Here is a 112,295-nt window from a genome sequence, read left to right as displayed (position 1 = left end):
AGCAGGTCGAGCTCGCCCGAGGTGTGGCCGACATGGGCGAACCGATGTCGCTGGCCGTGCTGCCCGACCGCTCGGTCCTGCACACCGCCCGCAACGGCACGCTGCGCCGCACCGACGCCAACGGCAACACCGCCGTGATCGGCACCCTGCCGGTCTACACGCACGACGAGGAGGGCCTGCAGGGCGTCGGGGTCGACCCGAACTTCGCCAGCAACCGGCAGATCTTCCTCTACTACGCCCCGCCGCTGTCCACCCCCGGCGGCGACGCGCCCGCCACCGGCACCGACTTCTCGGCCTGGCAGGGCGTCAACCGGCTCTCCCGGTTCACCCTCAACGCCGACTTCACGGTCAACCAGGCCAGCAAGGTCGACGTGCTCGACGTGCCGGCCGATCGCGGCCTGTGCTGCCACGTCGGCGGTGACATCGACTTCGACGCCGCCGGCAACCTCTACCTGTCCACCGGCGACGACACCAACCCCTTCGAGTCCGCCGGCTACGCCCCCCTGGACGAGCGGACCAACCGCAACCCCGCGTACGACGCGCAGCGCAGCGCCGGCAACACCAACGACCTGCGCGGCAAGATCCTGCGGATCAAGGTGAACGCCAACGGCACGTACTCCGTCCCGGCGGGCAACCTGTTCGCGCCCGGCACGGCCAGGACCCGGCCGGAGATCTACGCGATGGGGTTCCGCAACCCGTTCCGGATCAGCGTGGACAAGGCCACCGGCGTCGTCTACGTCGGTGACTACGGGCCGGACGCCGGCTCCACCAGCGCCACCCGCGGTCCGTCCGGCCAGGTGGAGTTCAACCGGGTCGCCGCGCCGGGCAACTACGGCTGGCCGTACTGCACCGGCACCAACACCACCACCGAGACGTACAACGAGTGGGACTTCGCCGCCAACACCGGCGGGGCGAAGTACAACTGCACCGGCGGGCCGACCAACAACTCGTTCCGCAACACCGGCCTGCCCACCCTGCCGGCCGCGAAGCCGGCCTGGATCCGGTACGCCGGCGACGCCGGCACCCCGACGGAGTTCGGCGGCGGCTCCGAGTCGCCGATGGGCGGCCCGGTCTACCGGTACAACGCCTCGTCGACCTCGACGACGAAGTTCCCGCAGTCGTTCGACGGCCAGTTCTTCGCCACCGAGTTCGGCCGCGGCTGGATCAAGCCGATCCACGTCAACGCCGACGGCTCCCGGGGCGTCATCGACACCTTCCCCTGGGTCGGCAAGCAGGTGATGGACTCGGCGTTCGGGCCGGACGGCGCCTACTACGTGCTCGACTACGGCACCGGCTACTTCAACGGTGACGCCAACTCGGCGCTCTACCGCTTCGACTACGTCGCCGGCGGCAACCGGGCGCCCAACGCCTCGGCCAGCGCCAACCGGACCTCCGGCGCCGCCCCGCTGGCGGTGACGTTCTCCTCGGCCGGCTCGTCCGACCCCGAGGGCGGCGCGCTGACGTACTCGTGGAACTTCGGTGACGGGACCACCTCCACGGCGGCCAACCCGACGAAGACGTACACCACCAACGGCACCTACACCGCGACGCTGACCGTGCGGGACCCGCAGGGCGCCACCGGCACCGCCAGCGTGGTGATCAACGTCGGCAACACCGCGCCGACGGTGACCATCAACAGCCCCGGCAACGGGCAGCTGTTCAGCTTCGGCGACACGGTGCCCTTCAGCATCACGGTCACCGACCCGGAGGACGGCACGATCGACTGCACGAAGGTCAAGATGACCTACGTGCTCGGCCACGACCAGCACGGCCACCAGATCACCTCGAAGACCGGCTGCTCCGGCTCGATCACCATCCCGGTCGACGGTGAGCACGACGACGCGGCGAACATCTTCGCCATCTTTGACGCCGAGTACACCGACGCCGGTGGGCTGACCACGCACACCCAGCACACGCTGCCGCCGCGGCACCGGCAGGCCGAGTTCTTCGGCACCTCGTCGGGGGTCAACGTGTTCAGCAAGACCCCGGCCGAGGGCGGCAAGACCGTCGGCGACATCAACAACGGCGACTGGATCGCGTTCCAGCCGTACCGGCTGGGCAACGTCACCTCGTTCACCGCCCGCGTCTCCTCGGCGGGTGCCGGTGGCACTCTCCAGGTGCGGGCCGGCTCGGCCACCGGCACGGTGCTCGGCTCGGCCACGGTCCCGGTCACCGGCGGCTGGGAAACCTTCACCACCGTGACGGGGACGATCACCAACCCGCCCACCGGCACCACCACGCTCTACCTGACGTTCGCCGGGTCGGGCACCGGTGCCCTCTACGACCTGGACGCGTTCACCTTCGTCACCGGTGCGCCCCCCACCGGTGGGGCAGGTCCGATCAAGGGCCTGGGTGGGAAATGCCTGGACGTGCGCAACGCCGCCACGGCCGACGGCACGCAGATCCAGATCTACACCTGCAACGGCAGTGCGGCGCAGACCTGGACGGTCACGCCGGGCTCGACCATCAGGGCGTTGGGCAAGTGCCTCGACGTCTCCGGTGGCGGTTCGGCCGACGGCACCAAGATCCAGCTCTGGACCTGCAACGGCACCGGGGCGCAGAACTGGGCCGCGCAGGCCGACGGCACGGTGCGCAACGCGGCGTCGAGCAAGTGCCTCGACGTCTCGGGAAACAACTCGGCGGACAGCACCGTCGTGCACCTCTGGACCTGCACCGCCGCCGCGAACCAGAAGTGGATCCTGCCCTGAGTTGAGCGGAAGGGCCCCTTGTGTGACGCCTAGTGTTGGACAAGGGGCCCCTCCTAACCGTTCTTAGGAGAGCGATATGCGCAGACTCCTGCGTCCCGTCCTCGGCGCGGCCACCGCCGCCCTCGCCGTTCTCGCCTGCACCACCCCGGCCACCCCGGCCAGCGCCGCCGACGCCCCCTACGACGTGCTGGTCTTCTCCAAGACCGCCGGCTTCCGCCACGACGCCATCCCGGTCGGCATCCAGACCATCCGCGACCTGGGCGCGGCGAACAGCTTCACCGTCACCGCCACCGAGGACGCCGCGGCGTTCACCACCGCCAACCTCAACCAGTACGAGGCGGTGGTCTTCCTCAACACCACCGGCGACGTGCTCAACGCCAGCCAGCAGACGGCCTTCGAGTCGTACATCGGCTCGGGTCGCGGGTACGTGGGCGTGCACGCCGCCGCCGACACCGAGTACGACTGGCCGTTCTACGGCAACCTCGTCGGCGCGTGGTTCGCCTCGCACCCGGCCATCCAGCAGGCCAACACGAAGGTGGAGGACCGGGGGCACGCGGCCACCGCGCACCTGCCGCAGACCTGGACCCGCACCGACGAGTGGTACAACTACCGGACCAACGCCCGGTCGACCGCCCACGTGCTGACCACCCTCGACGAGTCGTCGTACTCCGGTGGCGGGATGGGCGCCGACCATCCGCTGAGCTGGTGCAAGGGCTACGGCGGTGGCCGGTCCTTCTACACCGGCGCGGGGCACACCCAGGCGTCGTACGCCGAGCCCGCGTTCCGGGCCCACCTGCTGGGCGGCATCCGCTACGCGGCCGGCCGCAGCAAGGCCGACTGCCGGCCCGAGACCGGCTACTCCCCGATCTACAACGGCTCGACCGCCGGCTGGTCGCAGGCCGGCCCGGGCAGCTTCACCAACTCCGACGCCACCCTCACCTCGACCGGTGGCATGGGGTTGTTCTGGTACAACGCGAAGCAGTTCACCAACTACTCGCTGAAGCTGGACTGGAAGCTGGCCGGTGACGACAACTCCGGCATCTTCATCGGCTTCCCGCCGTCCAGTGACCCGTGGTCGGCGGTGGACAACGGTTACGAGATCCAGATCGACGCCACCGACGCGGTGGACCGCACCACCGGGGCGGTCTACACGTTCAAGTCCGCCGACATCGCCGCGCGCGACGCCGCGCTGAACGCGCCGGGGGAGTGGAACACCTACGAGCTGCTGGTCGAGGGCGAGCGGCTGCAGATCTTCCTCAACGGCGTGAAGATCAACGACTTCACCAACACCAACCCGGTCCGTTCGCTGGCCGGCCACATCGGTATCCAGAACCACGGCACCGGTGACGACGCCTCGTTCCGCAACATCCGGATCAAGGAGCTGGGCACCACGCCGCCGCCGACCGGTAACACCACCATCCAGGCCGAGGCGTTCAGCTCGGCCAACGGGGTCACCCCGTTCACCAAGGCGGGCGCCAACGGCGGCCAGACCATCGGCTACATCGACCCGGGCGACTGGGCCGCGTACAACGGTGTGAACCTCACCGGGGTCACCTCGTTCACGTCCCGGGTCGTCTCCGGCGGCGCGGGCGGCACCATCCAGGTGCGCACCGGTTCGGCCACCGGCCCGGTCCTCGGCTCGGTCGCGGTGCCGAACACCGGCAGCTGGACGACCTTCGCCAACGTCACCACCTCCCTGTCCAACGTCCCGTCCAGCACGCAGAACCTCTACCTCACCTTCACCGGTAGCGGCACGGGGCTCTTCGACGTGGACGACTTCACCCTGGTCAAGGGCGGCGGTGGCGGCACCCCGGGGGTCGGCGCGGTCAAGGGACTGGGCGGCAAGTGCCTGGACGTGCGCAACAGCGGCACCGCCGACGGCACCCAGATCCAGATCTACACCTGCAACGGCAGTACGGCGCAGACCTGGACCGTGACGCCGAACTCGACGATCAAGGCGCTCGGCAAGTGCCTCGACGTGTCCGGCAGCGGCACCGCCGACGGCACCAAGATCCAGCTCTGGACCTGCAACGGCACGGGCGCGCAGAACTGGGCGGCCCAGGCCGACGGCAGCCTGCGCAACGCGTCGTCGAACAAGTGCCTCGACGTCTCCGGCAACAACTCCGCCGACGGCACGATCGTGCACCTCTGGACCTGCAACGGCGCGGCCAACCAGAAGTGGACCCTGCCCTGACCCCTCGCTGATCCGACCCGCTGATCCGGCCCGCCGGGCGTGCCCCGCCCGGCGGGCCGGTCGCCGCCGTGCGGGTGGTCGCCCGGCCTGCGACACCGACCGGCGAGCCCTGACGGGGGTGCCGTCGGACGCCGCGCCACGCCGGGCGTGACCACGAGTCCACGGCCGGGTTCACAGCCGGCTGCCGTACCTTGACCGGCATGGGGAGTTTCGGGCGGTGGCGCCGGATGGCGCGGGTGCAGGGGCACCGGCTGCGCGAGGCGCTGGGCCGGGCCGAGGAACTCGACACGTCCGGCGGGCCGCCGCCCAGCCTGAACCGCCTCGACGCGCTGGTGGACGGTTTCGCCGCGGGCCAGCCGGTGCGCTGGAGCCTGTCGGGACCGCCCCGGCCGCTTCCCGGCGCGGTCGACGTGGCGGCGTACCGGATCATCGAGGAGGCGCTGACCAACGCGCGACGGCACGCCCCGGGCGCGCCGGTCGCGGTCCGGCTGCGCTACGACCCCGAGGGCATCACCATCGAGGTACGCGACGAGGGGCCGGCGGGCGGCGGCACCCCGGGACCTGGCGGCGGCCTGCCCGGCGTACGCCGGCGCGCCGAGCGGATCGGCGGCACCTTCTCCGCCGGCCCGCGCCCCGGGGGTGGCCTCACCGTCCGGGCCGTCCTGCCCGCGCCCGAAGAGGTGACCGACTGACGGTCGGGCCGCGTGCTCCCGCGCCAACCGTCCGAACTACCCGGGGCCGTGGGCTTTCGCGACGGGGGCGGCGGAAATAGGGTGGGGACGGCGACCGTGACGGTGGCCGGTGACCCGGTGGGAGGCGCAACCCGCCGGGCTCAGGTGCGTACCGCATCCACCGGTGCTCCGTTCCGCCGCCGCGTACCGGCCCGACCGGTCACCTCGCCCCGGTCCGCACAAGGAATCCCCATCACAACAGGGGAGAAGGACAATGGCGCGACCCATCACGCTCTTCACCGGCCAGTGGGCCGACCTGCCTTTCGAGGAGGTCTGTCGGCTCGCCTCCGAGTGGGGCTACGACGGTCTGGAGATCGCCTGCTGGGGCGACCACTTCGAGGTCGACAAGGCGCTCGCCGACGACTCGTACGTCGACCGCAAGCGGGAGACCCTCGCCAAGCACAACCTCGAGGTCTTCACGATCTCCAACCACCTCGTCGGTCAGGCGGTCTGCGACCACCCGATCGACGAGCGGCACCAGGACATCCTGCCCGGCCGGATCTGGGGTGACGGGGAGCCCGAGGGCGTCCGGCAGCGGGCCGCCGAGGAGATCAAGGACACCGCGCGGGCGGCGGCGAAGCTCGGGGTGAAGACGGTCGTCGGCTTCACCGGCTCGTCGATCTGGCACACCCTCGCGATGTTCCCGCCGGTGCCGCCGTCCATGATCGAGCGCGGCTACCAGGACTTCGCCGACCGGTGGAACCCGATCCTCGACGTGTTCGACGAGGTGGGGGTGCGGTTCGCGCACGAGGTGCACCCCAGCGAGATCGCGTACGACTACTGGACGACGAAGCGGACGCTGGAGGCGATCGGCAACCGGCCCGCGTTCGGGTTGAACTGGGACCCGTCGCACTTCGTCTGGCAGGAGCTGGACCCGGTGAACTTCATCTTCGACTTCGCCGACCGGATCTACCACGTCGACTGCAAGGACGCCAAGGTGCGCACCGGGGACGGCCGGCGCGGCCGGCTCGCCTCCCACCTGCCCTGGGCTGACCTGCGGCGCGGCTGGGACTTCGTCTCGACGGGGCACGGCGACGTGCCCTGGGAGGACTGCTTCCGGGCGTTGAACGCGATCGGCTACACCGGCCCGATCTCCATCGAGTGGGAGGACGCCGGCATGGACCGGCTGGTCGGTGCGCCGGAGGCGTTGCAGTTCGTCCGCCGGCTCGCCTTCGACGCTCCGAGCGCCGCCTTCGACGCGGCGTTCAGCAGCAAGGACTGACCCGTACCGGGACGGACCACGGGCCGGTCGCCCTGCGGCGACCGGCCCGTTGACGTGCGGGTTGGTCAGAGCGTGCTGGCGTTGGTGCCCGAGCCGGACGACTTGGGGCGGGGGGTGGCCGACGGCGACCCGGAGGTCGTGCCGACCGAGCTGCTGCCCGACGAGCCGGAGCCCGCCTTGGCGCCCATGGTGGCGGGCGTGCCGGCGAACGCGTCGTCGGCGGCGGTCAGCTCCTGCGTGCCGGTGCTGCCGTTGCCCGTGCCCAGCTTCTCGCCCAGCTTCGTCTGGCCGAGCTTGTCCTTGCCCTCGCTGTAGAGGCGGTTGGCCTGGGCCTGCGCGACCCCGGCCGCCTCCTGGACGGTCGGGTGGTCGAGCACCTTACGGCCCCGGACCACCAGCTCTTCGTACTTCTCCCGGCCGGCACGAGCACCCAGGACGAATCCCGCAGCCAGCCCGCCAAGGAACATGATCTTTCCGCGCATGGCGGCTCCTTCCGTACCTGACGCGCCGTCGCCCCGGCGGCTTGCCCCGTCGGCAGCGACCAACTCGCGCCTGCGTCCTCTGTCCGCAGCTAACTACCCATCCTGCTCTCCGCTCATGCCTGCTTGTGCCGGGATGACGATTTACCCGAATTGTCGATTGCTCGCGAGCTGACCTGGACACCTCGATCACGGGGTGGCCGGGGGTGCAACCCACTGGACCACCACCGGGGGATGTCCTGTACTCTTGTCCCGTCGCACGGCGTCGGGGAGATCCCGGAGTCGGGCGGTGCACGGTCCCCTGTAGCTCAATTGGCAGAGCAGCCGGCTGTTAACCGGCAGGTTATTGGTTCGAGTCCAATCGGGGGAGCTTCTCCACCCAGCGCCCGTCGGCACCACGCCGACGGGCGTTTTCGTATGCGTCCTCCCTGCCGCAGCCCAGCGGGTCGCGCCCCTCTCGTCCCGGTTTCGCCCTCCAGCGACGGCGTCGCCCGGCAGGATGGTCGATGTCGACTTAGACTCCCGCTGCGTCGATTGATGCGTCGATTCATGGGGTGGTTCGCGGATGTCCGGACGAGGAGGCTTCGGCCGGGCCACGCTGATCGCGGTGGCGGTCGTGCTGGCCTGGCTGGTGATCGGCGCCGTGGCCGGGCCGTACTCCGGGCGCCTCAGCGAGGTCGCCACCAACGACAACGCCGCCTTCCTGCCCACCGACGCCGAGGCGACGCGCGCCCAGAACCTCGCCGGCGAGTTCGTCGACCGGGAGACCGTTCCGGCGCTGGTCGTCTACGAGCGCACCTCCGGGATCACCGACGCCGACCGGCAACGGGTCGGCGCCGACGCCGCCCGCTTCGCCCAGGTGCCCGGCGTGGTCACCCCGCTGCCCCCGCCGATCCCCAGCGAGGACGGCCAGGCGCTCCAGGTCGTCGTGCCGGTCGACGACGCCGAGGGGGAGGAGATCGGTGCCGTCGTCGAGCAGCTGCGCGACATCGCCGACGGCGACCGGGACGGGCTCACCGTGGACGTCGCCGGGCCGGCCGGCCTGCTCGCCGACCTGATCGAGGTGTTCTCCGCCATCGACGGGCCGCTGCTGCTGGTCACCCTCGTCGTGGTGCTGGTCATCCTGCTGATCGTCTACCGGAGCCCGGTGCTCTGGATCTTCCCGTTGCTGGCCGCCGGCATGTCGTACGCGCTGGCCTCGGTCTTCGTCTACCTGCTCGCCGACGCCGACGTGCTCAAGCTCAACGGGCAGGCCCAGGGCATCCTCACCGTGCTGGTCTTCGGCGCCGGCACCGACTACGCGCTGCTGCTGATCGCCCGCTACCGGGAGGAACTGCACCGGCACGACCGGCCCTGGGACGCCATGCGTACGGCGTGGAAGGGCGCCGCGCCGGCCATCATCGCCTCCGGCGGGACGGTCATCGTCAGCCTGCTCTGCCTGCTGCTGTCCAGCCTCAACTCCAACCGGGCGCTCGGCCCGGTCGCCGCCATCGGCATCGCCGCCACCCTGCTGGTGATGCTCACCTTCCTGCCCGCGCTGCTGGTGCTCGGCGGCCGGTGGGCGTTCTGGCCCCGGCGGCCACGCTCCGACCAGGCCGACCCGAGGGCCGAGCACGGCATCTGGAGCCGCATCGCCGGTTTCGTCGCGCGGCACGCCCGACCTATCTGGCTGACCACCGCCGTCGTACTGGCCGTCCTCACGCTCGGCCTCACCCAGCTCGGGGCCACCACCCTCGGCCAGTCCGACCTGTTCACCCAGCGCACCGACTCGGTGGACGGCCAGGAGGTGATCTCCCGGCACTACCCGGCCGGCACCGGCAGCCCGGCCACCATCTTCGCCACCGAACAGACCGCCCGGCAGGTGGCCCGGGTGGCGCAGGGCGTGCCCGGCGTCGCCGCCGTCCGCCCGGCGGTCAGCGCGGGCCAGCAGGCCGGCCCGCCCGACCCGGCCGCCGCACCGAAGGTCGTCGACGGGCGGGTCCAACTGGAGGCGACGCTGGCCGACCCGCCCGACAGCGACGGCGCCGAGCGGACGATCCGCGAGCTGCGGGTGGCCGTGCACCAGGTGCCCGGCGCGGACGCGGTGGTCGGCGGCTTCACCGCGATCAACGTGGACACCTCCGACGCCGCCCGGCGCGACCAGAACGTCATCATCCCGGTCGTGCTGGTGGTCATCGCGATCATCCTGGCCCTGCTGCTGCGCGCACTGCTGGCCCCACTGCTGCTGATCGCCACCGTGCTGCTCAGCTTCGCGGCCACCCTCGGCCTCTGCGCGCTGCTGTTCCGCCACGCCTTCGGCTTCCCCGGTGTGGACACGTCGTTCCCGCTGTTCGCGTTCGTGTTCCTGGTCGCACTCGGCATCGACTACAACATCTTCCTGATGAGCCGGGTCCGCGAGGAGTCGGTCAGACGCGGCACCCGGGCCGGGGTGCTGGCCGGCCTCGCCGTCACCGGCGGGGTCATCACCTCCGCCGGAATCGTGCTCGCCGCGACCTTCTCCGCCCTCGCTGTCCTGCCGCTGGTGGTGCTGGTCGAGCTGGGCACCGCGGTCGCGGTCGGGGTGCTCATCGACACCATCATCGTCCGGTCGCTGCTGGTGCCCGCGCTCGCGTACGACATCGGGCCGAAGATCTGGTGGCCGGGCCGGTTGGCCCGGGCCAACGGCGGGCGGGAGGCGCGCGATGCTGGCTGAGACCGACGTCGTCATCGTCGGCGGCGGCCTGGCCGGTCTCGCCGCCGCCCGCCGGTTGCACCGCGCCGGCGTGCCATGGCGGCTCCTGGAGGCCGGCGGCCGCCTCGGCGGCCGGGTCGCCACCGACGTCGTGGACGGTTACCTGATCGACCGGGGTTTCCAGGTGCTCAACACCGCCTACCCGCGGCTCGGCACGCTGCTCGACACCGGCCGGCTCCACCTCGGGTACTTCACGTCCGGGGTGCTGGTGCGCAGGGGTGACGACCTGTTGCGGCTGGTCAACCCGCTGCGCGAGCCGACCGGCGGGCCGCGTACCGCCCTCGCCGGGGTCGGCTCGCTGCGCGACCGGGTGCGCTTCGCCGCGCTCGCCGCCGGCTGCGCCACCCTGCCCACCTCCCGGCTGCTCGCCGCGCCGGAGACCAGCGCCGAGGTGGCGCTGCGCCGTGCCGGCCTCTCCGACGCGATCATCGAGGAACTGCTGCGACCGTTCCTGTCCGGTGTGTTCATCGACCGGGAACTCGCCACCTCCAGCCGCGTGCTGGCCATGGTGCTGCGCTCCTTCGCCCGCGGCAGGATCGGCGTGCCCGCCGAGGGGATGGCCGCCCTGCCCCGGGCCATCGCCGACCCGCTGCCGGCCGACCTCGTCGCGCTGGACACCCCGGTCGCCGAGGTCGCCCCCGGCCGCGTCCGGACCCAGGCCGGCGACATCCGCTGCCGGGCCGTCGTCGTCGCGGTCGACCCGCCCGCCGCGTCCGCGCTGCTGCCGACCCTCCCGACGGTACGGATGCACAGCTACACCACCTACTACCACAGCGCTCCCGAGCCACCGCTGACCGAGCCGATCCTGCTCGTCGACGGTGATCGGCGCGAGATCGTCGCCAACACCGTGGTGCTCAGCAACGCCGCCGGAACGTACGCCCCGGCCGGCCGGCACCTGGTGGCCACCTCCGTGGTCGGCCCGACCGCCCCACCCGAGCCGACCGTACGGGCCGAGTTGACCCGGCTGTACGGACGGTCCACGGCCGACTGGACGCATCTCACCACCGTGGCCGTCCCGCACGCGCTGCCCGCCGCGCCTCCACCGCAGGGGCGGCTGCGCAAACCCGTGTCGTTGGGGCAGGGCCTGTTCGTGGCCGGTGACCACCGCGACAGCCCATCGATCCAGGGCGCTCTCGCCAGCGGCTGGCGCGCCGCCGGCGCGGTGCTGGAGGAGTTGCGCGCGACGTAGCCCGCCGGTGGGTGACCAGACGAAGCGGGACATCGCCGCCGTAGTTGATCACCTATGATCGCCGCCATGCCCGCCCCTCTACCGGCCCCCACCTTCGACGCCGGTGCCGCGTACCCCGAGGTCAACGACCTGCGCAAGGCGCTCGACGCCGCCGACTGGCCCGCCGTCCAGGCGGTCTTCGCCGACCGCGACCCGGACGGCCGGACACTTCTGGTCGGGGAGGCTGGCGACCAGGAAGGGGCCGAGCCGTTCCTGCGCCGCGTGTACGACGCCGACCCCACCGATCCCCTCGCCGGCACGCTGCTCGGCACCAGCCTCATCCGCGCCGGCTGGCGGATCCGCAGCGCCGCCCGAGCCCAGTACGTCAGCCGGTCGCAGTTCGACCAGTTCCACGAGCACCTGCGTCGCGCCGAGCAGGTGCTCATCGACGTCACCGCCCGGTACCCGGACGACGCGGCCGCGTGGACCCAACGGATCACCCTCGCCCGGGGTCTGCAACTGGGCCAGAACGAGGCGCGCCGCCGCTACGACCGGCTCGCCCACCACCACCCCCACCACGCGCCGGCGCAGGCGGGCATGCTTCAGCAGCTCTGCCCGAAGTGGAGCGGCGACTGGGACCGGGCCTTCGCGTTCGCCCGCGAGTGCGCCCAGGCCGCGCCCGACGGGGCACCCAACGCCGTGCTGGTCGCCGAGGCGCACCTGGAACGCTGGCTCGAGTTCGACACCGACCGGGAGTGGGCGGCGTACCGGCGCGACAACCCGGTGGCCGACGAGGTCATGCAGGCCGCGCAGCGATCCGTGCTGCACCCGGACTTCGTCAACCGGCCCGGCTGGGTCTGGGTCCGCTCGACGTTCGCCCTGATGTTCAGCCTGACCGAGCAGTGGTCCGCCGCCGCCAGCCAGTTCGCGGCCCTCGGCAACCTGGGCACCGACTACCCCTGGGCCTACGTCGACGGGGTCGAAGGCTTCACGAAATACCGCGCCAAGGCGTACGCGAAGGGTGGCCAGTCGTGATCCAGCACCTGGACGTGGACGGGGTGCCCACGCTGCTCGCCCCCACCGGCGGGCCGATGCACGCCGGCCTGACCTTCCGGGTCGGCACCGCCGACGAGACGCTCGGCCGCGCGGGCATCACCCACCTCATCGAGCACCTCGCGCTGGCGCCGCTCGGTCTGGCCGACTACCACGTCAACGGCATGACCGCCCCCGCGTTCACCATGTTCCACACCCAGGGCTCCGAGGCGGACATCGCGGCGTTCCTCACCGCTGTCTGCGGGCACCTCTCCGACCTGCCGACGGCGCGGCTGGACGTCGAGAAGGAGATCCTGCGCACCGAGTGGAGCAGCCGGGGCGCCGCCGCGGTCGACGAGATCCCGCTGTGGCGATACGGTGCCCGGGACTTCGGGCTGAGCAGCTACCCGGAGTGGGGGCTGGGCGCGCTCACCGCCGACGACCTGCGCGAATGGACTGCCCGGTGGTTCACCCGGGAGAACGCGGTGCTCTGGATCACCGGCGACCGGGTGCCCGCCGGGCTGCGGCTCCCACTGCCCCGCGGAGTCCGGCAGCCGGTGCCGGTGGCGTCGTCGGCGCTGCCGCGGACGCCGGCGTACTTCGTCAGCGGCGCCCGCGCCGTGGTGCTCGACTCGGTGGTGCGACGCAGCACCGCCGCCAACATCTTCGCCGGCGTGCTGGAGCGCGAGCTGTACCGCTCGCTGCGCCAGGACGCCGGCCTGTCCTACACCACCACCACGGGGTACGAGCCGCGCGGCGACGGGTACGCCACGCTGCGGGCACTCGCCGACTCGCTGTCGGAGAAGCAGGACGCCGTGCTCGGCGGCTTCATCGACGTGCTCGCCAAGATGCGGGTCGGGCGGATCGAGCAGGCGGACCTCGACGCCACCGTCGGCAAGCGGGAGGACGTCCTCGGCACCGCGGAGGTGGACGCCGGGCGGCTGCCGTCGTACGCCCTGAACGTGCTGACCGGGCAGCCGAACATCAGCATCGACGAGCACCGGGCCGAGCTGAAGGCCGTCAACCTCGCCGACCTGCACGAGGTGGCCGGGGAGATGACCGCGTCGGCGCTGCTGATGGTGCCCGGTGGGCACACCGCCGACTGGGCGGGCTTCGTCGCCGCGCCCACCCACTCCGCCGACACCGTCGACGGCACCACGTTCCGGGCGAGGCAGGGTGCCGGCGGGATCCGCGTCGGCACCGACGGTGTGACCTCCCTGAGGGCCGAAGGGCCGCTGACCGTCCGCTACGACGACTGCTCCGCCATGCTCGCCTGGCCCGACGGAGCACGACAACTGATCGGCGCGGACGCCATCGTGCTGCACATCGAGCCGACCATGTTCCAGTTGCCGCCGGGAACGATCCAGGCCATCGACGCCCAGGTGCCCGCCGACCGGCACGTCACCATGCCCGCCCGCACACCGGACCAGATCCCGCAGCCGAAGCCCATCGTCCGACAGGACGAGCCCGCCAAACGCTCCTGGTGGGAGATCCCGGTGATGGTGCTGAGCGGGCTCGGCACCCTGCTGATGGGTGGCTTCTGCCTGCTGCTGACCATCGGCATGTTCGCCGCCGACAGCGACCCGGACGACACGTGGTTCTGGGGCATCATCGCGGTGGGCTGGCTGCTCACTGTTATCCTCGCGTTGCCCATCGTGCTGTTGAAGCGACGACGGCGGTGATGAGGTGGGGCCGGGTCACTGCTGGCCCGTGATCCACCGGGCGGGATAAGATCCGGCGCGGTGTCAGGGGCGGTAGCTCAGCCGGTTAGAGCAGGGGACTCATAATCCCTCGGTCGCGGGTTCGAGTCCCGCCCGCCCCACCAAGCAAACCCCTGGTCAGCCATGCTGCCGTCGACCCGGGCGAACCGCGTCGAGGTCCATGCCGACTCCAGCCGGCCAGCCATGCTCCATCTTTGGGAGAACCCGTTCTGATTAGGTTGTCCCCGTGGAAGCAGTCTTCGTGCTCCGTCAGATAGTCGCCGGGCTGGCTCACATAGCGAAGGTTGCGGTTGAGGCTGAGCCGGCCGACCAGGACGAGGTGGTCGTTTCTCCCCACGCGTTTGACTGGTTGCGGGATCTGTACGGACCGCATGCTGTCGTCAACAGACCGGTCAACCAGCAGTTCATCACCGAGGCGATAGAGGGCGCGCGATATGCGCTCGCCCACGTACAGGGCCGCAACCGCTCCAGTCGAGTGACGCTGACGATTATCGGGGACTCCCCGGCCGACACGTGCGACGGCGACGTCAAGCTCGCTGCTGCTCGTGCGGTAGCTGCCGCGCTGGGCGGCCAGATGGAACCGGCCCCGTACCTTGGTGCCCACGGCGCTGTTTTCCCGGCTTAGCCCGCCAAGGCCGTCGCCTGGCCGTACAGTCCGCATCCAGTCCGCAAGAGGTCGATGGATGGTGGGGGAGTGGTGGGAAAAGTCGAGAGGCGTTTCCGCTGCTAGACCGGACGACCCGCGTCATGATCTGGACCGACGCGGCTACCTGTCAGAAGCCACCGTGGCCGAGTCGGCAGGCGGCTCAGGACGTACCAGAGCTAGTGGGCGGGTTCTGCGATCCACAAAAGATCAGTGATGGCAAACCTGGGCAAGTCAACGTCAGCGGCGGAAGTGATTCGGAACGTTCCGCCCACCGCCTCAGGCGTCCAGCCAACGCTCATGGCGTACTGGGCAAGTGCCCGCACGTTCTCAGCCGTGGGGTACGGATACGTTTCCTCCCCAGGTGCCGGCTGGGGGCGGTCAGTAAGGTCGGCCTGCAGGGCGCGGCCATTCTTTCCCGCTCCCCAGACGCGGATTCGGATGCAGCGATGGATGGGACCATCAGGTCCAGACGCATCGCGCATATCGGCCTTCCAGGTGAACTCTCGACCGCCGATATGCAGCTTGCGTAGCCTCGACCTCATCTGACCGTGCCTCCAGTCCCGCAGGTCCTCTGCGTCGTCGGCCTAGCTTGTACTGCCCAATTGGCCGAGCAGGCCATCAGCACCCCTGCGGGCCGTCTGGTCTTGGTCATCGAGCAGTGTCGCAGGCACGTGTCCAGGCCGGGTGATCGGCCGGCCGCGCATTCATGTTCCTTTGCCCGCCGCGCAACAGGAAGGTGGCGGCGTGGCATAGCCTCCTGGAGCCGTCATACGAGGAGGCATCATGATCGGGAAGATTGCCCGGCACCTTGCGGGTGCTGCTGCATCCTGGTTGCTGTTCGTCGTGCAGGGCGTCGTCGTCTACGTGGGACTGCTCGTGTACGCGCTGGTGGCCGATGCGGATACGGGTGGTCCGCTCGCGGGGCCGCTGCTGGTGCTGCTTGCCGGCGTGCTGGGCGTCGCGCTGGTGCCGCTGCTGTTCGTGCCAGCCGGTTTGGTCGGCGAGGTTGTCGCGAAAAATGGACGCCTTCCCCTGAAGTTACTGTTCGCGCTCGCCGTCGCCGCAGCGCTGGCCACGGTCTACGTGGCTGTCGTCGCAGTTGCAACCGACGTACCACTCGTCGGCACATTGTTGGCATGCCTGGGCGGCGTGGTCGCCGTGCTTGGCCCTACTGCGATCTACGTCGGCGTCGCCCACGGCGTGCTGAAGTCCAGTTCGATCTGGCGGCGTTTCCAGCCGCCGGCACCTGCGGTCCGCATTTAGTCCGCAAGAGGTCAGCGGATGGCCCGGGAGTGGTCTGAGATTCGAGAGGGTTTTCGCCGCTAGTCCTCATCCACCAGGTCGTCATGGCGGGCAATGTGGTCTCATAACCCCTCGTTCGCGGGTTCGACGACCCAGCACCCGGTCCAAATGCCGCGCGGTCACGCGGAGGCTTCAGGGCGGTCAGCCAAGCCGTGGCGGATCACGAGCGGGCCCCGACGTCCCAGCGCCCACACGGTGAGCGCGAAGCAGCAGAGCGCCGTCCCCGCCATCGTCACCGCTGTCCAGCCACCCGCGGACCAGAGCGTGGTCGCGGCGGCCGAGCCGACCGCGCCGCCGACGAAGTTGGCGGTGCCCAGCGCCGTGTTGAGCCGGCTGCGAGCCTCGTCCGAGAGGGCGAACAACCGTGCCCGGTTGAGCAGGGCCTGTGCCTGGAGGACGACATCGACCACGACGATCACGATGACGAGGAGCAGGGCGGACCGGCCGGCGAACGCCGCGCCGACGAAGGCGCCGACGGCCAGTACCCATGCCGCGCCGGTGGCCGGGAGCGACCACCCGCGGTCGTGCAGCCGACCGGCGTGCTGGACGGCGACAGCGCCGGCGAGGCCGGCCAACCCGAACAACCCGATCACCGGTACGGGGTACTCGAACGGGGGACCGCTGAGCAGGAACGTCAGCGCCGTCCAGAGCAACGAGAACACGGCGAATCCGGTGGCGGCGAGAAGAAGCGTCCATCGGACCGCCCGGTCGCGCATGACCACCGCGCCGACCGACGCGATGAGAGCGGGGTACGGCATGCGCGTTCGCGGTGCGAGCGGTGGGATCGCGCGGTAGAGCAGGACGGCGAGCAGGACGGCGACGACCGCGGCGAGGGCGAAGATCGCACGCCACTCGGCGGCGTCGGCGACGAAACCGCTGATCGTACGGGAGGCGAGGATGCCGGTGAGGGTCCCGGACCCGACGACGCCGACGACCTGACCACGGTGGGCGTCGCCGGCAAGGTCCCCCGCCAGCGGTGTCAGGACCTGCCCGGAAACCGTCGTCACGCCGAGAACCCCCAGTGCGAGCAGGAGCATGCCTGTCGACGGCGCCAGCGCGCACAGCAGCAGCGCGGCGGCCGAGGTCAGCAGCAGCACCGGGACGAACCGGCGGCGGTCGAGGACGTCGCCGAGCGGTACGAGCAGCAGCACGCCGACGGCGTACCCGATCTGGGTCGCGGTGACGAGCCAACCGACCGTCGCGGTCGCGGCGCCCAGATCGTCCGCGATGAGGCCGAGTATCGGCTGCGCCCAGTACAGGTTGCCGATGGCCGCTCCCGCCGCCACCGCGAACAGGAAGGTCAGCCGGCGGCTCATCACCCCTGGCTGGGCCGTGCGAGGTGCAGCCACGCTGCCACGTTAGGGCGCGGGACGGAGGCCCGCTGTCCGCATCCTGCCTCAGTCGAGTTCGGACAGAAGGGCGCTGACAGCGGCGGCGAACTGCGTCGGGGCGTCGTGGTGCACCACGTGACCGGCGGGCAGTTCGGTAAGACGGGCCTGGCCGGCGCGACGGGCGATCATCTCGCGGGCGTGGTCGGCGGCCAGTTCATCGCCGTGCGCGAGCATCCGCTGCGTGATCGCCGGTATGGCGGCGCCCTCGCCGCGCCTGGCCGTCGGGGCCGACACGATCGACGGCATCCGGGCCGCACGCGAATCCGGGCGGCCCGAGGTCGAGAAGGTCAGTCCAGCGCGGCCGCCTTGCGCAGCAGTACAGAGCGTTCGCGCTGGTTGGCGCACAGCCGAGCCGCCAGTTCCAGCTCGGCGCGCGCCTCCGGTTGCCGGCCGAGGCGGGCCAGCAGTTCCCCGCGTACGGTCGGCACCAGGTGGGAGCCGGGGAGCCGATCCGCGGCGATCAGCTCGTCCACGATGGCCAGGGCTTGCGCCGGACCCGAGGCCATGGCCAAGGCGACCGCCCGGTTGAGTGCGACCACCGGCGAGGGCGCGACCCGGCCGAGCGCCTCGTAGAGCAGCACGACCCGGTCCCAGTCGGTCTCCTCCACCGAGGGTGCCGACGCGTGGGTGGCGGCGATCGCGGCCTGCAGGCCGTACGGGCCGAGGCCGCGAGTCGATGCCGTGGACAGCGCGGCCAGCCCACGGCGGATCGCCGAGAGGTCCCAGAGCCGCCGGTCCTGGTCCTCGAGCAGGATCGGCGAACCGTCCGGGCCGGTCCGGGCCGGGAAGCGCGCGGCCGTCAGCTCGCAGAGCGCGAGCAGGCCGTGCACCTCCGGCTCGTCGGGTTGCAGCGCGGCCAGTGTGCGGGCCAGCCGGATCGCCTCGTACGCGAGGTCGGGGCGCAGCAGCCGGTCGCCCGACGTGGCCGTCGACCCCTCGGTGAAGATCACATAGAGGACGCTGAGCACGCCGCCCAGCCGTTCCCGGCGCTCGCGGGCCGGCGGCAGTTCGAACGGCACCCCGGCCGCCGCGATCGTCTTCTTGCCCCGGGTGATGCGGGCCTGCACGGTCGGCACGGGTACGAGGAACGCGCGGGCGATCTCCTCGCTGGACAGGCCGCCGACCACGCGCAGGGTCAGCGCCACCCGGGCCTCCGGGGAGAGCACCGGGTTGCAGCTGACGAACATCAGCGCCAGGACGTCGTCGTCGACCTTGTCGGGGTCGACGTCCTCGTCGACCGCCGAGTCGACCGTCAGGTCGACCGCCAGCAGGGCGTACCGGTCCCGTAGGGCGGTCCGGCGGCGGATCGCGTCGATCGCCCGCCGCCGGGCCGCGGCCATCAGCCAGCCGGCCGGATTGGCCGGAGAGGCACGTGGCCACGACACCAGCGCCTCGGCCACCGCCTCCTGGGCCGCGTCCTCGGCCAGCCCGAAATCGCCGGTGAACCGGGTCAGCGCGGCGACGATCCGGGCCGACTCGATCCGCCAGACGGTCTCGACGTCGGCCGTACCCATCAGATCGGGCCGTTGCTCTCGCCGCCGTGCGGGACCTCGTCGGCCTCGGCCACCCGCCGGACCTCGATCGTGGAACCGCGGACCGCCGGGACCCGCTTGGCCCACTCGACCGCCTCCTGTTTCGTGGCGACATCGAGCAGGAAGTAGCCACCGAACAGTTCCCTGGTCTCGCCGTACGGCCCGTCCGTGACCACCGGCGCCTCGCCGCTGAAGTCGACCACGACACCCTGGCCCGGATCGTCGAGCCCTTCTGCCGCGACGAGCACGTCGGCCTTCATCATGTCCTCGATGAAACGGCGGGTCCTGGCCATCATCTCGTCGAGGTCAGCCATCATGGCCGCGTTCGTCTCATCGGTGCCCCGCATGATCAGCAGGTACTTCGACATCGCGTTCTCCTCGTCCGGCGGGGCCGCCCCTCGGCCCTCGCTCCCACACGTCGAACGAGCGGCCCGCCGATCGACACGGCCCCACAGATCCGGGTGGAGCGAGGCAACGGGTAGAGCGCCGACTCAGGCGGCGTTGCGGCGTGACAGCCAGCGGAGCGCGCGGCGGGAAGCCGTCCTGCGTCGTGCCCGCTTCTGGCGTACCACCTGCTGGCCGAGCCGGTCCACACCGCGGGCGCGCTCTGCCCGTAGCGCCTCCTCCTGCTCGCTCGTGCGGCCCCGCACCGCCTCCACGGCGGCGGCCATGAAGTCGCGCCAGATCCGATTCCGCACCGAAGACGCACCCCCGGGATGGCTGGTTGTCATTCAACAAGCATCGCCCGTTGCTCCCGATGTCAACATTCCTCAGTGGTACGACGTTGCCAGACCAACCGGGCATCGACGCCCGCCGTGGTGGTGCCGGTGCGAGGACAGAAAGAGGGGCCACCGCCCCGTCCGGCCCCCGTGGTGCCGACGGTGGTCGATGCCGCACGGCGAGAGAAGTTCGATCGCGCCTTGCGTGACGTACGGCACAGTTGGACCATCGATGGATGGCTGACATCGACGCGGGTCACAGCGAGCCACGGGCGACGATACCGGAGCAACGGGGCGACCGGCCGGACGACCCGGCCCGGCTGGACGTCGACAAGGCGCTGCTCGGTGGTGCCACCTATCGCGGCCTCGCCGAGCAGCGGCTCTCCGAGACCGAAGAGCGGTTCGAGAAGCGGCGCCGCACGGTCGGGCTGATCCTCGCGCCCGCCCTGGCGCTGATCTTCCTTGCCCTGCCGCTGGACATGCCACCCAGCCAGCAGACCCTGGCCGGGATCCTGATCGGCGTGATCGCCCTGTGGATCACCGAGGCGGTGCCGATCCCGGTCGGCGGTCTCATCGGGGTCGGCGTGATCGTGCTGATGGGTGTCGCCCCGGCCGGTGACGTCCTGCAGCCGTTCGGCTCGTCGACGGTGTTCACCTTCATCGGGGCGTTCATCCTCGCCCAGGCGATGCTCAAACACGGCCTGGCGCAACGCTTCGCGTTCCGCATCCTGTCGCTGCCCGGCGTCGGCAGGACGACGGGCCGGGTGATCGTCGCCTTCGGCGTGATCACCGCTCTGCTGTCGGCGTTCGTGTCCAACACCGCCACGGTGGCGATGCTGCTGCCCACCGCGCTGGGCATCCTCGCCGTCATCGCCAAGCTGCTCCAGAGCCGCGGCCTGACCAAGCCGGGCTGGGACCCGACCCGGCTGCGGGTCGGCTTCGCGCTGATGCTCATGCTCGCGTACGGCGCCAGCGTCGGCGGTCTGCTCACCCCCGTGGGTACGCCCCCCAACCTGATCGGGCGCGCCCTCATCGAGGAGGCCACCGGCGAGCGGATCTCGTTCGCCGGGTGGATGGCCACGGCGTTCCCGATCTGCCTGGTCATGTTCCTCGCGTTGGCCACGATCCTGCTGCTGCTCAACAAGCCGGAGATCCGCCGGATCGAGGGCGTGGAAGAGTACGTCGCCGCCGAGCGGGCCCGGCTGGGCAAGCTGTCCCGGGCCGAGAAGAACACCCTCGTCGCCTTCGCGGTGACGGTGACACTGTGGATCCTTCCCGGCATCGTCGCCCTTGTCGCCGGCACCGAGTCCAGCGTCTACGAGACGGTCAGCGGCCGACTCAACGAGGGCATCGTCGCCGTGCTCGGCGCGTCCCTGCTCTTCCTGTTGCCCACCGACTGGCGCAACCGGGAGTACACGCTCAACTGGAGCGACGCCGCCCGCATCGACTGGGGCACCATCCTCCTCTTCGGCACCGGCATCATCTTCGGGGCGCTGCTCGACGACACCGGCCTGGCCAAGACCATCGGCAACGCCAGCTCCGACTGGCTCGGCCTGACCAACGTCTTCGCGATCACCGCCTTCGCCGTCGTGCTGGCGATCATCATCTCCGAGACGACCAGCAACACCGCCTCCGCCGCCGTCGTCGTACCGATCATCATTCCGGTCGCCGTGGCCGCCGGCGTGGATCCGTTCGTGCCCGCCCTCGCGGCCACCTTCGCGGCGTCCTTCGGCTTCATGCTGCCCGTGTCGACCCCGCAGAACGCGGTGGTCTACGGCTCCGGCACCGTACCCATCACACGGATGATCCGGTCCGGCGCGTCGTTCGACGTCATCGGTGCGATCGTCATCCTTCTCCTCCTGCCGCTGATGCTCGCCGTCACCGGAGTCGGCCGATGAGCCAGCGCATCGCCGTCATCCCCGGCGACGGCATCGGCACCGAGGTCACCGCCGCCGCGCGCGCCGTGCTCGACGCCGTCTGCCGCCAGCACGGCATCGAGTTCAGCTACGACGAGTACGACTGGTCGTGCGAGCGTTACCTGCGCGAGGGCGCGATGATGCCGGCCGACGGGTTGGACGTGCTGCGGCCGTACGACGCGATCCTGCTCGGTGCGGTCGGCGCGCCCGGCGTGCCCGACCATGTCTCCCTGTGGGGCCTGCTGATTCCGATCCGACGGGCCTTCCGGCAGTACGTCAACCTGCGACCGGTGCGGGTGTTCGACGGTGTCGACAGCCCGGTGCGGGGCGCTCGGGCCGGTGCGGTCGACTTCGTCGTCGTGCGGGAGAACGTCGAGGGCGAGTACAGCGAGATCGGCGGCCGGCTCGGTCGCGGCCAGCCCGAGGAGATGGCCGTGCAGGAGTCGGTGTTCACCCGGGCCGGGGTGAGCCGGATCGCCGACTACGCCTTCGAGTTGGCCCGCACCCGCCGTCGACACGTCACCTCGGCGACCAAGTCGAACGGCATCGTGCACACCATGCCCTTCTGGGACGAGGTGGTGACCGAACGGGCGGCGGGCTTCCCGGACGTCGAGTGGCGCAGCGAGCACATCGACGCGTTGGCCGCGAAGTTCGTGCTGCAACCGGGCAGTTTCGACGTGGTGGTGGCGTCCAACCTGTTCGGCGACATCCTCAGCGACCTCGCGGCGGCGGTGGCCGGCTCGATCGGCATCGCCCCGTCGGGCAATCTCGATCCGACGCGCACCTGCCCGTCCATGTTCGAGCCGGTCCACGGGTCCGCGCCGGACATCGCCGGCAAGGGGGTGGCGAACCCGGTCGGCGCGGTGTGGTCGGCGGCGATGATGCTCGACCACCTCGGCCACCCGGCGGCGGCGCAGGACGTGCTGGCGGCGATGGAGTCGACGCTGCGGGACCCCGGCACCCGTACCCGCGATCTCGGCGGCACCGCCACCACCCGCGAGGTCACCGCTGCCCTGGTCGACCGGGTCGGCGGCTGAGCCGCGCGGGCTGGACACCGCCCGTCACCAGCGTGGCGCGCTCACCGACGCCGAGTTCGCCGCGGAACTGGCGAATATCCACGGCGCCGACCAACACCTGCGGTGACGCTGGATGGCAGCTACCAGGGTGGACGCGGTCTGTGATCTATCGTGAGCGGTGAGTGCTGGTGCGGGGTCCCGGCCTGGTGACGTACGCAGGGCAGCGCGCCGAGACAACCAACTCATCGGGAGTCAGGCATGGGCCTCATCCACATCGAGCTGTTCGCGACCCTCGACCTCGTCGGGCAGTCGCCCGGTGGCCCCGACGAGGACCCGGCGGGGTTCCCGTTCGGCGGCTGGCAGGCGCCCCTGCTGGACGAGGCCACCGGAGCGCAGATCGGTGCCGCGTACGAGGGCACGGACGCCCTCCTGCTCGGCCGGCGGACGTACGACATCTTCGCCGGCTACTGGCCCCACCAGGAGGGCGGCGAGGACAGCGAGATCGCCACGCTCTTCAACAGCGTCCCGAAGTACGTGGCCTCCCGCGGCAGACCCGACCTCTCGTGGGCCGGGTCCAGCCAGCTCGGCCCGGATCTGGCCGGCGCGGTCCGCGAGATCCGTGACCGGCACGAGCACGTGAAGGTCGTCGGGAGCCTGAACCTGGTGCAGACCCTCCTGCGCGAGAAGCTCTTCGACCGTCTCGACCTCTGGGTGTACCCGGTCGTGCTCGGCGTCGGCAAGAAGGTGTTCGACGGTGGCGTCGTGCCCACGAACGTCACGCTCCTCGAACCGCCGGTGGCCAGCCCGAAGGGCACCGTGTACCTGCGCTACGGGCTCGCCGGTGGCACGCCCGGGACGGGGGACATGAGCGCACCCGATCGCGGTGCCGGGCGCGACGACTGAAGCCGCCGCCGGCGGTGCCCCTCGTCGAGCCGCCCGTCTCGTCGACCAGGGGCAGCGCGCACCGATCGGCCAGGTGGTCGAGTGTCGGGGCCGACGGGTCACGGCCACCGACGGTTCGGCGGGTCATGGGAAACCCAGGTCTGTCGTATCGTTCCGGCATGGCGCACCCGGTGTGGGCGGACGGTGACGCGTACGAGACGTATGTGGGTCGGTGGAGCCGCCTGATCGCGGCCGATTTCCTGGACGGGCTGTACGTGCCGCCCGGGCGGCACTGGCTGGACGTGGGCTGCGGCACCGGCGCGTTGACCTCGACGGTCCTCGCCGACACCGATCCTGCCCGGGTGACCGGCATCGATCGTTCCGTGGGCTTCGTCGGCAACGCGCGAGCCCGCGTCACCGACGCTCGGGCGACCTTCCAGGTCGGTGACGCCCGCGCCTTGCCGTTGCCCGACAACGCCGTGGACGCGGTGGTCAGCGGGTTGGCGCTCAACTTCGTCCCCGAGCCGGCGCGGGCGGTGGCCGAGTTCGCCCGGGTGGTCCGGCCGGCGGGGGCGGTGGCCGCGTACGTCTGGGACTACGCCGAGGGCATGGCGATGATGCGGCACTTCTGGGCGGCCGCCGCGCAGCTCGATCCGGTCGCCGCCGAACTGGACGAGGGAAGCCGCTTTCCGGTGTGCCAGCCGGACGCCCTGCGGGCGCTGTGGGTGGACGCCGGGCTGGGGGAGGTGTCGGTCCGGGCCGTCGAGGTGTCGACGGTCTTCACCGACTTCGCCGACTACTGGACGCCGTTCCTCGGCGGCCAGGGCGCCGCCCCGGCGTACGTCACGACCCTGGCCGAGCCGGAACGGACCGCGCTGCGGGAGCTGCTGGCCGCCCGGCTGCCGGTCGAGCCGGACGGCTCGATCCGGCTCACCGCGCGCGCCTGGGCCGTCCGGGGCGCCGCGCCCGCGTGACGCCCGCCCGGTAGCGGCCGGCCGGGGCCGCACCGACCTCGCCACGCTGCTCGCCTCATGAGCCCGGGGCCGAGTAGAGCAGTCGGATCTGCGCGGTGCGGTAACCCGCCCGTGCGAACGCCGCTGCCATCGGCACGTTGGTCGTGTCGGTCGTGGCGGTGATCAGCTCGGCCCCCTGCTCGGCGTGGAACCGGGTGATCTCGGCGAGCACGTCGTCGATGTAGCGACGTCCGCGCAGCTCGGGCACCACGCCCAGGTAGCCGACGTTGCGGTTGTAGGGGGTCGCGGACGGGATCGCCAGACCGGCGAGCGTCCCGTCGGCGGTCCGGACCAGGCGCCACCACGCCCGCTCGCCCGGGCAGCCCAGGTAGAAGTCCATCTCCTCCCGGGCGGTGACCTCGGGGCCCTTGACCGCCAGGTTCCGGCGGGTCTCCAGGTCCAGGCTGCCCACCGCGATCCGGCGGAACACGTCCAGGAACTCCTCGTCGGAGCCCTCGGAGAAGACGAGCCTGCCGCTGCCCGAGGGCACCCCGGCCTCGGGCGTCCACTCCAACCGCAGCCGCTCCACCTCCTCGGTGAGCCCGACCGCCAGCGCCGCGCTCCGCCGCCAGGCCACCGCCGCGGAGACGGCCTCGTCGTCGCGCCAGCCGTTGGGCAGCGTCAGGTTGTACAGCGGTGGCTTCGGCGCGCCCTGCCGCGCGAAGGCCTCCAGCCCGGCGTCGAGCAGGCCGGCCGCGACCGCCGCGCGGTCGGCGACGGACGCCTCGACGTGCAGGCAGTCCAGGGCGACCGGGTGCTCGCTGGACGCCTGCCCCCACCACAGCGCGCGGCCCACCACCCGTCGGTCGACCTCGGCGATCCAGGTCCACTCCGGCCGGTACATCCCCTTGCCCAACTCGTCGAGATAGCGGTCGGCGTCGATCGTGCTGACCGGCTCGTCGACGGAGAAGCCGGTGACCCGGGCGAGATCGGCCCCGGTGGTGGCGCGGAACAACATCGGCCCTCATTCAGTGCGTGGCAGGGAAGCGGTCGCGCCGGTGTCGGCGCCGCTGGAACGCTACTCGGACCAGCCGAGACCGGCATCGGCAGCAGCGACGTAACGTGACCGACGGCAGCCCCACGCGGGCGACCGTCGGCGGGCCCTCCGGTGCTGTCGCAAACCGGACAAGACGGCAAAGCCCCTGGTAGAGCACTGTTGGGGCAGGTGGAGAGGCTGACGGATGTCGGGCCACATCCCATTCCTCCGGCCCGGTGAGGACAGCACCGTCCGTACCGGCGCCGCCCTCACCCAGCCCGGCCCTGAGGTCGCGGCGGACACGGCACAGCCGCCGGCCCGACCACGCGCACGGCCCGCGGCTGCCGTCCACACCGCTCCGGGCGCCCGCAGCGGTGCCACCGCCCACGGGACAAGGACGTCATCACCCGCCGACAGCCGGGCGCGACGCCGCCCCACGGTCGCGCCGCGCCCGTGCCCCGCCGGCCTTTCATCGCACTGTGGACCCCGCCCGGTCCGGCGTCGCTCATCCGCGCCCCGGCCCGGCGGCCGAGTCAGAGAGGGCCCACCATGGCCGCTCCCACCGCGACTGCCGCCCTGAGCGCATCTGTCTACGCACCGGGTGACCAGATGCTGCTGACCGTCACCTACTCCGACGCCGACACCAAACCGCTGACCGTCACCATCGTGGTCAGCGACGCGCAGGGCAACAGCAGTGCCCCGGTCAGGGTCACCGCGATCATCGACCCGCTCGCCGTGACCGTCACCGACAACTCCGGGCGTATCTGGACCCGGGTCTCCGACAACGGCGCGGTGGCTGTGTACCGGGCGGTGGCGTGATGCCCCGGGTCACCGTCCAGGTCCGCGACGCCGCCGGAAACACGGCGACCGCCACCGCCGACTACTCGCTGAGCCAGCCGGTGCTCGGTGGCTACTACCTCTCCGGCGGTGCCGATCCGACCGCCGACATGGCCGGCGGCAACTTCCGCTCGCTCACCCAGTACCGCAGCTTCGCCGACGGCTACACCTTCCCCGGCTACAACCGACCCTGGCTGGTCAACCTGGGCAAGGCCGGCGTGCAGATGAACATGGTCCTCGAGTTGAAGCACTACGGTGCCCCGGACACCGGGCCGCAGACCTTCACCGTGGACGGCACCAGCTACACCGTCCCGGCGCCGTCGATGACCATCCAGCAGCGGCCGGGTACCACCTGGCCGAAGGCGTACGGGTACACCCAGGTGCTCAACGGTCAGTGCGACGGGTTGTTCCACCGCGCCCTGGCGCAGTACCGCACGCTCGGCTTCGCGGCGAACATCCAGCTCGCCTCGGAGTTCGACACCGACCACGAGTTCGGCACCACCGAGGCCGGCAAGGCGTACACGTGGGCCGAGTCGGACGCACGGGCGTTGCAGGCGGTGAACTACATCCTCACCTGGTTCAAGTCGCGGACGATGCCCGCCGGCACCACCTTCTCCATCGGCCTCGGCGGCTTCGACCGGGCCTGCTTCCAGCGCACCCACCCGGAGTGGCTGATGCCCCGGCTGGACTTCCTCCAGTGGAACGTCTACGCCACCAACGCCAACGACACCGCGCTGTCCCGGTTTCGCCGCACGAAGGACTGGGCGGTGGCGGACCTCGGGCCGGTGGCGCTGTCCCGGCCGGTGATCATCGCGGAGTGGGGGGTGCGGTCCGCTGAGATCCCGAATCAGGCTGCCTGGATCGCGACCGTCCCGGCGGCCGTGGCACAGCTCAACGCCGAGCGCGGGCCACGGATCGTCCGGACCAACTACTTCAACTCCGGGTGGGGCACGCTGTCGCCGAAGGCGACCGGGTTGGCCGCGCTCCGGACCGCCTACGCCACCCGGCCGTACGTCTGACCGCGCCGCCGGCGGGCGACCCGCCGGCGCTCAGTACGCCAGCTCGACCGGGCGGCCGAGCAGTTCGGTGCCGTTGTTGCCCAGCCAGCCCTCGGCCGCCGCGGCGTGCTGGCTGAACGTGTGGATGTCCCGGAAACGGCGTTGCAGCGGCGTGCCGTCCCGGGACGCCCCGCCGCCACCGGCCCGGTAGCAGGCGTCCACCGCGGCGGCGGTCCGCTCGGTCACCCAGGGCAGCGCGGCCGAGATCCGCGGGTGCAGCCGGGCCACCGCCGCCGGGTCGGTCGCACAGGCGGCCCAGAGTTCGTCGGCCAGGTCGTGCAGGAGCGCCCGGGCGGCTCGGACGTCGAGGTCGGCCCGGCCGAGCTGGATCCGGAAGGCCGGCGAGTCCGCCAGTGACTGGCGGGCGTAGAGCCGCTGCCGGCCGCCGGCCAGCGACGCGACCATGTCGTCGAGGGCGCCCTGCGCGATGCCCACGGCGACCGCGCCGAGGTGCAGCACGAAGTGCACCAGCGGTGCGACGAAGCCCGGACCGGGTACGCAGGGCACCCCGGTGAACAGGTCGAGGCTGTCCTCGGCGGGGCAGAACGCGTCGGTCAGCTCGACGTCGTGGCTGCCGGTGCCGCGCAGGCCCAACGCGTGCCAGGTGTCGTGCACGGTGACCCGGTCGGCCGGGAAGAGCATCGAGCGCAGCTGCGGCCGCTCGCCGGCCGCCGGCTGCCCGGTGCCGGTCAGCACGCAGTTGCCGAAGATCCAGTCGGCGTGGCGGCTGCCGCTGGCGAACGCCCAGCGCCCGGTGACCCGGTAGCCGCCGTCGGTCGGTTCGGCCCGGCCCTGCGGGGCGAAGCCGCCAGCCACCACGACGTCCGGGCCCTCGGCGTAGAGCTTGTCGAACCGCTCCCGGGACAGCATCGCGAGCAGGTGCGGGGTCTCGGCGCCGATCATCACCGTCCACCCGGTCGCCCCGTCCGCCCGGGCCAGCGTCTCCAGCACCCGCAGCCCGGTGCGCAGGTCGGCCTCGTACCCGCCGTGGCTGCGCGGCACGAACATCCGGAAGCAGCCGGCGGCGCGCAGCGCGTCGAGCAGGTCGGCGGGCAGCTCCCGGGCCTGCTCGATCTCGTCGGCCCGTCGGGACAGCTCCGGGACCAGGTCCGCCACGGCCGCCGTCAGCCGGTCGAGGTGCCGATCATCCATCGTCTTCTCCTCGCGTCCGCCGAGCCGCCGGTCGCGGCACGCTCCGTCCAGCGTGGACGTCGCGGGCGCGCGGGCGGAAGGGGCGTCGGCACCGGATGACCCGGACGCCCGTCGCCGGTTACGGCCCGGTCGGGGGAGGCGGGCGGCGTGTTCGCCGGCCAGGGGATGCGGCGGGTCAGCCCTCGCCGAGCCGATCGGCGTACGCGTCGCGCAGCTCGGGCCAGCCGAACTCCTTGGCCTCGGCGCCCCGGATCGGGCCGACCGGGTCATCGTCGAGCAGGCGGTCGGCGACGTCGAGGCAGAGGTGCCAGCCGGCCGCGACCATCGCCAGCAGGCCCCGGTCGGCGACGGTGTGCCGCAGGGTGAGCCGGGTGCCGCTGCCCAGCGGGCTCAGCTCCCAGCGCAGCAGGTCGTCGCCCCAGGTGTACTCGAGCAGGTGCGGCGGCTCGGCCCGGCGTACCGTCGCGGTGGTCGGCGCGGCCATCTCGCCGTCGATCAGCGTGAGCACGGCGGGGCCGGGGGAGCCGAGGTCACGGTCGGCGAGGAACGGCGCCCACTCGGCGAGCCGGGCCGGCTCGGTCAGCGCCGCCCAGACGGTGGCCGGGGGGTGCCGCAGGTCGCGGACGAAGACCAGGGTGGCGCCGCCGTCGGCGGGTTCGGCGCGGACGTCCGCGGGTGGGCTGGGGCGGAACGCGTCGCGGTCCATTCACTGCTCCTGACTGTCGAGGTGCCGTTCCAGGGCGTCCAGGTGCCGGTCCCAGAGCCGGCGGTACGGGTCCAGCCAGCCGTCGACCGCCCGCAGGGGGCCCGGGTCGAGGCGGTAGATCCGCTGCCGGGCGGCCGTCCGGCTGGAGACGAAGCCGGCCTCGCGAAGCACGCGCAGGTGTTTGGAGACGGCCGGCTGGCTGACGCCGAGGCTGTCCACCAGCTCGCCGACGCTGCGCTCCGCGTCGCGGAGCTGGTCGAGGATCCGGCGCCGCGTGGGTTCGGCGAGGACGGTGAAGGCGTCGGTGGACACCAGCCCAATATGCCCCACACGTTATATGACTGTCAAGGCATGCGAGGAGCGCCCACCGTACCGGGAGCGGCAGCAGGCCCGGCTTCCTATGCTCGGGGAATGGAATTGCGGATCTTCACCGAACCCCAGCAGGGTGCCAGCTACGACCAGTTGCTCGCCGTGGCCCGCTGCGCCGAGGACGCCGGCTACGGTGCGTTCTTCCGGTCCGACCACTACCTCCCGATGGGCTCGGCGACCGGTGAGCCCGGTCCCACCGACGCCTGGACCACGCTGGCGGGCCTGGCCCGGGACACCAGCCGGATCCGGCTCGGCACCCTGATGACGGCCGCCACCTTCCGCCTGCCCGGCCCGCTGGCCATCACCGTGGCCCAGGTCGACGAGATGAGCGGTGGCCGGGTGGAGCTGGGCATCGGCACCGGCTGGTACGCCGACGAGCACACCGCGTACGGCATCCCGTTCCCGTCCCTGGGTGAGCGGTTCGACCGGCTGGAGGAGCAGCTCGCGGTCATCACCGGGCTCTGGGCCACCCCGCCGGGGGAGCGGTTCCAGCACGCCGGCCGGTACTACCCGATCAGTGACTCGCCGGCCCTGCCCAAGCCGGTGCAGCAGCCCCGCCCACCGATCCTGCTCGGCGGAATGGGCCCGAAGCGCACCCCGCGGCTGGCCGCGCGCTACGCCGACGAGTTCAACCTGCCGTTCGCCTCGGCCGCCGACACGGCCACGCAGTTCGACCGGGTCCGTGCGGCGTGCACCGAGATCGGGCGCGACCCGGCCGAGATGGTCTGGTCCAATGCCCTGGTGCTCTGCTGCGGGCGGGACGACGCCGAAGTGAACCGCCGGGCAGCCGCCATCGGCCGCGAACCGGACGAACTACGGGCGAACGGCCTGGCCGGCACGCCCGCCGAGGTCCTCGACGCCATCGGCCGGTACGCGGAGATCGGCAGCCAGCGGATCTACCTCCAGGTGCTGGACCTCACCGACCTGGAGCACATCGAGCTGGTCGCCAGCGAGGTGATGGCGAAGCTCTGAGCCCGACGTGATCCGGCGGCCGGTCAGATCTCCCGGTGCGCTCCACCGCCCGTCCCGACCATGCCCGGGTCGCGCAGCACGGTGTCCAGCCGGCCGTCCCGATCGCTGTCCACATAGGTGAGGTCCGTTGCGCCGTCGCCGTTCAGGTCGACCTGCACGATGTCGGCGACGCCGTCCCCGTCGAGGTCGGTGACCACCTCCACCGAGCCGTCCACGTGCCGGGTCACGATCGACCGCGCCCCGGGGGCACGCGGCGGCGGGCCGGGCGCCGGCACCGGCGTCGGGGCCGGCGCGGGTGCCGGTGTGGGTCGGGGACCGGGCGTGGGTGACGGATGGCTCGGCAACCCCCCGACCGGTGGGGCGCTCGCCGGCTCGACCCCGCTGCCGGTCGGGTCCAGCTCCTCCTCCGAGGGGAACACGTCGCCCCGCAGGGCCGGATCACGGTAAGTGCTCATGGGCGTAGGGTTCCCCGACGATGGCGAGAACAACCGTGCCCGATCGTCCGGTGTCCGTGGCGCCCGGTGTGTCGGAGGATGCTGGGACCGACGCCACGGTCATGAACGGGGGTCCGAGCGTGGAACTACGCCGGAGTCGGGGAACCCTTGTCCTCGCCCTGGTCTGCGTACTCGGTGGGGTGGTGCTGCTGGCCCTGCCCCGCGAGGACGCCCTGCTACGCACGATCATCGCGGTGGGAGCCGTCGCCCTGGGCGTCGTCGCGCTGGGCAGCGCGCTGCGGCCGTTCCGGTTCGGGATCGGCGCGGACGGCCTGACCATCCGGCGGCCGGGCCTGCGCCGGTCGATCCGGTGGGCCGACGTCGACGCGTTGATCCTCGACGAGCCACCCCGCCGCGACGGCCGTCCGGAGCCGCCGCGACTGCTGCTGGTGCCCACGCCCGGCGTGACGCTGGGGCCGCCGGTGACCGCCCGCCACCCGCTCGACGGCCGGCCCGCCGTCGAACTGCTCGTCCTCGACCAGGTCCGGGAGCAGCCGGAACAGGTGTCCGCCGCGCTCACCCGCTACGCCGGCGACCGGTTCGTGGACCTGCCCGCGCTGCGCCGCGCCGCCTTCGCCGACCCGGACCTCCCCGCGGGCCTGCGGGGCTACCGCATGGACACCGTCGACCGGTTGATCCGGCGCGGCCAGGACGCCCTGGTGTCCGGCGACGGCCCGACCCGGCAGGCGGCCCGGGTGGAGATCGAACACGCCTCCGCGGCCGGCCTGCCGGTCGCCCAACGGGGTTACGGCCGGCTCCAGGCCGACGCGGCGCTGGACGCGCTGGTCGCCGCGCTGGCCGACCACCCCTCGACCGATCGGGAGACCGCCACGTGACCGAGCCTGAGCGGGGCGGCCCGTCGGCCGCCGCTGCCGACGTCCCACGCCGCAACTGGGCCGGCAACGTGCGCTACGCCGCCCGCGCGTTCCACCGGCCCACCTCCGTCGACGAGCTGCGCCGACTGGTCGCCGGCAGCGACCGGATCCGGGCGGTGGGCACCGGGCACTCCTTCAACCGGCTCGGCGACACCGAAGGTGACCTGGTCATCCTGGCCGGGCTGCCGCCGGCGATCGACGTGGACCGCGAGCGCGCACAGGTCACCGTCACCGGCGCGCTGCGCTACGGCGACGTCGCCCCACAGCTGTACGCCCAGGGGTACGCGCTGCCCAACCTCGCCTCGCTGCCGCACATCTCGGTGGCCGGTGCCGTCGCCACCGCAACCCACGGTTCCGGTCAGACCCACGGCAACCTCGCGACCTCGGTCGCCGGCCTGGAGCTGGTCACCGCCGACGGCGACCTGCTCCACGTCGACCGGGACACCGACACCTTCGCCGGCATGGTGGTCGGGCTCGGCGCACTCGGCGTGGTCACCCGGGTCACCCTCGACCTGGTGCCGGCCTTCGAGGTACGCCAGTACGTCCGGCTCGACCTGCCCCGGGAAGCGCTGGACGAGGCGCTCGGTTCGGCCTACAGCGTCAGCGTGTTCACCGACTGGCGGGCGCCGCGACTGCGCGAGGTGTGGCGCAAGCAGGTCGCCGACCAGGCCCCGCCCCCGGCGGACTGGCTCGGCACGACGGCCGCCGACCGGCCGCGCCACCCCGTGCTCGGGATGCCGGCGGAGAACTGCACCCCGCAGCTCGGCGTGCCGGGCCCGTGGCAGGACCGGCTGCCGCACTTCAAGCTCGGGTTCACCCCGAGCAACGGCGACGAACTCCAGTCCGAGTACCACGTGCCACGCGCCTCGGCCGCCGACGCGCTCGCCGCCCTGGACGAGGTGGCGCACCTGATCGCCCCGGTGCTGCAGGTGTGCGAGCTGCGTACGGTGGCGGCCGACGAGTTGTGGCTCAGCCCGAACCACCGCCGGGACAGCTTCGTCCTGCACTTCACCTGGATCGCCGATGCCGCCAGGGTGCTGCCGGTGGTGGCCGAGGTGGAGGAGCGGCTGACGCCGTTCGAGTTCCGCCCGCACTGGGGCAAGGTCTTCGTCACCGACCCGGCCGAGCTGTCCACCCGCTACCCCCGCCACACCGACTTCACGGCCCTCCTGACCCACCTGGACCCCAAGGGCAAATTCCGCACCACCGACCTGGACATCCACTTCCCCCGCTAAGCCCTCCCCGCTCTACCCCCGGCTTTCCCCGGCTTTCCCCGGTGATCATGAAGTTAGCGACAGACGTGTCGGCGTGTCGTGCCGCTAACTTCATGATCGCCGCGGGTCAGCGGGGTGGTGGTGGGGTGGTGGTGGGGGTGGCGGTGGGTTGGGGGGTGCGGAGGGTGCCTCTCTGGACGGCGCGGCTGATGTCGCTGGGGGAGATGATGCCGACCAGGCGGCCGTCGTCGGTCACCACCAGGGCGCGGCCGTCGGCGCACTCACGGAGCCGGGGGAGCAGGTCGTTGAGTTCCTCGCCGGGTTGGGCGAGGACCAACTGGTCGGCTCGGCAGGCCACCTCGGCCAGCGTCGTCGACGCCCGCCGGTCGGCCGGTACGCCCCGTACCCGGTCGAGCGTGACCAGGCCGGTCGGCCGGCCCTCCTCGGTCAGCGGCAGCGCCGAGTGCCGGTACGCGAACAGGTAGTGGTCGACGAAGTCGGCGACGGTCATCTCCGCCGAGGCGGTCTGCGGCTGCGGGGTCATCACGTCGCCGACCCGGACCCCGCGCAGCGCGCTGCCGGCGCGGGCCTGCCGCTCCTCCATCCCGGCGGCGCCGATCAGGAACCAGCCGATCAGCGCCAGCCAGAGCCCACCGAAGCCGACCCCGGACAGGAACTGCCAGAGCCCGAGACCGATCAGCAGCGCGCCGAGCACCCACCCGGCGCGGGCGGCGACCACCGACGCCCGGGTCCGGTCTCCGGTCGCCTTCCACACGGCGGCGCGCAGCAGCCGACCGCCGTCCAGCGGCGCGGCCGGCAGCACGTTGAAGACCGCCAGCAGCACGTTGATGCCGGCCAACCAGGCCAGCACCCCGAGCAGCAGCCCACCCTGCCCGGCCAGCGCGAGCAGCGCGGCGATGACGCCGAAGAACGCCCCGATCAGCAGGCTGACCAGCGGCCCGACCCCGGAGATCCGCAGCTCCGCGCCCGGGTCGCGGGGTTCGCCCTTCAACTCGGCGACCCCGCCGAACAGCCAGAGCGTGATGCCGTCGACCGTCAGCCCGTTGCGCTTGGCCACCACCGCGTGCGACACCTCGTGGGCCAGCAGGCCGACGAAGAAGACCACCGCCGCGGCCAGCCCGGCGAGGGTGTACGCCACGGGGGAACGGTCGGGGTACGAGCGGGGGAACTGGTTGGCCGCCAGTCCCCACGCGATCAGGGCGAAGATGACCAGGACACTCCAGTTGACGCCGACCGGCACCCCCGCGATCCGGCCAAGCCGGAAACTCGCCCTCATCCCTCCCCGTTACCCGTGGTCGGCCCGCTCATGCGCCCGGCAGCGGCCCACACCGGGGACGCTCAGCGGCGAGGGCTCTCGCTGGCGATGGTCGCCGCCCGGGGCAGGGCCGCTGCGCGCAGCGCCCAGTCCAGCGCGTAGTCGGCGATCTTCTCCCAGCCGTCCTGGCCGACGGTGAAGTGTGATCGTCCCCGGAACTCCTCGTACGCGGTGAGCGCCCGGGACTTCTGGTAGAGCCCGGCGTTGGAGCGCACCACGGACGGCGGCACCACATGGTCGAGTTCCCCGGCCATCAGCAGCAGCGGGGCGCGATCGTTGCGCCCGTTGTCCACCCTCGCCGGGGAGGTCGGGTCGAGGTTGGCGAACGCGCCCTCGAAGAGCACCCGCCCCGCGCCCGGGACGGCGTAGCGCTGCCAGGCGCGGTCGGAGTCGGCCCGGCTCATCGTGTTGCCGAACGCGTAGTGGAAGTCCTCGGGGGTGAACGGCACGGCCCGGTTGCGGTTCGCGGGGTTGCGCAGGATCGCGAAGCCCGAGCGGAGCGTGCTCAACGGCAGCTTCAGCACACCCTTGACCGGGGCGGGGGCCACACCGACCGCCGCCGCACCGAGGCCCCGGTCGACCAGGAGTTGGGTGATCAGCCCACCGAACGAGTGCCCCATGATGATCGGCGGCCGGACCAGCGTCCGGATGATCCGGTCGTAGTGCGCGACGATCCTGGCGATGCTCTGCTGCGCGATCGGGGCCGGATCGTCGCGCAGCCGCTCGACCTCCCGGTCCATGCCGGGCCAGGCGGGGGCGAGGATCCGCAGGCCACGCGCGGCGTACCGGTCGGCCCAGCCCTCCCAGCTCCGCGGGGTCATCCAGAGGCCGTGGACCAGCACGACCGTGTCGACCTGGCCCTGCGGTGTGGCACCCATCGCGTCCTCCCGGTGTCGCGGCGTCCCGGCCCGGCGGTTACCCGCTGCCGTGCGCGGAATTCCTCGCCACCCGCTCCGTGTCGCCCAGGCGATGACGTCGGGCGCCGGCGACGGCCCCCTGACAAATGTCACGGCCGGAACGTGACGACCGCTCCGGGTACCGGCCCCCGGGCCGCCGGAGCATGAGTGCCATGACCAGTACGCATCCGGCCGTCGAGCTGAACGGCCTCACCAAGACCTTCGGCCCGGTCACCGCGGTCGACGGGCTGAGCCTGCGGGTGCAGCCCGGCGAGGTGGTGGCGTTCCTCGGCCCCAACGGCGCGGGCAAGACCACCACGATCGACATGCTGCTCGGGTTGGCCCGCCCCGACGCGGGGACGGTTCGCATCCTCGGCGGCACCCCGGACGACGCGGTGGCCCGGGGCCGGGTCGCCGCCGTGCTCCAGACCGGCGGCCTGCTCAAGGACCTCACCGTCGGCGAGACGGTCCGGATGACCGCCCACTTCTACCGGCACACCCGCCCGGCCGCCGAGGTGCTGGAGCGGGCCGGCATCACCGACATCGCCGACCGGGTGGTGGGGCGCTGCTCCGGCGGCCAGCAGCAGCGGCTGCGGTTCGCGCTGGCGCTGCTGCCCGACCCGGACCTGATGGTGCTCGACGAGCCGACCACCGGCATGGACGTCGAGGGCCGGCGGGACTTCTGGCAGGCGCTGCGCCGCGACGCACGGGCGGGGCGGACCGTCATCTTCGCCACCCACTACCTCGACGAGGCGGACGCGTACGCCGACCGGATCGTGCTGGTGCGGCAGGGGCGCGTCGTCGCCGACGGCACCACCGCGGAGATCAAGAACCTGGCCGCCGGCCGTACCGTCCGGGCCACCCTGCCCGGCGCCGACCAGGCCGCGCTCGCCGCGCTGCCCGGCGTGGACGCCGTGGAGGTCCGCGGCGACAGCGTGTTGGTGCGCACCGGCGACTCGGACGCGGTCGCCCGACACCTGCTCACCCGGACCGCGGCCCGGGACGTGGAGATCACCTCCCGCAACCTCGAGGACGCGTTCCTCGCCCTGACCACCGAGCACACCGGAGCCTGAGATGACCACCCTGCCGGCCACCCGCGCCGCCACCCGTACCGACCGCCGGCTGCCCGCCCTGGGCGGCTTCGCCCCGGCGGTGCTGCGCATCGAGCTGCGCCGGGTGCTGCGCAACCGCCGTACCCTCGCCTTCACGCTGATCATGCCGGGCGTCTTCTTCCTCATCTTCGGCCTGCCGCAGGGCGGTCAGGCGCTGGACAACGGCCGCCCGGTGACGGCGTACGTCATGATCAGCCTGGCCGTGTACGCGGCCATGGTGGCGACCACCAGCGCCGGCGGTGCGGTGGCCACCGAGCGGGCGCTGGGCTGGAGCCGGCAGTTGCGGCTCACCCCGCTGCGCCCGACCGCGTACGTGGCCACCAAGCTGATCACCGCGATGACCCTCGGCCTGCTCGCGGTCGTCGTCGAGTTCCTGGTGGGGGCCGCCGCCGGCGTCCGCATCCCGGTGTACGTCTGGCTGCTCTCCGGGCTGGCCGCCTGGCTCGGCTCGCTGGTCTTCGCCGCGTTCGGCCTGTTCATCGGCTACCTGGTGCCGGCCGAGAACGTCATGCAGTTCATCGGCCCGATCCTGGCCGTGCTGGCCATGTTCGGCGGGCTCTTCGTCCCGGTCGAGGTGCTGCCGGACGTCCTCCAGCACGTCGCGAGGTTCACCCCCGTCTACGGCGTGGGTGAGCTGTCCCGCGCCCCGCTGACCGGGGACGGGGTGAGCATGGCGGCGCTGGCCAACATCGCCTTCTGGGCCCTGGTCTTCGGCATCGGCGCGGTCCGGCTGTTCCGCCGGGACACCGCCCGGGTCTGACAACCGGCGACCGTTAGCGTGGACGCGATGGACCTCTCGACGGATCAGCCCCGGCCGGTGAGCCGCCACTGGCGGTTCACCGGCTGGCTGCTGGCCGCGGTGTGGCTGTTCTTCCTCAACGTGCCGCTCGCCACCGCGCTGCACCAGCCACAACCCTGGCGACGGGTCCTCGGCGTGGCCGCCCTGATCGCCTTCAGCGTCGGCTACGTGCTGCTGTTCCAGTGGGCCCGTGGGCTGCGCGAGTCGCTGCGGCCGATCCCGGTGTCCCGGGCGCGGGCCGGGCTGCTCCTGCTGCTCGCGGTCGGCCTGGCCAGCATCCCGGGCACCGACGGGGACTGGCTGGCCACCCTGGTGTACGTAGCCGCGGCCGCGGTGTTCCTGCTGCCGTCGCGGGAGGCGTTGGCCAGCGTCGCCGTCTGCGCGGCGACCCCGCTGGTGGCGTCCTGGCTGGTGCCGGCGTGGGAGCCGGAGAACACCATCGTCTTCGCGGTGCTGCTCGCCTCGTTCGCCATGTTCGGGGTGTCCCAGCTGGCCCAGCGCAACAGTGAGCTCCGGGCCGCGCATCAGGAGATCCGCCGGCTCGCGGTCGCCGAGGAGCGGGCCCGCACCGCCCGCGACCTGCACGACATCCTCGGGCACTCGCTGACGGTGGTGGCGATCAAGGCGGAGTTGGCCGGGCGCCTCATCGAGGTGGACCGGGAGCGGGCCGCCATTGAGATCGCCGAGGTGGAGGGGCTGGCCCGGGCGGCGCTGGCGGACGTGCGGCAGACCGTCGGGGCGTACCGCGAGGTGACCCTCGCCGGTGAGCTGGCCGGCGCCCGTTCGGCGCTGGCCGCGGCGGGCATCGCGGCGGAGCTGCCGGCCGAGGTGCCGGCGTTGCCGGGCGAGTGGGACCGGTTGTTCGGCTGGGCGGTACGGGAAGGGGTGACCAACGTGGTCCGGCACAGCGGGGCGCGGAACTGCACGGTCCGGGTGGGCCGGGACCGGGTGGAGGTGAGTGACGACGGTCGGGGCCCGTCCACTGGAGACGACGACGCCGGGCACGGCCTGGTGGGTCTGCGCGAGCGGGCGCGGCGGCTGGACGCGGCGGTGACCGTGGGTCGCCGTCCGGACGGAACGGGCTTCCTGTTGCGGGTGCACGCGCCGGTGGGCGCCCGGTGACCGGCTCCGCCACCGCGCCGATCCGGCTGTTGCTCGCCGACGACCAGGCGCTGGTTCGTGGTGCGCTGGCCGCGCTGCTCTCGCTGGAGCCCGACCTGACCGTGGTGGCCGAGGTCGGCCGGGGTGACGAGGTGGTGCCCGAGGCCCGCCGAACCAGGCCCGACGTGGCCCTGCTGGACGTGGAGATGCCCGGTCTGGACGGGATCGCGGCCGCCGCCGCGCTGCGGGCCGCTCTGCCGGCCTGCCGGGTGCTGGTGGTGACCACCTTCGGTCGGCCCGGTTACCTGCGCCGGGCCATGGAGGCCGGCGCGAACGGGTTCGTCGTCAAGGACACCCCGGCCCGGCAGCTCGCCGACGCGGTCCGCCGGGTGCACGCCGGCCTGCGGGTGGTCGACCCGACGCTGGCCGCGGAGACGCTGGCCACCGGGGCGAGCCCGCTCACCGAGCGGGAGGCCGAGGTGCTGCAGGCGGCCCGGGGCGGCGGCACGGTCGCGGACCTGGCCGGGGCGCTGCACCTGTCCGAGGGGACGGTGCGCAACCACCTGTCGGCGGCGATCGGCAAGACCGGTGCCCGCAACCGGGCCGAGGCGGTGCGGATCGCCGAGCAGAACGGCTGGCTGCTCGGCGAGTGACCGGTGCCGCTCAGGCGGTGGGCGGCGGGGTGGGCAGCTGATCCACCACCACCAGGCTGCTGCCGGGGCGCACCTCGGCGAGCAGCTCCCGCTGGCCGCTGGGGGTCAACCGGATGCAGCCGTTGGTGGTGTTCTTGCCCAGGTCGTCGTCGTTGTACCAGGTGTGCACGCCGATGTGCGCGCCCCGCAGGCCGGTCGGCACGGAGTCCGGGTCGTCGGGCACCGAGCCGAGGGCGTAGATGTCCACTCCGCCGTAGACGTCCTGCGGCGGCGGCGTGCGGCCCAGGATGAAGGTCCGGCCGAGCGGGGTGTCCTGCCCCGGAAGGCCGAGGCTGACCTCCCAGGAGCGCACCGCCTTTCCCGCTCGGTACCAGGTGAGCCGGTGCACCTTGCGTTCCACCACGATCTGGTCGCGCAGCGGCACGACGTCGAACCCGCCGGGCGGCAGCCAGGCCAGCCGCCGGTTGGCCGAGGGCAGCAGGACCGCCGTCCAGCCGGCCCGTCGCTGGGCGATCGGCACCGTCAGCTCGACGCCGGCGAGCGTCGGTTCGAGGAAGGCCAGCGGACGCCCGCCGGGCGCGTTGTACGCGGCGATCCGCCGCGTCGGGTGCACGCCCTCGGTCAGCGGCGTCGTGTCCATGGTGTCCGGATCGGCGGGGAAGCCCCTGGGGGCGGGGTCGTAGTCAACAACCGGTAGCCCGTCCGGGGCCGGCGCGGCCGGTGGCACCGACTCCTCGGGGCTCTGCTCGATGCTGCTCGGCGTCGGGTCGGGCGCCGCCGCGACTGGTCGGTCGGTGGTCGTCGAGCGGGGCGTGAGGGCCTGGCCGACCAGCAGCGCGGCGACCAGCATCGCGGCCACGGCGACGGCGGCGGCCATCCACACGCCACGGCGACGGTACGGGGTCATTCGGTCAAACGACACGAAAGCACTCTATCGGACCCGCGCCGCCAGAAGGGGCTCCTACCCGACAAAGAAGCGGTGACAGGAGCCCCTTCCCGGCAGGTCAGACGCGGGCGCCGACGTGGATGGCCACCGCGTCGTGCGCCGGCACGTTGGCGGCGAACCAGCCGCTACCGTCCACCGTGATCACCGGGCCGCTACAGGTGCCGCCCGCGTACGTGCCGTGGATGACGTCGCAGTAGCGGCCGGCGGGAAGCCCGGTGTGGTACGAGCGACCGTTCACCGCGGAGTCCTCGTCGTTGACCGTGATGAAGCCCTTGCCGCTGCGGCTGAACGCGATGTGGTTGTTGCCGTTGTCGTACCAGTTGGCGACGCCGGCGCCCTCGGTGGCGTTGCGGAAGCCGACCATGTTGGCGATCACCGGCCAGCGGTGTTCGCACTCCCAGCCGGAGTAGCAGGCGGTGTTCAGCGTCTTGTTGGTTCCGTCCGACGGAGGACCGGCGTCCCGGTTGCTGAAGGTGTAGCTGGACATGACCGTCGGTGAGCCGTACGGCCAGGCCAGCATGAAGGCGTTCGCCAGGGCGTAGATGCCCCGGTCCTTGTACGTGAGCACCCCGCCGGCGTCGCGCTGGGTGTCGTGGTTGTCCACGAACACCGAGGACGGGCCGGTGGGCAGGTGTCCCCAGCCCTCGCCGAAGTTGCGCAGGTAGGACAGCCGCTCCGAGCGGAACACGCGGGCCAGGTCCTTGCCGTAGCGGAACTCGTGCACGTCACCGTTGCCGGTGTACTCGGTCGGCTGGACCGGCTCGCCGGCGCCGTGGATGACCTCCTGCACGATGTACGCCGAGCGGGAGAGCTTGCCCTTGATCGCGGCGATGTCGGCGGCCGGCATGTGCTTGCTGGCGTCCATCCGGAAGCCGTCGACGCCCAGGGAGAGCAGGTCGTTCAGGTACGAGGCGATCCTCGTGCGGACGTAGTCCGACTCGGTCTTCAGGTCCGAGAGGTTGACCAGTTCGCAGTTCTGCACCTCGTACCGGTCGTTGTAGTTGGCGATGTCGTCGCCACCGTTGCGCCCGCAGTGGTGGAAGTCCTGGGTCTGGTAGATGCCCGGGTAGTCGTAGTGGGAGTACGAGGAGCCGGCCCAGCCGGTGCCGCCGTTGTCCTGGCCGGACATGTGGTTGATCACCGCGTCGACGATCACCTTGACCCCGGCTGCGTGGCAGGTGTTCACCATCGACTGGAACTGGGCGCGGGTGCCCTTGCGGGACTCGATCCGGTAGCTGACCGGCTGGTACGCCAGCCACCACTGGTTGCCCCGCACGTGTTCCTGCGGGGGTGACACCTGGACGTAGCCGTAGCCCTTGGGGCCGAGCGTGCTCTGGCACTCGCTGGCCACCGAGGGCCAGTTCCACTCGAAGAGCTGGACGATGACCTTCTTGGCCCCGGACGGGGCGGCGACGGCCGGGGGAGCCGTCACGGTGGCGGGGACGAGCAGGCTGGCGACCAGGCCGAGGGCGAGGATCGCCGAGCCGCGTCGACGTCGGTGCATCGGGACTCCTGACGGGGGGTGGGGGTGGCACCGCAGGGGAAGAGAGCCTGGTTGCCGGAATCTTGCAGCACAGGCTGAAATTTTCCGAAAGGTTACAAGCGTGTTGCAGCGGCTGTCAATCCATGGACATCCGTCACTGCCCATGTCGGCCGATGGTGCGTCGGGACGCGCTGCGGCGGTGGGGGCGCTACACGCGTCCCGGCACCGGTTGGTTCGATCCGGCCCAGAAATTTCCGCCGCCGGGTGATCCGCGAGCCCCGCCGGTCCGTACTGGATGGGGGAGCAGGGGTCGGCCGGTGGTGCGCCGCCGCGAGACGATCGAGGAGCAGATGGCCCGGGCAAAGCAGAACCAGAAGGCGGCCACCGTCCGGACCGGTGCCAGCAGTCGGGGGGTACGCACCCGATCGCGGTCCGCGACCGCCATGCTGATCGCGTCGGTGCTCGCCGCGCTCTGGGCGGCGACCATGCTGACCGGCGCCGGGCAGACGGCGTACGCGTACGGCTTCTTCTTCACCGAGTTCTTCGCCGGCGTCATCGCCCTGGTGTCGCTGAGCCTCACCGTGATGCTCGGCCTGCTCGCCACGGACCGGCTGGTGCTGCGCATCTCGCACCGGGTCCTGTTGCAGTCGGCGCACCGGGCCACCGGTGTGCTGGGCGTCGCCGGGCTGGTCTTCCACGTCCTCACCAAGATCGCCACCGGCCGGGCGGCGGCGACCGACGCGCTCGTGCCCTTCATCGGCGGCGGAGGGCTCTACGTCGGGCTCGGCACGGTTGCCGCCCTGCTGATGGTCAGCGTCATCTGGACCGGCATCATCCGGGCCCGCTTCGCCGGCGTCGGTCCGAAGTGGCTGTGGCGCGCACTGCACTCCACGGCGTACGTCGCCTGGCCGTTCGCCCTGTTCCACGGCCTGTACGCCGGCCGCGTCGCCCAGTCCTGGGTGGTGCTCAGCTACCTCGGCTGCGTCCTGCTGGTCGTGCTGGCACTGCTGGTCCGGCTCTCGGTCACCATCGGCCGGCGCAGCCGCGAACAGCACCAGGCCGCGGTGCGCAACACGGCGATGGCCGGTCGGGCCGGCGAGGAGAGCCGGGGCCGCTCCCTGCTGGCCGGGCTGGGCCGACGACGCGAGAGCAGCGACGAGAAGCGCCCCGCCTGGGCGGAGACCACCACCGCCTCGTGGACCGCTCCGGCCGGCCCGCGGCGGCGCGACCCCGAGCGGTTCACCGTCCCGGTGGTGCCCGAGCCGGGCTCGCTCGCCGAGCCGGTGCGGCCCACCCGACGCCGACGCGACGAGGAGCCGGCGGCCCGGCGGGACACCGAACGGGCCACGCGTGGCCGGCGCGACGAGCGGGAGTCGTCGACCCGGCGGTCGAGTCGGCGGAGCGCGGAGGAGACGGTCACCCGTCGGCGCGACGAGGAGGAGTTGGAGCCGGTCGCCCGGCGCTCGAGCCGCCGGTCCCGGTCGGTGGAGGACGACGGCAGCAGGTACTCCGCCCCGCCGCAGCGGATGGTCGACGAGCCCGAGGAGCCGTGGGACAGCCCGCGCCGGTGGCAGGCCACCGAGCCGATCTCGGCCGGCCCGGTCTCCGCCGAGCCGATCTCGGCTGGTCCCATCTCGGCCGGTCCGATCTCGGCGGCGCCGCGCAGTGGCAGCGGCCGGCACAGCGCCGAGGACGACCTGCCGGAGGAGCCGGACTACTGGCGCCCGCCGACCCGGTACGTGCCGGAGGAGGTGCCGCCGCCCGTCGACGACACCCCCACCCTGGTCGACCTGGCGTCGCGGCGGGCACGGCGGGCCGCCGGCGAGAGCCGGTCCGCCAAGCGGCGCAAGGCCAGCGCGGACGCGGTGGACGGCGCGTACTGGGCCGGGCTGCGGGGTGAGGCGAAGTGATGCGTACGACCGTGCCCCCGGTCGCCTGCGTGGGCGAGCCCCGGCTCACCGCCGGTTTCGCGGAGTTCGGCCGGCTGGACCTGGCCGCGCACGAGGAGGTGCACGGGCCGATCGGCCCGATGGAGCCGGCGCAGCTCCTCCGGCTCGCCGAGGGCATGCAGCTCAAGGGCAAGGGCGGGGCGGGCTTCCCGTTCGCCCGCAAGCTGCGCGCGGTGCTGGAGTCCTGTGAACGGCAGGACCTCGCCGCCGTGGTGGTGGTCAACGCCACCGAGGGGGAGCCGGCCAGCTGGAAGGACAAGGTCCTGCTGACCCGCGCCCCGCACCTGATCCTGGACGGTGCGGCGCTGGCCGCGTACGCGCTGGACGCCGAGGAGATCGTCATCGGCGTGGCCGACGACGGGGTGGGCCGGGACTCGCTGATGGAGGCGCTGGCGGAACGGCGGATGCCGGTGCCGGCCACCATCGTCACCGTGCCGCACCGGTTCATCTCCGGTGAGGGCGGCGCCCTGGTCAACGGGATCAACGGGCTGCCGCACATCCCGCCCGGCACCAAGAAGCGCTCCAGCGACTCCGGGGTCGGCGGCCTGCCCACCCTGCTCTCCAACGCCGAGACGTACGCCCAGCTCGCCGTCGGTGCCCGACTCGGCCCGTACGAGTACGCGGCGCTCGGCACCGACGACGAGCCGGGCACCGTGCTGCTCACCGTGACGGGTGCGGCGGGCCGACCGGCCGTGGTGGAGTGCACCGCCGGTATGCCGCTGCGCGACGTCCTCGACCTGTGCGAGGTGCCAGACGTCCAGGGCATCCTGATGGGCGGCTACCACGGCAAGTGGATCACCCCGGAGGCGGCGGACCGCGCGGAGGTCTCCCGCAAGGGCCTGGCCGCGGTCGGCGGCACTCTCGGCGCCGGCATCATCGTCCCGCTCGGCACCGACACCTGCCCGCTCGGTGAGGCCGCCCAGGTGGTGCGCTACCTGGCCGGGGAGTCCGCCGGCCAGTGCGGACCGTGCAAGATGGGCCTGCCGGACCTGGCCCGCGCGGTGGACCTGGCGGTGGCCGGGAGCCAGCCGGCGGACGTGGTGCGGGCCGCCGCCGGCGAGGTGAAGGGCCGGGGCGCGTGCAGCCACCCCGACGGCACCGCCCGGTTCGCACTCTCCGCCATCGAGGTCTTCGCCGACGATCTGCGGCTGCACACCACCGGCGACGGCTGCGGCCGCCGGGTCAAGGGCGTGATGGGGCTGCCGGGCGCACCCGACGCGAACCCGCAGAAGCTCACCCTGGACTGGTCGCGGTGCGACGGGCACGGGCTGTGCGCGCACGTCGTGCCGGACTTCATCCGACTCGACGGCAACGGATACCCCGCGTTCCCGCCCACCCCGGTGCCGACCTGGCTGCGGGAGGGCGCGCTGAAGGCGGTCAAGGTCTGCCCGGAGCTGGCTCTCCGACTCGCCAAGGCCGAATAGCGAAGCCTCAGGCCCAGCAAGGGTCCCTTCCGGACCGGAACGGAGGAGCGGATGCGGATCAGCATGGCGTGGACAGGGGCCGGGGAGCTACGCCGTGCCGCCACGGCCGCAGCGCTCGTGGTGGCCCTGTTCGGCATTGCCGCCTGTACCGGCACCGCGCCGGGTGGGCCCGCCGCCGCCGGATCGGCCCCGGCCTCGACCGGCGCCCCGCCCACCCCGACCGGCGCGGCGACCGGCGGACCACCCGCCGCCCCAGCGCAGATCCCGGACGTGCTGCGCTTCACCGGGACCACCCTCGGCGGCGCCGCGTTCGACGCGGCACAGCTCGCCGGCAAACCGGTGGTGCTGTGGTTCTGGGCGCCGTGGTGCGCCACCTGCGCCAGTCAGGCATGGACGGTGGCCGAGATTGAACCCCGGTACCGGGACACCGTGCCGATCGTCGGCGTCGCCGGGCTGGGCGAGCGGAAGGCCATGAAGGAGTTCGTCACCGAGTTCGACCTCGGCGCGACGCCGCAGATCGAGGACAGCAAGGGTGCGCTCTGGAAGCGGTTCACGGTGACCGAGCAGAGCATCTTCGTGATCATCGACCGGAACGGCGCGGTCGTCCACCACGGCTTCCTGGACGGTGAGGCGCTCACCGCCAAGGTCGCCGCACTGGCCGGGGTGTGACCGCCGCACTGCTGCTCGCGCTGACCGCCGGCATGCTCGGCGCGGTCAACCCGTGCGGCTTCGCGTTGCTGCCCGCGTACCTCTCGCTGTTGGTCGCAGGGACGTCGGACACCCGCGGCGCGGTCGGCCGCGCGCTCACCGCGGCGGCCGGGTTGACCCTGGGGTACGTGCTGGTGTTCGGCGCCTTCGGCCTGGCGCTCGCGCCGCTGGCCGGCTGGTTGCGGCCCCGGCTGCCGTGGCTGACCGTGGCGCTCGGGCTGCTGCTGGTCGTGGCCGGCTGCTGGTTGCTCGCCGGCCGGCGGCTGCCCGCCCCCGGCTGGTCCGCCCGGGCGCCCCGGCTGACCCGGTCCTGGCCGTCGATGGCGCTGTTCGGCGCGGCGTACGCGCTGGCGTCGCTCGGCTGCGCCATCGCGCCGTTCCTGGCCATCGTGGTGACCAGCCTCCAGACCGGCTCGACCGGTCAGGGGTTGGCGCTGTTCGGCGCGTACGCCCTCGGGATGGGTCTGGTGGTCGCGGTCGCCGCGCTCGGGGTGGCGCTGCTGCGCGACGGCCTGGTGGCCCGGCTGCGCGTCGCCGGCGCGCTGGTGCCCCGCCTCAGTGGCCTGGTGCTGCTGGCCGCCGGCGGCTACGTCGCCTGGTACGGCTGGTACGAGCTACGGCTCGCCGCCGGCCGCCGCGACGCCCTCCACGACCCGGTCATCCAGGCGGCGTCCCAGTTACAACGAACCCTGTCCAACGCCCTGGACGCCATCGGCCCGGCACTGCTCGTAGCCGCCCTGGCGGCCCTGCTGATCCTGGCAGCCCTGACGCAGGCCCGCACCCACCGCCTCCGCACCCCACCCAGCCTCGTTGATCATGAAGTTATTGCCACGACACGCCGAGGCGACGGGCAATAGCTTCATGATCGACGGCCGGAAGGGCGGGGGTGTCTTGCGGTACCGGAACCCCCGCCGGCCGAAGCCCTGAGGCAACGACGTTGGTCTTGACATCCGGAAACGATCGTCGGAGTCTGTCTGACAACGTTGTCACACCGAAGGACCACCATGCGTATATCCGAATTCGAGTTGAGCAGGCGGCGGCTCCTCATCCTTGGCAGCGCCGTCGGCGCTGGACTCGCCATCGCCCGACCCACCGCCACCGCCCAAGCCGCGCCAGCCGCCACCACGTCATACGCCGCGGCCACCGGCCCGGTTGCCAACACCTACCACGCGCTGCTGCTCGCCCACACCCGATGGGCCGAGGAGCAATGGGATCCGGCGATCAACGCATACCGCCTCGCGGACTTCAGGTTCGCGGTCGTTCTCGGTAACGCGGTCCTGCTCATCTCGCCCGGGTACGACCCGGCGGCCGCAGGCGTCGACCGGGACACGCTCCACGCCCGTACCGTCGCCACCATCCGCCGATTTGCGGCCACCAACCGGCTCGCCGGCGGCACCGAGTGGGGCCGACAGCTCTTCTGGGACAGCACCTTCGAGCTGTACTTCGTCCTGGCCGCCCGACTGCTGTGGTCCGAACTGGACGAGGTGACCCGCAACAACGTTGACCGCATCGCCCGCGGGCAGGCCGCGTACGCCCATTCCCTCGGCACCGGTAACGACCCGCTGAGTGGCAGTTGGACGCCGAACGGCCTCACCGGTGGCTGGATCGGCGACACCAAGCTCGAGGAGATGGGGGTTTACGCCCAGGCGATCGCGCCCGGCCTGGCCTGGGCGACGGACGACCCCGCAGCCGCGGCGTGGCGCGAGCGGTTCCTGACGTGGACGCTCAACGCGACCGGACTACCCGCAGCCGACCGCGCCAACCCCGCCGTCGTCGACGGGCGGGCGGTCGCGGACTGGAACACCGCCCACAACATCCACGACACGTTCCTCGTCGAGAATCACGGCTCCTTCGGCCCGCACTACCAGGAAGAACTGTGGCGCACTGCGGGTCGTACCGCTGCGCACTTCCTGACCGCCGGCCAACCGCTCCCCGAGGCACTCACCCGGCAGCCCAGCGCCGCCCAGCTGTGGCGGACCATGCGGCTGCTGGCCAGCGATGCTGGCGAACCCTTCATGCCGATGGTCGCGGACCGCTACCACCTGTACGGCCGTGATGTCCTGCCACTCGCCTTCCTCGCGCAGGTCCAGGGCGACCGGCACGCCGCCCGGGCCGAGGCGGACCTCGCCGACCGGCTCATGCCCTACCTGAACTACCCGCCCGAGTATCGGCTCACCAAGTTCAGCGGCGAGCCGAAGTACGAGCCCGAGGCCCGGGCCGAACTCGCCATCAGTTATCTCTTCCATTCCTGGCGGGCAGCCAACGGCGGCGTGGTCGAGCCGGTCGCCAGCACCACGTTCTTCGCGGCGGCGGCGGGCACCCGGGACTTCGGGGAGCAGGCCGGGCTGACCGCCCAGCAAACCCCGACCGCCTTCGCCGCGGCGGTCAGCAAGACCGGGTACGTCTCGTTCCTGTGGGCCCCCGCCCACGACAATTGGTTGTTCGACACCCGGGCCGCCTCGCTGCTGCCGAGGCAGTCGGCGCCGGTCCTCGGCCGCACCTCCGCTGCGTACACCACCGCCCGGGACGGTCTCGACGCCACGGCCACCGTTCTACGCGTCGCCGGCGGCACCGCGGGATACGTCACGCTGCCCACCGGTACGGTCGTGTACGCCACCACCGGCATCGGTGCCGATGAGGGCGCGCTCACCCTGTTCAACCTGGACATGCCCGGTGTACCCGGGCTCACCGGCACCCGCACCTTCACCGGCGAACAGGGGTCCGTCACCCTGGCTGGACAACAGGGCCTCGGCGACGGCGGAACCGACCAGATCAGCTTTGCACCTCGTCCAGCCAGGTACGTGCGGATGCTCGGCCGATCCCCCGTCAACCAGTACGGCTACTCGCTGTTCGCCTTCGCCGTGCTCGGCGCCAGCGGGATCGACCTCGCCACCGGTCGGCCCACCACGGCCTCGTCCGCCGACCCCGCCTACCCCGCACCGAACGCGACCGACGGCAACTCCGGCACCCGCTGGGCGGTCGCCCGGGAGGAACGCGGCCGCGCGGACAGTTGGCTCGCCGTCGACCTCGGCGAGTCCATCGACATCAGCGGCGTACGCCTGGACTGGGAGGCCGCGTACGGCACCCGATACGTCATCCAGACCTCTCTGGACGGCATCAACTGGAGCGACGCGGCGGTCGTGCCGGACAGCCCGACTATCGCCGGCTCCTGGCTGGACGTCGACGGACGAGCGGGTCTGGTAGTCCACAACGGCCGGAATCCGATCACCGTGACCGCCACCACCGTCACCCTGTCCAGCGGACCGGCCACCGGCAGCACTCGGCTGATCATCGAGGGGTACACGGGCGCGAGCAGGTCGGCCCTGGCCGCCGCGGCGTCTCGAACCCTGCCCAATGGCGGTCCGGAGGCGTTGCGGGTGAGTGACGCGGACGGATACCTGAGCCTGTTCAACCTGTCCGACGACGACATCACGACGGCGGCCGTCACCCTGTCGCAGCACGCCACGCTGCGGCTTTACCACGGAAGCCAGGTCACCGGATCCGGGACCACCAGCTACCAGGTCGACCTTGCCGCCGCCACCGCACGCGTCGAGCCGCCGCGGTTCACCGCGACCGCGGTAGGACCGGCGAAGTCGATTCCCGCCGGTACCCGGTTCGACGTCACCGACTCGCACCACCTCCGAATCACCGCACCCGCCGAGCACATCGTGATGGTGCAGCTGGAGTCCATGGCCGGTGGTGCCCGACGGCGGGTGACGGTACCCGCTGGACGCAGCCGGGACGTCGCGTTCGCGGGTGGGACGGTGACGCCAACCAGCGACCTGGCCCGGTCTCGGACGACCTACCCGACGTCACCGCTCCCGGCTGGCATGACCGACCCGTCGGCCGCCGTCGACGGCGACCCGGTTACCGCCTGGCAACCCGGCCCGACCGGCCGATTGGTGATCGACCTCGGATCGCTCCAGGATCTGGCATCGGTCCGCCTGACCTGGACTCCCGGTCGGCGGCGGCCGATCACCGTAGCCACCTCTGCCGACGGGCTCGGCTACGTATCGGTCGCCTCGGTCCCGAAGCCGCGACCCGAGACCACCATCTCGACCAGGTCCTCCGGGCGGTACGTGGCGATCGCGGTCGCCGACTGGCAGCCCGGTGACGCCTGCCTGACCCACGCGGAGGTGTTCGGTGCCTGAACCGGCACCGCACGTCCGCGCGGGAGCCGGAACAGCTCAGCGTCGGGACTGACCACGGTGTCACAATCGTGGCCGAGTGGACGGCGGCGGGACTGGTGCGAAGGCATCAGTCCCGCCGCCGTCGACCAGGTGCGGGGAGCGTTGTTTTCCAGCTAGCGCAGCGGGGTCAGGCGGTCGGTGCCCACACGGTCGCGGAGGACCTCGGGGACCAGCACGGAGCCGTCGGCCTGCTGGTACTGCTCCAGGATGGCCGGGAAGAGCCGGCTGGTGGCCAGCGCCGAGCCGTTGAGGGTGTGCACGAAGCGGGTCTGCTTGCCACCCGGCTCGCGGTAGCGGATGGCCGCCCGCCGGGCCTGGTAGTCGCCGGCCCAGGAGACCGACGAGACCTCCTTGTACTTGCCGGTGCTCGGCATCCACACCTCGATGTCGAGGGTCTTCTTCATCGACGCGCTGGCGTCACCGGCGGAGAGCAGGGTGCGCTGGTAGTGCAGGCCCAGGCCCTCGACGAGGCTCTCGGCGTGGGCGAGCATCTCCTCCAGCGCGGCGTCGGCCTGCTCCGGCAGGGTGAACTGGAAGATCTCCACCTTGTTGAACTGGTGCCCGCGCACCGTGCCACGCTCGTCGGAGTGCGAGCCGGCCGATTCCCGCCGGTAGCACGGGGTGTAGGCGAACGCCTTCAGCGGCAGCTTCGAGGTCTCCAGGATCTCGTCCTGGTACGCGCCGAGGATCGCCGTCTCCGACGTGGGCAGCAGGAACTGCCCGCGCGGGGCGGACTCGGAGTCGAGGTGGTAGACGTCGTCGTAGAACTTGGGGAACTGCCCGGCGGCGTAGCCGGCCGAGTCCAGCAGCAGGTGCGGCGGGAGCAGGAACTCGTACCCGGCGGCGATGTGCCGGTCGATGAACCAGTTGAGCAGCGCCCACTCCAGCCGGGCGCCGACACCCGTGTACATCCAGAAGCCGGAGCCGCCGAGCTTGACGCCCCGCTCGTAGTCGACGAGGCCCAGAGCGCGGGACAACTCGACGTGGTCGCGGACCTTCTCGATGGCCGGCGGCTCACCGAAGGTCTTGACGACCCGGTTGGCCTCCTTGCCGCCGGGCAGGACGTCGTCGCTGGGCAGGTTCGGCAGCTCGCTCATCGCGGTGCGCAGCCGGCCCTGCACCTCGTCCAACTGGGACTCCAGCTCGGCGAGCTGCTTACGCTCGGCCTCCGGCGCGGTGACCTGCGGCGCTGTGCCGGCGCGCTTCGCCTGCGCGTACGCCCGGGCCTCCGCCTTGCGGCGCTGCCGCTCGGCGTCGATCTCCGTGATGAGGGCGCGCCGCTCCTGGTCGAGCCGCTGAATCTCGTCCAGGGCCCGATCGACCTCGGCGGGATCCAGTCGCTTCGCCAGCGCGGTCGCCACCGCCTCGCGATCCTTCCGGATCAACTCCATGTCGAGCATGCTGCTCCGTACGCCTCCGTCCGGGGTCGAGTGGACCACCAGATGCTACCGTCGCGCCCCCGCCCCGCCGGGACGGGGAGCGCGAGCCCACCGTCGCGTGTGCGCCGGAGGGCTCAGAGCCGGACCGGCATCAGCACGGAGAAGGTGTCCGCGTCGTCGGGGCGGCGGACGGCCAGCGGCGCGATCGGCCCGTCCAGCTCCAGCACGAGCTGCGATCCGCCGGCCGCGTCCAGCGCGTCCAGCAGGTAGCCACCGTTCACACCGACCCGCAGCCCGCTCGGGTCGTGGCCGGCCGCCCCGTCCGGCGCGGGACCGGCGGCGGGCAGCTCGTCGGCGGCGGGGAGCAGCCGCAGGTGACCTCGCTCGTCGAGGCCGAGCACGGTGACCGCCAGCGACTCGCCGCCGTACTCGCGGGCGACCGTGGGGGCCGCCGGGTCGGTCAGCGCCGCGCGCAGCGCCGCGGTGTCCACCGGGATCCGGTACGCGGCCGGACGCTCACCGACGGTTTCCCGCAGCAGCCTGCGGTAGTCGGGAAAGTCGTGCGGCAGGGCGGTGCCGGTCAGCGTCCGGGCCGCCACCGCGACCCGCAGGTCCGCGCCGGACACGGTCAGCCGCACCGGCCGGGCGTCAGCGACGTCGAGCAGCGCGCGGAGGCGGTCGACCAGGTCCACCCCGACGAGCACCCGCACCGGCGGCCCGTCGACGCTGGCGCCGGCCCGGGCCAGCGCGAGCCGGTGCCGGTCGGTGGCGACCAGCCGGACGCCGTCCAGCTCGACGTCGAAGAGCACGGCGGAGAGCACCGGCAACTCCGGATCGGCGCCGACGGCGAAGCGCACCGCGTCGAGGGCGGTGGCCAGCTCGGCGGGGGAGAGCAGCAGCGTGGTGGTCGCCGGCGGCGCCGGGTCGACCAGTGCGCGGAGCCGGGTGATCTCCCGGCGGGCGTCGGCGAGCCCGTCCGACAGCCGGCGCAGGTGCGCGTCGAGCAGCCGGTGCACCGCCGCCGGCTCGGCGCGTACCGCCGTGGCGATCTCCGGCACCGGCATGCCGACCCGGCGCAGCCCGGCCACCAGCCGGGCCGGGGCGATCTGCTCGTCGGTGTACCAGCGGTAGCCCGTCACCGGGTCGACCAGGGCCGGCTCCAGCACCCCGGCGGAGTCGTAGAAGCGCAGCGCGCTGACGGTCAGGCCGCTGGCCCGGGCCAGCTCACCGATGCTGTGCAGGTCGCTCTCCACGCCGGGCATCCTGCCCCCTCGACCCGGTCGAGGGTCAAGTCGCCGCCTCGGCCCCCGGCGTCGACGACGCCTCCGGCCCCGGGCTCGTGGCCTCCTGCTTCAGCACGCGGAAGGTGAGCCCGGCCCGGACGAGCCGGTCGAGCAGCGCGTCACCCATCGCGGCGACCGGGGTGAGCTGGCCGGCGGTCGTCGGCAGCTCGTCCAGTGCCAGGCAGAGCGCCGACTCGGCGAGCATCTTCGCCGTCTCGTCGTAGCCCGGATCGCCGCCGGCGACCTCGGTGACCACCCGTCGTCCGCCTCCGGTGCCGACGAACCGGACCCGGAACCAGGACGCGGCCCGCTGCTGCGCGGTGGGCCCCTGCCCGGAGGCGAGCCGGTTGAGCAGCCAGCGCCGGGTGGGCGGCACCCTCACCAACCCGACCAGTACGCCGAGCCCCGCCGCGCCGGCCAGCACGGTCGGCAGCCGCTTCACGGCGGCGAAGTGCCGGTAGCGGAAGTCCGGGCCGTACTCCGGGCGGGCCGCCGCCGAACGGCGGACCACCTGGGGGTCGATGGTGGGCAGCGGCACGGTCCAGATGCGCAGCTCCGCCGAGCAGGACAGCCGGCCGGGCACCGCCCGGACCCGTCGGTCGGTGGGGCGCGGCTCGACCGCCCGGCGGTCCCGGGCAGCCCGGCTGGCCTGCCCCGTGCGGGAGAACGCGGTCAGCGCGGAGTGGTACGTGCCGGCGGAGAACCGGCCGCCGGCGCGTACGTAGCCGTCGACGGTGATCGGGACGTCGGCGGGCAACTGCCTGACGGTGAACCAGACGCCCAGGTCGTGAGGGACGGAGTCGAACCCGCAGGCGTGCACCAGCCGCGCTCCGGTGCGGGTCGCCTCGGCGTGGTGGCGGACGTACATCAGGTCGACGAACTCCGGCTCACCCGTGATGTCCAGGTAGTCGGTGCCGGCTCGTGCGCAGGCGGCGACCAGCGGCTCCCCGTGGTGGATGTACGGCCCGACGGTGCTCGCCACCACCCGGGCGCTCTCGGCCACCGCGCGCAGCGAGTCGGCGTCGGTGACGTCGGCGGTGAGCAGCGGCAACCCGGCCAGGGTCGCGTCGATCGCGGTGAGTCGGTCCCGTACGGCGGCCAGGCGATCCGGGTTGCGCCCGGCCAGCGCCCAGCGCAGCCCGGACGGCGCGTGCCGGGCCAGGTATTCGGCGGTCAGCCCTCCGGTGAACCCGGTGGCTCCGAACAGCACCACGTCATACGTCCGCTCCCCAGCCATCCCCAGAGTCTGCCACCCACCGCCGCCACCTGTAGATCATGAGCGCGGGGAATCCGTCGTCACCACCAGCCGGCGCGGGGAACGTCCAGTGGGGACCGGTCGGGGCGCAGCACCTCGCCGGTCTCGACGCGCTGCTTCACCTGGCGCAGCGTGCGGCGGACCAGCAGCCCCGGGTCGTCGCCGACCAGGTGCGCGGCCAGCCCGACGGTCGGGGTGGCGCCGGCCAGCGGACGGGCCGCCAGCTCGGTGCCCCGGTCGCCCGGCGCCGGCCGCATCCGCACCTCGACCGCGCCGTCCAGGCGGCGCAGCGGCTCGGGCCACCGGCCGCCGGGCAGCACCTGCTCCGGCGGCCGGCCCACCGTCACCACCTCCCACCGGGCCGGCGCGGCGGGGTCACCGCCCGCGCCGGTCCGGCCACGCCACCGGAGCAGGCGCGCCGCCCCGGCCAGCGCCGTGCCGCCGAGGGCGGATCGCGCCCGCGTCAGCCGTCCCATCAGCCCCACCCGTTCTCCCGGTCCACGTCCCTCGACCCTCGGCCCGGACCGGGTGAAGCGGGCTCGCCCGGAAGGGGTGAACACGTCCGGGCCGGGTAACCGCTCGCCGACCGGGGGGTGGAACGCGTCGACGGGGGTGGAGCCGGGTGCCGGAACAGCAGGATCGCGTGCGCGTCGGCACGGCACAGGGGCGACCGGCGGACCCGCCGTTGCTGGCGTCCCGGCTGAGCCCGGCGGCGCCGCCCGAGCCGGTGGTGGCGCGGCCCCGACTGCTGCGCAGGCTCGACGAGGGCAGCGCGGGACCGGTCACCCTGGTCGCCGCCCCCGCCGGCTGGGGCAAGACCACCCTGCTGGCCTCCTGGGTGCGGCTGGCCGCTGACACGCCCGAGGCGGGACCCGGACCCGCGTGGGTGTCGGTGGAGGCCGGTGACGACGGCGACCGGCTCTGGGCGTACCTGGCGGCGGCCCTGCGCTCGGCCACCGGCCCGGCGGACGACGGCCCGGCCGCGCCGGTTCCCGACCGGGCACCCCGCCCCGACCAGCTGGAAATACTCGCCGCCGCGCTCGCCGCCGCCGACCGGTCGGTGCTGCTGGTCCTGGACGACCTGCACCGAGTCGGCGACCCGGCGGCGCTGACCGGGCTGGAGTTCCTGCTCCGGCACGCCGGTCAGCGGTTGCACCTGGTGGTCGGTGCCCGGGCCGGCCTGCCGCTGCCCCTGCACCGGCTGCGCCTCGCCGGAGAGCTGACCGAGATCGGCCCCGACGAGCTGGCCTTCACCGACGACGAGGTGGCCGACCTGCTCATCGCGCACGGCGCGCCGCTGCCGGCTGCCGCCGTACGACGGTTGCGCGAGCGCACCGGAGGTTGGCCGGCCGCGCTGCGCATCGCCGCGCTTGCCCTGCGCGGGCACCCCGACCCGGAGCGCTGGGTGGGGCAGTTCGGCGGTGACCACCCGGAGATCGCCGGTTACCTGCACGAGGAGGTGCTCGCGTCGGTCGACCCCGCCGACCGGGATCTGCTGCGCCGTACCGCTCTCGCCGAGACCGTCTGCGCCGACCTGGCCGAGGCGTTGACCGGCCGCGCCGACGCCGGCCGGTCGTTGGCCGACCTGGCGGGGGCCGGCGGTCTGCTGCACCGGGAGGACACCCGTCCGCCCTGGTACCGCTGTGACCCCCTGCTGGCCGACCTGCTCCGCGCCGAGCTGGCCCGGCTGCCCGTCGAGGAGTTGCGTGAGCTGCACGCGCGGGCGGCCGACTGGTACGCCGGCGACGGTCGCCCGGCCGACGGGTTGCGGCACGCGTTGGCCGCCGGCCGGTGGGACCGGGCCGGTGACCTGTTCGTCGCGCACTGGCCGGAGCTGACCAGGTACGACCCGGAGCCGGTGAGCGGACCGAGGCCCGCGTCGCCGCCTCCGGAGGTGGTCCGCGCCGATCCGGAGGTGGCGTTGGCCTGCGCCGCCGAGCGGGCGTACGCCGGTGACCTGCCGGGCGCCACCGCTCACCTGCGCGCCGCCGCCGGATACGCGGGCGGCCTGCCGGTGCCGCGTCGGGACCGGTTCCTGCGGTTGGCCACCGCGCTGGAGCTGACCGTGGCCCGCCTCGCCGGGGATCCGGCCGAGGTGCGGGCCGCCGCCGCTCGTCTGCTGCGGAGCCGCCCGGCCGGGGCGACGCCGACCGGCGTGCCGAACCCCACGCAGGCCGTCGGGGGGAGCAGGGCCGCCGAGGACGCGGACCTGCGGGCCTTCACGGGCACCGCGCTGGGCCTGGTCGAGCTGGCCGCCGGCGCGCTGCCCGACGCGCGGTTCGTCCGGGCGCGGGCGGCGGCCCGGGAGGCCGGCCGGCCGCGTACGGAGCTGGTCGGTGCCAGCCGCTCCGCGTTGCTGCTCGCCGTCCGGGGAGAGCTTCGCGCGGCCGAGCAGGCGGCCCGCGACGCCCTGGGCGTGGCGGCCTCCCGGGGCTGGTCGTGCCGCCTCGACTGTGCCTACGCCTACCTGGCGTTGGCCGTGGTGGCACTGCATCGTGACCAACCCGAGGAGGCTGCCGCCAACCTCGCCCTGGCCGTGCCGGTGACCGGCTCCGCAGGCTGGTCGGGCCCCGCGAGTTCCGCCGTGGTGGAGGGTGACGACGGGTCGGCGGAGTGGCCCGGCGAGCCGGTGGCGGCGGCGGTGGCCGCGCTGTGTCGGGCCCATCTGCACCGCGACGCCGGTGATCCAGCCGCCGGGCAGCGGCTGCTCGTCCGCGCCCGGGAGTCGTTGACCGACCGGCCGGCCGCCGCCGAGTTGGCCGGCCTGCTACGGGCCGCCGAGGCGGACCTCCGTGCCGAGCGGGGCGACGTGGACACGGCCCGTGAGCTGCTGGCCGGTGCCACCGAGGACACGGCGTCCCCGGCGCTCGCGGTGGCGCTGGCCCGGGTCGAGCTGCGCGCCGGGGACGCCGGCGCGGCCGGAAGGACGCTGCCCGACTGGCAGGGGCCGCCGGCCGCCGCCTGGCCCCTGCCGGTACGCCTGGACGCCGGCCTGCTGGACGCGGTGCTGGCCGAGCGCGGCGGGGACGGTCGTCGGGCCGGGCGGATCCTGGAGCAGGTGCTCGACCTGGCCGGCCCCCAGGGCGCCCGTCGGGTCTTCACCCGCTCCGAACCGCCGGTGCGGGACCTGCTGGCCGCGCACCTGGACGCCGGCACCGCACACTTCTCGCTGGTCAGCGATCTGGTCCGGGGTGCCGAGCAGACGAGCGTCAGGCCGCCGGCCGAGCCGGGGGGCACGCTCGACGAGCCGCTCACCGAGCGCGAGTTGACCATCCTGCGCTACCTGCAGAGCATCCTGTCCAACGTGGAGATCGCCAGCGAACTGTCGCTCTCGGTCAACACGGTGAAGACCCACGTCCGCAACATCTACCGCAAGCTCGACGCGACCCGCCGGCGTGAGGCCGTCCGGCGGGCGCGCGAGCTGCGGCTGATCTGAGTGGCCGGTAGCCGACCGTCCCTCGGTGGTCAGGCGTTGGCGGCGGCGTCCACGGCGGCCAGCAGGTCGGGCAGGTCGTACTCGCCCTCGTGCCGGACCCCGTTGACGAACAGGGTGGGGGTGCCGTTCACCCCGCTCCGGATCCCGCCGACGAAGTCGCGGCGGACCCGGTCGGCGTGCACCCGGTTGTCCACCTCCGCGTTCACCTCGTCCGGCGGCAGCCCGAGTTGCTCGACGCCGAGCGAGAGGTGCACCGGGTCCAGTTGGTCCTGGTGCTCGTAGAGCCAGTCGTGCATCTCCCAGAACCTGCCCCGGGCCGCGGCGGCCTCGGCGGTCTCGGCGGCGCGTTCGGCGTACGGGTGCACGTTGGCGATCGGGAAGTAGCGGTACACCATCCGCACCGTGTCGGCCCGCTGACGCAGCACCTCGTGCAGGTTGGGGTACGCGGCACCGCAGAACTGGCACTGGAAGTCGCCGTACTCGACGATGGTCACCGCCGCGTCGGCCGGCCCCCGGACATGGTCCTGGTCGGTCACCGGGTCCCGGAGTCGGGCGGTGACCTGCAGTGGCGTGGTCATCCGGCCATCACCCGCCGATCGGCGGTGAGCCGGTCCAGCGCTTCGATGATGCCGTCCGCGCCCGGGTTGACCTCGGGGGGCGACAGGTAGCTCCAGGCCACCGTCCCGGCCGGGTCGAGCACCACCAGCGCCCGCGCCGCCTCGCCCTGCGGGGTGTACGCGCCGTACCGGCGGGCCACCTCGCCCTTGGGCTCGAAGTCGGCCAGCAGCGGGAACTTGATTCCCCGGCTCTCGGCGAACGCCCGGTGCGACCAGATGCTGTCCACCGACACCCCGAGCAGCACCGCCTGGTACTGGTCGAACATGGGTGCCGCTGCCTGGTAGAGCGACATCTGGTCGCCGCAGACCGGGCTCCAGTCGGCGGGATAGAAAACGAGCACGACCGGCCGCCCGCGGAACTGCTGGGGCCCGATCTGGCGCCCGTCCGGTGTGCCCGCCAGGGTGAAGCCGGGCGCGGAGCGCCCCGGTTGGATCAGCCCGTTCGGATCACTCATGCCCCCAGCCTGCTACCGGGGTGGGTGAGGTGGGCTCACCCACCCCGGGTGGTTCCGCTCTCACGCTCAGCTCAGCACCGGGGCGACCGCGATGTGGTTCTGCACCTCCCGGATGCCCGGGGCGGACCAGACGACCTGCTCCACCTCGGCCCGCTCGGGCATCGAGTGCACCAGCCCGCCGAGCACCGCCGTGTCCCCGTGCACCCGGACGCTGATCCGCTCGACCTCGGTGGCGCCGGCCCGGGCGAGCGCGTCGACGATCCGTTCGGCCAGGTCGTGGCCGTCCGGCGGGGCGGCCGGGCGGACGCTGATGCCGTTGCTCACGCCGCGTACGCCGGTCAGCCGGCAGACCGCCCGCTCGGCGGCCCGCCGCTGGTACTCCCACTCGACCTCGCCGTGCAGCGTCACCCAGCCGGCTGAGACGGTGACCTGAAGTTTCTCGATGGGCACGAACGCGTCCCATTCCAGCGCGTGCCCGGCTGCGGCGGCCAGGTCGGGATCGGAGCGCTCGGCGCCGCCGGGCAGCCGCACGGCCAGGTCGTTGGCGACCGCCCGCACCCGGGCGACGCGGTGTGCGGCCCGCTCGGCGGCCCACTTCTTCGCGTAGCTGTCCACCCGCCCGGTCAGCGTGACGACGCCCTCGGCGACGGTCACGCCGATCTCGTGCGGCTGCACCCGTGGCTCCCAGGTCAGCTCGTCGAGTACGGCGGACTGGATGTCCTGGTCGGAGCGGCTGATCGTCGCGATGGCCATCTGTCCCTCCTCCGGTGCGTGGGTGGCGGACCAGGTCACGGCCGCGGCCCGGTCTCCGCCGTCGGTCGAGCCTGCCGCCGGGGAGGGTGAGTCGGCCTCGCCCGGAGCGGGTGAGGGGTGCGGGTGCCGGCCGGCCGACGGGCACGCGCGTCGATGGTGGGAGCGCTTCCAAAGTGACGGGGAATCGGTTACGGTATCGGTGTTCCCGATCGCGGGAGCCGTCGTGTCGGAGGCGGGAGCGGGGCAGCTCATGCCCCTCCGGCGTCGTGCCCGTCCCCCGGGCGGCGACGCCACCGCCGATCGGCGCGCCACCGGCCCACCGTCACGTGCACGGGGCGGTCCGGACGCGGTCGGCGACGCCCGGACCGCCTCGAAACGCCGGTCCGCCGGGGCTGCCTGAGGGGTCCGGCACCCCGGCGGGCCGGCCCCGGCTCGGGAACGAGGATGGGCTCCGCTCGACCGGCGGTCGAGCGAAGCCCACGGGGTGCGAGTGGGTCAGCCGTCCAGGCCGACGGGGCTGTTGGGGCGGTCGACGTCGACGAACTCGACGTCGTCCACCGCGCGGTCGTCCCGGCTGCCGGCGGCCCGGGCGGCGGAGCCGACGGCCCAGCCGACCGCGGCGCCCACCAGGGCGGCGCCGATCAGCAGCGTCCACGGCAGAGCCGGCTGGCGGCCGGCGAGCGCGTCGAAGGCCAGCGAGGCACGGCGCCGCGCCTCGTCGGCGGCGGAGCCCACCAGGTCGCCCGCCCCGTCGGCCAGGTCACTGCTGCTGCGACGGGCCGAGCGGGCGGTGCCCAGCACGCTGTCTCCCGCGGAACTGACCGCGGAGACCAGGTGCTCCCACGCCTGATCCGCGATCCGCTCCGGCTTGCTGCGGCGGTCCAGCAGGTTGCTTCCGAACATCGTGGTTACCTCCTCGGGTGCCGAAGCCGCCGGCCACTTCGGACTTCGGCGTCCGGCCTACGCGTCACGGCTCATCCGGCAGTGCCCCGTGCCGGCCGGACGCAAACCCGGCCGGCACGGCTCGGCGGGCACCTCAGTGCAGCACCACCGCCGCGACGCCCCGGGCGAAGTCGTCGTCATCGTCGTCGTCATCGCCTCCGCCACCGAAACCGCAGGCCAGTACGAGGGCGAGCAGGACGCCGACACCGGCCAGCCCAGCCAGTCTCTTGATCATCGATGATCCTCTCCGTCGCGGTGGGTGTCGGGATCGATGCTAGGGGGCGCCGGCAACAGCGGGATGGCATCCGCGGCGGTGGACGGGTGCGACACGCCGGTGCCACGCGGGCGCGACGCGGTCGGCCGACCGGTTGTCGGGTGTGTCCGGTCGGGACCGCTACCCTGGTCCGGCGGCGCGTCGGCTCCGACCGATCGTCGAGTGATCAAATAACGGAAATTGCGGAGGTGGGTGACGTCATGTGCCCGAATCCGCGAATTGCTCATCCCGAGGGGTGGCGACCGAGGCCGTCGGAGGAATACTCTCGGTCGCGGCCCGCGTACTGATGAGGCGCCCGGGGGACGGGCGGGTGGAGGTGCTCGCGTGAGCCTGTCGATCGTGAAGTCGGTTCTGTCCGGTGGTGTCGTGGAGATCGCCCCGCGCGGTGAGATCGACGTCGATACCGCGTACGAGGTGCGCGAAGCGATCGCCGAGGTGCTGGCCAAGGGCCGGCCTCTCCGCATCGAGCTGAACATGAGGCTGGTCACCTTCATCGACTCCGTCGGCATCAGCGCCATGGTCGCCGGCTTCCAGACCGCCGAGGTCAGTGGCGTCAAGCTGGTGGTCACCCAGCCCAGCCGGTTCGTCCACCGGCAGCTCTGGGTCACCGGGCTGCTCGGCCTCTTCGGCGCCCCGGAGCCCTACTTCGCCGGCGCCGCCACCCCCGAGGTGCTCCCCGGCGCCTGAGCGCCGTGGACGATCCCGTCAGGGCTGCTCCTCCAGGCCGGTCAGGTCGACGTCGGTCACCTCGGTAACGGCCCGGATGGCCGTCACCGACGCGTACCCGGCAGCCAGCAGCGCCACGTCCGTGCCGGGCTGCGCGGCCTGTCCCGGCTCCTCCAGCGACGTGCGGACGAAACCGTGCCCGGCCTCGGCCACCGTCATCTGCACCTGACCGAAGCTGGCCAACGTGCCGTGGCGCACCCCGCGCAGCCGCCCGTGCGGCAGATCCGGCGCGTTGACGTTGAGCACGCTCTCCAGGGGTGCGGCGGTCAGCCGGGGGAGCAGGTCCAACGCGACCCGCGCGGCGGTGCTCCAGTGCCGGTCGGCGTCGCGTACCCGGGCGGCGGCGTCCACCGCGGCACCACCGCTGGCGGCCGTCGCCTCGCGGGCGGTGAGCACGTCGAGTGAGACCGCCATCGCCCGGCAGCCGTTCGTGGCGGCGGTGAACGCCGCGCCCACCGTGCCGGAGTGCAGCACCGCACGGCCGGCGTTGGCGCCCCGGTTGATGCCGGAGAGCACCACCGACGGCGGCGCGCCGAACGCGCCGTGCAGCGCGATCAGCGTGATGAAGCCGGGGGAGCCTCCGACCCCGTACGCGGGCACACCCGCCAGATCCGGCAGCGGATGGTCGTGCACCACCACCCGGCCGTCCTGCTCCATGGCGCTCATGGCGGCGCTCGTGCCGCTCGCCTCCTCCAGCGGCGCGGCGACCACCACGTCCAGGCCCCGCTGCGCCGCCGCCCAGGCCAACGCCTGGATGCCCGGTGCGGCGATCCCGTCGTCGTTGGTGACCAGCACCCGCAGCGTCATCGTTCGACCGCCCGGTCGGCCAGCTCGTCGGGCGTGGTCCGCTCCTGCTGACGGCTGTCCGCAGGCGCCAGCCGCACCCGCTCCACAAGGCCGGTGATCGAGTCCAACCGCCCGGTGCCCAGGCCGTGCCGGGTCACGTTCAGCGCCCCGGCGGCGGCGCCGGTCCGGATGGCGGTCCGGATGTCCCCACCGCCGGCCACCACCGCGGCCACCCCGGCGGTCATCGAGTCGCCCGCGCCGCGCGGGTCGGCGGCCTCCAACCGGGGCATCTCCACCTCGAACAGTTCCCCGTCGATGAGCGCCAGCGCCGGCTGGTCCGCCCGGCTCACCACCACCGTCTCGGCGCCGGAGGCGTGCAGGTCGTACATCACCCGGCTCAGCTCCGCGGTGTCGTCGCTGCGGGCGCGGCCGTCGCGGATCAGCTCCTCGTGGCTCACCTTCAGGAAGAACACCCCGCTGTCCAGCACCGCGCCGAGGTGGTCGCCGGAGAGGTCCACCACCACCCGGCCGCCGTTCGCGCCGAGGTCGGCGGCGAAGCGCCGGTACAGGTCGGCCGGGACGAGCCACGGCTCGTTGGGTCCACTGAGAACGCTCACCGACGCCCGCAGGCCCTCGCCGAGAGCCAGGTTGTACAGCTCGTCGAGCTCGTGCCGGCTCAGGGGCTGCCCGGGCACGTCGACGATCTCCTGCCGGGACCCGTCCCGACGGTCGTGCACGTACCCGCCGCTGCCCGAGTCGCGGACCACCACCTTGAGCTCCACGCCCTCGCTGACCAGCAGCGGCTCCAGCACCTGGCCGATCTCGCCGCCGAGCGCGGCGCAGAGCACCACGTCGACCCCGAGCGACAGCACCATGCGGGCCTGCCAGACGCCCTGCCCACCCGGGTGCAGGTGCAGCTCGGGCTGGTCGCTCGGCTGGTCGACGGTCACCGTCAGCTGCGGCGTGGGCGCGAAGACCATCACGTGCCCGCTCACCGGTCGTAGCCTTTCATGCATCCACCCTTCCGTCACAGCCGGTGATTTCCCATTAGCCGACCGTAGTGCGAACGGTGTGCGAAGGGCGGGACAACAGTGCGTGTCCGTCCGGGCGTTGCCAGCCCGACCGGCGTACGGGACGATCGGGCGACCATCGACGGCGGGAGACGGTGTGCTCAGGAGCGATACCTTCAGCTACACCGTTCAGGCCCGCTGCTCGACCGCCGACGCGGCGGCGCTGCTCAGTGACCTGACCCGGCAGGGCGAGCTGCATCCACTGATCATCCGGGTCCGCCGGCTGCCTCCCCGGCCCGGCGCCCAGGCCAGCTACGCGATCAGCGACCGGCTGGCGGCGGGGCCGGTGCGCTTCCGGACCACGTACCAGGCGGACGTGCTGATCAGCGAGGAAGACGAGATCGTCATGGTGGCCCGCCAGTGGCCGGCCACCACCGTGCGCAACCACACCCGGCTGCGCGCCGAGCCGGACGGCCTGGTCCGCATCGATGTCGAGATCACCCTGACCGCGCCCGCCCCGCTGTTCCGGTACGCGTTCCGCCAGGCCCGCGCGGCCCACCTGGCCCTGGCCACCCGACTCGGCGCGGTCCTGGACCGCCCCGACGTCCCCCCACCACCCACCTGACCAACTCCGCGCGTCCGCGCCGCGCCCCTGCCAGGGTCCCTCCACCCTGGATGTAGTGGCCTGCTGCGGCTCCGAGGTCACTACATCCTGGTTGCGGCGCGATCATGGCTGGCCGCGCCGGCGACGGTGGGCCGGCCGGCCGCTCGTCGCCCCCACGGTTTGTACGTCGAGAGCACCGTCGCGATGACCATCAGGCTGGTGGACACCGCCGGTGCGATCACCAGGTCGGCGCGGTCCTGAGCGGGCAGGGCGACGCCCAAGGCACCGGCGTGGCGCAGGTTCGGGGTGAGCAGGAACAGCACCAGTCCGACCATCACCGTGGTGATGACGAGCTTGGTCAGCACCCAGCGGTAGCGCAGCAGGCCCCACGGGGTGAGCAGCGCGCTGGCCACGCCGACCAGCCAGACCAGCACGCTCAGCGGCGCGAACAGCACGGTGCCGATCAGCGCGGCGACCGGGTAGACGACGGCCGGGTCGGCGCCACGCAGCGCCGCGACGCCGAGGGTGAGCAGCACCAGGTCGGCGCCGAGCCAGCCGAGCGAGGTGACCAGGTGCAGGGTGAGCAGCGCCTTGCGGGCGGGTGGCGGGAGTCGACGCATACGAGCGATGCTGCCGCCTGGTCCGGCCGTGGTCGTCCGACCGTCGGCGACATCCGGGGTACGCCCGCTGACGTACCCCGCCCGGTGCCTCCGTGTCAGGGGGCACCGGGCGGGTCGGGTCAGTACACCGACAGGTGCACGTGGTTGGTGTGGTCGCTGGACGGGTCGCCACCCGCTCCGCTGTACGACTTCCACCCGCTGCTGGGCAGCCAGATCTGCCGGTACCAGATCACGTACAGCACGGCGAGCCGGTCGGCGTTGCGGATGAAGTACGCGGCCAGGTTGTTGCCGTACGTCTTGTCGCCGCCGGTGGCGTCCCCGCCGAAGCCGCTCTTCTGTGCCGCGAAGTCGCAGGCACGGCCCTTGGGGTGTTCGCCGGAGCCGCCGGAGCGGTGGCAGGAGACGTACCGGGTGAAGCCGGCGGCCTTGGCCTGGTTGAGCGCGTGCAGGGTGCGCGGGGTGATGCAGCCGGTGGCCGGGGTGGGGTCGTTGACGCTGCACGACTCCGATGGCCAGGAGCCGTCGGAGTTGCGCGGCGCGGCCTGGGCGTTGGCGGCCGAGGTGCCCCGGTTGGAGCCGCCGCTGTCGGCGGTTGTCCGGGGCTTGGTGGTCGCCACCGTCAGGGCCCGTTCGGCCTGCTCCTTGCGCTTGGCCATCACGGTGACCTGCTTGCGCTGTTCGCGGATCTCGCCGTCGAGCGCGATCCGGGTGCGGTTGGCCTGGTCCTTGGTGGCGAGCAGGTCGCGCAGCACCCGGTCCTCGTTGGCGGCGACCGCGTCGAGCGCGGCGGCCCGGTCCATGAAGCCTTCCGGGGTGTTGCTGTTGAGCAGCGCCGACATCGTGCCGAGCCGGCCGGTGCGGTAGGCCACTCCGGCGATCTCGCCGACCTTGCCGCTGCGTTGGGTCAGCTCGGTCTCGGTGGCCTTGAGTTGGGTGGTGAGCTGCTGCTGGCGCTGTACGGAGGTGTCCAGGGCCCGCTTCGCGTCCAGGTAGCCCTTGCTGGCCGCCTCGAGTTGCGCCCGGAGTGCCGGGGTGCCGCCTTCCTCGTCGCCGTCGGGGGCCGCGGCCGCCTGCAGGTTGGTCGGGGGAGCGGCCGAGGCGGCGCCGGCCGGCAGTGCGACGCCGAGAGCGAGCATCGCGACGATCAGGGCCGCCAGTCGGGCGGCGGGTGGTCGTGCTGGTGCCACTACGCATGTCCTTCCGTCAGCCGCCGACCGGGTTAGCTGACGGGTTCGGGACGGAAGATCCCTACCGCTGACGCGGATGCACCCCAGGAACATGGTTCCCCGGTTCGCCCGCTCGGGCGATTAGGCGGCGACCGCCACCGGCGCCGTTAGGGCGCCGCCGGGTGGAGGCCGGGACCGAGCCTACCGGTGCCTCTGGGACCTGTGCAGCCGATGTGACGGACGGTGCGTGCGTCGTCACCAACAATTCGGACGAAGACGAAAAAACCTGGTGAAAGGTATTACCACTTGACCGAACCGCAGGCCCCGGGAGCGGCGCCGGGCTCGGTCTGCAACGTCGCGTGCTCGATCCGGAAGTCCTCGTGCAGGGCGGTACGCGCCGCGGTGAGCACCGCGCCGACGTCCGCGCCGGGGGCCATGGTCAGGTGTGCGGAGGCCACCTCCATGCCGGAGGTGAGCGTCCAGACGTGCAGGTCGTGCACCTCGACCACGCCGGGCACGGCGGCCAGCCGGTCGTGCACGGCGGTCACCTGGAGGTGTTCGGGTGCGGCCTGCACCAGAATGCGGACCGCGGCCCGCCCCAGCCGCCAGGTGCGCGGCAGGATGAACACGCCGATGGCGACCGCGACCAGAGGGTCCGCCCACCACCAGTCGGTGACCTGGATGAGCAGCGCCGCGCCGATCACGCCGAGCGAGCCGAGCAGGTCCCCGAGCACCTCCAGGTAGGCGCCCTGCAGGTTGATGCTCTCCCGGGCGCCCGCGCGGAGCAGGGTGAACGCCGCCAGGTTGGCGAGCAGGCCGAGCGTGGCGACCACGAGCATCGGGCCGGCCAGCACCTCGTGCGGGTCGCCGAACCGGCCGATGGCCTCGATCACGACGTAGACCGCCACGCCGGAGAGCAGGACGGCGTTGGCGAGCGCGGCGAGCACCTCGAGCCGGTAGAGCCCGAACGTGCGCTGCGGGTCGCCGGTGGCCCGCCGGGTGGCGGTGATGGCGGCGAGCGCCATGGCGATGCCGAGCACGTCGGTGAACATGTGCCCGGCGTCGGAGAGCAGGGCCAGCGAGCCGGTGTGGAAGGCGGCCACCGCTTCGACCACCATCAGGGTGGCGAGGAGCCCGAACGCCGTCCAGAGTCGGCCCCGGTGCTGGTGCGCGGCATTGGCGACCGACCCGTGGTGGTGGTCATGACCTGCGCCCACGAAACCACCCTCCGCCGTCCGCCGGGACCTGGTCAAATGTATGCTCACATCGCTATGTATGCAAGTGTAGTGCCGGCGACCGCCCGGCGCGGCTCACCGCCGCAGGTCAGCCGGTCGGGTCGATGGTGGTGAGCCGCTGGGTGGCCCGGGAGAGCGCCACGTAGAGCGTCCGTACACCGGCACCCGGATCCGCCCGGATCTCGCTCGGGGCGACCAGCACCACCCCGTCGTACTCCATGCCCTTCGCCTCCAGGCTGGTCACCACCTGCAGCCGCGGCGCGCCGAGCGCGCCGAGCCAGCCGGCGACCTCGTCGCGGCGGGGGACCGGCGTGATCACCCCGACCGTGCCCTCGACCTCGGCCAGCAGGCCGGTGGCCGCCTCCACCACCGACGTCTCCAGCGCGGTCGGGGGCACCACCAGCTCGACCGGGTCGACCCCGGTCGAGCGGACGGCGCTCGGCAGCGTCAGATCCGGGTAGAGCCGGCGGATCTCCGCCGCGGCCACCGCGAAGATCTCCGCCGAGTTGCGGTAGTTGGTGGTCAGGGTGAAATCGTGCCGCTTGCGCCGGCCCAGCGCCTGGTCCCGAGCCTGGTCCAGCTCCCGCGGGTCGCCGGTCCACGCGGTCTGCGCCGGATCGCCCACCACCGTCCAGGACGCCAACCGGCCGCGCCGGCCGACCATGCGCCACTGCATCGGCGAGACGTCCTGCGCCTCGTCCACCACCACGTGCGCGTAGTCCCGGTAGTCCGCCGGACGCTCCCGGGCCGACTCCCGGGCGGCCCGCTGCCGCTCGGCGAAGGTGCTCAACTCGCGGACCCCGCCCGCCAGCTGGAACGGGTCGCGCCGTGCCCGGGCCGGCTGGACCGGCTTGCCGAGCAGCGCGTCCAGCTCGTCCAGCAGCGCCACGTCGGCGATGGTCAGCCCGTCGGTGTCCAGGCTCTGGTACGCCGCGCTGAGCAGCCGGACCTCCGCGCTGGAGAGGATCCCGCCGGCGTACCGGCGCAGCCGATCCGGCTGGGCCAGCCAGTCGAGCACGTGCCGGGGGTGCAGCCGCGGCCACCACGCCTTCAGGAACTCCCGGAACTCCGGCCGCTCGGCGATCTCCGCCTCGAACGCCGGCTGCTCCGGCAGCCGACCGACGCTCAGCCGCCGGGCCTGGGCCCAGAGCGCGGCGAAGACGCCGTCGAAACCGGCCCGGCGTGCCTCGTTGCGCCGGGCGCCCCGGTGCAGCGCGCGGTCCCGGATCCGGTCCAGCTCGGCCCGGTCCAACCGCAGCAGCACGCCCCGGTAGAGCAGCCGCAACTCGCCCGGACCGCCCGGCACCGCGTCCCGGACCGCCCGCTCCAGCACCCGGCGCATCCGCAGCGAGCCCTTCACCGACGCCACCTCGGGCGGGTCGGTGCGGGTGGCGGTCATCCCCGGGAAGAGGGTGCCCAGCGAGTGCAGGGTCGCGGTGTCCTCACCGAGCGAGGGCAGCACCGAGGCGATGTACTCGACGAAGACCGAGGACGGGCCAACCACCAGGATGCCGCCGCCGGCGTACCGGCTGCGGTCGGAGTAGAGCAGGTACGCGGCCCGGTGCAGGGCCACGGCGGTCTTGCCGGTGCCCGGGCCGCCGGCCACGATCGTCACACCGGAGCCGGGCGAACGGATCGCCTCGTCCTGCTCCCGCTGGATGGTCGCCACGATGTCGCGCATGCCCCGGCCGGTGGCCCGCGACAGGGTCGCCAGCAGCGCGCCGTCGCCCACCACCGTCATGCCCTCCGGGGCGGCGGTCGGGTCCAGCAGGTCGTCCTCGATGCGGGTGACGCGCTCGTTGCGGGACTGGATGGTGCGACGGCGCACCACGCCCAGCGGCTGGGCGGGCGTGGCCTGGTAGAAGGCGGCGGCCGCCGGCGCCCGCCAGTCGACGACCAGGGTGGTGGCGTCCTCGTCGCGGATGCCGAGCCGCCCGACGTGCAGCACCTGCCGGTCCCGCAGGTCCAGCCGGCCGAAGACCAGCCCCTCGTGCTCGGCGTCGAGGGTGTGCCGCCGCTGTGCGGCGTGGAAGACCATCGCGTCGCGTTCGACCAGCGCGCCGAACGTGCCCACCCGGGCCATCCGGTAGCCGTCCCGCTCGGCGCGAACCGCCGAGCGCCGCAGTTCGGCCAGTCGGGCGTACACCCGGTCGAGGTGCCGTTGCTCGACGGCGATCTCCTGCTCCAGGGCGGTCTGGTCGGTCAACGCACGCTCCTTCGATGTCGCCGGCAAGCGGCGCGAACCGCGCGGGCCAACCGCAGAAGGGTACGGCCCCCGACCGGGCGCCCCGCGCCCGAGGTGCGGGAACGTGGTCAGGCACCCGCTCCGACGGCGCTCGCACCCGCCGCGTCCGGCGACGGCTCGGCGAGCACCCGGCCCAGGACACCGGTCAGCGCGGCGTTCACCTCGTCCGGGCGTTCCATCATCAGCATGTGCCCGGCGCCCGGGCAGACGGTCAACTCGGTGGCCGGCAGGGCCGCGGCGATCGACTCGGCGCACGGCGGGGGCGTCAGCCGGTCCCGGTCGCCGACCAGGGCGGCGGCCGGCAGGTGCGCCAGCGCGGCGAGGGTGTCCAGCCGGTGCTGGGTGCCGATCGACGCGCGGAACCCGCCGATCGAGCGCAGCGAGGCGCGGGCCACCGCCGAGGTCACCAGCCGGATGTCGGCCGGTTCGCAGCGGTCGCCGAAGAGCATCCACCGGATGCTCGGTTGCAGCGCGCGCAGCAGCGCCCGGGGCGGTCGCCACGAGCCGCAGCGGGCCAGGACACCGGCGCCGGTGGTCTCGGCCAGCCTGATCAGCCGGGCGATCCGCGGCGACAGCCCGTAGACCGTGTGCGTGTGCCCCTCGGCGGTGGTCGAGACGAAGACCAGCCCGGCGGTGCGGGCCGCGAAGTGGGCGGCGTGGCGGTGCGCGTACTCCATGATCGTCATGCCGCCCATGGAGTGCCCTACCAGGACGACCCGCCCGGTCGGTGCCACCGCGTCGATCACCGCGGCCAGGTCGTCGCCGAGCTGGGCCAGCGTGGCCGTGGGCAGCGCCATGCAGCTGGACCGTCCGTGCCCGCGCGCGTCGTAGGTGACCACCCGCACCCCGTCGCCGGTCGGCCCGGTGAGTGCGTCCACCTGGCGGTGCCAGCTGCGCCCGTCCAGCGTCCAGCCGTGCAGCAGGACGGCGGTGACCTGGGCATCCGCGGGCCCTGCCACCTCGACGTGCAGCCGGACGCCGTCGGCCAGCCCGACCTCGAACCGCTCCGGCATCGCCACCTCCCGAGGGCCGCCCCGTACCACCAGCACCGGGATACCCGGCGGTAACACGGGCTACCCGCCATGACACCACGCCAATCACGTCCGCGCGAACATTCCCGACCCCGCCCGTGGCCGGCGACGGCGGGCCAAGCTGGACGGCATGGGGTCGTCGGGGGCAGCGCCCGGCCCGCAGGCGGGCGGACCTTCGGCGCAGGGGCGGCAGGCCGGTGGTACGCCCCGCGCCGCGCTGGCCGACCTGCTCGCCGGCAATCGACGCTTCGTCAGCGGCCAGCCCGTGCACGGGCACGACGTGACGGCCGCGGCCGCCGCGTCCGGCGACCAGCAGCCGTACGCCGTGGTGCTCGGCTGCATCGACTCGCGCGTGCCGCTGGAGGCGATCTTCGACCAGACGTTCGGCGCGATCTGCGTGATCCGCACCGGCGGGCACGTGCTCGACCGCGCGGTGTGCGGCTCCATCGAGTACGTGGTCGGCCAGCTCGGCGTACCGCTGGTGATGGTGCTGGGCCACGAACGGTGTGGCGCGGTGGGGGCCGCCGTGGATGCGCTGCGCGGCGGGGAGCGTCCCGGCGGCTCGCTGGCGTACCTGGTCGACGAGATCGCTCCGGCCGTGATCGAGGCGGGGCTGGACGACCCGGCGGTGCATCCGTTGGCGATCCGCCGCCACGTCCGGCGCACGGTGCGCACCCTGCGGGACGACGATCTGCTGGCCGGGCCGGTCGCCGCCGGCCTGGTCGCCGTGGTCGGCGGCCTCTACGACCTGGCCACGGGAGAGGTCACCCTGCTGGAACCGGCCTGAACCCGGGCGCTCCGGCCGCCGCCGCAACGCGAAACCGCCCGCCGGGAAGACCCGACGGGCGGTTTCAGATGCTGCGGTGGGGGAGGGCTCAGCCCTCGAAGACGCCGGCGGCGACCAGGCGCTTCTCGGTCGCCTCCCAGCCGTCACCCGGGTGGGTCGCGGCCAGGTTGTTGATCTCCGCCCGGATCTTGGCGGCGTGGCCGGCGGCGGCCAGCACACGGATCTCCTCGAGGAAGGCCTCGGAGTCGGTGCGCAGGTGCACGGTCTTGCCGTTGGTCAGGTTCCGCACGTAGGCGTGCTTGCCGTTGTTGAGCGGGATGAGGTACTTGAACTCGCCCAGCACGCTGAGGGCGCCACCCTGGCCAGCCTGGCCGGCCCGGACGGACGCGCGCGCGGTCTTAGAGGTGTTGCTCGCCACGGAGGTACTCCTTGCAAGACGTACGGGAGGACTGGACGTCCGGGGGCTGTGTGCGGGCGACACTGGGTCGGCCCACGAAGATGTAACGCGGCAGAAGCCGCCGATGGAACTGTACATGACCACGACATCAGGCTGGTCGTCGCGGTGTCCTGAGAGGCAACGGAGACCACCCGTCCGGCTATTCCGGCCGGCGTTTTTTCCGATTCCCTGGCGCACCATCCGTCACACAAGTCATCATGTGTTGCAGGAACCACCTGGTTGACGAGGTCGTAGGGGAAGACGCACCTCGCTCTCCGGGAGGTCACCGTGCCAACGCGTGGCGTCGTATACGTCCACTCGACCCCGCTCGCCGTGTGCTCGCACGTCGAGTGGGCGATCGCGCGCGTCCTAGCCGCGCCGGTCAACCTGCAGTGGACGGCTCAGCCCGTCGACCCCGGCGCACGCCGGGCCGAGTGCGGGTGGACCGGTCGTCCGGGGACGGGCGCCGAGCTGGCTGCTGCCCTCCGGCAGTGGCCCATGATCCGTTTCGAGGTGACCGAGGAACCGAGTCCGGGCGCCGACGGCGAGCGTTTCATGTACGTGCCGGCACGCGGCCTGTTCCGGGCCACCGTCGGTGCGGCCGGTGACATCCAGCTCGGCGAGGACCGGCTGCGGGCGCTGATGGCCGGCAGCCGGGCGCCGGAGGCGCTGGCGCACGCCCTCGACAAGGCCCTCGGGACCGCGTGGGACGCTGACCTGGAGCCCTACCGGTACGCCGGCGACGGCGCTCCGGTGACCTTGCTCACCAGGGTCGGGTGACCCGGCCAGCTCCGACCCGCCCACCTGCCCGCACGTCGTCGGCGCGCTGGCGCGGGCCGGCCGGCCGGTAAGGTCAAGTTGCCCCGATAAGGGTGAACTGGTGGGATGGGCGGCGTGTCGATTCGCCCGCGCCGCGCCAGCGTCGCCGTCGCCGCCCTGACCGCCCTGCTCGTCTCCGGCTGCTCGGGCGGCCCGGAACGCCCTGCCCCGACGCCCGGCCCGTCCGGCACGTCCGCCGGCCCGGGTGCACCCGCCACGACACCGGCCGCCGACCCGGCCGACCCCGCCGCACGCGCCGCCGCGCTGGTCGCCACGCTGTCCGACGAGGATCTGGTCGGCCAGGTGCTGATGCCGTACGCCTACGGCGACTCGGCGACGAAGGTCTCACCCGGCTCCGCCGCCGGCAACCAGGCGCTGGCCGGCGTCGACACCCCGGCCCAGATGATCGCCAGGTACCGGCTGGGCGGGCTGATCCTGGTCGGGTTCAGCGCCGACGACCCGACCAAGGGCAACCAGGAGACCACCAACGTCGACAACCCGAAGCAGGTCCACGAGCTGACCGGCGGGCTGCGCGGCGCCGCCGGGAAGCTCGCCGCCGGCCCGGCGCCCTTCCTGATCGGCACCGACCAGGAGTACGGGGTGGTGACCCGGGTCACCGACGGGGTCACCCTGCTGCCCAGCGCCCTCGCGGCCGGGGCGGCCGGCAAACCGGAGCTGACCGAGGCCGCCTGGCGGGCCGCCGGCACCGAGCTGGCCGCGATGGGCATCAACGTGGACTTCGCCCCGGTGGCCGACGTGCTGGCCACCCGCAGCACGGTGATCGGCTCCCGGTCGTACGGCGCGGACCCGAAGCAGGCCGCCGCCCAGGTCGGCGGCGCCGTCCGTGGCCTGCAGGCCGCGGGCGTCGCGGCCACCCTGAAGCACTTCCCCGGGCACGGCCACAGCGCCGACGACTCGCACCAGGACCTGCCGGTGCTCAGCCAGTCGGCGGCGGCGCTGCAGAGTGGGGCGTGGCCACCCTTCACCGCCGGGATCGACGCCGGAGCGATGGCCGTGATGTCCGGCCACCTGGACGCACGGGCCATCGACCCCGGCACCCCGGCGACCTTCTCGCACAAGCTGCTCACCGACGTGCTGCGCGGTCAGCTCGGCTTCAAGGGTGTGGTGATCACCGACGGCATGAACATGCCGCCGGCGAAGCGCTGGGCACCCGGTGAGGCCGCCGTCCGGGCGCTGAACGCCGGCAACGACCTGATCCTCATGACCCCGAACGTCGGCCAGGCGTACGACGGGCTGCTCGCCGCGCTGCGCGGCGGGTCGCTGCCCCGCGCCCGACTCGTCGAGGCGGTCACCCGGGTGCTGACCATGAAGTTCCGGCTGGCGGCGCTTCCGCCCGCGCAGATGTCCACGCTCAACGCCGCGGCGCACCGCGCGGCGGCGGAGGCGCTGGCCGCCGGTGCCGTCACCGTGCTGCGCGGCACCTGCGGTGGCGCCGTGCGGGGGCCGGTCACCGTCACCTCCTCCGGTGGCCGGGACAGCACCCGGGCGGCACTCACCGCGGCGCTGACCGCGGCCGGCGTGCCGGTCAAGCCCAGCGGCGGCACCGTCGTGCACCTGGTCGGCTACGGCGACGGCACCAACGACCTGCGTGCCGGCGCGGCGGTCACCGTCGCCCTGGACACCCCGTACGTCCTGGCCAAGGCGACGTCGCCGACGTTGCTGGCGACGTACTCCTCCAGCCGGGCGTCGATGACCGCGCTGGCCGCTGTGCTGGCCGGCAAGGCCCGTCCGGGCGGACGGTCCCCGGTGGCCGTGCCGGGCCTGCCCGCCACCACCTGCGCCACCTGACCGAGCACCGCCCGCCCGGGGTTCACCGACCGTCCCCGGTCGCCGGCTGGTCGGCGGCGTCGCCGCTGGCGGCCGGGCCTGGCGGCGCGGCGTCCGTGCCCGGCTGGCGCGCCGCCGGTGGGATGAGCAACCGCAACGGCGTCCCACCGACCGTGCCGGCCGACATCGGCGGCGGGTCGCTGCTCGGCGCCGTCCGTGCCAGCAGCGCCGCCAGCCCGGCCCGGGTGGCGACGACCAGCAGCCGATCGGTGCGCACCAGCGGCCGCCGCTGCGGCAGGGACCAGATCGTCTGCCCCACCCGGCCGGTGCGCATCGCGATCACCCGGGCCTCACGCGGACGGCTGATCTGCGGACAGGTGCTGCCCTCCACCTCCGAGCCGGCACCGACCGGCAGCTCGGCGACCAGCAGGACCCGCCGCCCCACCGAGATCGTGTCGATCACCTCGCGGCCCATCATGGCCGCCGCGAACGCCGGCGCTGCCAGGTACGAGACGCTGCGTGAGTGGTTGATCCCGAAGGCGCGCTGCACCCGCTGCGCGAACCCCTCGTCGAACAGCCGCAACACCACCCTCAGCGGCGCCGCCGTGCCAGCCGACGCCGCTCGGTGCAGCGAGCGCCCGAGCAGCGCGGTCTCCAGGTTGGTGACGTCGTCGGCGCAGAGCACCACCAGCGCCCGGCAGGTCGACACGGACGCCGCCCGCAACGTCTCCGGGCTGGTCGCATCGCCGATCAGGACCGGCAGGCCCAGCTCCCGGGCCACCGCCACGCCACGGGCCGTGGCCGCCCGGTCCACCGCCACCACTGTCAGGCCGAACGAGTGCAACTCCTGCACCACCCGGGTGCCGATGTTGCCCAGCCCGACCACGATCACGTGGTCGTCGAGCGGGTCGGTGAGCCGACCGGCCGCGACCGCCAGTCGGGCCCGCACCACCGAGTCGACCACCAGCGCGGTCACCGTGGGGACCAGCGCCACGCCGGTGACCACCAGCAGCAGCGCCGTGACCTTCTCCACCGGTGAGCCGGTCGGGTCCGCGTCCGCGCTGCCCAGGGCGGTGAGAAGCGTCAGGTAGCCGGCCTCCACCGGATCCAGGTTCCGGGCCTGGCCGAGCAGCACGCTGCAGACCGCGAACAGCCCGGCGGTCGCGCCCAGCGCCCAGCGCAGTCGTCGGCCGAGCACCAACCGGGCGGTCCGCAGCAGCCGGCGGCGCGGTGGGGTGGGCGCCGACCGTCGGCGGCCGTACGCCCGCACCAGCACCAGGTCGGCGGCGTCCTCGTCCGCCGGGAGGGTGACCGGCTCGGGGCCGCTCGTGTCGGCCAGCGCGCAGACGACGTCCGTGGTGGCCGGGTCGAGGGTGGCGCGACTGGCGATCCTCAGCAGCTCGTCGTCGGGCAACCGCAGGTAGGTCGGCGTGTCGTCGCCCAGCGTCGCGGCCACGAACGCCGGCGCGGCGATCTCCGACCCGGACAGCACCGCGCAGTCGCCGAGCATGGTGGCCACGCCCTCGCCGAGCACCGGGTTGAACAGCCGGACGACGATCCGCACGTCCGGGTCGAACTCCCGGACGATCAACGCGGCGTCCACGTTGGCCACGTCGTCCGCGCTCACCAGCGCGACCGCCGCCGCCCCGCGTACCCCCACCCGGTGCAGCACGTCGCTGGTCAGCCGGCGGGCCACCACCACCTCGGGGCGCGGACCCGCCGCGACCGCCTCGGCGGCGAACTCGGCGATGTCCGGAGCGTGGTTGTCGGTCAACGACGGCAGCACCACGGTCACCGTCACGCCGTACCGGTCGACCAGTTCGTTGACCAGCCGGCGGGCCAGGGCGTTGTCCCCGCAGACCACGAACCGCCGACCGGAATCCAGATCGACGCCGTCCGCGCTCTCGTCGGGCACGACCGCATGGTAGCCGTCGGCGACCATCGCGCCGGGTCTCGGCGGGAGCCGGGAGCCGCACGATGTCGGTCGCTGTCGGACCGGGCACCACGAGATCCGTGGCACCCGGCCTGACGCGCGGCTGTGGGCCTCAGGCCCGGGTGAAGACGAGCGCCACGTTGTGGCCGCCGAAGCCGAACGCGTTGTTCAACGCGGCCGGGATCTCCATGTGGCGAGCCTTGTGGGCGGCAACCTCCAGGGTGAGGCCGTCCTCCGGGTCGTCGAGGTTGATCGTCGGAGGAACGACGCCGTCGCGGATGGCGAGGATCGTGGCGATCGACTCCAGCGCGCCGGCCGCACCGAGCAGGTGACCGGTCATCGACTTGGTGGCGGCGAGCACCGGGTGATCGCCGAGCGCCTTGTGCAGCGCGCCGATCTCCAGCATGTCGCCGACCGGGGTCGAGGTGGCGTGCGCGTTGACGTGCACGATGTCGCGCTTGGCGACGTCCGCGTCCGCGATCGCCTTGGCGATGGCCCGGATGGCGCCCTCGCCCTCGGCGTGCGGCTGCACGATGTCGTACGCGTCGGAGGTGATTCCCGCACCGGCGAGGCGGGCGTACACCCGGGCGCCCCGGGCGGCGGCGTGCTCGGCCCGCTCCAGCACCACGATGCCGGCGCCCTCGCCGAGGACGAAGCCGTCGCGGCCCCTGTCCCACGGGCGGGAGGCCCGCTCGGGGTCGTCGTTGCGGGTCGACATGGCCCGCATCGAGCTGAAACCGGCGATGGGCAGCGGGTGGATGACCGCCTCGGTGCCCCCGGCCACCACCACGTCGGCCCGGCCGGCGCGGATGATGTCCAGGCCGAGCGCGATGGCCTCGGCGCCGGTGGCGCAGGCGCTGGCCACCGTGTGCACGCCGGCCTTGGCGCCCAGCTCCAACCCGACCCACGCGGCCGGACCGTTCGGCATCAGCATCGGGATCGTGTGCGGGGAGACCCGCCGCGGCCCGGACGCCTCCAGGATGTCGTCCTGGGCGAGCAGGGTGGTGGCGCCGCCGATGCCGGAGCCGACGCTGACGGCCAGCCGCTCCGCGTCGAGACCGGAGTCGGCCAGGCCGGCGTCCGCCCAGGCCTGCTGGGCGGCGATGATCGCGATCGCCTCGGAGCGGTCCAGCCGGCGCAGCCGGACCCGGTCCAGCACCTCCGACGGGTCCACGGCCAGTTGGGCGGCGATCCGGACGGGCAGTTGCGCGGCCCACTCCTGGGTGAGGGCACTCACCCCGGAGCGGCCGGCGAGCATTGCGTCCCAGGTCGACGCGACGTCCCCGCCGAGCGGGGTCGTCGCGCCGAGCCCGGTGACGACGACGTCGGGACGACTCATGATCAGGACTGCGCCGCGATGTAGGTGACAGCGTCGCCGACGGTCTTGAGGTTCTGCACCTCGTTGTCCGGGATCTTGACGCCGAACTTCTCCTCGGCGGCCACCACGACCTCCACCATGGAGAGCGAGTCGACATCGAGGTCGTCGGTGAAGGACTTCCCCTCGGCCACGTCGTCCGGGTTCACCCCGGCAACCTCTTCGAGGATCTCGGCGAGGCCGGTGGTGATCTCGTCACGGGTCATTGCGGTTGGTTCCTTTCATCGGGGGTTCTCCGGCGACCGGCGTCGCCGGCCGCCACTCCTCGGCGCGTACGCGCTGGAGGGGGTTTCAGGGGCAGCGGACGACCTGACCGGCGTAGGTCAGGCCACCGCCGAAGCCGAACAGCAGCACCGGCGCGCCCGAGGGCACCTCCCGGCGCTCGACCAGCTTGGACAGGGCCAGCGGCACGCTGGCCGCGGAGGTGTTGCCGGACTCGACGATGTCCTTCGCGATGATCGCGTCGGGGATGTTGAGTCGCTTGGCGATGCCGTCGATGATGCGGCCGTTGGCCTGGTGCGGCACGAACGCGGCCAGCTCCGACGGGTCGACCCCGGCGCGCTCGCACGCCTGCAGGGCCAGCGGCGCCAGCGCGGTGGTGGCCCAGCGGAACACCGCCTGGCCCTCCTGCTGGATGTACGGGCGCCAGCCCTCGATGCGGACGGCGTCGCTCTTCTCCGGCACGGAACCCCAGATCACCGGGCCGATCCCGGCGGGCTCGTCGTCGGCGGTCGCGGTGACCACCGCCGCGCCGGCGCCGTCGCCGAAGATGATGCAGGTGGAGCGGTCGGTCCAGTCGGTGAAGTCGGAGAGCTTCTCGGCGCCGATGACGATCGCGTTGCGCGACGCCCCGGCCCGGATGGCGTGGTCGACGGTGCCCAGCGCGTAGCCGAAGCCCGAGCAGGCGGTGTTGACGTCGTACGCGCCCGGCGCGGTGATGCCCAGCTTGGCGGCGACCCGGCAGGCCACGTTGGGGCTGCGGTCGACCGACGTGCAGGTGGCGACCACGACCAGGTCGATGTCGGCGGCGGTCAGGCCGGAGTTGGCCAGTGCCTTGCCGGCGGCGGCGGCGGCCATGTCGGCCACCGTCTCGCTGTCGGCGATCCGCCGGCTGACGATGCCCACCCGGTCCCGGATCCACTCGTCGTTGGTGTCGACGAGTTGGGCGATGTCGTCGTTGGTCACCACCCGCGAGGGCTGGTAGTGCCCCATCGAGACGATGCGACTGCCAGTCATGAAAGTCCTCCGATGCGGGCGAGCGGTTGGCCCGGCGCGACCGGGTCGTCGTGGTGGGCGAGCCATTCGGTGAGAACCCCGCCCTGGTGCGCGGCCACCTCGACCGGCCCCTGGCGGGTGCCGACGTGCCCGATGACCTGGCCGAGGCGGATCGTCCCGCCCTCGGTCAGCCCGTCGGCGGGGGCGAAGGTGCCGGCGGACGGCGCCACCACCACGCCGAACCGCATGGTCGGCTTGTGACTGGGCGTCATGCCGTGCCGGGCGATCAGGTCCCGCGCGGCCGGCAGGTCGTCCGGGGTGTTCAGGGTGACGATCTCCGGGGCGTTGTCGCCCTTGAGCTCGCGCTTGACGAGCCCGGCGAGCGTGCCGGCCGGGGGCAGCTCGATCACGCCGGTCACGCCGAGGTCGGCGAGCGTGCGCATGCACAGGTCCCAGCGGACCGGCGCGGTGACCTGGCGGACCAGGCGTTGCACCATCTCCCGGCCGTGGTCGACCGCGGTGCCGTCGAGGTTCGACAGCAGGATCCGGGTCGGGTCGGCCGGAACGATGCCGGCGGCGACGGCGGCCAGCGCGGTCTCGGCCGGCGCCATGTACGGGGTGTGGAACGCGCCGGCCACCTGGAGCCGGATGATCCGGGTCTTCGCGGGCGGCTCGGCGGCGAGCTTGTCCAGCCCGTCCAGCGCGCCGGCGGCGACGATCTGCCCGGCGCCGTTGCGGTTGGCCGGGTGCAGCCCGTGCGCGGCGATCGCGGCGAGCACCTCGTCCGGGTCGCCGCCGAGCACGGCCGCCATCCCGGTCGGTTCGAGGGCGCACGCGGCGGCCATCTCCCGGCCCCGCACGCCGGCGAGGGTGATCGCGGCCTCGGCCGGCAGGACCCCGGCCAGCGCGGCGGCACCCAGCTCGCCGACGCTGTGCCCGGCGGTGAGCGTCACGTCGTGCAGCGGAAGGTGCTCGGCGGCGAGCAGCGCCGCGGCGACCAGTAGCGGCTGGGTGCGTGCCGTGTCCTTGATCTCGTCGGCGTCGGCGGCGGTGCCGAGGTGCAGCAGGTCGACCCCGGCCAGCGCCGACCACCAGCGCAGTCGCGCCTCGGTGCCGGTCAGGTCGAGCCAGGGGGTCAGGAAGCCGGGTTTCTGCGAACCCTGGCCGGGACTAAGTACGGCGAGCACGCCTATGACTCTCCCGGATACGCGTGGGTAGCGCTGTGCCGGCCCCGACCAAACCACACTAGGACCTTTGGAGGGTTCCTACAAAGATCGGCGGGGATCATCACCGGTTTGCGCCGTTTTCCGGGCGGGCGGGGTCATTGTCTGGCTCGGGACGGGCGGGGTCACCGGGACCACCGGATCCAGCCGGCCGACGGTCAACGCCACCTGGAGGGCGAACGCGTCCCGCGGAGACAGCGGCGAGAAGCTGGTCACCTCGGCGATCCGGCGTAACCGGTACCGCACCGTGTTCGGGTGCACGAACAACGCCCGGGCGGCGCTCTCCAACGTACCGCCCGCGGCCAGGAACGCGTCCAGGGTCTCCAGCAGCTCGCCACCGGCGCGCACCAGCGTCGCGTACACGTCGTGCCGCAACCGGCGGCGGGCCTCCGCGTCGCCGGCGAGCGCACGCTCCGGCAACAGCTCCCCGGCCGGCACCGGCCGGGGGGCGGTCGGCCACGCCGGCGCCGCCCGGAAGCCGGACAGCGCGGCCCGCGCCGACTCCGTGGCCTCGTCCAGACTGGGTACGGCGGGACCGACCACGACCGGGCCGTCGCCGAACGCGCTCAGCAACTTGGCGGTGGCGGCCAGCGGGTCCGCGGCGCCGCCCAGCACGATCACCAGCCGGTCGCCGTGCACCCCGCCGATCACCTCCACGCCGATCCGGCGGGCCTGCCGGTAGACCACGTGCAGCACGGCGGAGACCTCACCGCCGGGGGAGCGACCCACCGCCACCGCGACCGGCGGCGCGTCCGCCCAGCCCAGCGCGGCGGCCCGACTGGCCAGCACGTCCGGCGAGTCACCGCGCAGCAGCGCGTCGACCAGCAGCGCCTGCAACCGGGCGTCCCACGCGCCGCGTGACTCGGCCGCGCGCGCGTAGACCCGGGCGGCGGCGAACGCGATCTCCCGCGAGAAGCGCAGCACCGCCTCGCGCAGTTGCTGCTCCTCGCCCTCGGCGGCCAGGTGCGACACCTGCTCCTCGACCACGTCGATGGTCACCTTGATCAGCGCGACGGTCTGCTGCAGGGTGATCGACCGGGCCAGCGCCTGGGGGGCGGCGGCGAAGACCTCGTCGGAGACCTCCTGCGTGCTGTCCGCGGTGCCTCCACCGTCGCGCAGCCACTGCACCAGCGACTGGGCGCCGGCCTGGGCCACCAGCATCACCCAGGAGCGCTGGTCGGCCGGCATGGCGCGGAACCAGGGCAGTGTCTCGTCCATCCGGGCGACGCTGGCAGTGGCCAGCGCCCCCGCCGCCCGCTCGATCCGGCGCAGCGTGGCCGTCAGCTCCCCACCGCCCGGCGTACTCCCCACACCACCAGCCTGGCACGTCCTGACCTGGATCTTCACGTCGGGCCGCCGGCCCCGGCTCAGGATGGCGGGGCGGGGGCGGGCAGGCCCAGCTCCTGGGCGAGGATGGCGGCCTGCACCCGGCTGCGCAGGTCCAACTTCGCCAGGATCCGGCTCACGTGCGTCTTGGTGGTGCTCTCCGCCATCGCCAGCCGGTCGGCGATCTGCTGGTTGGACAGGCCCAGGCCGAGGCAGGCCAGCACGTCGCGTTCGCGCGGGGTCAGCGTGCCCACCGCGGCCCGGATGGCCGCCGACGCTCCCGGCGCGGTGGCCGCGAAGGCCGCGATCAACCGACGGGTCACCGCCGGGGCGATGAACCCGTCCCCGCGCGCCACCGTCCGCACGGCGGCGACCAGACCGGCGGCGTCGGTGTCCTTGAGCAGGAAACCGGCCGCGCCGGCGCGCAGCGCGCCGAAGACGTACTCGTCCAGGTCGAAGGTGGTGAGCACCAGCACGTCGGCGAGCCCCTCGGCGACGATCGCCCGGGTCGCGGAGATCCCGTCCCGGCGCGGCATCCGGATGTCGAGCACCGCCACGTCGGGGCGCAGCTCCCGGCACAGTCGCAGCGCCTCGTCGCCGTCGCCCGCCTCGCCCACCACCTCGATCTCCGCCGCGGCGGCCAGGATCAGTGTCAGCCCGGCCCGTACCGCCGGCTGGTCGTCGGCCAGCACCACCCGTACCGGCTGCTCCCCGGCCCCGCCCGGGTCCCGCGACGGCGCGCTCATCCGTCCACCCGCGTGGGCAGCGTGGCCCGGACCTGCCAGCGGCCGTCGTGCGGTCCGGCGCTGAACCGGCCCGCCAGCAGCGTGGCGCGCTCCCGCATCCCGATCAACCCCGCCCCGGCGCCGGGCAACCCGGCCCCGCCCCGGCGTACCGGGTTCTCCACCGTCACCACCACCTCCGCGGGCCGGTACGCGATCGTCAGCTCCGCCTCGCCCGTGCCGTGCTTGAGCGCGTTGGTCAGCGACTCCTGCACGATCCGGTACGCCGCGAGATCCACGCCCACCGGCAGCGGGCCCGGCGTGCCATCGGTGCGCACCCGCACCGCGAGGCCGGCCGCCCTGATCCGTTCGACCAGCCGGTCCGCCTCGGACAGCCGCGCGCTGACCGCCTCGGGCAGCGCGCCGCCGTCGACCGCCCGACCACCGCGGCTGCCCGGCTCGCGCAGCAGCTCGATCATCTGCCGCATCTCCGCCAGGCCCTGCACGCTGCTCTCCCGGATGACCCGCAGCGCCGACTCGACCTGTCCGCGCTCCAGGCCCGGCACCGACAGCGCGGCGGTGGCGTGGATGGCCACCGCGCTGAGGTGGTTGGCGACCAGGTCGTGCAGCTCCCGCGCCATCCGGGCACGCTCGGCGCTGACCGCCTGCCACCGGTCCAGCTCGACCAGCCGGGCGGTCTGCTCGGCCCGGGCCCGCTCGGCGGCGGCCTGGTCGCGGTACTGCCGCACGCTGATCCCGGTCAGCACCGGCAAAAGGCCGGCGAGCACCACCAGCACCCCGACGGCGACCCCGCTCCACTGGTCGGAGAGGAGCACGCCGACGACCGCGCCGACCAGGCTCAGCCCGATGGTCACCCGCAGCAGCCACCGCCACAGCCGTGGCGGGCCGTACACGCAGGCGTCGTAGAGCACCTGGGTGAAGATCAGGATCGTCCCCAGCGAGCCGCCGAGCGCGATGTCCACGACCACCGCCCCGGTGCCGACGGCCAGGCTGGTGCGTGGGGCGACCCGTCGCAGGCCCACGGCCACGCACATCGCCAGCAGCGATGGCAGGAACAGCGCGGGCGGCACGTCGGGGTGCGGACGGATCTGCGGTTGCCAACCGAGGGTCCACAGCACCAGACCGCCGGCCAGCGACGCGCCGGCCAGTGCGAGATCCCGGCGCAGGGTGCCGGAGCCCAGCCACGGTCGCATGCCTCGATCCCACCACAGCCGCCGACCGTCGGACTCCGACCGGGGGAGGACCCCGCCGCACCCGGCATGCGCCGAAAGGGGTACGCCGACCGCACGCCGATCCGGCCAGAATGATCATCATGACCTCCGCAGAGACCACGGCCACGCTCGCCCGCGACATCGACGCCACCTGCCGGCTGACCGGACAGTTCGTGCTCCGCTCGGGCCGGACCGCCGACGAGTACTTCGACAAGTACCGGTTCGAGGCCGATCCCCACCTGCTGGACCGGGTGGCCGCCCACCTGGCGCCCCTGGTCCCGGCCGGCACCGAGGTGCTGGCCGGACTGGAGATGGGTGGGATCCCGGTGGTGACCGCACTCGGCCGGCACACCGGGCTGCCCTGCGCCTTCGTCCGCAAGACCGCCAAGCAGTACGGCACCGCCCGGCTGGCCGAGGGGGCGGAGGTGGCCGGCCGTCGGGTGCTGGTGGTCGAGGACGTGGTCACCTCCGGCGGGCAGGTCGTCATCTCCACCGGGCAGTTGCGCGAGCTGGGCGCCCGGGTGGATCACGCGCTCTGCGTGATCGACCGCGCCGAGGGCGGCGCCGCGGCGCTGGCCGAGCACGGCGTGGCGCTGCGCGCGTTGTTCACCCGCTCCGACCTGGAGGCCCACCGCACCCGCTGACCCCTACGGGCCGAGCCGGCGTCACCCATGGTCTCGCCGCCGCCTACCTGGGCATCTCGGTGGCCTTCGGGCACTCGATGGTGCGCTGACCCCGGGGTACGCCTGCGAGACCCGTCGGTCCCGGCCAGTACGGTGACAGGGCACGTCGGGGGGAGCACCGGCGGCTGAGTGCGAGCGTGAGGAGACCGGGGATGGCGCACGGCGAGGCCGAGCACGGCTGCGCCCAGGGCGAGCCCTGTCGGCCGGGGCACGACCCGCAGGCGGCTGCCAAGCACCGTCGGCCGGTCGGCGGTGTGCCGTCGCACCCGGCGGAGCCGGTCACGGGCCGTCCGGCCGAGCGGGCCGACGACGAGGCGGTGGTGCCTCGCCAGCGGGCCGCCGAGCCGACGGTGCCGCGTGAGCCGGAGCCCGACGGCGCCGCGGGCTGCCGCAGTGATCTGCCGGGGTGGGCCGGTGCCCACCAGCACGGCCCGGTGCGTCCTCGTCAGCGGGCCACCCGCCGCGAGCGCCCACCGCGCCGCTGGTGCTGAGCGCGGGGTCGCCCGGCGACGGGTGACTCGGTCAGCGGGTCCGGCGGCGGATCAGCAGGGCGATTCCGGCGAGGCCGACGGTGATGGTCAGCATCACCGCGACGTTGAGCAGCAGCAGGTGCTGCAACTCGCCGAGCGCCTCGTCGAGATCCTTGGCCGGGTCGAGAGTGTCCTCCGGGAGCACCCGCTCGCCGCCGCCGACGCCGCCGCTGACCGTGTCGAACTGCCGCTCCAGCGGCACCCCGGCGGTACGCAGCGTCTCGGACATGCTGAGCCGGCCGAGGAACCAGCCGGCACTGGTCTTACGCCCGTCCGGCTGTTTCGCCGGCCGGTAGATGCGCGGGCCGCCGACCGCCTTGGGGTAGAGGTCGTACGTCTGCTTCGGCGTCTCGCCGACGAGCACCACGACCGTGTACTTCGGACCGAGGTTGGCCGCCTTCGGACCGTTCGGCTGGCCGGTGCGGCCGAGGAAGTTGACCTGGTCGATGACCGCGACCACGTGCGTGGGCTGCGTGTCCGAGCGCAACCGCAGCGGCTCGGACAGCCCCACGCCGGTGATGTCCACCGCGGCTGGCGCGGGCTTCGGTGCCGCCTTGGCCGCACCGGCGGTGCCGAGCGACAGAAGCGCCGCCGCCAGCGTGCCGGCCAGCACGGCGACCCACCGCCTCACCTGTCGGACCATCCCGCCTCCTCGCCCCGTTCGATGGATGGCTTCGCCGTGACGTCCGGATCGGTCGGTGCGGAACCGACCGCAGGGTCGGGGCCACTCTCACAGAGTCGCAGAACGTCGATGAATTACAGCTTGTGGAACAGTATTTGGAACTATCTGCGATCTCTGCTCGACTAATGAGGAGCTGTTTGATCAGCGGGCGGATCGTACCCTTACGGAGGGGTTCATGGGGGGCAGGGTTACACGTTTGACGCGGGTCGTGCCAGTGGTGCTCGGCGTGGCGTTCGGTGTGTCGTTGTTGATCCCGGCGACACCGGCCGCTGCGCACAATTCGCTGACCGGCAGCGATCCGCGCGACGGCGCCCGGGTGGCCAGCGCGCCCACCCGGATCGAGCTTCGTTTCCTGGCCAGACCGGCCCCGGCTACGACGAAGATCACAGTAACCGGACCGGACAATGTGGTCGCCGGCGGGCCGCCGGTCTTCGACGGCAGCCGGGTGCGGGTGCCGTTCCGGCCCGGTGCCGCTGGTCTCTACATCGTCGGTTACGAGCTAGCCTCCGCCGACGGGCACCCGGTGAGGGGCGAGGTGCGGTTCACCCTCACCACCGGCACGGCCGCCGACCCGTCCGCCCCGCCGTCGCCCAGTGTCGGGGCGCCGGCGAACTCGCCCTCGGCCGCCGTCCCCTCGGCCGGGGCCACGACGGCGACGGCCACGGAAGCGAGCCCGACCCCGGCCGTGCCGCTCGGCCAGGAGCGGGCCGACTCCGGCGGCCGGTGGTGGCTCTGGGCGCTCGGCGGCGTCGTGCTGGTCGCCGCCCTGACGGCGAGCCTCCTGCTGCGGCGTCGCACGACGCGACGCTGAGCGCCGCACGCGTCACAGCGGCCGACCACCGACCGAAGGGCCGACGGCCGACCGCGAGGCCGCGTCGCGCGCGTCGGTCAGACCAGGCGGACCCGGGCTGCGCGCATCCGGCTCAGGGTGCGCTCGCGGCCGAGCACCTCCAGCGACTCGAACAGGGGCAGGCCCACGGTGCGGCCGGTGACGGCGACCCGCACCGGCGCCTGCGTCTTGCCGAGCTTGAGGCCGCGCTCGGCGCCGACCGCCTCCAGCGTCGACTTCAGCGACTCGGCGTCCCAGGACTCCAACGCGTCGAACGCCGCGATGGCGGAGTCCAGCAGGTCGGCGGAGCCGTCCTTCATGGTCTTGGCCCAGGCGGCCTCGTCGATCAGCGGCGAGGCCAGGAAGAGGAAGTCGACGTTCGGCACGATCTCGCTGAGGACCGTGATCCGGGTCTGGGCCAACGGCGCCACGGCGGCGAACGCCTCGGCGTCGAACTCCTCGGGCTGCCATGGCGGCGGCGCGATCGTCCCGGTGCCGGTCAACCACGGCTGGCAGGCGTCGACGAACTCGGCCACCGGCAGCGCACGGATGTACTCGCCGTTGAACGCGCGCAGCTTCTTCTCGTCGAAGAACGCCGGGGAGGGGTTGACCTCCTCCAGCCGGAACTCCTCCTCGATCACCGACCACGGGACGATCTCCCGGTCGCCCGACGGCGCCCAACCGAGCAGCATCAGGTAGTTGCGCATCGCACCGGCGAGGTAGCCCTCCTCCCGGTACGCCTCCAGCGCGACCTTGTCGCGGCGCTTGGAGAGCTTCTGCCGCTTCTCGTTGACCACCACCGGCACGTGCGCCCAGACCGGCGGCTTGACCCCGAGGGCGTCCCAGAGCAGCTGCTGCTTGGGGGTGTTGGGCAGGTGCTCCTCGGCCCGGATCACGTGGGTGATCCCCATGGTCATGTCGTCGACGACGTTGGCCAGCAGGAAGACCGGCGAACCGTCGCCGCGGGCGATGACGAAGTCCTCGATCAGCCGGTTCTCGAAGGTGGGCTCGCCGCGGATCAGGTCGACCACCACGGTCGCGCCCTCGTCGGGCGTACGGAAGCGCAGCGCCCGACCCTCACCGGGGCCGAGGCCGAGGTCACGGTGGTAGCCGTCGTAGCCCTGGTACTGCGAGCCGGTGCGGGCCTGCACGTCCTCACGGGTGCAGTCGCAGTAGTACGCGCGGCCGGACTCGTAGAGCCGGGCGGCGGCGGCGCGGTGCTCGCCGGCGTTCTGCGACTGGAAGTACGGGCCCTCGTAGCTGCCCCGGGAGATGCCGATCCAGTCCAGCGCGGAGAGGATGCCCTCGGTCCATTCGGGCTTGTTCCGGGCCGCGTCGGTGTCCTCGATACGCAGCACGAACACCCCGCCCTGCTGCTTGGCGTAGATCCAGTTCTGCAGCGCCGAGCGGGCGCCGCCGACGTGGAACATACCGGTCGGGGAGGGGGCGAAGCGCACACGTACCGTCACGTCCCCCAGCCTACGGCGACCGTCGACCGCTTTCCCTCAGGACCCCCTGCGGCCCCGGCCCCGACTCAGGGGACTGAGCGGATCTTGAGGACCAGGGCGCTGCCGACCAGGGTGACCACGGCGGTGACCGCGTAGAGCGTCGGGTAGCCGCCCAGGTGGACCACGAGCGGGGCGGAGAGCGCCGGGCCGAGTACCTGCGGCGCCGAGTTGGCGATGTTGATCACGCCGAGGTCCTTGGCCCGGTCGGTGGCCCGGGGCAGCACCTGGGTGATCAGCGCGGCGTCGACCGAGAGGTAGACGCCGTAGCCGGCGCCGAGCAGCAGCGCGGCGACGATCGCCATCGGCCAGACCGGGGCGACCGCGAGCAGCAGCGCCGCCACGGTCATGATCAGCCCGGACACGATCACGTAGACCTTGCGACGCCCGGAGCGGTCCGACAGCCGGCCGGCGACCACCGCGGTCAGCATCATGCCGAGCGTGTAGAGCAGGATCAGCACGAGCAGGCCACCCTCGGGGTCGGGATGGCGCACCCCGTCGGTGAGGAAGTACAGCAGGTAGAGGGTGCCCAGCGCGTTGCCGAGCTGGACCAGGAAGCGGGTGATCCAGGCCCAGGCGAAGTCCGGGTGCCGGCGGGGGCTGATCCACATCGAGGCCAGCAGCGCCCGCGCCCGCAGCGCCGGGCGGTGCGCGCGCGGCAGCGGATCGTCGGGGGTGAGCAACGCGAACGGCAGCGACAGCAGCAGGATGGCCACCGCGATGGCCAGGTAGCCGGCCGCGTTGCCGGTGACCAGGGCGGTGACCAGCACCGCGCCGAGCACCAGCCCGAGCGCCTGCGGGATGCCCACCCAACCGGAGACCCCGCCGCGCTGCACCACCGGCACCCGGTCCGGGATGGCCGCGGTGAGGCTGGCCAGCATCGCGTTGAAGCAGACCTGGGCGGCGACCCAACCGAGAGCGACCCCGAGGATGGTCCGCTGCTGGGCCAGCAGCACCAGCGCCGCCGCGCCGAGCAGCGCCCCACCGGCGGTCCAGACGTGCCGGCGGCCGAACTCCCGGCCGGCGACCCGCAGGCAGGTCCGGTCGGACAGCGCGCCCGCGAGCGGGTTGGCCAGCACCGCGGCCAGCGCGCCCAGGCCGGTGACCACGGCCAGCATGGTCTCCTTGTCGCCCGGCGCGATCTGCTCGATCTGCTGCGGTAGCAGCACCTGGATCGGCGTGAAGAACGCCATCCAGACCCCGAGGTTGGCCGCGAAGATCAACCCGATCCAGCCGCGCCGCACCGGCACGGTCGGCTCGGCGAGCGCGGCCGGCAGCGACGCCGGGGTCGGGTCGAGGGTGGTCACCGTACCGACCCCGGCCGGCTGGCCGCGATCACGTCCCGCAGCCAGGTGTACGAGGACTTCGGCGTACGGGTCTGGGTGGCGTAGTCGACGTGCACGAGACCGAACCGTTTGGTGAACCCCTCGGCCCACTCCCAGTTGTCCAGCAGCGACCAGACGAAGTACCCGCGCACGTCCACCCCGTCGTCGATGGCGGCCCGCACCGCCCGCAGGTGCCCGTCGAGGTACGCGATCCGGTCCGGGTCCGGCACCTGCCCGTCCGGGTCGGGCCTGTCGTCGTACGCGCAGCCGCTCTCGGTGATCTCGATGGGTGGCAGTGCGTCGCCGTACGTGTCGCGCAGCCAGCCGAGCAGGTCGTGCAGCCCGTCGGGGGCCACCGGCCAGTCGAAGGCGGTACGCGGGTAGCCCTCCAACGGCACCAGTTCGAACGGCAGCGGTGAGCCCTCCTCGGCGGCGCGTACGCCGGTCGGGTTGTAGTAGTTGACCCCGAGCACGTCGATCGGTGCGGCGATCGTGTCGAGGTCGCCGGGGTGGACCACGCTGGCGTCGAACCCGGGCAGGTCGGGGTAGCCGCGGCCGAGCAGCGGGTCGGTGAAGAGCCGGTTGTGCAGTGCCTGGTACGCCTCCCCGGCGGCCCGGTCCGCGTCGCGGTCACCGAGCACCCGCACGGGGGAGTAGTTGTTGGCGATCGCCACCGGGCTGGCGGTGCGGGCCCGCAGCGCGGCGACCGCGAGCCCGTGACCGAGCAACTGGTGGTGGGCGACCGGGAAGGCGTCGAAGAGCAGCATCCGGCCGGGAGCGTGCACACCCATGCCGTAGCCGAGGCTCATGTGGATGAACGGCTCGTTCAGGGTGATCCAGAGCCGGACCCGGTCACCGAGCCGGGCGGCGGTCAGGTCCGCGTACGCGGCGAACCGGGCGGCGGTGTCGCGGTGCAGCCAGCCACCGGCGTCTTCGAGGGGTTGGGGCAGGTCCCAGTGGTAGAGCGTGGCCACCGGGTCGATGCCGGCGGCCAGCAGGTCGTCCACCAGCCGGTCGTAGAAGTCCAGGCCGGCGGCGTTGACCGGACCGGCGCCGGTGGGCTGCACCCGGGGCCAGGCGATGGAGAACCGGTATCCCGAGACGCCCAGCCCGGCCAGCAGGGCGACGTCCTCGCGGTGCCGGTGGTAGTGGTCGCAGGCGACCGCGCCGGTGCTGCCGTCGCTGATCCGGCCGGGGGAGCCCGCGAAGGTGTCCCAGATGGACGGCCCGCGTCCGTCCGCTGTGGTGGCCCCCTCGACCTGGTGGGCCGACGTGGAGACGCCCCAGCGGAAGCCGGTGGGGAACTCGGGCATCGGTGCGGTCGACATGCGCCCTCCCGGTCAACGTGAAACGTGCTCGGGACTCTAGGTCGCTCCGGATGAATGCGCCATAGGCCGGGATGGCGGGATGCGCAATGGTTGATCGGCGTGTCTTTTTCCGAACCCGTCCAGGTACGTCCGATTTTGCGCATAGAGTGCCGATATCGTGGGATGTCCTCACTGGAGGAAAGACGGAAATGATCCTCGTGGAACGCAGTGCGCACGTGGCGGCGCCGGTGGAAGTGGTCTGGGACGTCGTTCAGCGGGCCGAGCAGTTGCCGGCCTGGCTGGCGGGGGTCCGCGCGGCCGAAGTGCTCTCGGGAGAGGGCTTCGGGCGGCGGCAGTTGGTCCAGGCGGGGCGCGGTTCGGCGCATGAGGCCGAGGTGATCGCCTATCAGGAGCCGACCTTGATCGGCTGGCGGGAACGGGCCAAGGGCGCCGGTGCTCGCGCGGAGGCGCGCACCGAGATCTACGTCCAGCTCACTCCCGACGAGGAGGAGGAGGGCGGGACCATCGTGCGGCTCATCGTCGTCCGCTGGCCGGCCGGCCCGGTCAAGGCGGCCCTGCTGCGCCTCGGGCTGCGTCGGGTCGGCGCCGACCTCGAGGACTCGCTCGCCCGGCTGACCGACCTGGCCGCCGTCGGCTGACCGCCGATCCTCGGCGTCACCCGCCCCGGCGGTGGCCCCGGGTCCCCGCCAGGGACCCCGGACCGCCGCCGCCCCGTCTCACCCGCCGTCCGCCCGGTCGCTGGGGAGTGCGGGGCGAGGGTGCGGGTGCACCAAAAAGGGCCCGGCGCGGGTGCGCCGGGCCCTTCCTGGATCGTGCTGGATCAGCTGTCGCCGCCGGTCTCGCCGACCGGGGCCGCGTTCACGTCGTCGATCGCGTACTTCTTGGCGGCCTCGGCCGGCACGGTGGCGGCCACCGCGCCGCTGCGGGCCAGCTGCCGCAGCGTGGCGACCACGATCGACTCGGCGTCGACGTGGAAGTGCCGGCGCAGCGCGTGCCGGGTGTCCGACATGCCGAAGCCGTCGGTGCCGAGCGACGTGTAGTCGCCGGGCACCCAGCGGGAGACCAGGTCCGGTACCGCCCGCATCCAGTCGCTGACCGCGACCTTCGGCCCGTCGGCGTCGGCGAGCTTCTGCGTGATGTACGGAACCTTCGCCTCGGCGCCCGGGTTGAGCAGGTTGTGCTCCTCGGCCTGCACCGCGTCGCGGCGCAGCTCGGTCCAGGAGGTCACCGACCAGACGTCCGCGGCCACCCCCCAGTCCTGGGCGAGCAGCTGCTGGGCCTTGAGCGCCCACTGCATGCCCGTGCCCGAGGCGAGCACGTTGGCCTTCGGGCCGTCGACCTGCGGAGCCGGGGAATAGCGGTAGATGCCCTTGAGCAGGCCCTCCACGTCCACCCCGGCCGGCTCGGCCGGCTGGAGGATCGGCTCGTTGTAGACCGTCAGGTAGTAGAAGACGTTCTCCTGCGCGTCCCCGTACATCCGGTGCAGGCCGTTCTCCATGATGTGCGCGATCTCGAAGGAGAACGCCGGGTCGTACGCGACCACCGCCGGGTTGGTGGCGGCGATCAGCAGCGAGTGGCCGTCCTCGTGCTGCAGGCCCTCACCGTTGAGCGTGGTCCGCCCAGCGGTGGCGCCGAGCAGGAAGCCCCGGGCCATCTGGTCGGCTGCCGCCCAGAGCCCGTCGGCGGTCCGCTGGAACCCGAACATCGAGTAGAAGATGTACATCGGGATCATCGGCTCGTCGTGCGTGGCGTACGCCGAGCCCGCGGCCGTGAACGAGGCGACCGAGCCGGCCTCGTTGATCCCCTCGTGCAGGATCTGCCCGGTGGTCGACTCCTTGTACGACAGGAACAGCTCCCGGTCGACCGAGGTGTAGCGCTGGCCGTGCGGGGAGTAGATCTTCGCGGTCGGGAAGATCGAGTCGAGGCCGAAGGTGCGCGCCTCGTCCGGGATGATCGGCACCCAGCGCTTGCCGAACTCCTTGTCCTTCATGATGTCCTTGAGCAGGCGGACGAAGGCCATGGTGGTGGCCACCTTCTGCTTGCCCGAGCCGCGCTTGACGTCGGCGAACCGCTCCGGGCCGGGGATGGCCAGCCGCTTGGTGCTGGTCCGCCGGGACGGCAGGTAGCCGCCGAGCTGCTCGCGCCGCTCCTTCAGGTACTGGATCTCCTCGGACTTCTCACCCGGGTTGTAGTACGGCGGCAGGTAGGGGTTGTCCTCCAGCGCCTTGTCCGGGATGTCCAGGTAGAGCCGGTCGCGGAAGGTCTTCAGGTCCTCCAGCGTCAGCTTCTTCATCTGGTGGGTCGCGTTGCGGCCCTCGAAGTGCGAGCCGAGCGTCCAGCCCTTGATCGTCTTCGCCAGGATGACGGTCGGCTGACCGGTGTGCTCGGTGGCCGCCTTGTAGGCCGCGTAGAGCTTGCGGTAGTCGTGCCCACCCCGCTTGAGGTTCCAGATCTCGTCGTCGCTGAGCGGCTCGACCATCTTGCGGGTCCGCGGGTCGCGGCCGAAGAAGTGCTCCCGCACGTACGCGCCCGACTCGGCCTTGTACGTCTGGTAGTCACCGTCGGTCGTGGTGTTCATGAGGTTGACCAGCGCGCCGTCGGTGTCCGCGGCGAGCAGCGGGTCCCACTCGCGGCCCCAGACCACCTTGATCACGTTCCAGCCGGCACCCCGGAAGAACGACTCCAGCTCCTGCATCACCTTGCCGTTGCCACGGACGGGGCCGTCCAGCCGCTGGAGGTTGCAGTTGATCACGAAGGTGAGGTTGTCGAGCTCCTCGCGGGCGGCCACGCCGATCGCGCCCAGCGTCTCCGGCTCGTCCATCTCACCGTCACCGAGGAACGCCCAGACGTGCTGCTGGGAGGTGTCCTTGATGCCCCGGTGCTGCAGGTACCGGTTGAACCGGGCCTGGTAGATCGCGTTGAGCCCGCCCAGGCCCATCGAGACCGTGGGGAACTCCCAGAAGTCCGGCATCAGCCGCGGGTGCGGGTACGAGGGCAGCCCACCACCGGGGTGCGACAGCTCCTGGCGGAACCCGTCGAGCTGGTGCTCGCTGAGACGCCCCTCCAGGAACGCCCGCGCGTACATACCGGGGGAGGCGTGACCCTGGTAGAAGATGTGGTCGCCGCCGCCCGGGTGGTTCTTGCCCCGGAAGAAGTGGTTGAAGCCCACCTCGTAGAGCGACGCCGAGCTGGCGAAGGTCGAGATGTGCCCGCCGACGCCGATCTCCGGGCGCTGCGCCCGGTGCACCAGCATGGCGGCGTTCCACCGGACGTACGCCCGGATCCGCCGCTCGACGTGCTCGTCGCCCGGGAACCACGGCTCCCGCTCCGGCGTGATGGTGTTGATGTAGTCGGTGGTGGTCAGGGGCGGAACCCCGACCTGGCGCTCGCGGGCCCGCTCCAGCAGGCGCAGCATGACGTAGCGAGCGCGTTTGGCGCCGCGATCGTCGATGACACCGTCGAGCGACTCGACCCATTCGCTGGTTTCTTCAGGGTCGATGTCCGGAAGCTGGCTCGGTAGGCCGTCGCTGATCACCGGGCGCTTGCGTTCCGTAGCCACAGGCGTTCCCTCGGTTGTGTGTGGGATAGGTCTCTAGCGCCATCCTGCCCCCTGGTGGCACCCGTCGTCACGTCTAGGTCCCCCCGACGCGACGCTGAACACAGGTACCCGCCGGTAACTTAGCGCTACGGCCGTCCGAACCCCTCTCGTCCGGCTCGTCGGAGGCGCTGCGGCAGAATGCGACGTATGCGCAGTGAAGTCATCACCGTCCGGACCGGGTCGCGGCCGACCGTCCACGACATCACCGCCGAGGCCGAGCGGTTCGTCTCCGGTCAGGGCGACGGTCTGCTGCACGTGTTCGTGCCGCACGCCACCGCCGGCCTGGCGATCATCGAGACCGGTTCCGGCTCCGACGACGACCTGCTCACCGCGATCGACGCGCTGCTGCCGACCGACGACCGTTGGCGGCACCGGCACGGCTCGCCCGGCCACGGCCGGGACCACGTGCTGCCGGCGTTCGTCCCGCCGTACGCCACGCTGCCGGTGCTCGACGGGCGCCTGGCCCTCGGCACCTGGCAGTCCGTCTGCCTGGTCGACACCAACGGCGACAACCCCACCCGCCAGGTCCGCTTCTCCTTCCTCCCGGGCTGACCGCCCCGCCTGGCGTCCGGGCCGCGCCCGCCCACCTCCCGCGGGATCCGCGCAACCTCCGGGAACCTGCTGCCGCACCGCGTGCCGAGGCGACACCGTCCCTGAGGTTGCGCGGATCATGGCGTGGGGTCAGGGGCGCACGGTCTCCCGCTCCACCGTGCGTCGGCCCTCGTCCGCGCCCGCGTCGGTGGCCGTGCGTGCCGCCGACGGGACCGGGTTGTCCGCCGTCTGGTGCAGGCCGGGCACGCGGTCCTCGATCACGAACGAGGCCCGGGTGTACGCGGGCGCGCCCGGCCGACTGACGTACGGCAGCACGTCGAAGTCGGCGGCGAGCTGGCCCGGGGTGATCGTGGTGCGCACGTACCCCCGCAGGTTGTTCTGGAAGCGCAGGTGCGGGTTGAAGCCGAACCACGGGTGGGAGCCGGACGCCGAGTCCGCGCCGTCGCCGGTCGAGGTGATCGAGGAGCAGACCAGCTCGGTGCCGACGGTGCGCGAGGTCGGGTCCGCGTAGTCCAGCTTCAGGTCGCTGGCCCAGTGCGCGTGCACGTCACCGGTCAGCACCACGGGGTTGCGCACCCCGGCGGCCAGCCAGCCCCGGGTGATCCGGTCGCGGGAGGCGACGTAGCCGTCCCAGGCGTCCATGCTGGTGACGGTCAGCGGGCCGGCGTTGTTGTCCCGCTGGGCGAAGAAGACCTGCTGGCCCAGGATGTCCCAGCGGGCGTCCGAGCGCCGGAAGCCGTCCAGCAGCCACGCCTCCTGCTCGGCCCCGGTGATCGAACGGGCCGGGTCGGCCGCCGCCGCGCAGTCCCGGTAGCCGTCGCCGCAGGCCTGGTCGTCGCGGTACTGGCGGGTGTCGAGCATGTGGAAGGTGGCCAGCCGCCCCCAGCGCACCCGCCGGTAGAGCTGCATGTCGATGCCACGCGGAATCGAGGTCCGCCGCAGCGGCATGTTCTCGTAGTACGCCTGGAACGCCGCCGCCCGGCGGGCGGGGAACTCCGGGTCCGGCGCCTCGGGCACCTCGTCGGCCCAGTTGTTCTCCACCTCGTGGTCGTCGAAGACCACCGCCCAGGGCGCCACCGCGTGCGCCGCCTGAAGGTCGGCGTCGGTCTTGTACTGGGCGTGCCGCTGCCGGTAGTTGGCCAGCGTCCGGGTCTCCGGCCCCTCGTGGTCGCGCGGGTTGCCGCCGGGGACGTTGTACGTGTCCGGGGCGTACTCGTACTGGTAGTCGCCCAGGTGCAGGATCAGCTCCGGCTCGGTCTCGGCCAGCCGTCGGTAGGCGGTGAAGTAGCCGTGCTCGTACTGGGAGCAGGAGGCGAAGCCCATCGCCAGGGCGGCCGGCATGGTCCACGGCGCCGGGGCGGTGCGGGTGCGCCCGACGGGCGAGAGGTGTCGCTCGGCGCGGAACCGGTAGAAGTACTCCCGCCCGGGCAGCAGGCCCGCCAGCTCCACGTGCACGCTGTGCGCCGAACGGGTGCGGGCGACGGAGACCCCGCGCCGCACGACGTGCCGGAAGCGCTCGTCGGCGGCCAACTCCCAGTGCACCGGGACGTCGCGGTCGGGCATGCCGCCGAGGCCGTCCTCGGCCAGGGGCTGCGGGGCCAGGCGGGTCCACAGCACGAACCCCTCGTGGTCGGGGTCGCCGGAGGCCACACCGAGGGTGAACGGGTAGGCCAGCGGGCGGCGGGCCGTCGCAGCGGCGGCCGCCACCGGCAGCCCGGTGACCGCACCGGCGGCGCCGAGGGCGGCGCCGGACAGCAGGATGGTACGTCGGGACAGTGACACGAAATCCTCCCCAGAGTCCGATCTCTCGTGACGTGGGGAGCCTCGCCAGCCCGGGTGGCCGGCAGGTGACAGCCAGGGCCCCTCCCTGCCGCCGGCAGTCGAACACCGATGACCGCGGTCGATCCGCCCCGCGCCGCCGTTGCACACCCGTGGTCGTTCAGGGGGCCGGCGTGACCGGACCCGATCGATGAGCTGACCGGCCGGTGCCGTGCGTACGATGTGGCCGTGGCGCAGGAGGCGGGTTCCCGAGCGGGTGTGCCGGTGGACCGTGCCGGCCTGGCCACCGACGTGGTGCGCCGGATGGCGCACGTGACCGCCGCGCTACGGCACCGGCAGGACTCCGCGTTCGCCGAGCTGGGGCTCACCCCGGCGTCGGCCCGGGCGCTGAACGAGCTCGACCCCGACCATCCCCTGCCGGCCCGCGACCTCGCCGAGCGGCTCGGCTGCGACCGGTCGAACGTGACGGCGCTCGTCGACAAGCTGGAGCAGGCCGGCCTGGTCGAGCGTCGCACCGACCCGGCCGACCGGCGGCAGAAGACGTTGGTGGTGACCGGGAAGGGCCGCGGTGTGCGGGGCCGGGTGACCGAGGTGATGTCCGACTCCCGACTCCTGGCCGGTCTGACCGACGAGGAGCTCGACACCCTGCGCGACCTGGTCTGGAAGGTGTCCGACGGCGGTTGTCCGGAGCCGTGCGGGCCGGAGTAGGTCGACCCGCGCCCACCGTGTCCCACTGGGCGACCAGGGCTTGCGTCGGTAATGCTGTGCGACGTGACCACCCCGCAAGATCTCGACGACCGCTTCCGGGAGACGCTGGCGGCGCTGCCCGCCGCCGAGCGACGGCGTGACCCCGCCGACCCGGTCATCGACGACGCCCCACTGACCGGCGCGCAACTGCTGGATCTGTTCGACGCGCAGGTGACCAGCCGGCAGCTCGACCTGGCGGGCCGTTGGCTGCGCAGTTTCGGGGAGGGCTTCTACACGATCGGCTCGGCCGGGCACGAGGGCAACGCGGCGGTCGCCGCCGCGCTGCGGCCCACCGATCCGGCGCTGCTGCACTACCGCTCCGGAGCCTTCTACTGTGTGCGCGCCGCCCAGACCGCCGCCACGTCCTCCGTGGTGACCGCCGACGACGAACCGCCCGCCGAACCCGCCGAGTCCGAGCCGGCCGAGTCCGCTCCCGCCGAGTCCGCGCCCGCCGAGTCCGGGCCGGCCGGCTCCGCGCCGCCCACGGGCGGGTTCGCGGCGTACGCGCAGGCGGCCCGGGACGTGCTGCGCGGGATGGTCGCCTCCAGTCAGGAGCCGATCGCCGGTGGCCGGCACAAGGTCTTCGGTCGTGCCGACCTGGCCATCGTGCCGACCACCTCCACGATCGCCTCCCACCTGCCCCGGGCGGTCGGGATGGGACTGGCCGTGGAGCGGTTGCGCCGGATGGACAGCGCCGGGCGGCGCACCGCCTCCGGAGTGCGCGTCGGCAGCGGCGCCGGCGCCACCCACGCCCCGTGGCCGCCGGACGCCATCGTGGTGTGCTCGTTCGGCGACGCCTCGGTCAACCACGCCAGCGCCACCGCCGCCTTCAACACCGCCGGCTGGTACGACCACGCCGGGCTGCGCATCCCGGTGCTCTTCGTCTGCGAGGACAACGGGCTGGGCATCAGCGTCCGCTCCCCGGAGGGCTGGGTGGAGGCGACGCTACGGTCCAGGCCGGGCATCCACTACTTCACCGCCGACGGGGGCGACCCGGTGCAGGCGTACGCGGTGGCGGCGGAGGCCGCGGCCTGGGTGCGCCGGCACCGCCGTCCGGCCGTGCTGCACCTGCGCACCGTCCGGCTGATGGGGCACGCCGGGGCCGACGCGGAGTTGGCGTACCGCACCCCGGGGGAACTCGCCGCGGACCTGGACCGGGACCCGGTTGTCGCCACCGCGCGGCTGCTCGTCGACGCCGGCCTGGCCACCGGCGAGGAACTGCTGGCCCGGTACGACGAGACCGGCTGGCAGGTCCGCCGCCTCGCCGAGGAGGTGCTGGGCGAACCGAAGCTGGGCTCCGCTGCCGAGGTGGTGTCGGCGCTGGCGCCCCGCCGGCCGGTGCGGGTGGCGCGGGCGGTGGCCGACGCGGCGGCCCGGGCCAGCGGCCCGGGAGCGGGCGCCCGGGCAGAGGCGTTCGGGGGCAAGCCGCCGGAGCTGGCCGGCCCGTTGACCCTGGCGCAGAGCATCAACGCGGCGCTCGCCGACGGGTTGCTCGACCACCCGCAGATGGCCGTCTTCGGCGAGGACGTGGCCGCCAAGGGCGGCGTGTACGGGGTGACGAAGGGGCTGCGCGACCGCTTCGGGGCGGCCCGCGTCTTCGACACCCTGCTCGACGAGACCTCGGTGCTCGGGTTGGGGCTGGGCGCCGGGCTGGCCGGGATGCTGCCGGTGCCGGAGATCCAGTACCTGGCGTACCTGCACAACGCCGAGGACCAGTTGCGTGGCGAGGCGGCCACCATGCAGTTCTTCTCCCAGGGGGCGTTCCGCAACCCGATGGTGCTGCGGGTGGCCGGGCTGGCGTACCAGGAGGGGTTCGGCGGGCACTTCCACAACGACAACTCGGTGGCCGTACTCCGCGATGTGCCCGGCCTGGTGGTCGCGGTGCCGGCGCGGCCGGACGACGCCGCGCCCATGCTGCGGACCTGCCTGGCCAGCGCGGCCGTGGACGGCAGCGTCTGCGTGTTCCTGGAGCCGATCGCGCTCTACCACACCCGCGACCTGTACGCCGACGGCGACGGGGAGTGGCTGGCCGGCTATCCGGAGCCGGGGGCCTGGGTGGCCGGGCACGTGCCGATCGGTCGGGCCCGGGTCTACCGGGTCGGGTCGGCCGACGACCTGACCATCATCACCTTCGGTAACGGGGTGCGGATGTCGCTGCGGGCCGCGGCCGTCCTCGCCGAGGAGGGGGTGGGCACCCGGGTGGTGGATCTGCGCTGGCTGGCCCCGTTGCCGGTCGCCGACATCATCCGGGAATCCTCGGCGACGGGCCGTGTGCTGGTGGTGGACGAGACCCGCCGGTCGGGCGGTGTCGGCGAGGGAGTGATCGCCGCGCTGGTCGACGCCGGATATGTCGGCGCCGTGCGACGTGTGGCGGGAGTTGACTCGTTTGTACCATTAGGTCCGGCAGCACGTCATGTTCTGGTCTCCGCGGAAGCCATTACCGACGGTGCCCGTACGCTGCTGGCACGGTAAATTCCGTTCCACCCGGTGCGCCACTTGCGCGCAGAGGCACAACTGTGTGGACTTTGCCTGACGGCGTCGCACCGACGCCGCGAGCAGGGACGAGATGAGGAGGCACGCGACAGTGAGCGCGACCGCTGGTCAGGCCGCCGACGGGGTACGCAGCCTGGCGGACCGGTTCGGAATCGAACCGGGGATGGTCGTCATGGAGATGGGGTACGACGACGACGTCGACCAGGATCTCCGCGACGCCCTGACCGACCGCTCTGGAGAGCTGGTCGACGAGGACACCGACGAGGTCGTCGACGCGGTTCTCGTCTGGTACCGCGACGGCGACGGTGACCTCTTCGAGCTTCTCGTCGACGCCCTCGGCCCGTTGGCCGACAACGGGGTCGTGTGGCTGCTCACCCCGAAGGCGGGGCGTGAGGGGCACGTCGAGCCGAGTGAGGTCGCGGAGTCCGCGCCCACCGCCGGCCTCCAGCAGACCTCGACCATCAACGCCGGCCGGGACTGGAGCGGCGCCCGCCTGGTGCTGCGCCGAGGGGTCAAGGGCAAGAAGTAGCCCGCAATCGTTGCCCTTCGCGCCCGGCGGTCCGCACCGCCGGGTGGCAGGCTCGCGCCGTCCCCGACTCGACCCGAGGAGTTCGCATGCCCATCGAGGTTGGCGCCGAGGCGCCGGACTTCGTGCTCAAGGACCAGAACAACCAGGAGGTCCGGCTCTCGGCCTTCCGGGGCAGGCGGACGGTGCTGCTGGTCTTCTACCCGCTCGCCTTCACCGGCACGTGCCAGGGCGAGCTGCGCGAGGTGCAAGACAACCTCGACGAGTACGTGAACGACGACGTCCAGGTGTTGACGGTCAGCGTCGACTCGGTCTACAGCCACAAGGTCTGGGCCGACCGCGAGGGTTACCAGTTCCCGATGCTGGCCGACTTCTGGCCGCACGGCGGCGTCGCCCAGGCGTACGGGGTCTTCAACGACGTGGCCGGCATCGCCAACCGGGGCACCTTCGTCATCGACAAGGCCGGCGTGGTCCGCTTCGCCGAGATGAACGGCCCGGGCGAGGCCCGCGACCAGCAGGGCTGGCGCAAGGCCATCGCCGAGGCAGCCGCTTGACCATCACCTCGACCGGGTACGCCGTGCGCCCGGGTCGGCAGCGAGCAGGGTAAGCTTGCCAGCCTCCGGCCCGCCGTACGGGCGTTCCGGGCGCGTAGCTCAGTGGGAGAGCACCCGCCTTACAAGCGGGGGGTCGCAGGTTCGAAACCTGCCGCGCCCACCACCACCTGACCAGGTAAAACCCGCCCGAGCCCAAGCGCCTTGCCTGGTCGGGCGGGTGCTGACATCCGCGGCTGACATCAGCCCGTCGAGCCGAACGCCTCGCCCAACTTCCGCAACGCCTCTGTCTGCTCTGTCAGCCCCCTGTGCGCGTAGATCATCATCGTGACATCCAGATGTGAGTGACCCGCGATGGCTTGAGCGATGTGCGGCGGCGTTCCCAGGCTCAGCAACAGGGTCAAGCACGGCTGCCGCAGATCGTGGAATCGAATCCTAGGAAGCCCGGACCGATCACGGACGCTGTAGAAGTGCCAGTGCCGAACGGGCGGTCGGCGGCGTAACGACCGGCCGCTTGAAGGCCGGCGATGCCGTCACGTGGGAGGCCAGGCACTTCGGCCTTCCCTGGCAGATGACCGTTCGGATCACTGACTACCGGCGGCCGCACGGCTTCACGGACGAGCAGATCAGCGGCCCATTCGGCCGATGGCACCACGAGCACAGCTTCACGCCGAACCCGGCTGACTCCTCGGCAACCCTCATGCGCGACGTCATCGACTTCACTGCGCCCGTGGGACCCGTTGGTGGCCTCGTGGCCAGCCTCGTCCTGCGGCCGTACCTGCAACGCCTCATCGCACGCCGCAACACCTATCTTGCTGCCACCCTGGCAGAGCTTCCTCGCTCAGCAATGAGGAAGGGAGCACAAGATCCGGAACATGCGCGGAATGATCAAGGCCGCCGCTGATGGAGCATCGGGCGTATGTCCTGGTAGGGGGGCCGGCGTTCCGGGCGAACGCAACTGCCTTGCTAAACCGTGTGCCACAGAGCCAAGTCAGCCGAGACCCAGTCGGTGCAACGCAACGGCCACGAATCCGCGCACCGACCGGTCCCAGCCGGGTACGTCGGCATCGAAGTCCGCGGTGCGGGCGTCGGTGAGGACGTCGAGAGCGAGGTCGGGTAGCTGGTCACCGAGTCGGTATGCCAGTCCCACCGCAGCCGTAACCCGGACGACCGCAGCGTTCGCGGACAGCAGCTCGCGTAGGCAGACGTCGATCCGCTCGGAGGCGGCCGGACAGTGGGCGAGGGTCAGGTTGGCGCTGGCCCGGGTAGCAGCGCGTGCCTCGTCATCGGGGACTGCGATGAGTCCGGCCAACGCGGCCTCGTCGGGTGGGAACCAGGCGAGTAGTTCGGCGGCGCACCCGGCCAACTGCGGGTCCGGATCGGTGAGCCAGCGGACGTGCCGGTCGGTGTACCGGGCTCCAGCGTGGAAGGCGTCGGCCTCCCAGCGGACCGCTACGTTGTCAGCCAGTTCCGCGGCTTCCTCATGCTCGAACAGGTCTTCGGCTTCCAGATGGTGCGCCACCAGCGCCGCCTGTTCCTCGGTGATCCCATCGGCGGCGGCGAAGGTCTGCTGCGGATCGAACGGCAGCTCGTCGTCGCGCCGGTCGCCGAGCACGACCGACCGGAGCAGGTTGGCCACCGCTGCACGGTCCGGGGTGTCCGGGTCGTCGACGAGCGCCACCAGGAACGGCACCACGTGACAGCTCGCCCCCCACCGGGTGCCTTGGTGATAGACGTTGCCGAACAGCTCGGACAAGGCACGGCGCCGGACAGGCACCTCCGCCGAGCGCAACGCGCGTAACTGGTGCGGTACGTCGACGGCCGGGCCGTAGGCGTGGTGCAGCGCTTCCCACGGGACCTCGTCGACCCCGGCCAGCGGGTCGGTGAGTTGACTCATGTGGCGGTTCTACCAGCAGCGGGCAAGGAGCAACGGTAGCGGCTGAGATCAGTCGTTGACATCAACGATGGCGGCCGAAGCCGGATGAGTGCGGACGGATGTCGCCTCCGACCCGAACCCAGCGGACGTCAGCGGACGCTGCGACTTTTGCCGGAAGCGCCTTACAAGCGGGGGGTCGCAGGTTCGAAACCTGCCGCGCCCACCACTCATCATCAGCACGACCGTCTGGACGAGTCTGGGCGCGGCAGCTCGATCACTTGGTGACGAGGTTGCGCAGTGCCGCGATCGCCGCCCGATCGCTCACCTCGGCGTAGATCTTCTTGTCGGCACCCACCATGACGACGAACGGGCACTTCTGGTCATCGCCGTTCATGGCCTTGTCCAGCAGCTTGCGGCCGGTCGCCGCCTCGTACACCCGAAGACGCCAGCCGGTCCGCACCAGCGGCAGCGTCTGCGGCTTGGGGTCGTCGAACTTGCAGTTGCGGATCTTCGCGCCGGTGCTGACCCGGTCGAGGCAGGCGACCATCTGCACCTTCCTGGGGTCCTCCGACGCCCACGTCTGCTCGACCTTGGCCGACAGTCCCAGGTCGTAGTAGTAGCCGTCGTCCTTGTAGCGGAGGCCCGGGGTGTCCGAGAGGAGCAGCACAACTGGGTGCGGAGCCTTGCCGGCGCGTTTCGGCAGCTCCGGGTAGTAGATGTCCTCGTCGCACACCCGGTTGAGGTCCTCGATCTTCTCCGCCGGGTAGGCGCTGGCCTGCGGCCCCTGTGCCACGGGCTCCTCGCTCTGGTCGGGCTGACCGCTCGCGGTGGGACTGGCGCCGGTCGTGGGGAACAGGGGAGCCCGGGACGTCGGGCTGCTGGCCGCCGGGGTCGATCCGGAGCGAAGCACGACGATGCCGCCGACCAGCCCGACGCAGGCCACCAATACCAGCACAACGGCACCCGCGACCGCGGCGACGATGACGCCGGTGTGGCTGGGCTGGGTGGGCGGGGCTGGCGGGGGAGTCCACGTGGTGGTGGCCGGCGTCGGGTCGGCAGGCGTACCCGGAGCCGTCTCGGTGTCCTGCGTGTCCTGGGGTGTCGCTGCGGCAGCCGGATCCGGGACCGGAATCGGGTTCGCGTCAGGTTCAGGCCCACTGTCGGCCATGGGGATGTCCTTTATTCGATCAAGGGGAAGCGCGACTGTACCAAGCCCGCCCCCTCGACCGTGGCCCCGTGACCTGGGGATCGGAGGACTCACCGCACCTGCGAGCCGCTGCCGATCACCGTCTCTCGCAGGACGTGCAGGGCACCTTCGAACTCGGCGGTGGCCTGCTTGTCCCACGGAACGACGGAAACGTCGCATGGTCCTTCGGCACAGGCGTCCGAGTCGGGTCGGCACCTCCGGTGAGGGTCGGTGCACCTGATGACGGAATGATGGGCGGGTGCAGGACACCGTCGCCGTCGCGCTGATCACCTCCCTGTCCACGTTGGCCGCCGCCGCCCTGACCGGGCTGGTCGGCGCACTCAGCACCCGCCGGCAACTGGCCCACCAGCTCACCGTCGCCCGTCAGGAGAACGCCGAGCGGCGGGCCACGCGCCGGGACGAGCTGCGGCGGGAGGCGTATGTCGGGTTCCTGAGTGCCTGCGACCAGGCGTACCGGCGGTTGGACCGGCGGTGGGTCGAGGCCGGCGGGGACGAGTCGCCGCCCGGCTACGACGAGGCGTACGCGGCGATGCGCGCCGTGGACGAGGCGTACAACCTGGTGTTGTTGGAAGGTCCGGCGGAGGTCGCGTCGGCGGCCCGGTCGGTGCTGGCCAGCCTGACCGCCGAGTACGCCGACCAGCGCCGGCTCGGCGGCGAGCCGGGCGCTGCGACGGTGCCGCTGCGTGAGCGACACCGGGAGCGCTGGCTCGCCGCCATCGAGGTACGGACGAACCGCCGGATCGCGTTCGTCGACGCGGTACGCCCGGTGCTGGACCGCGAGGGGTGACCCAGTCTCAGCTGGTGAAGCCGCCGTCCACGTTGACCACCGCGCCGGTCACGTAGCTGGCTTCCGGGCTGGCGAGGTGGGCGACGGTGGCGGCGATGTCGGCGGGGCGGGCGTAGCGGCCGACGGCGGTGAAGCCGCTGATGGCCGCCGCGTTCGGCCCGTCCGCCGGGTTGGCGTCGGTGTCGGTGGGCCCGGGGTTGACCAGGTTGGCGGTGATGCCACGGGGTCCCAGCTCGCGGGCCAGGCCCCGGGTCAGCCCGACCAGGGCGGTCTTGCTCATCGAGTAGAGCGCCAGCCCGGGGAAGACGGCCCGCTCACCGACGTTGCTGCCGATGCTGATGATCCGCCCGCCGTCGCCCAGGTGCCGCAACGCCGCCTGCACGGCGACGTACGGCGCCCGGACGTTCACCGCGATCGTCTGCTCCAGCTCCGCCGTGCCGAGGTCGTCCACGGCACCGACCAGGAAAACCGCCGCGTTGTTCACGAGGATGTCCAGCCGGCCCAGCTCGGCGGCGGCCCGGTCGACCGCGTCGCGTACGGCGGCCGGGTCGGCGCCGTCGGCCTGGAGGACCAACGCCCTCCGGCCCAGCGCCTCGATCTGTTTCGCCACGGTCGCGGCCTGCTCCGCGTTCTGGCGGTAGGTGAGTGCCACGTCGGCACCGTCCTGTGCCAGGCGCAGCGCGATACCGGCGCCGATGCCCCGGGAACCCCCGGTGACCAGGGCGACCTTGCCGTCAAGTGTCGTCGTCGTCATCATGCAAACGATCATGTCGCCGGTTCGATCCCGCGTCTGGCGGCCATCGGACCCCTCGCTCCCACCGCCGGGTCCGTTTCCCGCCATCGGTCACCCAGGAGCGGGCACCTGCCCGGCGGCCGGGTCTATCCTCGGGACGGAGCGTATTCGGGGGGCGTGATCGTGGAGCTGGCAGAGATCGACGCGGTGCTGTTCGACATGGATGGCACCCTGGTGGATTCCGACGCCGCCGTCGAGCGGGCCTGGCGACGGTGGGCTGCCGAGTACGCCGTGGCGCCGGCGGCCGCGCTGGCGATCGCGCACGGCAGACCCGCCGATCAGACCGTTCGCCGACTGCTGCCCACGCTCGACGACGCCACGGTCGCCGTGGCGGCGGCGCGGCAGTTGGCGTTGCAGTACGACGACCTGTCCGACGTGACGGCCACCCCCGGTGCCCACCAGGTGCTGGCCGCACTGGCGCGGTCGGGGTTGCCCTGGGCGGTGGTGACCAGCGCCGACGCCCGGCTGGCCGAGGCCCGGCTCGGCGCCGCCGGCATCGCCGCGCCGGTGCTGGTCACGGTGGACGACGTCCGCGCGGGCAAGCCGGATCCGCAGGGCTACCTGCGGGCCGCCGCGCTGCTCGGCGTGTCCCCGGCGCGGTGCCTGGTCGTCGAGGACGCCGAGGTGGGGCTGGAGGCGGGGCGCGCGGCCGGCGCGATGACCGCGGCGCTGAAAGGGCTCGACGGCGATCTGCGCCTCGACGACCTGACGCAGCTGGCGCAGCGGCTGGAGTCCACGCCAGCGGCACCGTAGACCACTCGGCACGCCAACCCGGACGCGATGGTCAGGCGAGGCGCTGGGCCAGCCACGGGAGCAGGGCGTCGGCCTGGGCCTGCTGGAAGGCGCGGACGGTGGGGATGCCGAGCGGCGGTGGACGCCGGGCGCCGTCGGCGAAGAAGCCGGCCATTCCGGCGTACATCCCGGTGAGCGCGACCGGGTCGACGTCGGCGGTGAGCGGCAGCCGGCGCAGCAGTGCCTCGGTGTCGTGCCCGCCGTGCAGCCGGACGTTGACCAGCAGCAGCGCGGTGTCCAGCCAGGCCGGGCCACGGCAGGCCCACGGCCAGTCGACGACGGTGACCGTGCCGGTGGCGTCGAGCAGCAGGTTGTCGGCCCGTACGTCGACGTGGCAGAGCGTGTCACCGGTCAACGCGGCGATGCCCTGGTCGGCGGCGGCGCACAGGTGGTCCAGGTGCGCACGCGCCCAGGGGTCCAGCCGGTCCGGCGGGTCGGCGGCGATCCGGTGCCAGCCGGCGAAGTCCCACGCCAGGCGTTCTGCCGCGGTCGGCACGTGCGCCACCGGGCTCGGGGTGAGCGCGTCGGCCATCGTCTCCAGGGCCCTCAGCACGCGGGACAGCTCGTCGGCGCGCCACGGCGTGGCCGGGTGCCGACCGTCCACATCGGTGAAGACCAGCGCGACCCACTCGCCGTCGTCGTGACAGCCGAGCAGGCGCGGCGTCGGTGCCGAGGCCGGCAGCGCCGCGGCGGTCCGTGCCTCCGCGCGGTGCATGACCGGGCTGTCCGGGTTCTGTGCGGGGCTGACCGCCTTGACGAACGCCCGCCGTCCGGTCGCGGTGCGCACCCGATCCGCGGTGCCCGGCGAATATCCGCCCGGCTGGGACACCGCCTGCACCACCGGGTCGCCGATGATGCCCTCCACCGAGGCCCGGACCCGCTCCGGCAGGTCCGTCCAGCCGATCCGGGTCGTCGTCCGCTCCGCCATCCGCCCACGGTGCGCCCGCTCGCGGCGGCGGACAACTCAATTGTCGGCGCGGGAGGATCCGGGTGGCGCGTCCCCGTCGGCTCTGCTGCACTGGCCGCTGGAACCGACGCTGAAGGGGGAGACCCGGTGGAGTTGACGTTGACGCCGATGAGCGAGCAGGAGCTGACCCCGTTGCGGGAGTCGCTGGAGGAGGTGTACGCCGAGGACCTGGCCGCGCACCGGGGGCTGACCCCGCAGGCGGCCCGGGAGCGCTCGGCGAGCCAACTGCGGGAGCTGCTGCCGGCGGGTGTCGCCACCGAGGGAGCGCTGCTGCGGGTGGCCCGGGTCGACGACACCGAGGTCGGCTGGATCTGGGTGACCCTGCCCGGGACGCCCGGCGCCGCCGACAAGGGCTCTCGGGCCTGGATCCACAACATCGAGGTGCATCCGGCGCACCGGGGACGGGGGCACGCACGTCGGATGATCCAGCTCATGGAGGCGGAACTGGCCCAGCTGGGGGTGCCCGAGCTGGGGCTGAACGTCTTCGGCACGAACACCGTGGCGATCGGGCTCTACCGGAGCCTGGGCTTCGAGGTCGCCGCCCAGCAGATGGTCAAGCGGCTCGACCCGGCGGACTGAGCCGGCGGCAGGCCGGTCAGGCGTCCTCCCGGCAGGACTGTTCACCCACCCAGCGGGAACCCGGCCCGGACCGCACCTGGGGAGGAGCGACGGATGACGCACGGCGCCGGACTGACCATCGGTGTGCTCGGCTCGTACGGGGGCCGAAACCTCGGCGACGAGGCGATCCTCACCGGCCTGCTCGCCGATCTGCGCAACCAGGAACCGAATGCCCGGATCATCGTCTTCTCCCGCAACCCGGAGCACACCCGGGCCGCCCACCCGCACGTGGAGGCGGTGCCCTGGGAGGGCGTCAGCCGTACCGACTCCGCCCTGGTCCTCGCCCAGCTCGACCTGCTCATCCTGGGCGGCGGCGGGATCCTCTACGACCGGGAGGCACGCCGCTACCTGCGCGTGGTCCGGGTCGCCCAGGAGCGCGGCCTGCCCCTGATCACGTACGCGGTGGGGGTCGGGCCGCTCAGCGATGCCGTGGACACCGGCATGGTCCGGGAGACGCTCGCCAGCGCGGCCCAGGTGACCGTTCGTGACCAGGAGTCCCGGATGATGCTGGAGGAGGCCGGGCTGCTCAACCCGATCACGGTCACCGCCGACCCGGCGTTCCTGTTGCAGCCGGCGGACTTTCCACCCCACCTGCTGGCCGAGGAGGGCGTGCCGGCCGGCAATCGGCTGGTCGGGATCAGCGTGCGGGAGCCCGGGCGGGCCGCCGAACGCCTCGACGTGGACGGCTACCACCGGCTGCTGGCCCAGATCGGCGACTTCCTGGTGCACCGGATCGATGCGTACGTGCTGTTCGTGCCGATGGAACGCGACGACATCCGGCACGCCCACGGGGTGCTGTCGCACATGGTCGCCGCCGAACGGGGGCGCATCCTGCACGGCACCTACTCGCCGGAGCAGGTGCTCGGGTTGATGCGCCACTTCGACCTTGCCGTCGGCATGCGCCTGCACTTCCTGATCTTCGCGGCGATGGTCGGCACACCGTTCCTGCCGCTGCCGTACGCCGGCAAGGTCTTCGACCTGGCGCAGCGGCTCGGCGTGCCGGCGCTGCGCGGCGTCGAGCGGGAGGTCGAAGGCCCGCTACTGGCCGAGGTCGACCGGCTCTGGGACGAGCGGGAGCAGCGCGCCGAGGCCACCGCCCAACGGGTGGCCGACATCTGCGAGCTGGCCAGGGGCACCTCCGAGGTCACCCGCGGCGTGCTGGAGAGCCTGCGCAGCCACACCCTCACCCGGGTCTGAGCCGGCGGTCACACCGCCGGGCCGGTCCACCGGTAACGCCACTCGCGGTCCTCCTCGCGGGCGGACTCCAACTCGTAGATCTGCGCCTCGGCGAGCCCACCGGACCCGAGGTGGTGATGGGTCAGCGGTGGACGGCCGTTGCTGTCCAGCTCGACGGTGACGCTCTGCCCGTCCGCGGCGCCGCCGACGAGCAGGATCTGCACGGATGAAGCCATGCGCCCATCCTGCCCGTCACGCACGCCCCCCGCAGCGGATAGCGGGGCAGTGGGACGCCCGACACGCGGCTAGGGTCGGCGGATGAAGCAGACCATCGATCCGACACTCGGCCCGGTGCTCGCCCGCACCGGCGACGAGCGTGCCGTGCTGGACTCGTTCCTCGACTTCCACCGTGCCGTGGTGCTGCGAAAGCTGCGCGGCCTGTCCGACGCCGAGGCCGCCCGCCGGCTGGTGCCCTCGACGACCACGCTCGCCGGGCTGGTCAAGCACCTGACCCTGGTCGAGCGGAACTGGTTCCCGACCCTGCTGGCTCCGGAGCCCGGCGACGTGTACCTGACCTCGGAGCAGGACGCGGTGGCGAGCTTCACGGTCGACGAACATGACACCGTCGAGGGGCTCGTCGAGGCGTACGAGCGGGCGTGCGCCCGGTCCCGGTCGGTCGCCGCGCGCTTCGACCTCGACCACGTGGTCCCACACCCGCAGCTCGGCGAGGTGTCGTTGCGCTGGATCCTGGTCCACCTGATCGAGGAGACCGCCCGCCACGCCGGGCATGCCGACATCCTTCGCGAGTTGACCGACGGCGCCACCGGCGCGGTCTGAGCCGGAGCGGCGAGGCGTCAGTCGGTGGGCAGCAGGCCCAACGGATACTCCATGCCGTCGTGGGTGCACGCCGCGGCGGCCACCCGGGCCGCGTACCGGGCCGCGTCCGCCAGCGGTTCGCCGCGCAGCCGCCCGGCGATCAGCCCGGCCGCGAAGGCGTCGCCGGCTCCGTTGCTGTCCACCACCGGCCCCGGCGGGGTCGCGGGCGGCACCGGAACGGCCCTGCCGTCGCCCGGGTGCAGCTCGGCCCCGTCCGCGCCCCGGGTGACCACCAGGGTGCGGGGTGCCAGCGCGCCGGCGAGCACCGCCGCCTGCTCGGCCAGCCGCACGCCGCTGACCAGGACCAGGTCGGCGACCTCGGCGAACGGCCGGTGGTAGGGGTTCGCGCCGTCCCAGTCGTGCAGGTCGGTGGAGAGCATCGCCCCCGCCGGTAGGGCGGCCCGCACCGCCGGCAGCAGCGGCACCGTCCAGTCCATGATCGAAAGGTGCACGTGTCGGGCCTCCCGGACCAGCTCGGCCAGCTCCGCCGGCGGGAACGGCGGGTCGCCGCCCCGCCAGGGACGCGGGTCGTACAGCGAGGTGCGTCGCCCGCCCGGGTCCACCAGGTTCACCGACCGCCGCGTCCCGGCGAGGTCCTCCGCCAGCACCGCCGGCACGCCTGCCCGCGCCAGCGCCGCCCGGACGAGGTCGCCGGCCGGGTCCGCGCCGAGGGTGTCGATCACCCGTACCTCCAGGCCGAGCGCCCGCCCGGCCAGCGCCACCCCGGCGCCGGTGTTGCCGATCCGCAACTCGATCGGCTCGACGGTGTGCGAATCGGCGGCCGGTAGCGGCAGTGCGGGCACCCGGACCCGCACGTCCACCCCGAGCCCGCCGATGACGAGCAGGTCGACCATGGCGCCGACAGTAGCCCTCCCGGGCCGCCTATCCTGGGCGCGGGCGGCGACGAGGGGGAGTACGTGCTGGTCATCCACGGGCTGTGGTTGCCCGGCGACGGCTCGACCTCCGGCCTCGCCGTCTGGGCCGAGGACAGCGCCGCGCCGGCAGCCGCGCCGCGCCGCTCCGGCCGTCCGCCCCGCGAGCGCCCACATCCGTTCGCCGCCGCGCACGGCACGCTGGTCACCGCCCTCGCCGATGCCGCCGAGCCGGCCCGTGAGGACACCGCGCTGCTCTCTCTGCCCACCCGGGCCGGCGCGCCCACCGACTCACCCGAGCTGATCCGGACCGCCGTCGCACCCCCGGCCCGCGGCCGGCTCACCCTGGCCGCGTGGCGGGTCCCCGTGCTGGTGTACGCCCCGGACGACGCGCTCGCGCTGCTGCGCGCCCTGGACGACCTCCCGGTGGTGCCCGGGGCCACCCTGCGGCACCTCGCCGAGCTGGCCGACTTCGCCGCCGACCTGGTCACCCGGGGCCGCGTCCTGCCCGGCGTGGGCCCGACGGTGGACACCGTGATGTCGGGTGTCGGCGAGGCCGCGCCACCCGGCGGCGAGCGCTCGGCCGACGCCGGTGCGCGGGTGACGGCGCTCGCCGTCTGGCGTCCACTGCTGACCGGCACCGACGCCGGCTGGGCGCGGTCGCTGGCGCTGGCCCTGCCCCCCGCCGCCCGAGCTGCCGCTGCGCCGGCTGCCACCCCGTCGGCCGTCGCCACCCTGGACGGGGCCGCGTCGGACGGCGCCGAGCTGACGGCCGGTGCGCTGGTCGCGGACGCGCTCGACGCGCTGACCGACGCCGCCGCGCGGGCCGCCCTCGCGACCACCACGCTGGCCCGAGGGTTGCGGCCGGGCGGCCCGGCGCCGGCCTGGTTGGCGGCGCTCGCCGGCCCGCGCCGCGACTTCACCGTCGACCCGGCGGCACTGGCCACCCTCCGCGCCGAACTGGACGCCTGGCAGCGCGACGCCGCCGGCGGCCCGGTCCGGGCCAGCTTCCGCCTGGTGGAGCCGGCCCCCGACGAGGTCACCGAACCGATCCTGGCCACCCGCGTCGACCCGGCCCACACCGCGCCGCCGCCGATCGACGCCGCCGACTCGGCCGGCCGCCAGCCCGCCGGAGTCGCGCAGGTCCCCGGTGGTCCGGCCGCCGTGGACCCGGTCGGCGGCGGGCGGTGGCGGCTGGAGTTCGGACTGCAGGCGGCCGACGAGCCCGGCCTGCACGTCGACGCGGGGCAGGTCTGGCGGGCGCCGCAGACGCTCGGCGGCCTGGCCGGCCGTACGGCCAGCCCGCAGGAGACGCTGCTCGCCGAGCTGGGCAGGGCCAGCAGGCTCTGGCCGGATCTGGACGCCGCGCTGCGTACCGCCGCGCCAGAGGCCATGGAGCTGGACGTCGAGGGAGCACACCGGTTCCTCAGCGAGGGTGCCCCGGTGCTGCACGCGGCCGGCTTCGGCGTGCTGCTGCCCTCCTGGTGGCAGCGCCGGTCGGCGCGGATCGGCGCCCGGCTGCGCGCCCGCAGCAGAACCGCGCCCGGCACGGTGGCCGGCGCCGACGCGGGAGTCGGGCTGGACGCCCTGGTCGACTACCGCTGGGAGGTGGCGCTCGGCGACCAGCCGCTGTCGGCCGAGGAACTGGCCGCGCTGGCCGAGATGAAGACGCCGCTGGTACGGCTGCGCGGCCGGTGGGTGGAGCTGGACCCGGGGCGGCTCGCCGCCGGGCTGCGCCTGCTCCGCTCGGCCGGCGAGCTGACCGTCGCCGACCTGCTCCGCCTGGGGCTGGCCGACGGTGCGGACACCGGCGCGCTGCCGGTGCTGGAGGTCACCGCCGACGGGGCGCTGGGCGATCTGCTCGCCGGTGCGGTCGAGCGGCGGCTCACCCCGATGGACCCGCCGCCGGGCTTCCAGGGCACGCTGCGGCCGTACCAGCGGCGCGGGTTGGCCTGGCTGGCCTTCCTGCGGTCGCTCGGCCTGGGCGGTGTGCTCGCCGACGACATGGGGCTGGGCAAGACCGTGCAGCTGCTCGCCCTGCTCGCCGGGGACCCGCCGGACGCCGGGCCGACCCTGCTGGTCTGTCCGATGTCGCTGGTGGGCAACTGGCAGCGGGAGGCGGCGCGGTTCACCCCGGGGCTGCGTGTGCACGTACACCACGGGGCGGAGCGGGCCCGGGGGGCGGAGTTCACGGCGGCCGCGCACGACGCGGACCTGGTCCTCACCACCTACTCGGTGGCCGCCCGCGACGCCGTCGACCTGGCCGGCATCGACTGGCACCGGGTGGTGGTGGACGAGGCGCAGGCAATCAAGAACGCCTCCACCCGGCAGGCCGAGGCGGTCCGCGCGCTGCCCGCCCGGCAGCGGGTGGCGGTCACCGGTACACCGGTGGAGAACCGGCTCGCCGACCTGTGGTCGATCATGCAGTTCGCCAACCCGGGCCTGCTCGGCCCGGCCGCGACGTTCCGCAAGCGGTTCGCCGAGCCGATCGAGCGGCACGGCGACGCCGAGGCCGCCGAGCGGCTGCGTCGGATCACCGGTCCGTTCGTGCTGCGCCGGCTCAAGACCGACTCGTCGATCATCTCCGACCTGCCGGAGAAGCTGGAGATGGAGGTGGTCTGCAACCTCACCGCCGAGCAGGCCGCCCTGTACCGGGTGGTGGTCGACGACATGCTCGCGCGGATCGAGTCCAGCGACGGCATCGAACGCCGGGGCCTGGTGCTGGCCACCATGACCCGGCTCAAGCAGGTCTGCAACCACCCGGCCCAGCTGCTGCGCGACGGCTCGCCGCTGGACGGCCGCTCCGGCAAGCTCGCCCGGCTCACCGAGATCCTGGAGGAGGTGCTGGCGGCGGGGGAGCGGGCGCTGCTGTTCACG

General features: G+C 73.0%; 101 protein-coding genes, 3 tRNA genes, 3 pseudogenes and 1 riboswitch (2 of these 108 only partly in view). Of the genes and pseudogenes, 54 read left to right on the top strand and 53 right to left on the bottom strand.

What is annotated here, in order from left to right; genetic code table 11:
* The 4 genes from ACTWLT_RS17025 to ACTWLT_RS17010 form a co-directional block, all read left to right on the top strand.
* Nucleotides 1–2,708, top strand: the 3' portion of a protein-coding gene (locus tag ACTWLT_RS17025; RefSeq protein ID WP_445319223.1) for a PQQ-dependent sugar dehydrogenase. 166 nt of this gene lie to the left of the window's left edge; the window shows 2,708 of its 2,874 coding nt (coding positions 167–2,874); its start codon lies beyond the left edge, outside the window; the stop codon is at nt 2,706–2,708.
* 76 nt (nt 2,709–2,784) lie between these two features.
* Nucleotides 2,785–4,902 carry a ThuA domain-containing protein gene (locus tag ACTWLT_RS17020; protein ID WP_445319222.1) on the top strand — a complete coding sequence of 706 codons (2,118 nt, stop codon included), beginning with the start codon at nt 2,785–2,787 and terminating at the stop codon, nt 4,900–4,902.
* Between the two features lie 200 nt (nt 4,903–5,102).
* Nucleotides 5,103–5,594 carry a sensor histidine kinase gene (locus ACTWLT_RS17015; protein ID WP_445319221.1) on the top strand — a complete coding sequence of 164 codons (492 nt, stop codon included), beginning with the start codon at nt 5,103–5,105 and terminating at the stop codon, nt 5,592–5,594.
* 253 nt (nt 5,595–5,847) lie between these two features.
* On the top strand, nt 5,848–6,855 hold the full coding sequence (locus ACTWLT_RS17010; protein WP_252417870.1) for a sugar phosphate isomerase/epimerase family protein: 1,008 nt from the start codon (nt 5,848–5,850) through the stop codon (nt 6,853–6,855).
* 65 nt (nt 6,856–6,920) lie between these two features.
* Here the strand turns inward: ACTWLT_RS17010 and ACTWLT_RS17005 are convergent, their stop codons facing one another.
* Nucleotides 6,921–7,337: a hypothetical protein gene (locus ACTWLT_RS17005; RefSeq protein ID WP_445319220.1), complete on the bottom strand. Its 417-nt coding sequence runs from the start codon at nt 7,335–7,337 to the stop codon at nt 6,921–6,923.
* A 294-nt stretch (nt 7,338–7,631) separates the two neighbouring features.
* On the opposite strand from ACTWLT_RS17005, the gene ACTWLT_RS17000 reads away from it, so the two are divergent.
* The 8 genes from ACTWLT_RS17000 (at nt 7,632) to ACTWLT_RS16965 (ending at nt 15,895) form a co-directional block, all read left to right on the top strand.
* Nucleotides 7,632–7,704, top strand: a tRNA-Asn gene (locus tag ACTWLT_RS17000).
* 195 nt (nt 7,705–7,899) lie between these two features.
* Nucleotides 7,900–10,026 (top strand): MMPL family transporter, encoded by a 2,127-nt coding sequence (locus ACTWLT_RS16995; protein ID WP_445319219.1) that lies wholly within the window; start codon nt 7,900–7,902, stop codon nt 10,024–10,026.
* Nucleotides 10,016–11,254: an NAD(P)/FAD-dependent oxidoreductase gene (locus ACTWLT_RS16990; RefSeq protein WP_445319218.1), complete on the top strand. Its 1,239-nt coding sequence runs from the start codon at nt 10,016–10,018 to the stop codon at nt 11,252–11,254. The genes ACTWLT_RS16995 and ACTWLT_RS16990 overlap by 11 nt, the downstream gene beginning before the upstream one ends.
* 66 nt (nt 11,255–11,320) lie before the next feature.
* Nucleotides 11,321–12,268 carry a hypothetical protein gene (locus ACTWLT_RS16985; RefSeq protein ID WP_445319217.1) on the top strand — a complete coding sequence of 316 codons (948 nt, stop codon included), beginning with the start codon at nt 11,321–11,323 and terminating at the stop codon, nt 12,266–12,268.
* Nucleotides 12,265–13,947, top strand: a complete 1,683-nt coding sequence (locus ACTWLT_RS16980; RefSeq protein ID WP_445319216.1) for a M16 family metallopeptidase — start codon at nt 12,265–12,267, stop codon at nt 13,945–13,947. The genes ACTWLT_RS16985 and ACTWLT_RS16980 overlap by 4 nt, the downstream gene beginning before the upstream one ends.
* A 66-nt stretch (nt 13,948–14,013) precedes the next feature.
* Nucleotides 14,014–14,090: transfer RNA gene (locus ACTWLT_RS16975), tRNA-Ile, on the top strand.
* A 122-nt stretch (nt 14,091–14,212) separates the two neighbouring features.
* Nucleotides 14,213–14,611: a hypothetical protein gene (locus tag ACTWLT_RS16970; protein WP_445319215.1), complete on the top strand. Its 399-nt coding sequence runs from the start codon at nt 14,213–14,215 to the stop codon at nt 14,609–14,611.
* A gap of 804 nt (nt 14,612–15,415) precedes the next feature.
* Nucleotides 15,416–15,895 (top strand): hypothetical protein, encoded by a 480-nt coding sequence (locus ACTWLT_RS16965; protein ID WP_445319214.1) that lies wholly within the window; start codon nt 15,416–15,418, stop codon nt 15,893–15,895.
* Nucleotides 15,896–16,053: 158 nt separating this feature from the next.
* Here ACTWLT_RS16965 and ACTWLT_RS16960 read toward each other — a convergent pair whose 3' ends face one another.
* The 5 genes from ACTWLT_RS16960 to ACTWLT_RS16940 all read right to left on the bottom strand — a co-directional run bounded on the left by ACTWLT_RS16960 (nt 16,054) and on the right by ACTWLT_RS16940 (nt 19,555).
* Nucleotides 16,054–17,283 carry an MFS transporter gene (locus tag ACTWLT_RS16960; RefSeq protein ID WP_445319213.1) on the bottom strand — a complete coding sequence of 410 codons (1,230 nt, stop codon included), beginning with the start codon at nt 17,281–17,283 and terminating at the stop codon, nt 16,054–16,056.
* Between the two features lie 48 nt (nt 17,284–17,331).
* The gene (locus ACTWLT_RS16955) at nt 17,332–17,571 is read right to left on the bottom strand and encodes an alpha/beta fold hydrolase (RefSeq protein WP_445319212.1); all 240 of its coding nucleotides are present in this window, start codon (nt 17,569–17,571) and stop codon (nt 17,332–17,334) included.
* Nucleotides 17,572–17,612: 41 nt separating this feature from the next.
* Nucleotides 17,613–18,839 (bottom strand): RNA polymerase sigma factor, encoded by a 1,227-nt coding sequence (locus ACTWLT_RS16950; protein ID WP_445319211.1) that lies wholly within the window; start codon nt 18,837–18,839, stop codon nt 17,613–17,615.
* Complete coding sequence (locus tag ACTWLT_RS16945; protein ID WP_445319210.1) at nt 18,839–19,225, bottom strand: YciI family protein; 387 nt, start codon at nt 19,223–19,225, stop codon at nt 18,839–18,841. The genes ACTWLT_RS16950 and ACTWLT_RS16945 overlap by 1 nt, the downstream gene beginning before the upstream one ends.
* A gap of 123 nt (nt 19,226–19,348) precedes the next feature.
* Nucleotides 19,349–19,555 carry a hypothetical protein gene (locus ACTWLT_RS16940; protein ID WP_445319209.1) on the bottom strand — a complete coding sequence of 69 codons (207 nt, stop codon included), beginning with the start codon at nt 19,553–19,555 and terminating at the stop codon, nt 19,349–19,351.
* 257 nt (nt 19,556–19,812) lie between these two features.
* On the opposite strand from ACTWLT_RS16940, the gene ACTWLT_RS16935 reads away from it, so the two are divergent.
* The 4 genes from ACTWLT_RS16935 (at nt 19,813) to ACTWLT_RS16920 (ending at nt 24,364) form a co-directional block, all read left to right on the top strand.
* On the top strand, nt 19,813–21,474 hold the full coding sequence (locus tag ACTWLT_RS16935; protein ID WP_445319208.1) for an SLC13 family permease: 1,662 nt from the start codon (nt 19,813–19,815) through the stop codon (nt 21,472–21,474).
* Nucleotides 21,471–22,529: a tartrate dehydrogenase gene (locus ACTWLT_RS16930; protein WP_445319207.1), complete on the top strand. Its 1,059-nt coding sequence runs from the start codon at nt 21,471–21,473 to the stop codon at nt 22,527–22,529. The genes ACTWLT_RS16935 and ACTWLT_RS16930 overlap by 4 nt, the downstream gene beginning before the upstream one ends.
* 237 nt (nt 22,530–22,766) lie before the next feature.
* Complete coding sequence (locus ACTWLT_RS16925) at nt 22,767–23,411, top strand: dihydrofolate reductase family protein (RefSeq protein ID WP_445319206.1); 645 nt, start codon at nt 22,767–22,769, stop codon at nt 23,409–23,411.
* Between the two features lie 158 nt (nt 23,412–23,569).
* A complete protein-coding gene (locus tag ACTWLT_RS16920) occupies nt 23,570–24,364 on the top strand; it encodes a class I SAM-dependent methyltransferase (protein WP_445319205.1) in 795 nt (264 codons plus the stop codon).
* A gap of 55 nt (nt 24,365–24,419) precedes the next feature.
* Here the strand turns inward: ACTWLT_RS16920 and ACTWLT_RS16915 are convergent, their stop codons facing one another.
* Entirely contained in the window at nt 24,420–25,361 is a 942-nt protein-coding gene (locus ACTWLT_RS16915) for a GNAT family N-acetyltransferase (protein ID WP_445319204.1), read from the bottom strand.
* A gap of 567 nt (nt 25,362–25,928) precedes the next feature.
* On the opposite strand from ACTWLT_RS16915, the gene ACTWLT_RS16910 reads away from it, so the two are divergent.
* Together ACTWLT_RS16910 and ACTWLT_RS16905 are read left to right on the top strand one after the other, a co-directional pair.
* On the top strand, nt 25,929–26,198 hold the full coding sequence (locus ACTWLT_RS16910) for a hypothetical protein (RefSeq protein ID WP_252417851.1): 270 nt from the start codon (nt 25,929–25,931) through the stop codon (nt 26,196–26,198).
* On the top strand, nt 26,198–27,235 hold the full coding sequence (locus ACTWLT_RS16905) for a hypothetical protein (protein ID WP_445319203.1): 1,038 nt from the start codon (nt 26,198–26,200) through the stop codon (nt 27,233–27,235). The genes ACTWLT_RS16910 and ACTWLT_RS16905 overlap by 1 nt, the downstream gene beginning before the upstream one ends.
* Before the next feature lie 30 nt (nt 27,236–27,265).
* Here the strand turns inward: ACTWLT_RS16905 and ACTWLT_RS16900 are convergent, their stop codons facing one another.
* The 3 genes from ACTWLT_RS16900 to ACTWLT_RS16890 form a co-directional block, all read right to left on the bottom strand.
* Nucleotides 27,266–28,426, bottom strand: coding sequence for an acyl-CoA dehydrogenase family protein (locus ACTWLT_RS16900; RefSeq protein WP_445319202.1), 1,161 nt, complete (start codon nt 28,424–28,426; stop codon nt 27,266–27,268).
* A 175-nt stretch (nt 28,427–28,601) separates the two neighbouring features.
* Nucleotides 28,602–29,132 (bottom strand): SRPBCC family protein, encoded by a 531-nt coding sequence (locus tag ACTWLT_RS16895; RefSeq protein ID WP_445319201.1) that lies wholly within the window; start codon nt 29,130–29,132, stop codon nt 28,602–28,604.
* Complete coding sequence (locus tag ACTWLT_RS16890; RefSeq protein ID WP_252417847.1) at nt 29,133–29,444, bottom strand: ArsR/SmtB family transcription factor; 312 nt, start codon at nt 29,442–29,444, stop codon at nt 29,133–29,135.
* A gap of 99 nt (nt 29,445–29,543) precedes the next feature.
* Here ACTWLT_RS16890 and ACTWLT_RS16885 point away from each other — a divergent pair, with 99 nt between their 5' ends.
* Nucleotides 29,544–30,473 carry an LLM class F420-dependent oxidoreductase gene (locus tag ACTWLT_RS16885; RefSeq protein WP_445319200.1) on the top strand — a complete coding sequence of 310 codons (930 nt, stop codon included), beginning with the start codon at nt 29,544–29,546 and terminating at the stop codon, nt 30,471–30,473.
* A 23-nt stretch (nt 30,474–30,496) separates the two neighbouring features.
* Here ACTWLT_RS16885 and ACTWLT_RS16880 read toward each other — a convergent pair whose 3' ends face one another.
* Nucleotides 30,497–30,928: a hypothetical protein gene (locus ACTWLT_RS16880; protein ID WP_445319199.1), complete on the bottom strand. Its 432-nt coding sequence runs from the start codon at nt 30,926–30,928 to the stop codon at nt 30,497–30,499.
* Nucleotides 30,929–31,047: 119 nt separating this feature from the next.
* Here ACTWLT_RS16880 and ACTWLT_RS16875 point away from each other — a divergent pair, with 119 nt between their 5' ends.
* Together ACTWLT_RS16875 and ACTWLT_RS16870 are read left to right on the top strand one after the other, a co-directional pair.
* Nucleotides 31,048–31,803 carry a hypothetical protein gene (locus ACTWLT_RS16875; protein ID WP_445319198.1) on the top strand — a complete coding sequence of 252 codons (756 nt, stop codon included), beginning with the start codon at nt 31,048–31,050 and terminating at the stop codon, nt 31,801–31,803.
* Complete coding sequence (locus ACTWLT_RS16870) at nt 31,800–33,077, top strand: FAD-binding protein (RefSeq protein WP_445319197.1); 1,278 nt, start codon at nt 31,800–31,802, stop codon at nt 33,075–33,077. Before ACTWLT_RS16875 ends, ACTWLT_RS16870 begins: the two co-directional genes overlap by 4 nt.
* 106 nt (nt 33,078–33,183) lie before the next feature.
* On the opposite strand, the gene ACTWLT_RS16865 is transcribed toward ACTWLT_RS16870, so the two are convergent.
* The gene (locus ACTWLT_RS16865) at nt 33,184–34,353 is read right to left on the bottom strand and encodes a site-2 protease family protein (protein ID WP_445319196.1); all 1,170 of its coding nucleotides are present in this window, start codon (nt 34,351–34,353) and stop codon (nt 33,184–33,186) included.
* Between the two features lie 62 nt (nt 34,354–34,415).
* Nucleotides 34,416–35,270 carry an alpha/beta hydrolase gene (locus ACTWLT_RS16860; RefSeq protein ID WP_445319195.1) on the bottom strand — a complete coding sequence of 285 codons (855 nt, stop codon included), beginning with the start codon at nt 35,268–35,270 and terminating at the stop codon, nt 34,416–34,418.
* 191 nt (nt 35,271–35,461) lie between these two features.
* Here ACTWLT_RS16860 and ACTWLT_RS16855 point away from each other — a divergent pair, with 191 nt between their 5' ends.
* From ACTWLT_RS16855 to ACTWLT_RS16840, 4 genes are read left to right on the top strand one after another with little or no spacing between them, the layout of a single operon-like run.
* On the top strand, nt 35,462–36,361 hold the full coding sequence (locus ACTWLT_RS16855) for an ABC transporter ATP-binding protein (protein ID WP_445319194.1): 900 nt from the start codon (nt 35,462–35,464) through the stop codon (nt 36,359–36,361).
* 1 nt (nt 36,362) lies between these two features.
* Entirely contained in the window at nt 36,363–37,160 is a 798-nt protein-coding gene (locus ACTWLT_RS16850) for an ABC transporter permease (RefSeq protein ID WP_445319193.1), read from the top strand.
* A 27-nt stretch (nt 37,161–37,187) separates the two neighbouring features.
* A complete protein-coding gene (locus ACTWLT_RS16845; RefSeq protein WP_445319192.1) occupies nt 37,188–38,321 on the top strand; it encodes a sensor histidine kinase in 1,134 nt (377 codons plus the stop codon).
* Nucleotides 38,318–38,953, top strand: coding sequence for a response regulator transcription factor (locus ACTWLT_RS16840; protein ID WP_445319191.1), 636 nt, complete (start codon nt 38,318–38,320; stop codon nt 38,951–38,953). Before ACTWLT_RS16845 ends, ACTWLT_RS16840 begins: the two co-directional genes overlap by 4 nt.
* Nucleotides 38,954–38,963: 10 nt before the next feature.
* On the opposite strand, the gene ACTWLT_RS16835 is transcribed toward ACTWLT_RS16840, so the two are convergent.
* Together ACTWLT_RS16835 and ACTWLT_RS16830 are read right to left on the bottom strand one after the other, a co-directional pair.
* Nucleotides 38,964–39,875, bottom strand: coding sequence for a L,D-transpeptidase (locus tag ACTWLT_RS16835; RefSeq protein WP_445319190.1), 912 nt, complete (start codon nt 39,873–39,875; stop codon nt 38,964–38,966).
* An 82-nt stretch (nt 39,876–39,957) separates the two neighbouring features.
* Nucleotides 39,958–41,403 carry an alpha-amylase gene (locus tag ACTWLT_RS16830; RefSeq protein WP_445319189.1) on the bottom strand — a complete coding sequence of 482 codons (1,446 nt, stop codon included), beginning with the start codon at nt 41,401–41,403 and terminating at the stop codon, nt 39,958–39,960.
* Between the two features lie 296 nt (nt 41,404–41,699).
* Between ACTWLT_RS16830 and ACTWLT_RS16825 the strand changes: the two genes are divergently transcribed.
* The 5 genes from ACTWLT_RS16825 to ACTWLT_RS16805 all read left to right on the top strand — a co-directional run bounded on the left by ACTWLT_RS16825 (nt 41,700) and on the right by ACTWLT_RS16805 (nt 49,614).
* Entirely contained in the window at nt 41,700–43,292 is a 1,593-nt protein-coding gene (locus tag ACTWLT_RS16825; RefSeq protein WP_445319188.1) for a ferric reductase-like transmembrane domain-containing protein, read from the top strand.
* Entirely contained in the window at nt 43,289–44,755 is a 1,467-nt protein-coding gene (locus ACTWLT_RS16820; RefSeq protein ID WP_374558630.1) for an NADH-ubiquinone oxidoreductase-F iron-sulfur binding region domain-containing protein, read from the top strand. The genes ACTWLT_RS16825 and ACTWLT_RS16820 overlap by 4 nt, the downstream gene beginning before the upstream one ends.
* 51 nt (nt 44,756–44,806) lie before the next feature.
* Nucleotides 44,807–45,424, top strand: a complete 618-nt coding sequence (locus ACTWLT_RS16815) for a TlpA family protein disulfide reductase (protein ID WP_445319187.1) — start codon at nt 44,807–44,809, stop codon at nt 45,422–45,424.
* A complete protein-coding gene (locus tag ACTWLT_RS16810; protein WP_445319186.1) occupies nt 45,421–46,320 on the top strand; it encodes a cytochrome c biogenesis CcdA family protein in 900 nt (299 codons plus the stop codon). The genes ACTWLT_RS16815 and ACTWLT_RS16810 overlap by 4 nt, the downstream gene beginning before the upstream one ends.
* Nucleotides 46,321–46,467: 147 nt before the next feature.
* Complete coding sequence (locus ACTWLT_RS16805; protein ID WP_445319185.1) at nt 46,468–49,614, top strand: discoidin domain-containing protein; 3,147 nt, start codon at nt 46,468–46,470, stop codon at nt 49,612–49,614.
* Nucleotides 49,615–49,766: 152 nt separating this feature from the next.
* Here the strand turns inward: ACTWLT_RS16805 and serS are convergent, their stop codons facing one another.
* The 4 genes from serS to ACTWLT_RS16785 form a co-directional block, all read right to left on the bottom strand.
* Nucleotides 49,767–51,053, bottom strand: coding sequence for a serine--tRNA ligase (gene serS, locus ACTWLT_RS16800; protein WP_445319184.1), 1,287 nt, complete (start codon nt 51,051–51,053; stop codon nt 49,767–49,769).
* A 113-nt stretch (nt 51,054–51,166) separates the two neighbouring features.
* Nucleotides 51,167–52,294, bottom strand: coding sequence for a DNA polymerase III subunit beta family protein (locus ACTWLT_RS16795; protein ID WP_445319183.1), 1,128 nt, complete (start codon nt 52,292–52,294; stop codon nt 51,167–51,169).
* 25 nt (nt 52,295–52,319) lie between these two features.
* Complete coding sequence (locus ACTWLT_RS16790) at nt 52,320–53,552, bottom strand: saccharopine dehydrogenase family protein (protein ID WP_445319182.1); 1,233 nt, start codon at nt 53,550–53,552, stop codon at nt 52,320–52,322.
* Between the two features lie 59 nt (nt 53,553–53,611).
* The gene (locus ACTWLT_RS16785) at nt 53,612–54,046 is read right to left on the bottom strand and encodes a hypothetical protein (protein ID WP_445319181.1); all 435 of its coding nucleotides are present in this window, start codon (nt 54,044–54,046) and stop codon (nt 53,612–53,614) included.
* 146 nt (nt 54,047–54,192) lie between these two features.
* On the opposite strand from ACTWLT_RS16785, the gene ACTWLT_RS16780 reads away from it, so the two are divergent.
* Nucleotides 54,193–57,006 (top strand): winged helix-turn-helix domain-containing protein, encoded by a 2,814-nt coding sequence (locus tag ACTWLT_RS16780; protein ID WP_445319180.1) that lies wholly within the window; start codon nt 54,193–54,195, stop codon nt 57,004–57,006.
* Nucleotides 57,007–57,035: 29 nt separating this feature from the next.
* On the opposite strand, the gene ACTWLT_RS16775 is transcribed toward ACTWLT_RS16780, so the two are convergent.
* The 5 genes from ACTWLT_RS16775 to ACTWLT_RS16755 all read right to left on the bottom strand — a co-directional run bounded on the left by ACTWLT_RS16775 (nt 57,036) and on the right by ACTWLT_RS16755 (nt 60,008).
* Complete coding sequence (locus ACTWLT_RS16775) at nt 57,036–57,584, bottom strand: DsbA family protein (protein ID WP_445319179.1); 549 nt, start codon at nt 57,582–57,584, stop codon at nt 57,036–57,038.
* Entirely contained in the window at nt 57,581–58,078 is a 498-nt protein-coding gene (locus ACTWLT_RS16770; protein ID WP_445319178.1) for a redoxin domain-containing protein, read from the bottom strand. Before ACTWLT_RS16770 ends, ACTWLT_RS16775 begins: the two co-directional genes overlap by 4 nt.
* A gap of 66 nt (nt 58,079–58,144) precedes the next feature.
* Nucleotides 58,145–58,831, bottom strand: a complete 687-nt coding sequence (locus ACTWLT_RS16765) for a BON domain-containing protein (RefSeq protein ID WP_445319177.1) — start codon at nt 58,829–58,831, stop codon at nt 58,145–58,147.
* 495 nt (nt 58,832–59,326) lie between these two features.
* Nucleotides 59,327–59,734, bottom strand: a complete 408-nt coding sequence (locus ACTWLT_RS16760) for a hypothetical protein (RefSeq protein ID WP_445319176.1) — start codon at nt 59,732–59,734, stop codon at nt 59,327–59,329.
* Between the two features lie 133 nt (nt 59,735–59,867).
* Nucleotides 59,868–60,008: a hypothetical protein gene (locus tag ACTWLT_RS16755; RefSeq protein ID WP_252417821.1), complete on the bottom strand. Its 141-nt coding sequence runs from the start codon at nt 60,006–60,008 to the stop codon at nt 59,868–59,870.
* Nucleotides 60,009–60,371: 363 nt separating this feature from the next.
* Here ACTWLT_RS16755 and ACTWLT_RS16750 point away from each other — a divergent pair, with 363 nt between their 5' ends.
* A complete protein-coding gene (locus ACTWLT_RS16750; RefSeq protein WP_433050248.1) occupies nt 60,372–60,734 on the top strand; it encodes an STAS domain-containing protein in 363 nt (120 codons plus the stop codon).
* An 18-nt stretch (nt 60,735–60,752) separates the two neighbouring features.
* Here ACTWLT_RS16750 and surE read toward each other — a convergent pair whose 3' ends face one another.
* Both surE and ACTWLT_RS16740 read right to left on the bottom strand, forming a co-directional pair.
* Complete coding sequence (gene surE, locus ACTWLT_RS16745) at nt 60,753–61,580, bottom strand: 5'/3'-nucleotidase SurE (protein ID WP_445319175.1); 828 nt, start codon at nt 61,578–61,580, stop codon at nt 60,753–60,755.
* Nucleotides 61,577–62,554: a PfkB family carbohydrate kinase gene (locus tag ACTWLT_RS16740; protein ID WP_445319174.1), complete on the bottom strand. Its 978-nt coding sequence runs from the start codon at nt 62,552–62,554 to the stop codon at nt 61,577–61,579. The genes surE and ACTWLT_RS16740 overlap by 4 nt, the downstream gene beginning before the upstream one ends.
* A gap of 172 nt (nt 62,555–62,726) precedes the next feature.
* Between ACTWLT_RS16740 and ACTWLT_RS16735 the strand changes: the two genes are divergently transcribed.
* A complete protein-coding gene (locus tag ACTWLT_RS16735) occupies nt 62,727–63,194 on the top strand; it encodes an SRPBCC family protein (protein ID WP_445319173.1) in 468 nt (155 codons plus the stop codon).
* An 80-nt stretch (nt 63,195–63,274) separates the two neighbouring features.
* On the opposite strand, the gene ACTWLT_RS16730 is transcribed toward ACTWLT_RS16735, so the two are convergent.
* The 5 genes from ACTWLT_RS16730 to ACTWLT_RS16710 form a co-directional block, all read right to left on the bottom strand.
* Nucleotides 63,275–63,793 (bottom strand): hypothetical protein, encoded by a 519-nt coding sequence (locus ACTWLT_RS16730; RefSeq protein ID WP_445319172.1) that lies wholly within the window; start codon nt 63,791–63,793, stop codon nt 63,275–63,277.
* A gap of 119 nt (nt 63,794–63,912) precedes the next feature.
* Complete coding sequence (locus ACTWLT_RS16725; RefSeq protein WP_445319247.1) at nt 63,913–64,929, bottom strand: coiled-coil domain-containing protein; 1,017 nt, start codon at nt 64,927–64,929, stop codon at nt 63,913–63,915.
* 56 nt (nt 64,930–64,985) lie between these two features.
* Nucleotides 64,986–65,117, bottom strand: a riboswitch (cyclic di-AMP (ydaO/yuaA leader).
* 141 nt (nt 65,118–65,258) lie between these two features.
* Nucleotides 65,259–66,176, bottom strand: coding sequence for a cation diffusion facilitator family transporter (locus ACTWLT_RS16720; protein ID WP_445319171.1), 918 nt, complete (start codon nt 66,174–66,176; stop codon nt 65,259–65,261).
* Nucleotides 66,177–66,282: 106 nt separating this feature from the next.
* Entirely contained in the window at nt 66,283–68,400 is a 2,118-nt protein-coding gene (locus tag ACTWLT_RS16715; protein WP_445319170.1) for a HelD family protein, read from the bottom strand.
* A 107-nt stretch (nt 68,401–68,507) separates the two neighbouring features.
* Entirely contained in the window at nt 68,508–69,452 is a 945-nt protein-coding gene (locus ACTWLT_RS16710; RefSeq protein WP_445319169.1) for an alpha/beta fold hydrolase, read from the bottom strand.
* 148 nt (nt 69,453–69,600) lie between these two features.
* On the opposite strand from ACTWLT_RS16710, the gene ACTWLT_RS16705 reads away from it, so the two are divergent.
* Nucleotides 69,601–70,257 (top strand): carbonic anhydrase, encoded by a 657-nt coding sequence (locus tag ACTWLT_RS16705; protein ID WP_445319168.1) that lies wholly within the window; start codon nt 69,601–69,603, stop codon nt 70,255–70,257.
* A gap of 88 nt (nt 70,258–70,345) precedes the next feature.
* Here ACTWLT_RS16705 and ACTWLT_RS16700 read toward each other — a convergent pair whose 3' ends face one another.
* The gene (locus tag ACTWLT_RS16700; RefSeq protein ID WP_252417811.1) at nt 70,346–70,675 is read right to left on the bottom strand and encodes a hypothetical protein; all 330 of its coding nucleotides are present in this window, start codon (nt 70,673–70,675) and stop codon (nt 70,346–70,348) included.
* 306 nt (nt 70,676–70,981) lie between these two features.
* On the opposite strand from ACTWLT_RS16700, the gene ACTWLT_RS16695 reads away from it, so the two are divergent.
* Nucleotides 70,982–71,473, top strand: a complete 492-nt coding sequence (locus ACTWLT_RS16695; RefSeq protein WP_203175116.1) for a DUF3145 domain-containing protein — start codon at nt 70,982–70,984, stop codon at nt 71,471–71,473.
* 105 nt (nt 71,474–71,578) lie between these two features.
* On the top strand, nt 71,579–73,321 hold the full coding sequence (locus ACTWLT_RS16690; protein ID WP_445319167.1) for a glycoside hydrolase family 3 protein: 1,743 nt from the start codon (nt 71,579–71,581) through the stop codon (nt 73,319–73,321).
* Between the two features lie 22 nt (nt 73,322–73,343).
* Here the strand turns inward: ACTWLT_RS16690 and ACTWLT_RS16685 are convergent, their stop codons facing one another.
* The 8 genes from ACTWLT_RS16685 to ACTWLT_RS16650 all read right to left on the bottom strand — a co-directional run bounded on the left by ACTWLT_RS16685 (nt 73,344) and on the right by ACTWLT_RS16650 (nt 82,308).
* The gene (locus ACTWLT_RS16685) at nt 73,344–75,215 is read right to left on the bottom strand and encodes an NAD-binding protein (protein WP_445319166.1); all 1,872 of its coding nucleotides are present in this window, start codon (nt 75,213–75,215) and stop codon (nt 73,344–73,346) included.
* 130 nt (nt 75,216–75,345) lie between these two features.
* The gene (fabF, locus tag ACTWLT_RS16680; protein ID WP_252417808.1) at nt 75,346–76,572 is read right to left on the bottom strand and encodes a beta-ketoacyl-ACP synthase II; all 1,227 of its coding nucleotides are present in this window, start codon (nt 76,570–76,572) and stop codon (nt 75,346–75,348) included.
* Between the two features lie 2 nt (nt 76,573–76,574).
* The gene (locus tag ACTWLT_RS16675; RefSeq protein WP_074313380.1) at nt 76,575–76,814 is read right to left on the bottom strand and encodes an acyl carrier protein; all 240 of its coding nucleotides are present in this window, start codon (nt 76,812–76,814) and stop codon (nt 76,575–76,577) included.
* 85 nt (nt 76,815–76,899) lie between these two features.
* Nucleotides 76,900–77,844 carry a beta-ketoacyl-ACP synthase III gene (locus tag ACTWLT_RS16670; RefSeq protein ID WP_252417807.1) on the bottom strand — a complete coding sequence of 315 codons (945 nt, stop codon included), beginning with the start codon at nt 77,842–77,844 and terminating at the stop codon, nt 76,900–76,902.
* Nucleotides 77,841–79,010 (bottom strand): acyltransferase domain-containing protein, encoded by a 1,170-nt coding sequence (locus ACTWLT_RS16665; RefSeq protein ID WP_445319165.1) that lies wholly within the window; start codon nt 79,008–79,010, stop codon nt 77,841–77,843. Before ACTWLT_RS16665 ends, ACTWLT_RS16670 begins: the two co-directional genes overlap by 4 nt.
* Nucleotides 79,011–79,088: 78 nt before the next feature.
* On the bottom strand, nt 79,089–80,420 hold the full coding sequence (locus tag ACTWLT_RS16660; RefSeq protein WP_445319246.1) for a PucR family transcriptional regulator: 1,332 nt from the start codon (nt 80,418–80,420) through the stop codon (nt 79,089–79,091).
* Nucleotides 80,414–81,118 carry a response regulator gene (locus tag ACTWLT_RS16655; protein WP_445319164.1) on the bottom strand — a complete coding sequence of 235 codons (705 nt, stop codon included), beginning with the start codon at nt 81,116–81,118 and terminating at the stop codon, nt 80,414–80,416. The genes ACTWLT_RS16660 and ACTWLT_RS16655 overlap by 7 nt, the downstream gene beginning before the upstream one ends.
* A complete protein-coding gene (locus ACTWLT_RS16650) occupies nt 81,115–82,308 on the bottom strand; it encodes a sensor histidine kinase (RefSeq protein ID WP_445319163.1) in 1,194 nt (397 codons plus the stop codon). Before ACTWLT_RS16650 ends, ACTWLT_RS16655 begins: the two co-directional genes overlap by 4 nt.
* 119 nt (nt 82,309–82,427) lie before the next feature.
* On the opposite strand from ACTWLT_RS16650, the gene ACTWLT_RS16645 reads away from it, so the two are divergent.
* Together ACTWLT_RS16645 and ACTWLT_RS16640 are read left to right on the top strand one after the other, a co-directional pair.
* Complete coding sequence (locus ACTWLT_RS16645; protein WP_445319162.1) at nt 82,428–82,970, top strand: orotate phosphoribosyltransferase; 543 nt, start codon at nt 82,428–82,430, stop codon at nt 82,968–82,970.
* Between the two features lie 191 nt (nt 82,971–83,161).
* Nucleotides 83,162–83,500 (top strand): hypothetical protein, encoded by a 339-nt coding sequence (locus ACTWLT_RS16640; RefSeq protein ID WP_445319161.1) that lies wholly within the window; start codon nt 83,162–83,164, stop codon nt 83,498–83,500.
* Between the two features lie 31 nt (nt 83,501–83,531).
* On the opposite strand, the gene ACTWLT_RS16635 is transcribed toward ACTWLT_RS16640, so the two are convergent.
* Nucleotides 83,532–84,182 carry a hypothetical protein gene (locus ACTWLT_RS16635; protein ID WP_252417801.1) on the bottom strand — a complete coding sequence of 217 codons (651 nt, stop codon included), beginning with the start codon at nt 84,180–84,182 and terminating at the stop codon, nt 83,532–83,534.
* Between the two features lie 235 nt (nt 84,183–84,417).
* Here ACTWLT_RS16635 and ACTWLT_RS16630 point away from each other — a divergent pair, with 235 nt between their 5' ends.
* Entirely contained in the window at nt 84,418–85,032 is a 615-nt protein-coding gene (locus tag ACTWLT_RS16630) for a copper resistance CopC family protein (protein ID WP_445319160.1), read from the top strand.
* 77 nt (nt 85,033–85,109) lie between these two features.
* Here the strand turns inward: ACTWLT_RS16630 and gltX are convergent, their stop codons facing one another.
* The 3 genes from gltX to ACTWLT_RS16615 form a co-directional block, all read right to left on the bottom strand.
* Entirely contained in the window at nt 85,110–86,519 is a 1,410-nt protein-coding gene (gene gltX / locus ACTWLT_RS16625; RefSeq protein ID WP_445319159.1) for a glutamate--tRNA ligase, read from the bottom strand.
* A 65-nt stretch (nt 86,520–86,584) separates the two neighbouring features.
* Complete coding sequence (locus tag ACTWLT_RS16620) at nt 86,585–87,862, bottom strand: MFS transporter (RefSeq protein WP_445319158.1); 1,278 nt, start codon at nt 87,860–87,862, stop codon at nt 86,585–86,587.
* Nucleotides 87,859–89,208 carry a GH1 family beta-glucosidase gene (locus ACTWLT_RS16615; protein WP_445319157.1) on the bottom strand — a complete coding sequence of 450 codons (1,350 nt, stop codon included), beginning with the start codon at nt 89,206–89,208 and terminating at the stop codon, nt 87,859–87,861. The genes ACTWLT_RS16620 and ACTWLT_RS16615 overlap by 4 nt, the downstream gene beginning before the upstream one ends.
* A gap of 188 nt (nt 89,209–89,396) precedes the next feature.
* On the opposite strand from ACTWLT_RS16615, the gene ACTWLT_RS16610 reads away from it, so the two are divergent.
* On the top strand, nt 89,397–89,846 hold the full coding sequence (locus ACTWLT_RS16610) for an SRPBCC family protein (protein ID WP_074313361.1): 450 nt from the start codon (nt 89,397–89,399) through the stop codon (nt 89,844–89,846).
* A 182-nt stretch (nt 89,847–90,028) separates the two neighbouring features.
* Here the strand turns inward: ACTWLT_RS16610 and aceE are convergent, their stop codons facing one another.
* Nucleotides 90,029–92,767 carry a pyruvate dehydrogenase (acetyl-transferring), homodimeric type gene (gene aceE, locus ACTWLT_RS16605; protein ID WP_445319156.1) on the bottom strand — a complete coding sequence of 913 codons (2,739 nt, stop codon included), beginning with the start codon at nt 92,765–92,767 and terminating at the stop codon, nt 90,029–90,031.
* Nucleotides 92,768–92,953: 186 nt separating this feature from the next.
* Between aceE and ACTWLT_RS16600 the strand changes: the two genes are divergently transcribed.
* Complete coding sequence (locus tag ACTWLT_RS16600) at nt 92,954–93,358, top strand: secondary thiamine-phosphate synthase enzyme YjbQ (RefSeq protein ID WP_445319155.1); 405 nt, start codon at nt 92,954–92,956, stop codon at nt 93,356–93,358.
* A 129-nt stretch (nt 93,359–93,487) separates the two neighbouring features.
* Here ACTWLT_RS16600 and ACTWLT_RS16595 read toward each other — a convergent pair whose 3' ends face one another.
* Complete coding sequence (locus tag ACTWLT_RS16595) at nt 93,488–95,140, bottom strand: alkaline phosphatase D family protein (RefSeq protein WP_445319154.1); 1,653 nt, start codon at nt 95,138–95,140, stop codon at nt 93,488–93,490.
* 300 nt (nt 95,141–95,440) lie between these two features.
* On the opposite strand from ACTWLT_RS16595, the gene ACTWLT_RS16590 reads away from it, so the two are divergent.
* The 5 genes from ACTWLT_RS16590 (at nt 95,441) to ACTWLT_RS16570 (ending at nt 99,620) form a co-directional block, all read left to right on the top strand.
* Complete coding sequence (locus ACTWLT_RS16590) at nt 95,441–95,845, top strand: MarR family winged helix-turn-helix transcriptional regulator (RefSeq protein ID WP_445319245.1); 405 nt, start codon at nt 95,441–95,443, stop codon at nt 95,843–95,845.
* Nucleotides 95,846–95,896: 51 nt separating this feature from the next.
* Complete coding sequence (locus ACTWLT_RS16585; protein WP_445319153.1) at nt 95,897–98,356, top strand: transketolase C-terminal domain-containing protein; 2,460 nt, start codon at nt 95,897–95,899, stop codon at nt 98,354–98,356.
* A 112-nt stretch (nt 98,357–98,468) separates the two neighbouring features.
* Nucleotides 98,469–98,906 carry a DUF3052 domain-containing protein gene (locus ACTWLT_RS16580; RefSeq protein WP_252417794.1) on the top strand — a complete coding sequence of 146 codons (438 nt, stop codon included), beginning with the start codon at nt 98,469–98,471 and terminating at the stop codon, nt 98,904–98,906.
* An 86-nt stretch (nt 98,907–98,992) separates the two neighbouring features.
* A complete protein-coding gene (locus tag ACTWLT_RS16575; RefSeq protein WP_445319152.1) occupies nt 98,993–99,457 on the top strand; it encodes a peroxiredoxin in 465 nt (154 codons plus the stop codon).
* An 88-nt stretch (nt 99,458–99,545) separates the two neighbouring features.
* A tRNA-Val gene (locus ACTWLT_RS16570) sits at nt 99,546–99,620 on the top strand.
* A gap of 76 nt (nt 99,621–99,696) precedes the next feature.
* On the opposite strand, the pseudogene ACTWLT_RS16565 reads toward ACTWLT_RS16570, so the two are convergent.
* Nucleotides 99,697–99,903, bottom strand: a pseudogene (locus tag ACTWLT_RS16565) (tyrosine-type recombinase/integrase); the annotation flags it as partial.
* A gap of 65 nt (nt 99,904–99,968) precedes the next feature.
* Between ACTWLT_RS16565 and ACTWLT_RS16560 the strand changes: the two are divergent.
* Nucleotides 99,969–100,358 carry an SRPBCC family protein gene (locus tag ACTWLT_RS16560; protein WP_445319151.1) on the top strand — a complete coding sequence of 130 codons (390 nt, stop codon included), beginning with the start codon at nt 99,969–99,971 and terminating at the stop codon, nt 100,356–100,358.
* Between the two features lie 87 nt (nt 100,359–100,445).
* Here ACTWLT_RS16560 and ACTWLT_RS16555 read toward each other — a convergent pair whose 3' ends face one another.
* Nucleotides 100,446–101,351: a hypothetical protein gene (locus ACTWLT_RS16555; RefSeq protein WP_445319150.1), complete on the bottom strand. Its 906-nt coding sequence runs from the start codon at nt 101,349–101,351 to the stop codon at nt 100,446–100,448.
* Between the two features lie 253 nt (nt 101,352–101,604).
* Nucleotides 101,605–102,498 (bottom strand): hypothetical protein, encoded by an 894-nt coding sequence (locus tag ACTWLT_RS16550; protein ID WP_252417789.1) that lies wholly within the window; start codon nt 102,496–102,498, stop codon nt 101,605–101,607.
* A 277-nt stretch (nt 102,499–102,775) separates the two neighbouring features.
* Here ACTWLT_RS16550 and ACTWLT_RS16545 point away from each other — a divergent pair, with 277 nt between their 5' ends.
* A complete protein-coding gene (locus tag ACTWLT_RS16545; RefSeq protein ID WP_445319149.1) occupies nt 102,776–103,324 on the top strand; it encodes a hypothetical protein in 549 nt (182 codons plus the stop codon).
* Between the two features lie 7 nt (nt 103,325–103,331).
* Here ACTWLT_RS16545 and ACTWLT_RS16540 read toward each other — a convergent pair whose 3' ends face one another.
* Nucleotides 103,332–104,078 carry an SDR family NAD(P)-dependent oxidoreductase gene (locus ACTWLT_RS16540; protein ID WP_252417973.1) on the bottom strand — a complete coding sequence of 249 codons (747 nt, stop codon included), beginning with the start codon at nt 104,076–104,078 and terminating at the stop codon, nt 103,332–103,334.
* A 162-nt stretch (nt 104,079–104,240) separates the two neighbouring features.
* Between ACTWLT_RS16540 and ACTWLT_RS16535 the strand changes: the two genes are divergently transcribed.
* On the top strand, nt 104,241–104,870 hold the full coding sequence (locus ACTWLT_RS16535) for an HAD-IA family hydrolase (RefSeq protein ID WP_445319148.1): 630 nt from the start codon (nt 104,241–104,243) through the stop codon (nt 104,868–104,870).
* 31 nt (nt 104,871–104,901) lie between these two features.
* On the opposite strand, the gene ACTWLT_RS16530 is transcribed toward ACTWLT_RS16535, so the two are convergent.
* Nucleotides 104,902–105,837 carry a phosphotransferase family protein gene (locus ACTWLT_RS16530; protein WP_445319147.1) on the bottom strand — a complete coding sequence of 312 codons (936 nt, stop codon included), beginning with the start codon at nt 105,835–105,837 and terminating at the stop codon, nt 104,902–104,904.
* A gap of 126 nt (nt 105,838–105,963) precedes the next feature.
* On the opposite strand from ACTWLT_RS16530, the gene ACTWLT_RS16525 reads away from it, so the two are divergent.
* Together ACTWLT_RS16525 and ACTWLT_RS16520 are read left to right on the top strand one after the other, a co-directional pair.
* Nucleotides 105,964–106,455, top strand: a complete 492-nt coding sequence (locus ACTWLT_RS16525) for a GNAT family N-acetyltransferase (protein WP_445319146.1) — start codon at nt 105,964–105,966, stop codon at nt 106,453–106,455.
* A gap of 93 nt (nt 106,456–106,548) precedes the next feature.
* Complete coding sequence (locus tag ACTWLT_RS16520; protein WP_445319145.1) at nt 106,549–107,691, top strand: polysaccharide pyruvyl transferase family protein; 1,143 nt, start codon at nt 106,549–106,551, stop codon at nt 107,689–107,691.
* Between the two features lie 8 nt (nt 107,692–107,699).
* Here ACTWLT_RS16520 and ACTWLT_RS16515 read toward each other — a convergent pair whose 3' ends face one another.
* A complete protein-coding gene (locus tag ACTWLT_RS16515) occupies nt 107,700–107,906 on the bottom strand; it encodes a DUF8847 domain-containing protein (protein ID WP_252417783.1) in 207 nt (68 codons plus the stop codon).
* An 82-nt stretch (nt 107,907–107,988) separates the two neighbouring features.
* On the opposite strand from ACTWLT_RS16515, the gene ACTWLT_RS16510 reads away from it, so the two are divergent.
* Nucleotides 107,989–108,507 (top strand): DinB family protein, encoded by a 519-nt coding sequence (locus ACTWLT_RS16510; protein ID WP_445319144.1) that lies wholly within the window; start codon nt 107,989–107,991, stop codon nt 108,505–108,507.
* 17 nt (nt 108,508–108,524) lie between these two features.
* Here the strand turns inward: ACTWLT_RS16510 and ACTWLT_RS16505 are convergent, their stop codons facing one another.
* On the bottom strand, nt 108,525–109,400 hold the full coding sequence (locus tag ACTWLT_RS16505; RefSeq protein WP_445319143.1) for a carbohydrate kinase family protein: 876 nt from the start codon (nt 109,398–109,400) through the stop codon (nt 108,525–108,527).
* 63 nt (nt 109,401–109,463) lie between these two features.
* Here ACTWLT_RS16505 and ACTWLT_RS16500 point away from each other — a divergent pair.
* Both ACTWLT_RS16500 and ACTWLT_RS16495 read left to right on the top strand, forming a co-directional pair.
* Nucleotides 109,464–110,454, top strand: a pseudogene (locus tag ACTWLT_RS16500) (ATP-dependent helicase); the annotation flags it as partial.
* A gap of 140 nt (nt 110,455–110,594) precedes the next feature.
* Nucleotides 110,595–112,295 (top strand): annotated as a pseudogene (locus ACTWLT_RS16495) (DEAD/DEAH box helicase); its annotated part runs 465 nt beyond the window's last position; the annotation flags it as partial.

It is taken from the genome of Micromonospora yongxingensis (assembly GCF_052601155.1).
The sequence above is the reverse complement of the archived record's forward strand: the minus strand, read 5'-3'. Positions and strand labels throughout refer to the sequence as shown.

What these genes read in the sequence shown, in the direction of transcription:
- ACTWLT_RS17020 (WP_445319222.1), top strand. Translation starts at nt 2,785, where the DNA reads ATGCGCAGACTCCTGCGTCCCGTCCTCGGCGCGGCCACCGCCGCCCTC.
- ACTWLT_RS17015 (WP_445319221.1), top strand. Translation starts at nt 5,103, where the DNA reads ATGGGGAGTTTCGGGCGGTGGCGCCGGATGGCGCGGGTGCAGGGGCAC.
- ACTWLT_RS17010 (WP_252417870.1), top strand. Translation starts at nt 5,848, where the DNA reads ATGGCGCGACCCATCACGCTCTTCACCGGCCAGTGGGCCGACCTGCCT.
- ACTWLT_RS17005 (WP_445319220.1), bottom strand. Translation starts at nt 7,337, where the DNA reads ATGCGCGGAAAGATCATGTTCCTTGGCGGGCTGGCTGCGGGATTCGTC.
- ACTWLT_RS16995 (WP_445319219.1), top strand. Translation starts at nt 7,900, where the DNA reads ATGTCCGGACGAGGAGGCTTCGGCCGGGCCACGCTGATCGCGGTGGCG.
- ACTWLT_RS16990 (WP_445319218.1), top strand. Translation starts at nt 10,016, where the DNA reads ATGCTGGCTGAGACCGACGTCGTCATCGTCGGCGGCGGCCTGGCCGGT.
- ACTWLT_RS16985 (WP_445319217.1), top strand. Translation starts at nt 11,321, where the DNA reads ATGCCCGCCCCTCTACCGGCCCCCACCTTCGACGCCGGTGCCGCGTAC.
- ACTWLT_RS16965 (WP_445319214.1), top strand. Translation starts at nt 15,416, where the DNA reads ATGATCGGGAAGATTGCCCGGCACCTTGCGGGTGCTGCTGCATCCTGG.
- ACTWLT_RS16955 (WP_445319212.1), bottom strand. Translation starts at nt 17,571, where the DNA reads ATGCCGTCGATCGTGTCGGCCCCGACGGCCAGGCGCGGCGAGGGCGCC.
- ACTWLT_RS16950 (WP_445319211.1), bottom strand. Translation starts at nt 18,839, where the DNA reads ATGGGTACGGCCGACGTCGAGACCGTCTGGCGGATCGAGTCGGCCCGG.
- ACTWLT_RS16945 (WP_445319210.1), bottom strand. Translation starts at nt 19,225, where the DNA reads ATGTCGAAGTACCTGCTGATCATGCGGGGCACCGATGAGACGAACGCG.
- ACTWLT_RS16935 (WP_445319208.1), top strand. Translation starts at nt 19,813, where the DNA reads ATGGCTGACATCGACGCGGGTCACAGCGAGCCACGGGCGACGATACCG.
- ACTWLT_RS16930 (WP_445319207.1), top strand. Translation starts at nt 21,471, where the DNA reads ATGAGCCAGCGCATCGCCGTCATCCCCGGCGACGGCATCGGCACCGAG.
- ACTWLT_RS16925 (WP_445319206.1), top strand. Translation starts at nt 22,767, where the DNA reads ATGGGCCTCATCCACATCGAGCTGTTCGCGACCCTCGACCTCGTCGGG.
- ACTWLT_RS16920 (WP_445319205.1), top strand. Translation starts at nt 23,570, where the DNA reads ATGGCGCACCCGGTGTGGGCGGACGGTGACGCGTACGAGACGTATGTG.
- ACTWLT_RS16915 (WP_445319204.1), bottom strand. Translation starts at nt 25,361, where the DNA reads ATGTTGTTCCGCGCCACCACCGGGGCCGATCTCGCCCGGGTCACCGGC.
- ACTWLT_RS16910 (WP_252417851.1), top strand. Translation starts at nt 25,929, where the DNA reads ATGGCCGCTCCCACCGCGACTGCCGCCCTGAGCGCATCTGTCTACGCA.
- ACTWLT_RS16905 (WP_445319203.1), top strand. Translation starts at nt 26,198, where the DNA reads ATGCCCCGGGTCACCGTCCAGGTCCGCGACGCCGCCGGAAACACGGCG.
- ACTWLT_RS16900 (WP_445319202.1), bottom strand. Translation starts at nt 28,426, where the DNA reads ATGGATGATCGGCACCTCGACCGGCTGACGGCGGCCGTGGCGGACCTG.
- ACTWLT_RS16895 (WP_445319201.1), bottom strand. Translation starts at nt 29,132, where the DNA reads ATGGACCGCGACGCGTTCCGCCCCAGCCCACCCGCGGACGTCCGCGCC.
- ACTWLT_RS16885 (WP_445319200.1), top strand. Translation starts at nt 29,544, where the DNA reads ATGGAATTGCGGATCTTCACCGAACCCCAGCAGGGTGCCAGCTACGAC.
- ACTWLT_RS16880 (WP_445319199.1), bottom strand. Translation starts at nt 30,928, where the DNA reads ATGAGCACTTACCGTGATCCGGCCCTGCGGGGCGACGTGTTCCCCTCG.
- ACTWLT_RS16865 (WP_445319196.1), bottom strand. Translation starts at nt 34,353, where the DNA reads ATGAGGGCGAGTTTCCGGCTTGGCCGGATCGCGGGGGTGCCGGTCGGC.
- ACTWLT_RS16860 (WP_445319195.1), bottom strand. Translation starts at nt 35,270, where the DNA reads ATGGGTGCCACACCGCAGGGCCAGGTCGACACGGTCGTGCTGGTCCAC.
- ACTWLT_RS16855 (WP_445319194.1), top strand. Translation starts at nt 35,462, where the DNA reads ATGACCAGTACGCATCCGGCCGTCGAGCTGAACGGCCTCACCAAGACC.
- ACTWLT_RS16850 (WP_445319193.1), top strand. Translation starts at nt 36,363, where the DNA reads ATGACCACCCTGCCGGCCACCCGCGCCGCCACCCGTACCGACCGCCGG.
- ACTWLT_RS16845 (WP_445319192.1), top strand. Translation starts at nt 37,188, where the DNA reads ATGGACCTCTCGACGGATCAGCCCCGGCCGGTGAGCCGCCACTGGCGG.
- ACTWLT_RS16830 (WP_445319189.1), bottom strand. Translation starts at nt 41,403, where the DNA reads ATGCACCGACGTCGACGCGGCTCGGCGATCCTCGCCCTCGGCCTGGTC.
- ACTWLT_RS16815 (WP_445319187.1), top strand. Translation starts at nt 44,807, where the DNA reads ATGCGGATCAGCATGGCGTGGACAGGGGCCGGGGAGCTACGCCGTGCC.
- ACTWLT_RS16805 (WP_445319185.1), top strand. Translation starts at nt 46,468, where the DNA reads ATGCGTATATCCGAATTCGAGTTGAGCAGGCGGCGGCTCCTCATCCTT.
- serS (WP_445319184.1), bottom strand. Translation starts at nt 51,053, where the DNA reads ATGCTCGACATGGAGTTGATCCGGAAGGATCGCGAGGCGGTGGCGACC.
- ACTWLT_RS16795 (WP_445319183.1), bottom strand. Translation starts at nt 52,294, where the DNA reads ATGCCCGGCGTGGAGAGCGACCTGCACAGCATCGGTGAGCTGGCCCGG.
- ACTWLT_RS16790 (WP_445319182.1), bottom strand. Translation starts at nt 53,552, where the DNA reads ATGGCTGGGGAGCGGACGTATGACGTGGTGCTGTTCGGAGCCACCGGG.
- ACTWLT_RS16785 (WP_445319181.1), bottom strand. Translation starts at nt 54,046, where the DNA reads ATGGGACGGCTGACGCGGGCGCGATCCGCCCTCGGCGGCACGGCGCTG.
- ACTWLT_RS16775 (WP_445319179.1), bottom strand. Translation starts at nt 57,584, where the DNA reads ATGACCACGCCACTGCAGGTCACCGCCCGACTCCGGGACCCGGTGACC.
- ACTWLT_RS16770 (WP_445319178.1), bottom strand. Translation starts at nt 58,078, where the DNA reads ATGAGTGATCCGAACGGGCTGATCCAACCGGGGCGCTCCGCGCCCGGC.
- ACTWLT_RS16765 (WP_445319177.1), bottom strand. Translation starts at nt 58,831, where the DNA reads ATGGCCATCGCGACGATCAGCCGCTCCGACCAGGACATCCAGTCCGCC.
- ACTWLT_RS16760 (WP_445319176.1), bottom strand. Translation starts at nt 59,734, where the DNA reads ATGTTCGGAAGCAACCTGCTGGACCGCCGCAGCAAGCCGGAGCGGATC.
- ACTWLT_RS16755 (WP_252417821.1), bottom strand. Translation starts at nt 60,008, where the DNA reads ATGATCAAGAGACTGGCTGGGCTGGCCGGTGTCGGCGTCCTGCTCGCC.
- surE (WP_445319175.1), bottom strand. Translation starts at nt 61,580, where the DNA reads ATGACGCTGCGGGTGCTGGTCACCAACGACGACGGGATCGCCGCACCG.
- ACTWLT_RS16730 (WP_445319172.1), bottom strand. Translation starts at nt 63,793, where the DNA reads ATGCGTCGACTCCCGCCACCCGCCCGCAAGGCGCTGCTCACCCTGCAC.
- ACTWLT_RS16725 (WP_445319247.1), bottom strand. Translation starts at nt 64,929, where the DNA reads ATGCTCGCTCTCGGCGTCGCACTGCCGGCCGGCGCCGCCTCGGCCGCT.
- ACTWLT_RS16710 (WP_445319169.1), bottom strand. Translation starts at nt 69,452, where the DNA reads ATGCCGGAGCGGTTCGAGGTCGGGCTGGCCGACGGCGTCCGGCTGCAC.
- ACTWLT_RS16705 (WP_445319168.1), top strand. Translation starts at nt 69,601, where the DNA reads ATGGGGTCGTCGGGGGCAGCGCCCGGCCCGCAGGCGGGCGGACCTTCG.
- ACTWLT_RS16690 (WP_445319167.1), top strand. Translation starts at nt 71,579, where the DNA reads ATGGGCGGCGTGTCGATTCGCCCGCGCCGCGCCAGCGTCGCCGTCGCC.
- fabF (WP_252417808.1), bottom strand. Translation starts at nt 76,572, where the DNA reads ATGAGTCGTCCCGACGTCGTCGTCACCGGGCTCGGCGCGACGACCCCG.
- ACTWLT_RS16675 (WP_074313380.1), bottom strand. Translation starts at nt 76,814, where the DNA reads ATGACCCGTGACGAGATCACCACCGGCCTCGCCGAGATCCTCGAAGAG.
- ACTWLT_RS16670 (WP_252417807.1), bottom strand. Translation starts at nt 77,844, where the DNA reads ATGACTGGCAGTCGCATCGTCTCGATGGGGCACTACCAGCCCTCGCGG.
- ACTWLT_RS16655 (WP_445319164.1), bottom strand. Translation starts at nt 81,118, where the DNA reads ATGAGCGCGCCGTCGCGGGACCCGGGCGGGGCCGGGGAGCAGCCGGTA.
- ACTWLT_RS16650 (WP_445319163.1), bottom strand. Translation starts at nt 82,308, where the DNA reads ATGCGACCGTGGCTGGGCTCCGGCACCCTGCGCCGGGATCTCGCACTG.
- ACTWLT_RS16645 (WP_445319162.1), top strand. Translation starts at nt 82,428, where the DNA reads ATGACCTCCGCAGAGACCACGGCCACGCTCGCCCGCGACATCGACGCC.
- ACTWLT_RS16640 (WP_445319161.1), top strand. Translation starts at nt 83,162, where the DNA reads ATGGCGCACGGCGAGGCCGAGCACGGCTGCGCCCAGGGCGAGCCCTGT.
- ACTWLT_RS16635 (WP_252417801.1), bottom strand. Translation starts at nt 84,182, where the DNA reads ATGGTCCGACAGGTGAGGCGGTGGGTCGCCGTGCTGGCCGGCACGCTG.
- ACTWLT_RS16615 (WP_445319157.1), bottom strand. Translation starts at nt 89,208, where the DNA reads ATGTCGACCGCACCGATGCCCGAGTTCCCCACCGGCTTCCGCTGGGGC.
- ACTWLT_RS16610 (WP_074313361.1), top strand. Translation starts at nt 89,397, where the DNA reads ATGATCCTCGTGGAACGCAGTGCGCACGTGGCGGCGCCGGTGGAAGTG.
- ACTWLT_RS16600 (WP_445319155.1), top strand. Translation starts at nt 92,954, where the DNA reads ATGCGCAGTGAAGTCATCACCGTCCGGACCGGGTCGCGGCCGACCGTC.
- ACTWLT_RS16590 (WP_445319245.1), top strand. Translation starts at nt 95,441, where the DNA reads ATGGCGCACGTGACCGCCGCGCTACGGCACCGGCAGGACTCCGCGTTC.
- ACTWLT_RS16585 (WP_445319153.1), top strand. Translation starts at nt 95,897, where the DNA reads ATGCTGTGCGACGTGACCACCCCGCAAGATCTCGACGACCGCTTCCGG.
- ACTWLT_RS16575 (WP_445319152.1), top strand. Translation starts at nt 98,993, where the DNA reads ATGCCCATCGAGGTTGGCGCCGAGGCGCCGGACTTCGTGCTCAAGGAC.
- ACTWLT_RS16555 (WP_445319150.1), bottom strand. Translation starts at nt 101,351, where the DNA reads ATGAGTCAACTCACCGACCCGCTGGCCGGGGTCGACGAGGTCCCGTGG.
- ACTWLT_RS16550 (WP_252417789.1), bottom strand. Translation starts at nt 102,498, where the DNA reads ATGGCCGACAGTGGGCCTGAACCTGACGCGAACCCGATTCCGGTCCCG.
- ACTWLT_RS16540 (WP_252417973.1), bottom strand. Translation starts at nt 104,078, where the DNA reads ATGACGACGACGACACTTGACGGCAAGGTCGCCCTGGTCACCGGGGGT.
- ACTWLT_RS16530 (WP_445319147.1), bottom strand. Translation starts at nt 105,837, where the DNA reads ATGGCGGAGCGGACGACGACCCGGATCGGCTGGACGGACCTGCCGGAG.
- ACTWLT_RS16520 (WP_445319145.1), top strand. Translation starts at nt 106,549, where the DNA reads ATGACGCACGGCGCCGGACTGACCATCGGTGTGCTCGGCTCGTACGGG.
- ACTWLT_RS16515 (WP_252417783.1), bottom strand. Translation starts at nt 107,906, where the DNA reads ATGGCTTCATCCGTGCAGATCCTGCTCGTCGGCGGCGCCGCGGACGGG.
- ACTWLT_RS16510 (WP_445319144.1), top strand. Translation starts at nt 107,989, where the DNA reads ATGAAGCAGACCATCGATCCGACACTCGGCCCGGTGCTCGCCCGCACC.
- ACTWLT_RS16505 (WP_445319143.1), bottom strand. Translation starts at nt 109,400, where the DNA reads ATGGTCGACCTGCTCGTCATCGGCGGGCTCGGGGTGGACGTGCGGGTC.